We start from the raw sequence: 103,360 nt of genomic DNA, 5'->3' as shown, positions 1-103,360 counted from the left end.
GCAGCAGGACGTCGTCCTCGTCCTCGTCCTCGTCGCTGGCGGGAACCGGCTCCGGCGCGGGAACGTCCTCCACCGGCTGGTCCAGCAGCAGGACGTCGTCATCGTCCTCGTCACTGGCGGGAACCGGCTCCGGCACGGGAACGTCCTCCACCGGCTGGTCCAGCAGCAGGACGTCGTCCTCGTCCTCGTCCTCGTCACTGGCGGGAACCGGCTCCGGTGCGGGAACGTCCTCCACCGGTTGGTCCAGCAGCAGGACGTCGTCATCGTCGCCGTGATCGGAAAGGGGGGGCTGTCCGGGGTCCGGATCATTCAAGACGGCGGCGGATCGGCGCGAGCGGCGTTCGAGGATGCGGCGAAACGGGCTGCGGAGCATCGCCGCCGTCGGCGAGGCGGTCGGCAGGTCGGCCAACGCCCGCTCAAGCAGCGCCGAGAAAGCCTCCGGTGGAGGGGCCGGTGGCTCGGTGGCCGCTTCTGGCAGCATCACTCGGACAAGCGGGTCGTGCATGCGGCCAGCCTATGTTAAGCGCCGTATCAATTCCATAGTCCGGACGGCTATCCGCGGGCGTCCAGGGCACGGGCCAGGGCGCAGAACGCCTCGACCGGAAGCTCCTCGGCGCGGGCGGTTCCGGCGAGTCCCGCCTCCGCCAGCAGGGCCTCGGCGCCGCCCAGTTGTCTCAGGCTGGAGCGCAGCATCTTGCGGCGCTGGCCAAAGGCGGCGGCGGTGACCCGCTCCAGCGTCTCGAAACGGGCCGGGGCCAGCGGCTGGGACCGCGGCGTCAGTTGGACCACCGTCGATGTCACCGCCGGCGGCGGGATGAAGGCGCGGCGGTCGACGTTGAACAGCGGGCGGACATCGCATCGCCACTGGGTGATCACGGACAGGCGGCCGTAATGGGGCGAACGCGGTGGCGCGGCCAGGCGGTCCACCACCTCCTTCTGGAACATCAGCACCATGGTCTCGAAGGAATCGGCCCGCCGCAGCCAGTTGATCAGCAGGGCGGTGGAGATGTTGTAGGGCAGGTTGGCGACGATGCGGCGCGGCGGCTGGCCCAGGTCGGCGGCGTCGATGGCCATGGCGTCGCCGGCGACGATCTCCAGCCGGCCGGGATAGGCGGCGGCGATCTCGTGCTGGATGGCGACGGCGCGGTCGTCGCGTTCGATGGCGATGACGCGGACGGCTCCGGCATCCAGCAGGGCTCGGGTGAGGCCGCCGGGACCGGGGCCGATCTCGATCACCGTTCCCGCCGACAGGTCGCCGGCGGCGCGGGCGATGCGGCCGGTCAGGTTGAGGTCGAACAGGAAATGCTGTCCCAGCGACTTGCGGGCGTCGAGGCCGTGGCTGGCGATGACCTCGCGCAGGGGGGGCAGCGGACTCACCGGCGTTTCCGGCGGTTGGCGGCGATGTCGGCGGCGGCGCGAAGGGCGGCCATCAGGCTGTCGGGGCTGGCCCCGCCGGTGCCGGCCAGATCGAAGGCGGTGCCGTGGTCGGGCGACGTCCGTACGAACGGCAGGCCCAGGGTGATGTTGACGCCCCGGTCGAAATCGATGGTCTTCAACGGGATCAGCGCCTGATCGTGATACATGCACAGCGCCGCGTCGTATGTCTGGCGGGCTCGGGCGTGGAACAGGGTGTCGGCGGGCAGCGGGCCAAAGGCGTCGATTCCGGCAAGGCGGAGCCTTTCCACCGCCGGAGCGACGATGTCGATGTCCTCGCGGCCCATGTCGCCGCCTTCGCCGGCATGGGGGTTGAGGGCCGCGACCGCCAGACGGGGACGGCCGATGCCGAAATCCTGTCCAAGAGCCTTGGCCGTCACCATGCCGATCTCGACGATGTCGTCGGCGCGCAGGCCGGCGACGGCCGCGGCCAGCGAGACGTGGATGGTGACCGGCACCACCCGCAGGCCGGGGCAGGCCAGCATCATCACCTCGCGCGGGGGGCTTTCGCCCAGCAGGGAGGCCAGGAACTCGGTATGGCCGGGAAAGGCGAAGCCGCCCCGATGCATGACCTGCTTGTGAATGGGATTGGTGACCAGCGCCGCCGCCTCGCCGGCCAGGGCAAGGGCGACGGCGCGGCGGATGGAGGCGGTCACCGCCGCCACGTTGGCCGGATCGGGATGGCCGGGCTCGACCGCCTTCGCCAAGGATTGGGGCAGCACCGGCAAGGCGTGGGGAAAGATGGCGGCGGCCTCGGCGGCCGAGGCGATCTCGGCCACCGGCACCGCCAGCCCCAGCCGGCGGGTCAGGCCGGCCAGGCGGACGGGATCGTCGATGATCAGGAACGGCGGGATTCCCTCGCCTCGCCGGCTCCACGCCATCAGGGCGAGGTCGCCGCCGACGCCGGCGGGTTCGCCCATGGTCAGGGCGAGCGGCATGGTTCCGGTCACCGTCGGCTACAGCCTGAAATCGATGAAGGCGGCCCGCCGCAGATCGCGCAGATAGCGCTTGCCCTGGATATCCATCTTCTGGTCCTCGATCTGGCGCCGGATCACGTCGCGCGACGGCAGGCCACCCTGATCGGGCGCTGCGCTGCGCGAGCAGACCATGAAGACCAGGAAGCCGTCGCCGGCATTCACCGGCTTGCTGGCCTGGCCGACCGGCAGTTCGCCGATGATCTTCTGGATATCCAGGGGCAGACCGGACTTCAGGGTGTTGTCGATGCGGCCGGAACGGGGCGATTTGAGCTGGCGGCCGATTTCCTCGAATGCGTCGCAGGATCGGGCCGCCTGCGACATCTCGGCCGCCTTGGCCGCAATCTGCTCGCGCGGGATCTGGCCATCGGCGGGAAGGGGAAAGAATATCTGGGCGACGCTGACGGTTTCGTCCTTGCCGCCGCCGCTGCCGAAGATGCGCTTGTCGATCATCGCGATGATGGTGAAGCCGTTGCCGGTGCGGATCAGCGGGCTGATCTGGTCCTTTTCCAACGGCGCGACGGCCTCGCGCACCTCGTCGTCCAGCGTCGCGTCGGACATCCATCCCAGGACGCCGCCCTGGCCGGCGGTGGCGCTTTGCGAGAACTGGCGGGCCAGGGCGGCGAACGGAGCCCCGGCCTTCAACTGGTCGATCAGGCGTTCGCCCAGGCGGCGCGATTCTTCCTCCTGGGACGGGGTTTCGGCTCCCAGGACGATTTCGGCCAGATTGTATTCGGGACGCCCGATCTTCTGGCGCATGGTCTCCAGGCGGTCGTTGATCTCCTCCTCGCTGGCGCGGATGGATTGCTGCAACATCCTGCCGGTCAGCTTCATCCAGGTGAGATCGGCCCGAATCTGGTCGCGGATGGCGTCGATGTCGATTCCGCGCTGCGTCATGTAGGCGGCGAGACCGCCGGGCGGCATGCCGTTCTGCTGTTCCAGGTTGCGGATGCTGCGGTTGACGTCGTCGCCCGAGACCGAGACGCCGACACGGGTGGCTTCCTGAACCTGAAGGCGCTCGTCCACCATCTTGCGCAGCACCTGCGGAACGGCGCGGCGGCGGTTCTCGATGTTGTCCGGCAATCCGGTCATCACCAGGGCCATCTTCAGGCGGGTGTCGAGATCGCGGAGCGAGATGACGTCGTCATTGACGACGGCGGCGATGCGGTCGATGTCCTGGGCGCGCCCGCTGAAGGGGATCGCTGACAGGGTGACGCAGGCGACGATGACAACGGCGAAACGAGCCAACATCCTGGCAATCCTCTTGGCCTTCGCGGCGCGTCCGGTCGGGACCGCCGCGGGGGGTGGGCTAAATCGATCAGAAGAGGCCGACGGGGGCCTCGCCCAGCGACTTCAGAACAATGGTCAGCATGACACTGTATCCCGAGAGCAGGCCCGGGGCGGTGGAGTAATAGCGGTTCATGCTGCCGATGACGGCAAGGCATTCGTCGCTGTAGACGGTGGAGGCGGTCCAGTTGAGGACGCCGCCGGTCTCCTCCAGATCCTGGCTCAGGCTGAAGCTGGAGCGCCAGTACTGGGTCAGGGCCGAGTTGAGGCCGTAGACGGCGTATTGCCGGCGCGGATAGAGCGACACGCCGGTATTGGTGGTCGACGACAGGAACCCATAGGTGGCCGAGACGTTGAACGCCTGCGGTCCCGCGGTCAGGCCCGCCTCGTTGCGCCGGACCTGGAGCGACGACTTGTCGAGCCGGATGCGGTCGGTGATGGTCAGGTATCCGGTGGGGCGGATGTCGAGGCGGCCGAGATAGTCCGAGGTCGATCCGGTGAAGCCGCTGCCCTGGCCGAAGGTCGAATCCACATGCTGGCGCCAGCCCTGGGCCGCCTGGATGCCGATCATGCCGCCCGTGGCCGGATAGGCGGTATAGCGCAGGCCGTAGCCGCCGCGCAGCCCGCCTTCCACCCGGTCCAGCCCGACCACCCGCGACGTTCGCAACACGTTGGTCTCATCCAGTTCGAACCCCAGCGAATCCTCGTTGGGAAACCTGGCGCTGTTGCCGCCGATGGGGCTGATCGCCACCGTGGCGACGGGCTCGATCACCTGCGAGACCGAGGTGCCGGGGCGCGAGAACGGGTAGCGCCAGTTGATCGAGGCCTCGGGGATCACCCGTCCGACCGAGGACTTGCCGTCCGAGGTGGTGGCAAGGCCGTTGGCCTGGTAGGCGTCGCCGCGCAGGCTGGCCGAGACCAGCAGGACCTGACCGTCCGGCGTGGTCAGCGGCAGGTTCCAGGCGGTGCGGTGGGACAGGCGCCGGGCGTCGGTGCCCCGATCGCGGGTATAGGCCAGAACGTCGCTGTCGAAGCTCCAGTAGCTTCCGGCCCAGCCGGGCTCGCTGATGTTCTGCATCATGACGTGGGGCAGGACCACCGGCGACTTGGAGCCGTCCTGGACGACGGTGTTTCCCTGGAACAGGATGGATTCCGCCAAGGCGTAGTTGCGGCGGCCGAATCCCTCGACATAGGGCCGCGTCACCAGCCAGGGGCGCTCGGTGTCGGTGCGGACCTTGTACAGGCTGCGATAGGTCTGGTCCGACTGGTGCTGAACCTGCCAGCCGGCGCGCCAGGTCCGGTTCAGCTCGAACAGGGCGTTGGATTCAACATGGCCGCGGACGTCGCCGGTGATGCGGTCGGTGGTGATGCTGGCCCTGGTCTTCATCTCGCCCCGCTTGCCCAGCCAGCGGTGCTCGCCGGTGAGATGCAGGTGCTTCATGGCGTTGTCGTTCAGTTCCGAGACCGATCCGTCCTTGGGCAGCTTGGTCTGCGGGGCCATGAAGCGGGGAATCAGGGTGACGTCCTGGTTGTCGGCCAGGGCAAAGAAATACGGCGTCGACAGCGATGGCCCAAGCTTGCTGTGGAATCCGACCGAGGGGGCCAGGAAACCGGTCTTGCGCTTCACCGACGGGTCGGGATGCGACAGATAGGGGGTGTAGAGAACCGGAATTCCGGCCAGCTCGATCCAGGCGTCGCGGTATTCCACCTGGGCCTCGGCCTGATTGTGGGTGACCCTCGCCGCCTTGGCCTGCCAGATGGGGGTGGCGTCGGGCTTGTCCTTGCATGGCTCGCAGGCGGTGTAGACCACCCGGTCGAAATCGGTGCGGTCGCCGCCGACCCGCTGGCCGGCCTGGGCGGCCAGTCTGGAATTGTCGGCCAGGATCAGGCGGATATCGCGGGCGACACCGTTCTTGAAGTCGCCGGTCAGCTCGAAGTACTCGGCATGGGTGACCTCGCCGGTGGGCTCGGTCAGGATCACGTTGCCGGAGGCCCCCATCACGTCCTGCTTCAGGTTGTAGGTGACGGTGTCGGCGGTGATGGTGCGTCCGGCCTGTTGCATTTCCACCCGGCCGGTGGCGGTGACGATGCCGTATTCGCGGTCGTAGACCAGTTGGTCGGCCAGCATGTGCACTGGCGTGTCGCCGGTGTCCTTGCTCTTAAGGCCGGCCTGGGTGCCGCGGGGAATGATGCGGGGCGGGCGCTTCAGGCCGACGGCGTCGCCATCCCGATCGATATCGTCGGCTGCCGGGGATGCCGCCCGTCGGATTGCCGGTGGCGGTGGGGCGGCCCGCCGGGCCGGAACAACGTCCGTGGCCGGGCCGGGTGCGGTGGTGGTGGCCGACGCGAAGGAGGAGGATGGCGGCGGGGCGGCCGGGGACAGGCGGTCGTCGCCCCAGGCCTGTCCCCAGCCGCCGACCTCGGGATAGCTCTCGTGGAACAGGGGAGCGCCCGAAGGCGCGGCCGCCGCCCGCGCCGCCCCCGCCGGCAATGCGTGGGTCGGCAGGCCGGCGGCGGCCGGCGGCGGCCGGTAGCCGGGGGGCTGCTGTTGCTGTTGCCGCTGCTGCGGGGGTGGCGGCGCCGTGGGGATGTCGTCGCCCCAGGCCTGCCCCCAGCCGCCGATTTCGGGAAAGGCCGTGCCCGCGACCATATCGGCGCGGGCGCCGCCGCTCAGTGCCGTGGAAGAGGCCAGCAGGGTCAGCAGAAGAAAGGGGCGGGGTTTGAGCACGTCGTCCTCGGCCGGGTCAGGCGATATCGGGGGGAGCGGCGGCGGGGATTCCCCCGCGGCGCGGCTTCGACTCGCGGGTCAGCATCCACAGCGAGAAGGCGATGGGGGCGGTGACGGCGACGTAGATCGCCGGAACCAGGGCAAGGTTGGCGGTGGCGAGGTTGGACATTCCCAGCGCCGCCGCCTGGGTCGCCACCATCAATCCGATGGACGCCATGATCTGCGCCAGTTGGCCGCGCCGGTCGAATCCCGAGGTCAGCAGGATACACACCGCCAGCAGCGAAAATCCCAGATTGTAGAGCGGCGTGGTCAGGCGGTTGTGCAGTTCGACCTTGAAACGGCGGTATTCGACGGGGTTGACCTGGCCCTCGGCGATGCCGGCCAGTTCGGACAGGCTGCGTTCGCGGGCGTCGCGGAAGCGGTCGGGCTTGGTTCCGGTGGCGGTGGCGAAGTCGACGGTATAGCTGTCGAAATGCAGCAGCGACAGCCGGCCGGTTCCGGGGATGACTTCCTGGCGGTTGCCGTTGACCATCAGCACTCTGGGGCCGGTTTCGGTATAGACCAGGGCGCCCCGTTCGGCCATCAGGGTGACGGCGGCCTTGGCCGAGCGCTTGTCGTGGACCAGCAGGCCCAGCAACTCGCCGCTGGGGCTGCGCGAACGGACATAGATGGTCAGGCCGTCGCCGAACTTGTTGAACACGCCTTCCTGCAACAGCACGTTGGAGATGTCGTGGCGGATGGTCCACTGCATCTCGTGGAATCCGCGAACCGTCATGGGAATCAGCCAGCAGGTCAGCAGATAGCCGATGGCGGTCGCCCCCAGGCCCATCAGGATCACCGGCCGGGCCAGGGCCAGATGGCTCAGCCCGGCGGCGCGCAGCACCACCAGTTCGCGGTCGGCGATCAGGCGGTTGTAGGTGAACAGCGCCACCGCGAAGAGCGAGATGGGAATGATCACCACCAGGAAGCCCGGCATCAGCAGCAGGGTCAGCGTCAGGAAGGAGCCGATGCTGAGCCCCTTGTTGACGATCATCTCGACGAAGCGAAGGGATTGGGTCAGCCACAAGACGCAAGTCAGCGCGATGGAGACGAAAACCACCCCCACCAGCATCTGCCGCAGTATGTATCGTGTTATTCCCGACATCGCGGGGGGATTATAGACATCCCCCGCGGTGCCGAACAGCGTTTAAAACCAGTCGGACGGCATGGACATCACCGGCGCCGATCCGGCCTCGATGGCGGCCAGCAGGGCGCCGGCCTCGGGCAGGATGTCCTCGGCGTAGAAATGGGCGGTGGCGATCTTGGCCGACAGGAAGGCGTCGTCGGAATCGCCCTCGTCCAGCCGCCGCTTGGCCGCCAGGGCCATACGGGCCGACAGCCAGCCGCCGGTGGTGATGGCCAGCAGGTCGAGGAAGGGCGTCGCCGCCGCCCCGGCCAGATGTGGGTCGTCGGCATGGACGCGAAGGATGTGCTCCATGGCCGACGAGGCGGCGAAGATGGCCGCCGCCAGCTGGCGACGGATGGCGGGAAAGGGTTCGGCCCTCAACTGGGCCAGCGGCGCGTCCAGCACCCGCAGCTCGGCGATGAAGTCGCGCAGGACCTCGCCATTGTCGCGGATCAGCTTGCGGCCGATCAGGTCCATGGCCTGGATGCCGTTGGTGCCTTCGTAGATGGGGGTGATGCGGACGTCGCGCAGGTGCTGCGCCACGCCGGCCTCTTCCATGAAGCCCATGCCGCCGAACACCTGAATGGTCAGGTCGGCGACTCGGACGCCCGAGGCGGTTCCCCAGGCCTTGACCATGGGAATCAACAGGTCGAGCCGGGCGTGGGCGTGGGCGCGCTCGGCCTTGTCGGGGTGGCGCCGCGACAGGTCCATGCGCGAGGCGGCGTAATAGGCCAGCGCCCGCGTCGTCTCGGTCAGCGCCCGCTGGGTCATCAGCATGCGCCGCACGTCGGGATGGCGGATGATGGGGCCGGGGGCGTCGAAGCCGGGGGCGACGCCCTGGACCCGCTCGCGGGCGTAGGCCACCGCCTTCTGGCGGGCGCGCTCGGCCTGGGCGATGCCTTCCAGCCCGACCGCGAGGCGGGCGTTGTTCATCATGGTGAACATCAGGGCGAGTCCCTGGTTCTCGCGCCCGACCAGGGTTCCGACGGCGCCTTCCTCCTCGCCGAACGCCATGACGCAGGTGGGCGAGCCGTGGATGCCCAGCTTGTGTTCCAGCTTGATGCACTTGACGTCGTTGCGCCGGCCCATGCTGCCGTCGGGGTTGACCAGCACCTTCGGCACCAGGAACAGCGAGACGCCCTTGACGCCGGGCGGCGCGTCGGGCAGGCGGGCCAGCACCAGGTGGACGATGTTCTCGGCGGCGTCGTGGTCGCCGCCGGTGATGAAGATCTTCTGGCCGCGGATGCGGTACTGCCCGTTGTCGCGGGTGGCGCGGGCCCGCAGCGCGCCGACGTCCGAGCCGGCATTGGGCTCGGTCAGGTTCATGGTTCCGGTCCATTGGCCGCTGACCAGCTTGGGCAGGAACAGGGCCTTCTGGTCATTGGTGCCGTGACTGGACAGCAGTTCCACCGCGCCCTGGGTCAGCATCGGAATCAGGGCGAAGGCCATGTTGGCCGAGTGCCAGAGTTCCTGAACCGCCGTTCCCACCAGCCAGGGCAGGCCCTGGCCGCCGTGCTCGGCATCGAACGGCACCGCGTTCCAGCCGGCCTTGACGAACTGGCGGTAGGCGGCGGCGAAGCCGGGCGGCAGCGTCACCTTGCCGTTGTCCAGGGCGCAGCCCTCGCGGTCGCCCACCGGATTGAGCGGCGCCAGCGCCGAGGCGGCGAAGCGGCCGGCCTCCTCCAGCACCGCCACCACCAGATCGGGCGTGGCCTCGTCGTGGCCGGGCAGGGCGTTGATGCGGACAAGCTCGCCGATCTCCTCGATGGCGAAGGCCATGTCCCTGGTCGGCGCGGTGAAGGTGGGCATTGCGGTCTCTGGTCAGGTGATCCGGGGGGGGATGATCTTGCCGGGATTCATCAGTCCCGACGGGTCGATGGCCGACTTTAGGCGGCGCATCAGGTCGATGTCCACCGCCGGCTTGTAATGGAGCATTTCGTCCACCTTCAGCCGGCCGATGCCGTGCTCGGCCGAGATGGAGCCGTCCATCCCGGCCACGATGTCGTGGACGATGCGGTTCATGCGGCCCCATTCGGCCAGGAACGCCTGTTTATCGCCGCCCACGGGCTGGGTCAGGTTGAAATGGGTGTTGCCGTCGCCCAGATGGCCGAACGCCACCACCCGCACGCCGGGCAGCGCCCGCTCCACCGCCTCGGTGCAGCGGCGGATCATCTCGGGCACCCGCGACGTCGCCACCGACACGTCATGCTTGATGGAGCCGCCTTCCCGCTTCTGGGCCTCGGGGATGGATTCGCGCAGGCGCCACAGCGCGCTTCGCTGCTCGTGGCTTTCGGCCAGCACCGCGTCCAGGGCCGATCCGTCGACCAGGGCGTCGGCCAGGATGCCTTCCAGGGCCTCGCGCAGGCCGCCCGGCCGCGACGACGACAGTTCCAGCAGCAGGTACCAGGGGTGCCGCGCCGCGAAGGGATCGCGCAGCCCGTCGACATGGGTCAGCCCCAGGTCGAGGCCGATGCGGGGCATCAGTTCGCAGGCGGTGACGCAATCGCCGCTGGCGCGCCGGGCGCGGCCCAGCAGCGCCAGGGCGGCATCGGGATCGGGCAGGGCGACCAGGGCGGTCTGGCGCTCGGCCACGGCGGGAAACAGCTTCAGCACGGCAGCGGTGACGATGCCCAGCGTTCCTTCCGCGCCGATGAACAGGTGATGCAGGGCGTAGCCGGTATTGTCCTTGCGCAGCCGCTTCAGCCCGTTCCACACCCGGCCGTCGGGCAGCACCACCTCCAGGCCCAGCACCAGGTCGCGGGTGGCGCCGTAGCGCAGCACGTTGGTGCCGCCGGCATTGGTCGAGATGTTGCCGCCGATGCGGCACGATCCTTCCGCCCCCAGGCTGAGCGGGAACAGGCAGCCCGCCTGCCCGGCCGCCTGTTGCAGGCTGGCCAGGACGCAGCCGGCCTCGGCGGTCAGGGTGAAATCGACGGCGTCCACATGGCGGATGCGGGTCAGGCGCTCGGTGGAGATCACCACCGCCCGGCCGTGCTCGGGCGGGACGCCGCCGCCGCACAGGCCGGTATTGCCGCCCTGGGGGACCATGGCGATGCCGGCTTCGGCGCAGGCCTTGACCACCTCGGCGACCTCGGCGGTGGACCCCGGCCGTACCGCCGCCAGGGCGGCGCCGTGGAACAGGCCGCGCTCCTCCTCCAGATAGGGGGCGAGATCGCTTCCGATCAGCACGTTGCCGGGGCCGACGACGGCGGCAAGCCGATCGATCAGGCTCATTTCGGCCTCGGGGCGGCGGCGCGGCGCAGGCGGTCGTTGATGGCGAGGCCCAGGCCGTATCGGGGAATGGGCATCACCGCGATGCCGCCGTATTCCGGCCGGTCGAGGGCGCGCAGCATGGCGAACAGGTTGGCGGCGGCTTCCTCCAGGTCGCCCGACGGCGACAGGTTCAGTGTGGCCGCTTCGGCCGGGCCGAAGCCCAGCAGCGCCTCGCCGGATTCGGCAAAGGCGGCGTCGGGGCGCACCGGCAGGCCGGGCGCGTAGTGGCTTTCCATCTGGCCGGGCGAGCGGGGCGCGTCCGGGCGGTCGGCGCCGTGAGGCAGGGCCAGCCCCAGCACGGCCTCCAGGGTCTCCACTTCGATGCCGCCGGGGCGCAGCACGGCGGGACGGTCGCCGGACAGGTCGAGGACGGTGGATTCGACGCCGACCCGGCAGGGACCTCCGTCCAGGATCAGGGCGACCCGTCCGCCCAGGCATTCGGCGACGTGGCCGGCCTCGGTGGGGCTGACGGCGCCGGACCGGTTGGCCGAGGGCGCCGCCAGCGGCCGGCCGGCCGCCGCGATCAGCGCCAGCGCCACCGGATGGTCGGGCATGCGCACGGCGACGGAATCGAGGCCGGCGGAGGCAAGCAGCGATACCGGTGAATCGGGGCGGCGCGGCAGCACCAGGGTCAGCGGCCCCGGCCAGAAGCGTGCCGCCAGCCTGCGGGCGTCCAGGGTCATCTCCACCAGGGCTTCCGCCTGTTCCAGCGAGGCGACGTGGGCGATCAGCGGGTTGAAGCTGGGGCGGCCCTTGGCCTCGAAGATGGCGGCGACTGCGCGGTCGCAGGTGGCGTCGCCGCCCAGTCCGTAGACGGTCTCGGTGGGAAAGGCCACCAATCCGCCGTCGCGCAGGATCTCGGCCGCCTCGGCGATGGCGGCGGCGGTCGCGGGCCGGATGGGGGCGGGCAGGGTGGGGCTGGTTTCGGACTGGGCCATCGAAGCACCATAGTGCAATCGCCCCCGCGGGGGCCAGACATGGACTCGCAAAAGCGAAAGGGCCTGGCCGTCGCCGGCCAGGCCCTTGCTTTGGTTTGGTGGAGCTAGACGGAATCGAACCGACGACCTCTTGAATGCCATTCAAGCGCTCTCCCAACTGAGCTATAGCCCCTGAATTTCGTTCCGCCGGGCTTGGGGCCCCGTCGGTGGAGGCGGAACATATGGGTTCCGAAGGTGGGTTGCAAGCGAAAAATTCGGTCCCCGGCCCGGTTTCGGGGGGATGGCGGCCGGCGCGGACGGTCCAGAATGCTGTTGCATTTTGTTGCGAATTGTGGGCAGTGTATAGCCTGTGCCAGAAGGTATTTCGCCAGGGGGCTGTCGAAAAGGATCGTCCCCGTGCACAGGCAACAACCCAGATAGGAGGGCAGAATGTCCACCTCGATTGCAGCCAATGTCGGCCCGCGCGCCTCGGCTTCCGAGACGCAGGTGCCTCATCCGCCACCCCCGAGCCATGAATCCGAGGCTGTTCGGAAGCAGGCTCCGTCCCCGGCGGAACAGATCGCCTTTACCAGCCCAGTCATCAAGGTTGACAGCGACACCGGCCTCGCCTTGCTGGTGGTTCGCGACGGTTCGACCGGCGAGGAACTGGACCAGTATCCGTCCAAGAAGGTCGTCGAGGAATATCAGCGCGTCCAGGGCAGTGCTCCGGACCCGCAGGCCGCAGCCCAGGCTGCGCCGGCGGACGGCGCCGCGACCCTTGCGGCCGCCGCCTCGGTGGCTCCGGCTCCGGCCGCTCCGCCGCCATCGACCGGATCGGGCACCGCGGGTGCGTCTTCCGTGGCGGGCTCTGGCGGCGTCAAGCCGGTGGGCGGCTGAGGGAACCGAGACCAACACGCCGGGAACGTTCCCGCTCCCGCCGCCGTTCCGGCGGCGACACGGCCTCGTCCGTCCGGATGAGGCCGGAAGTGGTCGCGGACTCGGCGGACTGGCGGGCGGTGGCAGGCTCCGGCCATATCGGACGGGCCTGCTGACGGTCGCCCTGATCTTCGCCGGAGACCTGTTCCGGCAAGGGGGTGAATCCTGCGCGCACGGTGGCGCCGCGGGATAATTGGCGTTTCCCGCCGGCGATGATTCCACGTTATGCTGTTCGGGGTTATGCCGTTCGGGCCGACCGGAAAAAAACGGGGGGATGATGACCGACAGGAAAGCGGGAACACCCGAACGGCGCAGTTTCGCCAAGGGCAGCGTGATCTTTCGCGAGGGTGACGCCGGCACCGAGGCCTACATGCTTCAGCAGGGCACCGTGCGCATCTTCAAGACGGTGGCGGGCAAGCGGGTGACCATCGGCCGCGTCTGGCCGTTCCAGGTGTTCGGCGAATTGTCCATGATCGACGACGCCCCGCGCATGGCCGGCGCGCTGGCCGATGACGACGTGACCTGCCTGGTTCTGGGCAAGGACGCCATCCGCGTCATGATGGAACCGGCGCCGCCCGGCCTTAATAGCTTGATCCTGTCGCTGCTCAGCACCATCCGCGAGATGGGCAAGGATCTGGCCGACGCCAGGGCCACCTTGCAGGAGCACGGGATCGAGACCTGACATGGGCACCATCCTGGCGGCGCTGATTCCCGTGGTCCTGCTGATCGCGCTGGGGCACCAGATGCGTTCGCGCCAATGGCTCGACGACGGTTTCTGGATGCCGGCCGAACGCGCGACCCTCTACATCTTCTTTCCGGCCCTGCTGGTGGTCAGTCTGGCCAAGGCGCCGCTGTCGGGGTTGCCGGTGGCCGAGATCATGGCGGTCGAGGGGCTGGTGGTGCTTCTGGTCCTCGGATTCGGCGTCGTCCTGGCCGGACCGTTGACCCGGCCGCCGGTCGGCCTCGACGGTCCCGGCCTGACCTCGCTGCTGCAATGCGCCACCCGTCCCAACACCTATGTCGGGCTGGCCGCCGCCGCCGGCCTGTGGGGCGGCGACGGCGTGGCGCTGATCGCCATCTGCACGGCCATGGTGGTGCCGCTGGTCAATCTGGTGTTCATTCCGGTGATGCTGCGCTGGGGGCGCTCCGACGGCGGGCAGTCCATGCGATGGAGCGCGGTGGCGAGGTCCATCGTCACCAATCCGCTGATCATCGCCTGCGTCTTCGGCATCGGCCTCAACCTGACCGGATTCGCCTTGCCGGCGCCGGTCTCGGCGTTCCTCGACATCCTGGCCGGAGCCTCGCTGCCGCTGGGGCTGCTGGCGGTGGGGGCCGGGCTGTCGCTGCGGACGCTCCGCCGAGCCGGCGTCTCGGTGGCGCTCTCCATCGCCGCCAAGATGGCCCTGATGCCGCTGCTGGCGCTGGCCATGGGGCATGCCCTCGGACTGGACGGCCTAAGCCTCACCGCTTGCGTCGCCTACGCCGCCCTGCCGGCGGCGCCGGTCTCCTACATCTTCGCCCGCCAGATGGGCGGCGACGCGCCGCTGGTCGCCACCATGCTGTCGGCCCAGACCCTGGCGGCGGCGGTTCTGATGCCGGCCTGGATCGTGCTGGCCGGCGGGATGTAAAATTCCTTGCGACCGAATTAAAAAAACGTATGATCGTTTAATGGCTTTCCGCGGATGGGAGATTGACGAATGGCTGGCTTCACCTCGGCGCTGAACTTCGATCTGGGCGAGACCGCCGATATGCTGCGCGATCAGGTGGCGGCCTTCGCCGCCGCCGAGATCGCCCCCCTGGCGGCCGAGATCGACCGCAGCAACGAGTTTCCCAATCACCTGTGGCGCAAGATGGGCGGGATGGGCCTGCTGGGCATCACCGTCGAGGAGGAATACGGCGGCGCCGGCATGACCTATCTGGAGCATGTCATCGCCATGGAGGAGATCAGCCGGGCCTCGGCCTCGGTGGGGCTGTCCTACGGGGCGCATTCCAATCTCTGCGTCAACCAGATCCGCCGCAACGGCAACGAGGCGCAGAAGAAGAAGTACCTGCCCAGGCTGATCAGCGGCGAATATATCGGCGCCCTGGCCATGAGCGAGCCCAATGCCGGCTCGGACGTGGTGTCCATGAAGCTGAAGGCCGAGAAGAAGGGCGACCGCTATATCCTCAACGGCACCAAGATGTGGATCACCAACGGCCCCGACGCCAATGTGATCGTGGTCTACGCCAAGACCGACGTGAATGCCGGGCCAAGGGGCATCACCACCTTCCTGGTGGAAAAGAATTTCAAGGGGTTCTCGGTGGCGCAGAAGCTGGACAAGCTGGGCATGCGCGGCTCCAACACCGGCGAGCTGGTGTTCCAGGATTGCGAGGTGCCGGAAGAGAACGTGCTGAACGCCGTCGGCAAGGGCGTCAACGTGCTGATGAGCGGCCTGGATTACGAGCGCGTCGTGCTGTCGGGCGGGCCGCTCGGCATCATGGCCGCCTGCATGGACATCGTGGTTCCCTATGTCCACGACCGTCACCAGTTCGGTCAGCCCATCGGCATGTTCCAGCTGATGCAGGGCAAGCTGGCCGACATGTACACCACCTTCAACGCCTGCCGTGCCTACACCTATGCGGTGGCCAGGGCCTGCAATCGTGGCGAGACAAGCCGCAAGGACGCGGCCGGCGTCATTCTCTATGCCGCCGAGAAGGCCACCTGGATGGCGCTGGAGGCGATCCAGGCCCTGGGCGGCAACGGCTATATCAACGAATACGCCACCGGCCGGCTGCTGCGCGATGCCAAGCTCTACGAGATCGGCGCCGGCACCAGCGAGATCCGCCGGATGTTGATCGGCCGCGAGCTGTTCGAAGAGACCAGGTAATCCTCCTCATCGCCTCCTTCGCCAACCGTCATGGCCGGGCTTGACCCGGCCATCCATGGACCCCCGGATCAAGTCCGGGGGTGACGATGAAAAAGTGGAACAGCCGGCCATGACCGTCATCAAAAGCTCCATCAATCCCCGTTCGGATGAGTTCAAGGCCAATGCCAAGGCCATGGCGGCGGTGGTCGACGATCTCAGGGCGGTGGTCGCCAAGGTCAAGATGGGCGGCGGCCCCGCCATGAACGAGCGCCATCTGGCGCGGGGCAAGCTGCTGCCGCGCGAGCGCATCCGCCGCCTGCTCGACGTCGGTTCGCCGTTCCTGGAATTCTCGCAGCTCGCCGCCTGGGACATGTATTCCAAGGACGTGATGGGGGCCGGCATCATCACCGGCATCGGCTCGATCCACGGCCAGGAATGCATGATCGTCGCCAATGACGGCACCGTGAAGGGCGGCAGCTACTATCCCCTGACGGTGAAGAAGCACCTGCGCGCCCAGGACATCGCCAAGGAAAACAACCTGCCTTGCGTCTATCTGGTGGAATCGGGCGGCGCCAACCTGCCCAACCAGGACGAGGTTTTCCCCGACCGCGACCATTTCGGCCGCATCTTCTACAATCAGGCCCAGCTCTCGGCCATGGGCATTCCGCAGATATCGGTGGTCCACGGGTCCTGCACCGCCGGCGGCGCCTACATCCCGGCCATGAGCGACGAAAGCGTCATCGTCAGGAACCAGGGCACCATCTTCCTAGGCGGGCCACCGCTGGTGAAGGCCGCCACCGGCGAGGTGGTCACCGCCGAGGATCTGGGCGGCGCCGACGTTCATTGTCGCGTCTCGGGCGTCACCGACCATTACGCCATGGACGATGGCCACGCCCTTGCCATCGCGCGTCGCATCGTCGGCAACCTCAACCGTACCAAGCCGATCGGCCTCGACATCGCGCCGCCGGAGGAACCGCTCTACGATCCCCGTGAGATTTACGGCATCATTCCCGCCGATCGCCGCAAGCCCTATGACGTGCGCGAAGTCATCGCCCGCATCGTCGACGGGTCTCGGCTCGACGAGTTCAAGCAGACCTACGGCACCACCCTGGTGACCGGCTTCGCCCGCATCTGGGGCTATCCGGTGGGTATCGTCGCCAACAACGGCATCCTGTTTTCGGAATCGGCCCAGAAGGGCGCCCATTTCGTCGAATTGTGCAGCCAGCGCGGCATTCCGCTGATCTTCCTGCAAAATATCACCGGCTTCATGGTCGGGCGCAAATACGAGGCCGGCGGCATCGCCAAGGACGGCGCCAAGATGGTGACCGCCGTGGCCTGTGCCAAGGTGCCGCGCTTCACCGTCATCATCGGCGGCAGCTTCGGCGCCGGCAATTACGGCATGTGCGGCCGGGCCTATCAGCCGCGCATGCTGTTCATGTGGCCCAACGGCCGCGTGTCGGTGATGGGCGGCGACCAGGCCGCCAACGTCATGGCCCAGATCAAGCGCGACGCCCTGGAGGCCAAGGGCCAGAGCTGGCCGTCCGACGAGGAGGAGGCGTTCAAGGCCCCGATCCGCAACCAGTACGAGACCCAGGGCCATCCCTACTACGCCGGCGCCCGCCTGTGGGACGACGGCCTGGTCGATCCGGCCGAGACCCGCATGGTGCTGGCGCTGGGCCTGTCGGCCGCCTTCAATGCCCCCATCGAGCCGACCCGCTTCGGCGTATTCCGGATGTGAGGGAGGCGGAATTGGCTTTTCAGGACGTCTGCCGGACTCTGCGCTTCATGCCGGGGTATTCACCACAGAGACACAGAGGCACAGAGATGGCACAGAGAAAAACAAATAAGAAAATTTCCTCTGTGTTTTCTCTGTGCCTCTGTGTCTCTGTGGTTAATTCACTGTTTCCCCACCACGGAAGAAGCCGATGAGCACCCTTCTCATCGAGACCAGGGACGGCGTCCGCTTCGTCACCCTCAATCGCCCCGACCGCCACAACGCCTTCGACGATGTCCTGATCACGGAGCTGACCGCCGCGTTCTCCGATGTCGATGACGTTCGCGCCGTGGTGCTGCAAAGCACCGGCAAGAGCTTTTCCGCCGGCGGCGATCTCGCCTGGATGAAGCGCATGGCCGGCAATTCCCCGGCCGAGAATCTGGCCGACGCCAAGGCGCTGTCCGGCCTGATGGAGGCGATCGATTCCTGCCCCCGCCCGGTGATCGGCGTGGTCCAGGGCGCCGCCTATGGCGGCGGCGTCGGGCTGGTGGCCTGCTGCGATCTGGCGGTGGCGGCCGAAGGGGCGACGTTCTGCCTGTCCGAGGTCAAGCTGGGCCTGATTCCGGCGGCCATCAGCCCGTTCGTGGTTCGCGCCATGGGCGGGCGGCTGGCGCGGCGCTACTCAATCACCGCCGAGGTGTTCGGCGCAGCCACGGCGCTGGCCTCGGGGCTGGTGCACGAGATGGTGGCGCCGGACCGGCTGGACGAGGTCCGGGACGGCTGGCTGAACCGGCTGGCGGCCAATTCGCCCAAGGCCATGGCGGCGGCCAAGCGGCTGATCCGCCGGGTCGCCGACGATTCGCTGGACGGGACGTTGCGCGACTGGACGGCGGTGCAGATCGCCGATATCCGCGCCAGCGACGAGGGCCAGGAAGGCGTCTCCGCCTTTCTGGAAAAGCGCAAGCCCGGATGGGCGCGATGACGATGATACTTCTCCCTCGCCCCCCGCAGGGGGGAGAGGGTCGGGGTGAGGGGGTGGTCGTGGCGGAAAAAGCCCTCACCCGTCTCGCTGTCGCTCGCCACCCTCTCCCGCAAGCGGGCGAGGGGAAAGGAACAGAGGGATGAGCATGTTCGACAAGATCCTGATCGCCAACCGGGGCGAAATCGCCTGCCGCGTCATCCGCACCTGCCGGCGGCTCGGCATCCGCACCGTCGCGGTCTATTCCGAGGCCGACGCCAACGCCCGGCATGTGGCCATGGCCGACGAGGCGTTCCTGATCGGACCGGCCCCGGCGGCGGAAAGCTATCTGCGCACCGACGCCATCCTCGACGCCATCGCCCGGTCGGGGGCACAGGCGGTTCATCCCGGCTATGGCTTCCTGTCCGAGAACGCCGGCTTCGCCGAGGCTTGCGCCCGGGTCGGCGTGGTGTTCATCGGCCCGCCGGCCGACGCCATCCGCGCCATGGGTTCCAAGTCGGACTCCAAGCGGCTGATGGAGGCGGCGGGCGTGCCGCTGGTGCCGGGATATCACGGCAAGGGCCAGTCGGTGGCGGAACTGACCAAGGAGGCGGCCCGCATCGGCTATCCGGTGCTGGTCAAGGCCTCGGCCGGCGGTGGCGGCAAGGGCATGCGGGTGGTCGAGGCCGAGGCCGGCCTGGCCGACGCCGTCGCCTCGGCCAGGCGCGAGGCCAAGGCGGCGTTCGGCGACGATTCGCTGTTGCTGGAAAGCTATCTCGGCCGGCCGCGACATGTGGAAATCCAGGTGTTCGCCGATACTCAGGGCAACGCCGTCTATCTGTTCGAGCGCGATTGCTCCATCCAGCGCCGCCATCAGAAGGTGATCGAGGAGGCGCCGGCCCCGGCGCTGTCCGACCATGTGCGGCGCGCCATGGGCGAGGCGGCGGTGGCGGCAGCAGGGGCGGTGAAGTATGTCGGCGCCGGCACGGTGGAATTTCTCTACCAGGACGGCCGCTTCTACTTCATCGAGATGAATACCCGGTTGCAGGTGGAACACCCGGTGACCGAGATGATCACCGGTCTCGATCTGGTGGAATGGCAGTTGCTGGTGGCCTCGGGCAAGCCCTTGCCGCTGGGCCAGGAGCAGTTGACCCGCAGGGGACACGCCTTCGAGGCGCGGCTGTATGCCGAGGACCCGTCCCGCGATTTCCTGCCCGCCATCGGCCGGCTGACCCATCTGGAGCCGCCGGTGGAAAACCGCCATGTCCGCGTCGATACCGGCGTGCGCCAGGGCGACGAGGTCAGCCAGTACTACGATCCCATGATCGCCAAGCTGATCGTGTGGGACGAGGACCGCGACGCCGCCCTGCGCCGCCTGCGCCGCGCCCTGGCGGATTATCATGTCGCCGGCGTCACCACCAATGTGGGCTTCCTCGGCGCCATCGCCGCCCATCCCGCCTTCGCCGCCGAGGAGATCGACACCGGCTTCATCGAGCGCCACCGCGCCGCCTTGCTGCCGCCGCCGGCGCCGGTGCCGGCCCTGGGGCTGGCCTTCGCCTCGCTGGCGCTGCTGCTGTGGCGGGAAGAGGAAGCGGCCGTGGCCGCCCGCCGCTCGGGCGATCCTCACTCACCTTGGCACCAGACCTCCGGCTGGCGGCTGAATGACGACAATCAGCATGATTTCCGCTTCGTCGACGGCGACGACATCCGGCCGGTGATGGTGCATTTCGTCAAGGACGGCTGGACGCTGGACCTGCCCGATGGCCCGTTGTCGGCGCGCCGCGCCCAATTGGCCGGCCGCACGCTGACCGCCGAGATCGGGGGCGAGCGCCGGGCCGCCACCGTGGTCCGGAACGGCTTCGACATCACCGTTCTGCATGACGGGCAAAGCTGGCGGATCAGGCTGGACGATCCCTCGGCCAGGGCCGCCGACCAGGATGCCGGCGACGGCCGGCTGGCGGCGCCCATGCCGGGGACGGTGGTGCAGGTGCTGGTCAAGGCCGGCGATGCGGTCGGCGGCGGCCAGCCGCTGATCGTGGTCGAGGCGATGAAGATGGAACATACCATCAAGGCCCCGGCTGACGGCACCGTCAGGGCGGTGCATTTCGGCGTCGGAGACCCGGTGGCCGAGGGCGCCGACCTGCTGGATTTCGAGGCGGGTTGAGGGCTCATCCTTCGAGACGGGCCGACGGCCCTCCTCAGGATGAGGAGGCTTTCTTGATCGCCTCGTCCTGAGGAGCGCAGCGTCTCGAAGGGCGAGGCCGTGAAGGTGGTGCTGACGACAGGGAGATTCTGACCCATGAGACTGCCCAACCGCGTCAAGATGGTCGAGGTCGGTCCCCGCGACGGTCTCCAGAACGAGGCCCGGCCGGTGCCGGTGGCGGTCAAGGTGGAACTGATCGACCGGCTGAGCCGAACCGGCCTGACGGTGATCGAATCGGGCAGCTTCGTCAGCCCGAAATGGGTGCCGCAGATGGCATCGACCGCCGAGGTGATGGCCGCCATCGCCCGTCGGCCCGGAATCGCCTACCCGGTGCTGACGCCCAACATGCAGGGACTGGAGGCCGCCCTGGCCGCCGGGATGGAGGAGGTGGCGGTGTTCGCCGCCGCGTCCGAGACCTTTTCACGCCGGAACATCAACTGTTCCATCGCGGAAAGCCTGGAACGCTTCGCTCCGGTGATCGAGGCGGCCCGCGCCGGGGGATTGCGGGTGCGGGGCTATGTCTCCTGCGTGCTCGGCTGCCCGTACGAGGGGGCCATCGCTCCCGCCGCCGTGGTCGAGGTCGCCTCCCGGCTGGCCGCGCTGGGCTGCTACGAGATCTCGCTGGGCGACACCGTCGGCGTCGGCACCCCCCTTCAGGCCCAGGCCGTGGTCGAGGCGGTATCCGCCCGCCTGCCGGTCGAGATGCTGGCGGCGCATTTCCACGACACCTACGGTCAGGCGCTGGCCAATCTGCTGGCGGCGATGGAGAAGGGTGTGGCGGTGGTGGACAGCTCCGTGGCCGGTCTCGGCGGCTGTCCCTACGCCAGGGGGGCGGCGGGCAACGTCGCCAGCGAGGACGTGCTTTACATGCTGAACGGCATGGGAATCGCCACCGGCATCGACCTCGGAATGCTGATCGAGGCCGGCGACTTCATCTCCGCGGCGTTGGAACGCCCCTCCGGATCGAAGGTGGCGCGGGCCAGGGGCGGCTGATCAGTCCAGGGTTCCGGCCGGAGCCCGCAGGAAGAACGACGAATCGGACAAGGTGGAGGCCGAGACCGTGATCATGGTCTTCGGTTGCTTCTTATTGAACAGCCGGGCGTGCAGGATACCATCCACATGCTCGAATATCTTCTCGACCACCCAGATGTTGTTCTTGGTATCGTGGGCCTTGACGAACATGTCACCGACCTGTGCGTCGATGGACTTGCGCTTGAACATTCGGTCTCCAGACAGCAGAACAAAGGGGGCGGCAGTTCTGGCCCCCGTCAGCGCAGAGAATATATGAGCGAAGCGCCAAGGTGAAGCAAAGTCGTCATGCGTCGGGTGGCGGTCGCCCCATCACGGCAGGTCGGACGAAACCCCGCGCAACGAAACCACCCCCACCACCTCGCCGCCCTCCACCACCGGCAAATGGCGGAAGCCATGGGTCAGCATCAGGTCCCGGGCGAGATCGGCCGGGCTGTCGGCGTCGACGGTAACCGGATCGTGGGTCATCACCACGCCGACGTCGATGATATAGGGATTGCGGCGGGTGGCGGCGAAGAATCGCAGGGCGTCGCGTTCGGTGAAGATGCCGCGCAGCCGCCCGTCCTCCATGACCAGGACTGCGCCCACGTCCTGGTCGTACATCGCCCGCGCCGCCTCGCGCACCGAATCGGTCGGCCTGACCGAAACCACCGCCCGGCCGGTGATGATGTCGCGCACCGTTTTGGTCATGGCCCCACTCCCCATAAGGACGAATCCGGATCGGCGGGCAGGATAGGCTTGGCGACGGCGACTTACAATAATCTGAAACACGAAAAAAGCACTTAAAAGGTGCTGCGATATCGTCATGACAAGCGATGGATGATTATTTCGGGGGCGCCCGTCGTCCTTCCGTCGATTCCTGGGTGTGGGCGCCGTCGTGGTTATGCCGGTCCCCTCAAATAGGCATTGCGGTACTAAAATACGAAAATGGAGCCGGATGGATTGCTTGTCGCGGTCTTGGTCTCGCCTTTGGTAGATTGCCCGACAGGTTTTGTGGATATGGCGGATTATCGAAATATGATGCCTCATTATTAGTATGGCTATTTTCCTTGAGTTCCGCCGTGTCCTGTCTGTCAAATCGACATGATCCGATACAGAAAAGTTGACATGTCGGTGGCTTGTGTAATATAAAAGTCAAAATGAGGGCGGGCCATGGGTCCTGCCCCGCATCATGCCGGGAGGATAGTTTTATGAAGAGCACGCTCGTCGCGGGTCTGACCTCGACCCGCCGCTGGGATGTGGATGTGGGCCGCACCATCGGCTTCATGGGAGACGAGGCCCGCGTGTACAACACGCCGGCCCTGATCTACGACATGGAGGTGACCTGCCGCGACCTGCTGCTGGAGCATGCCGATGCCGGCGAGGATTCGGTCGGCACCCGTGTCGAGGTGGACCACATGGCTCCGACCCTGCTGGGCCAGTGGGTCGAGATCACCGTTACCGTCGAGGAAGTGAAGGGGCCGGCGGTCAGCTTCTCGTTCACCGCCCGCGACTCGCTCGACAAGATCGGCAAGGGCGTCCACAAGCGCTTCGTCGTCGATGTCGACCAGACCAAGGCCCGCCTGCTGGCGAAGGCCGAGAAGGCGAAGGCGGCGCAATGAGCCCGACCCCGGCCAAGCCTGGCGCCCAGGTCGAGAAGGTTCCGACCTACTGCTATCAGTGCGTGGCCGGGCCGGATCTGATGACGGTCAAGGTGGTCGATGGCATCGCCACCGAGATCGAGCCCAATTTCAAGGCGGCGGGGTATCACCCCGCCGAGGGCAAGGTGTGCGTCAAGGCCTTCGGACTGATCCAGAAGGCCTATTCGCCGCATCGCATCACCACGCCCATGAAGCGGACCAATCCGAAGAAGGGCAAGGGCGAGGATCCCGGTTTCGTTCCCATCAGCTGGGACGAGGCCATGTCCACCATCGCCGACAAGCTGAACGCCATTCGGGCCGAAGGGGTCCTGGACGGTGCCGGCTATCCCAAGGTCGCCGCCTCGTTCGGCGGCGCCGGCACGCCCACCCAGTACATGGGCTCGCTGACCGCCTGGCTGGCCGCCTGGGGGCCGATCGATTTCGGCTTCGGCTCGGGCCAGGGCGTCAAGTGCTATCACTCCGAGCACCTGTACGGCGAGTTCTGGCATCGCGGCTATGTCATCACTCCCGACACGCCGCGCGCCAACTACATCATTTCCTGCGGCAACAATTCCGAGGCCTCCGCCGGTGTCTGCGGCGTCTATCGCCATGCCGAGGCCCGCGCCCGCGGGATGAAGAAGGTTCAGGTGGAGCCGCATCTGTCGGTGACCGGCGCCTGCGCCGCCGAATGGCTGCCGATCCGGCCGAAGACCGACGCCGCCTTCCTGTTCTCCCTGATCAACGTGCTGGTTCACGAGGCCGGGCGCGAGCGGCTGGACCTGCCCTTCCTGCGCGACCTCACCTCCAGCCCCTATCTGGTGGGGCCGCAAGGCTATTACCTGCGCGATCCCGAGACCGGCAAGCCGCTGATCTGGGACGAGGCCGGCGGCCGGGCGGTCGTCCATGACGCCAAGGGGGCGGTTCCCGCCCTGGAGGGACGCTTTGCCGTTCCCCGCGCCATCGAGCTTGGCCCCGACGAGGACCGCTGGGAGCACGAGGACGTCTCCGGCGCCACCTCGTTCACCCTGATGGCCGAGCATGTCCGGGGCTATACTCCGGAATGGGCGGCCGAAATCTGCGACGTGCCGGCCGAGCGCATCCGCCGCATCGCCAACGAATTCCTCGACGCCGCCTGCGTCGGCCAGACCATCGAGATCGACGGCCAGACCATGCCCTACCGTCCGGTGGCGGTAACCCTGGGCAAGACCGTCAACAACGGCTGGGGCGGCGCCGAGTGCTGCTGGGCGCGCACCATGCTGAACGTCCTGGTGGGCTCGCTGGAGGTTCCCGGCGGCACCATCGGCACCACCATCCGCATCAACCGCCCGGTGGCCGACCGCCTGAAGAGCGTCCAGCCCGGCCCCGACGGCTTCATGGATTATCCGTTCAATCCCACCGACAAGGCGAGTTGGAGCGGCCAGCCCAACATCCGCAACGCCTACAAGATGCTGGTGCCGCTGGTGGGCAATTCGTCGTGGAGCCCGGCGCTGGGGCCGACCCAGTTCTCGTATATGTTCCTGGACGACCCCCAGGAGCACATGCCGCGCGCGACCTTCCCGGAATTCATCCTGGTCTACCGCACCAATCCGGTGATCTCGTTCTGGGATACCGACAAGGTCGGCCGGGCGTTCGAGCGCATGCCGTTCATGGTGTGCTTCGCGGTGACCCGCGACGAGACCAACCACTACGCCGACATCTTGCTGCCTGACCGGACCGACCTGGAGGGAATGCAGCTGATCCGCATCGGCGGCACCAAGTTTCAGGAACAGTATTGGGACTGCCAGGGCTTCGCGCTCCGTCAGCCCAGCGTCAAGCCGCGCGGCGAGGCGCGCGACTTCAGCGACATCGCCACCGATCTGGCGCATCGCACCGGCCTGCTGGAGAAGTACAACGCCGCCATCAATCGCGGTTCGCACGGCGTGCCGCTCAAGGGGGCGAACTGGGATTTCTCGCTGCCGACCGACAAGGTCCACACCGCCGAGGAAATCTGGGATGCGTCGTGCAAGGCCGCCTCGGCCGAACTGACCGACGGCGCCGAAACCCACGGGCTCGACTGGTGGAAGGTCAACGGGTTCCGCACCAAGCCGTTCTCGCCCACCAACTGGTTCCTGACCCCGACCATGGCGAAGATGGGGCTGCGCTACGAACTGCCCTATCAGGAACGCCTGACCCGCATCGGCCGCCAACTCGGCCGTCGGCTGAAGGAGGCCGGCATCGATTGGTGGGATCATCAGCTGGAGGAATACCGGCCGCTGCCCGGCTGGCACGATTTTCCCAAGTACTGGGAAGACCATGTGGTGGAATGCGGCGGCAAGCTGGCCGACTTCCCGTTCTGGGTGGTGACGGCGCGCTCCATGCAATACGCCTGGGGCAGCAACATGCACATTCCGCTGATGCGGGAAGTGTCCGGCAACGTCAAGGGCCATGACGGCGTGGTGATGAACCCCGCCGCCGCCGCCAAGCTGGGCATCCGCGAGGGCGACCGCATCGAGGTCAGCTCGCCCATCGGCACCAGCGTCCAGGGCCGCGCCGTGCTGTCCGAGGGCATTCGCCCCGACACCTTGCTGATGATGAGCCAGTTCGACCATTGGGCGACGCCGGTGGCCAAGGACTTCGACGTGCCCAGCATGAACCGCCTGACCGCCATGTCCATGTCGCTGACCGACGCCACCGGCTCGGCCGCCGATTTGACCCGCGTCGGCATGCGCAAGGTGGGAGACCGGCCATGACCAAATGGGCCATGACCGCCGATCTGGGCCGCTGCGTCGGTTGCCAGACCTGCACCACCGCCTGCCGTCACACCAACAACACGCCGCCCGGCGTGCAGTACCGCAAGGTGCTGGACATGGAAATGGGGACCTTCCCCGACGTCCGCCGGGTGTTCGTGCCGGTGGGATGCATGCATTGCGATGAGCCGCCGTGTCGCGACGTCTGCCCGACCACGGCGACCACCAAGCGTGCCGACGGCATGGTGATGATCGATTACGACATCTGCATCGGCTGCGGCTATTGCATCATCGCCTGCCCCTATCAGGCCCGCTACAAGGTGAGCAAGCCGACCTTCGCCTTCAAGGACCAGGCCACCGACAACGAGACCAAGCGGTTCGATCAGCGCTTGCTTGGCGTGGCGCAGAAGTGCACCTTCTGCGTCGACCGCGTCGATGCCGGGCTGGCCAAGGGGCTGACGCCGGGCGTCGATCCCGAGGCCACGCCGGCCTGCGTCAACGCCTGCCTGTCAAAGGCGCTGACCTTCGGCGACCTGGACAACCCGGACAGCAATGTCAGCGGCCTGTTGCGCAAGTACAAGTCGTTTCGCATGCACGAGGAACTCGGAACCGGTCCCAATATCCACTATCTGTGGGAGACCGAGGAATCATGAGCGACGAAATGGATGGCGCGCCGCAGATGCGGCATCTCGGCCTGGCGCCGTGGCTGCAAACCGCCTGGGACCTGCGCGCCGCCGGCAATTTCATCGGCGGCGGGTCGGGAACCGGCCTTCTGATCCTGGTTTCGCTGGGGGCCTTCGCCGGGCTGTATTCCCAGGTGCTGCTGGTGGCCGGGCTGGGGCTGGTCGGCCTTGGCCTGTTCAGCGTTTTCCTGGAAATCGGCCGGCCGCTGCGGTCCATGAACGTGCTGCTGGGCGGCAAGCGCAGCTGGATGACGCGGGAGGCCTTCATCGCCGCCGTGCTGTTCCCGCTGGGCGGCGCCGCGCTGTTCCTGCCCGATCTGGCCAAGCTGGTGTGGATTCCCGCCCTGGCCTATCTCTATTGCCAATGCCGCATCCTGGAGGCCGCCAAGGGCATTCCCACCTGGCGTTCGCCGCTGATCCTGCCGCTGATCCTGGCCACCGGCCTGACCGAGGGCGCGGGCATCCTGCTGCTGCTGGCGCCGTTCGTGGTGGCGGGCGGCGCGCCCGAATGGGTGTCCGGCACCCTGGTGGCGCTGCTGGCGCTCCGGCTGTTCGTGTGGATGCTCTATCGCCGCCGCATGGTCGATGGCGGCGCTCCCGTCCAGGCGGCGGCGGTACTGATCGCCTTTTCGGGGCCGTTCACCATCGGCGGCAACGTGGCGCCGCTGGTGCTGCTGGTGGCTGCCGGACTTCAGCCCGACATCGCTGTGGCCGCCATGGCGGCGGCGGGGCTGGCCGCCATGGCCGGCGGCTGGGCGCTGAAGATCACCATCGTCACCAAGGCCGCCTTCAACCAGGGTTTCGCCATCAAGCACGCTCCGGCGCGCGGTTCGGGGGCGTCTGGACCGGGCTTCAAGCCCGGCTGGCGCCAAATCGACAAGCAATAATCCTTCAGACAGACGGGGACTCCATGAACGCACAGGCTTCGGGCGGCACCGCCGCGCTTGAGATGATTGGCAAGGCCATGGCGGCCGGCCGCCGGGCGCTGGACCAGGCCGAACTGGCGACACTGTTGGGCGGGCTCGGCATCGGCCTCGACGCCGGGGCGGCGCCGGCCGCCGCCGACCTGCGCATCGCGCTTGCCGACACCCGTGAATTCGGCATGGTGATCAGCGCCGGCCTGGGCGGCATCGAGGCCGAGATCTCGGCCGGCAATTTCAAGCGGGACCGCGCCGTCGTCCACGCCTCGGTCGAACTGACCGACGGCGACGACTTCCTGGCCCTGTTCAAGCGGACCTACGCCTATCAGAAGCAGGCCGCCGCCGCCCGCCGGGCGGGCGGGCCGTCGCCCGACGCCGCGCTGGCCGCCGCCTTCTCCCGGCTGATCGAGCTGGGCCGTCAGCTCGCCGTTCATGGTCCCGAGGCCGGCATGACGCTGACCCGGCTGGACCTGGACCCGGCCCAGGCCGGGGACCGGGTGGTGGCGCGGGCCGCGTCGTGCGAGCTTGGCGCCCCTCTTCCCCGGCGGCTGCCGCGTCCCATCGGCAAGATCGACAAACTGATCCATCCCGAGAAGATCGGCATCATCGGCGTCTCGGCCAGCGGCATGAATTTCGGCCGCATCATCCTGCGCAACCTGATGGGCAGCGGCTGCGCCAAGGAGCGGCTGGTCATCATCCGCCCCGAGGAAACCGAGATCGACGGCGTCAAGTGCGTGGAAAGCCTGAAGGCGCTGGACGGCAAGCTGGACCTGCTGATCGTCGCGGTGGCGGCGGGGGCCGTCTACGGGCTGGTGGACGAACTGATCGAGACCGACAAGGTCAACGCGGTCATGCTGATTCCCGGCAGCCTGGGCGAGACCAAGGCCAGCAAGGAGCCGGCGGCGGTCCTGGCCGCCAAGATCAATGCCGCCCACGCCAATCCCGGCGGCGGTCCCATCTTCCTGGGCGCCAATTGCCTGGGGGTGGTGTCGCATCCCGGCGGCTACGATTCGTGGTTCATTCCACTGGAACGCCTGCCCAAGCCCAGGAAGAAGTCCGAGCGCAACTCGGTGCTGCTGAGCCAGAGCGGCGCCTTCATGATCACCCGGCTGTCGCGCAATCCGTGGCTGGACCCCAATTACATGATGGCGCTGGGCAACCAGACCGACCTGACCCACGGCGACATGCTGACCTTCTTTTCCGAGCGCCCTGGCATCGAGACCATCGGCGTCTATGTGGAGGGCTTCAAGGACCTGGACGGCCTCGATTTCGTCCGCGCGGTCCGCCGGGCGGTCCTGGCCGGCAAGCAGGTGGTGGTCTACAAGTCGGGCAAGACGGCGGCCGGCCAGGCCGGCGTCATGGGGCACACCGCCTCCATCGCCGGCGACCTGGGGGTGTTCGAATCGGTGATCCGTCAGGCCGGCGGCATCGTCGCCGAGGATCTGGACGCCTTCGACGACCTGTTCTACATGGCCGGCGCCTTCCAGCACAAATCCATCAACGGCAACCGCCTGGGCGGTGTCTCCGGTGCCGGCTTCGAGGCGGTCGGCATCGCCGATTCCACCGTGTCGGACACCTTCTCCATGGAGATGGGGGCGCTGACCGAGGAGACCGTGGCCAAGGTTCGCGACATCCTGGTGTCCAAGAAGCTGGACGCCCTGGTCGAGGTCAGGAATTCCATCGACATCAATCCCGGCGCCGATGACGAGGCCCATCTCCAGATCACCGAGGCCTTCATCCAGGACCCCAACATCGACGCCGTCGTGGTCGGCATGGACCCCACCGCGCCGTCGGTGATGGCGCTGGAGGAAAGCAAGCTGCGCCCCGGCGTCGACCTCAACAATCCCAAGAGCAGCGTCTTCCTGATGCCGCCCATCGTGAACCGCAACGACAAGCCGATCGTCGCGGTGGTCGATGGCGGGCCGCTCTACGACGCCATGGCGGGGCGGCTGATGGACCAGGGCGTTTGCGTCTTCCGCAATTGCGTCCGGGCCACCAAGGCCCTGACCCGCTACGTGGAAGCCCGGCTGGACGCGGACCGCATCCGCAAGCGGGGATAGCGGCACGGTTCTTCCTTGATCCGGGGGATGCCTGGGCGATAATGGCCCCACGGGATCAAAGACGGTCGATCAGGGGGGAACAAGGGCATGACGGCAACAGCCGCCGACGGGTTCATGGTCGCGCCGGAATTCGAGCGCATGGAGCGTCCGGCGCTGCGGGCGCTTCAGCTTGAACGGCTGCGGCCCCTGCTGGCGCACGCCTACGCCAATGTCACCCATTACCGCAAGAGCTTCGACGCCGCCGGGGTGACGCCCGATGACCTGCGGCATCTGGAGGATCTGGCCCGCTTTCCCTTCATCGTCAAATCGGATCTGCGCGACAACTACCCGTTCGGCCTGTTCGCGGTGCCGCGCCGGCAGGTGATCCGCGTGCACGCCAGTTCGGGCACCACCGGCAAGCCCACCGTGGTCGGCTATACCGAGGGCGACCTGGATACCTGGGCCGGATTGATGGCCCGTACCCTGGCCGCCACCGGGGTGCGCCCCGGCGACGTCGTCCACAACGCCTACGGCTATGGCCTGTTCACCGGCGGCCTGGGCTTCCATTATGGCGCCGAGCGCCTCAAATGCTCGGTGGTGCCCATGTCGGGCGGCAATACCGAGAAGCAGATCGGCCTGATCGTCGATTTCGGCGCCCGCGTCCTGGCGGCGACCCCGTCCTACGCCCTCAACATCGCCGAGGTGGCCGAGCAGATGGGCGTCGACCTGGCGGGGTCCGAGCTTCGCATCGGCGTGTTCGGGGCCGAGCCGTGGAGCGAGACCATGCGGGCCGAGATCGACCGCCGCCTGGGCATCGCCGCCTGCGACACCTATGGCCTGTCCGAGATCATGGGGCCGGGCGTCGCCGCCGAGTGCGAGCATCGCTGCGGCCTGCACGGCTGGGAGGATCACTTCCTGTTCGAGGTGGTCGATCCCGATACGCTGGAGCCGCTGCCCATGGGCGAGCAGGGCGAACTGGTCATCACCACGCTGACCAAGCAGGCGCTGCCCATGGTGCGCTACCGCACCCGCGACATCACCCGCCTCACCGACGAGCCCTGCGCCTGCGGCCGCACCCATCTGCGCATCCGCCGGGTCACCGGCCGCAACGACGACATGATGATCATCCGGGGCGTCAACGTCTATCCCAGCCAGATCGAGGCGGTGCTGGTGGGCTTTCCCGGCGTGGCGCCGCAATACCAGTTGACCTTGTCGCGGCAGGGCACGCTGGACCACCTGACGGTGGAGACCGAATCCCTGGCCCCGGCCAACGAGGACGACCGCGCCCACCTGGCCCAGCAACTGCGCCATCACATCAAGTCGCTGATCGGCGTCACCTGCGAGGTGATCATGCGCCTGCCCGGCGAACTGCCCCGGTCCACCGGCAAGGCGGTGCGGGTCAGGGACGTGCGGAACAGGTAGACGCGCCATGGCCACCTGGGAATTGTCGCGGCGGGACGGGGTGGCGGAACGGGCCCGCAAGCTGGCCGAGATCGCCCTGGCCGGCGCCGCCGCCTCGCCCCAGGTCCTGGCGGTGGCGACGGCCGACGTGGCCCGCGCCCTGGAAATCTATGCCGGCTTCGATGCCGCCGGGCAAGGAATGGCCCCGGCCGAGCCCACCGGACCGGATGCCGGCGGCGGCTTCATCCTCGAACACGGCGATCCTCGGCAAGCGCCGCTGCATCGCTTCGGCCTGCGGCCGGAACGCTGGAATTCCCTGCGCGGCAAGGTCTTCTGGATCACTGGGGCCGGAACCGGCTATGGCCGGGCCATCGCCACGGTTCTCGGCCTGGCCGGCGCCCGGCTGGTCCTGTCCGGCCGGCGGGCCGGTCCCCTGGCCGAGGCGGCGGAGCAGATCGCCGCCCTGGCGGAAGAGGCGCGAATTCTGGTGGCGCCGCTGGACGTGGCCGATCCGGACCGGGTCGCGGCGACGGTCGGGGCGATCGACCGGGAATTCGGCCGGCTGGACGGGCTGGCCTGCGGCGCGGCGCTGCCCGGCAATCCCGGGTCGGTGCTGGGGATGGACGATGCCGAACTGCGGCGTCTGCTCGACGTCAATGTCCTGGGGGTGGCGTATTGCTGCCGCGCGGCGGTGCCGCTGATGGCGCGGCGGAACCGCTGCCGGGTGGTTCTGTTCTCGTCCGAGGCCGCCTGGGGGTTTCCTCCGGGCATCGGCGTCTACGCCATGACCAAGGCGGCGGTGAACGGGCTGGGCGGGACGCTGGCCGGGGAACTGGCGGTGCGCCTGCCGGAAGCGGACATCCAGGTCAACATCCTCGATCCGGGCGAGGCCCGCACCGAAATGAACCGGAACTCCGAGGTCAGCGCCTTTGCCGTGTGCTCCATGGCCCTGGCCCTGCTGTCGCATCCCGAGGGCGGTCCCAACGGCCGCTTCTTTCATCGCGACGGCCGTCACCTGTCCTACGGCTACATTCCGCCCTGGCCGCATTCCGTGTGCTGAGCGGGGCGGACGGGCGGGTGCGCCGCGCCAAGGCTTCTGGTAGGCTCGGCCGGTCACGTTCGGAACCATCCGCTTGAACATCGTCTTTCTTGCCCTGATCCTGGTCTCGTTCGCCGTCGCCGCCTTCGCCGAACTGACCGGCCGGGGCGGCGCCATGGAGGCCCTGTCGGCGGCCATGATCGAATCCGCCGCCGGGGCGGTGCCGCTGGCCCTGGGGCTGGTGGGCGTGATGGCGCTGTTCCTCGGCGTGATGAAGGTCGCCGAGGAGGGGGGGCTGCTCTCCGCCATCGCGCGGCTGCTGGAGCCGGCGCTGCGGCGGCTGTTTCCCGACATTCCCGCCGGGCATCCCGCCATGGGCGCCATGGTGATGAACATCGCCGCCAATCTGCTGGGCCTCGGCAACGCCGCCACCCCGTTCGGCATCCGCGCCATGGAGCATCTGGAGGAATTGAACCGCCGCAAGGGCATCGCCAGCAACGCCCAGGTGCTGTTCCTGGCCATCAACACCGCCGGCATCACCTTGCTGCCCACCAACGTCATCGCGCTGCGCGCCTCGCTGGGCTCGGCCGATCCGGCCGCCGTGGTGGCGCCGACCCTGATCGCCACCATCGCCGCCACCCTCGTCGCCGTCGTCGCCGCCAAGGCGATGCAGCGCCTGTGGTCGCCGGAACCGCCGACGGTGGTGGAGCGCGGCGAGCCGGGGGCGCTGTGGCCCTGCCTGACGGTGCTGGGCGTGCTGCTGGCGCTGTTGCCGGTCCTGGTGATCCACGGCAAGGCGTTTGGCCCGTGGATTCTGCCGGCGGTGGTGGCGGGGTTGCTGCTGTTCGGAGCGATCCGGCGGGTACGGCTTTACGAAGCCTTCGTCGAGGGCGCCAGGGACGGTTTCACCGTTGCGATCCGCATCATTCCCTATCTGGTGGCGATCCTGGCGGCCATTGGCATGCTGCGGGCCTCGGGCGCCATGGCGCTGCTGCTGGAGCCGCTGGGACGCCTGACGGCGCCGCTGGGGGTTCCGGCCGAGGCGCTGATGATGGCCGGCATGCGCACCCTGTCGGGTTCGGGCTCGTACGGATTGCTGGCCGCCAGCCTGAAGGACCCGGCCATCGGTCTCGACGGTTATCTTGGCATCCTGCTGGGCACCATCTACGGCTCGACCGAGACCACCTTCTACGTGCTGGCGGTGTATTTCGGAGCGGTGCAGGTCCGGCGCATCCGCCACGCCCTCGCCGTCGGCCTGCTGGCCGACCTCGCCGCCCTGGTGGCGGCGGTGATCGCCTGCCGGCTGATGTTCGGCTGAATCACTCCCGCGGCCAGCGCGCCCGCAGCCCGTCCTTTTCCAGGGCCAGCCACTGGATGGCGACGGCAGCCATGGCGTTGTTGATGCGGCCGTCCCGCACCATGGCCAGGGCCTCGGCGCTGGAGACCACCAGGACGCGGATGTCCTCGCCCTCGTCCTCCAGGCCGTGAATTCCGGAAACGGCCGACGAATCCACCCGGGCGCAATAAAGCTTGCAGCTTTCCGACGATCCGCCGGCGGTGACCAGATAGTCGCCGATATGGATCATGTCCAGCGGTACGGCTCCCGCTTCTTCCTCGGTCTCGCGCCGCGCCACGTCGTCGGGGTCCTCGCCGTCCTCGATGATGCCGGCGACGCATTCGATCAGCCACGGATGCCAGCCGGCGGCATAGGCGCCGGGGCGGAACTGTTCGATCAGCGCCACCGCGTCGCGGTCGGGATCGTAGAGCAGCACCACCACGGCATGGCCGCGCTCGAACACTTCGCGCACCATCTCGGCGCTCCAGCCGCCGGCGAAGGTGCGGTGGCGCAGCCGGTAGCGGTCCACCCGGAAATAGCCCTGAAACACCGTTTCCCTGGCGAGAACCTCGACATCCGTCTTCGCGTCCACGATCAGAACACTCCCGAGAGAACTACGCTCCGAGCAGCGCGCCCACCGTCCCGATCAGGATGGTGACGATGCCCAGCGCCAGATTGACGGTGACGATATGGCGGATGCGGGTCTGATACCCGGCGGCGGCGGCCAGGTCGCCTTCGGCGAAGGCCCGCTTGAAGCCGCGCCACGGACCGAAGAACAGCTGCACGTACAGCGCCATCATCACCAGGCCGGTCAACTGCATCAGGTCGACGTGGTTGGGACCGCCGCCGAATCCGGCGCGGAACCCCACCAGCAGCACCCCGTATCCCGACGCCAGCAGGGCGGCGATGCTGAGCCACACCCACAGGAAGAAGCGGGGAAACACCTCCCGCCACACCCCCAGGCGCTGGGCCGGTTCCAGGCCGGCCAGGGCGGGGCGCAGGATCATGTGGGCGAAGAACATGCCGCCGACCCAGACGGTGGCCGCCAGGGTGTGGAAGCCGATGGCTAGTCCGTAAGTGTAATCCATTCCGTCTACCCCAGTCCAAGCTTGGCGGCGATTTCCTCGGCCAGCGCCTTGATTTCCCTGGTGGCGGCATGGCGCGGATTGCTTTCGACGACCCCCGCCCCCTCCATCATCGAGGCGGCGAAGGCGACCCGGTTGCCCAGCACCGTCTGCGCCACAGGAATCTCGGCGTCCCTGATCTTGCGGCGCACCGCGTCCACCAGCTTTCCCTTGGCCGGCGTGCGGTTGAACACCATCAGGGCCGGAGACTTCTCCTTGCGCGCCATCTCCAGGGTGGGGCCGGTGGCCCACAGATCCATGGGCGAAGGCTGCATGGGCACCAGGATCAGGTCGGCGGCCCGCACCGCGATCCGCACCTCGGTCTCGGCATGGGGCGGGCTGTCGATCAGCACCAGATCGACGCTGCGCCGCAGCCGGTCCAGCTCGGTGGACAGCCGCCAGCCCGAGGCCTGAACGAAGGCGATGCCGGCACCGTCCTCGGCCACCAGCGCCTTGCGGACCTCGTACCACGCCGCCAGTGAGCCCTGGGGGTCGATGTCGAGCAGTCCCACCCGCATGCCGGCACGGGCATAGGCGACGGCAAGCTGGGCGGCGATGGTGGTCTTTCCCGCTCCGCCCTTCTGCTGGGCGATGGTCACGGCCTTGGCCAGCATGAGGTCCCCCTGGTCGAAAACAATCAAGCTGGAAGGCTAGCCTCTTCCCATCATTTTGCAAGCGCCGCCGGAGGCGTTCCGTCGCACTTTATGCCCCGGGTGAAGACGGTTTCCTCGCCGACCTCGCAGATGTCGTCGGGGCGAAAGCCGGGGATCTGCACGGCGGCCATGGGCAAGGCGTTGTGGGGCTGATTGCCCCGGAACACCAGACAGGGCCAGGCGGCGGCCACCTCCTTGATGTCCAGGTGGCGGTCCCACTGCATGAAGCCGCGTTTCCACCATGTATGGTCGTTGATGAACCAGGCGAAGGTGTCGGCCGGCATGATCCGGGCCAGCCCGGGCGAATAGCGCCCCTGGGCGTTGAGGTCGCCGCGCAGGAAGGCGTAGGGCAGCGACGACGACGAATCGTAGTCGATCTTGGCGCAGGCCTTGAACCGGCCCATGTCGAAGGCCTGGGCGTCGCGGGTCCAGCGGGCCAGCTCGGCGTTCTGCTTCCACACCGCCTGGGCGGTGATCAACGCCAGCACCGCCCCCACCCCGATCCAGGCGCGGCGGTGGGCGCGGACGGCGAAAACCTTGCCCGACAGCACCCAGATGATCGCCAGGGCCGGGCCGGTCAGCATCAGGGCCGGGACCATGTAATGGGCGGCGGCCTGCTTGGCGATCAGCAGCACGGTCAGCAATTGGGCCAGCACGATGCCGGCCAGCAGGCGGGCCAGGCGGTCGCGGCCGATCAGGCCGCGCCGGCGCAGGCGGGCATAGCCGGCCAGCGTCAGCAGCGACAGCGCGAACACGATGGTGAAGATCAGCTTGGACCCGAACAGGCCGATCACCGCCCTGGGATAGCGGCCGGCGTCGATCACCGTGGCGCTGCCGGCGCCATAGGCGCCGCTGTGGAGGATCATGCGGCCCATCCAGTCGAACCAGATGTCGCGGGACGGCAGGGCAGGGGAGGTGAACGCCAGGAAGCCGGCGATGGTGGCCAGCGGCAGCACGATGAACAGCCGGCGGCGGTTCAGCAGGAACAGCGGCACGAGGCCGAGGGCTGCGAACTGCACCTTGCAGGCGACGCCGAAGCCGATGGCGGCCCCCAGCCAGCCGGCGCGGCGGTCGGTCGGGGATTCATCCCGGACGGCCCGCAATGCCGCCAGGACCAGCAGGCAGACGGCGATGATCAGGAACGGCTCGGGCTTGGGGTGCAGCCCGAATTTGGGAATGATCATGGACAGGAACGGCGCCGATTGCGCCAGCAGGGCGGGGGCCAGCCGTCCGGTCGCCGCCAGGAAACCGTGCCCCAGCGCCGCCAGGGCAAGCCCGACCAGCGGATAGAGCACGGTGGTCACCGCCACCAGATGCGCCTCGGGGTCGTTCAGCACCGCCTCGACGATGGCGCCGGCGGGCTGGCCGGCATGCATCAGCCGCAGCACCATGGCGATGAAGGCCTGGACCGGGGTGCCGGGATGGCTGACGTCGGTGGGGGCCAGCCCTTCCACCATCCTCAGGCCGTTCAGCAGGTAATAGTAATCGGGGTCCAGGTTGAACACCTGCCAGAACGGCAGCGAACTGCCCCGCATGACGAACAGGACCAGGACGAACAGCGCCGGCAGGATCAGCAGGGCGGCCCGGCGCATCACGGCCTTGCCGCCAGCACGGCGTAGAGATTGGCGCTCCAGAATTCCGGCGGATTCAGCAGCGCCCAGGACAGCAGGCGATGAACCACGGCATCGGTGATCAGCCGCCGCCGCGATCCCTGCCGCTGGGCATGGATCATGGGCGGGGCAAAGCCGGCGGCGTCGGCCAGCTGGCGCAGCGCGATGGGGGAAAAGGCGGTGCGGTGGGTCAGGTCGCCGAACTGGTATTGCAGCCCCCACGGACAGCCGGCATTGGGAACCTTGATCACCACCCGCCCGCCGGGCGCCAGCCGGGCGCGGATCGCCTGCAACAGATGCAGTCCCTCCTCGGGCGAAAAATGCTCCAGCACATCCAGCAGCACCACCCGGTCGAACGGCCCCAGCGCGGTGTCGGTCAGGACCTCGTGGGCGTCGCGGCAAAGGAAGTCTCCCCGCGCCGCCGCCGGAATCACCTCGGCCAGGGCGGGGTCGTGGTCGATGCCCAGCAGCCGCGTCACCCCCTTGGCCCGCAGATAGGCCAGAAAGGCGCCGGTGCCGCAGCCGATCTCCAGGAACGACATGGCCGGCCGGCAGCCGGCCGGCCGCCAGATCTCGGCATCGAAGCGCCGGATCTGCTTCGGCCCGATCTCGGGCGTGGCATAGGCCTTGTGGCTGGCATAGGTGCCGTAAAAGCCGGGCGCTCGCTCGCTCAACCTCGTCTCCCCCGCATTGCCCGTTGGGTGTAGCGGAGCCGGGCCGGGAAGGTCAATCGCGGAACACGACCTTGTCGCGTCCGGTTTCCTTGGCCTCGTACAGCGCCTGATCGGCGCGGCGCAGCGCGATGTCGATGTCGCCGTCGTCGGGACGAACCTGGGTGACGCCGAAACTGGCGGTGACGCTGAGTTCACCCTTGTCGGTGGCGATATGGATGTCGCCGATGCGCTCGTGCAGGCGGCGGGCCACCTCCATCGCCGCCGCCAGATCGGTTTCCGGCAGCAGAATGGCGAATTCCTCGCCGCCCATGCGTCCGACCACGTCGATGTCGCGCGAAACGCCGGTGCAGACCCCGGCAACCGCCTTGATGACGTCGTCGCCGACCCCATGGCCGAAGCGGTCGTTGATCTGCTTGAACCAGTCGATGTCGAAGGTGACGACGCTGAGCGGCCGGCCGTGGCGATGGACCTTGCCCAGTTCGGCCTCGGCGATGGACAGGAAGTGGCGGCGGTTGCCGACGCCGGTCAAGGGATCGGTGGTGGCCAGCCGCCACAGCTCGCGTTCCATGGTTTCGCGCTCGGTGATGTCGACCACCGTGGCGACGATGCCCCCCGGCCTGCCGTCGGCGCCCTGATAGCAGGCCTTGTCGATGATCACCTGGCGCGTGGAGCCGTCGGCGGCGACCACCGCGATCTCATAGGTCTTGTTGCCCGATCCGTCCAGGACCTCGCGGTCCGCGGCGTCATAATTGGCGGCCAGCTCGCCGGGAAACACGTCATAGACCGTCTTGCCGATCAGATCCTCCCTCCGCGTCCCGAAATAGCGTTCGTAGGCCTTGTTGCAGGTGGCGAACCGGCCGTCGGCGTCGCGGGTGAAAATGGGGATGGGCAGGGTGTCGAACAGGGCGTCCTGGAACGACAGCTGGGTCCGCAGCGTCGTGTCCACCTTGCCTTTCCAATGGGACAGCAGGGTGGCGACGACGGCGACCGCCAGGGCCAGGGCCAGGATGACGATGGCCTGATCGCGAGACTGCATCCAGGCTCCCAGCACCTCGGTCTCGGGAATTCCGACCACCGCGTAGATGTCGTATTTGGCCAACTTCTTGACCGCGACCAGCCGCATCACTCCGTCGATGGGGGAAACCCTATCGAAGATTCCCTCGTCGCCGCCGGCCTGGAACAGGGGCGCGAACTCACCGGATGGGATCACCTTTCCGAACAGATCCTCGCGCACCGGATGGCGGACCAGCAGGCGGTGCTGGAGGTCGCGCAGCGACACGATGCTGCCCGGCGGCAGCGACAGGCCGCCATAGAACCCCTCCATGTAGCTGGTCATGCCCACGTTGGCGACCACCATGCCGCCGAAGCCGCCGCCTGGAACCGGGATGGACCGGGCCACCTGGATGCCCCAGATGTTGGAGATGCGGCCCTTGACCACCTCTGACACCGCCGGTTCCGGCCCGCCCGCCTTCAGCGCCAGGAAATAGCCGCGATCACCCAGATTGCCGCCGGGCGGGGTGCCGACGGTGTTGGCGAAGGCATAGCCGTCGTGATCGGTCATGGTCATGGAGACGATGGCCGGGGCCTTGGCCTGAATGGCCTTCAACCCGGTCTCGATCCCGGCGCGGCGGCTGTCATCCAGGCGCCGCGCCGACGCCAGATCTTCCGGCTGGGGCAGGCGGACGGCGCGTTCCAGCACCAGGTCGGCGCGGTCGAAGGTTCCGGCGGCATGCTCGGCCACCAGCCGCGCATAGGAGGTGGCAAGCCGAACGCCCCGTTCCCGCGCATCCTGGTAGGATCGGTTGAGGTCGATATAGACATGGACGGCCAGAAGGGTCAGGGCGACCCAGATGAGAGCGATGGAGACCCTGATCCGCCTGGCGGCGAAGGCACCGGACACCGTTTTTGGACCTCTTGGGATTGGGACTCGCGGGATGAGAGTATAATCGCAATCGCATTCCAGGCCCATGCTCATTCTACCAGCGCCTTGCGGCAGTGCCCTTGCCGACTCCACACTTTCGTCCTAGGCTCCATCCCTGGGGTTGATTTTATCGTGGGGGGATCGCGCATGTTTGAGGCGGCTGAGCTGGGGCGCAAGATTTCGCGCGAGGATTTCGACGCCATGGCGCCGGGCCTGCGTACCGAATTGCTGGATTTGCAGCAGCAGCTGCGTCAGGCCGATTTTCCGGTCATCGTGGTCTTCGCCGGCGTCGACGGCGCCGGCAAGAACGAGACGGTCAATCTGATCAACGAATGGATGGACCCGCGCTGGATCGTCACCAGGGCCTATGGCAAGCCCTCGGACGAGGAGAGGGAACGGCCGGAATACTGGCGCTATTGGCGCGACCTGCCGCCCAAGGGCAAGGTTGGGCTGTTCCTGTCGTCGTGGTACCACGCGCCGCTGGTCGACCGGGTCCATGGCGTGACCACCGTGGCCGAACTGGACGAGAAACTGGAGCGAATCGTCCATTTCGAGAAAGCCCTGGCCGATGAGGGCGCCCTGATCCTCAAGTTCTGGATGCATCTGTCGGAAAAGGCCCAGAAGAAGCGGCTCAAGGGGCTGGAGAAGGACCCGCTGACCGCCTGGCAGGTCACCGCCACCGATTGGGAGCATTTCGGTCTCTACGACAAGTTCGTCGCCGCCGCCGAGCGGATGATCATGCATACCAGCAAGGGCCACGCCCCCTGGCAGATCGTCGAGGGTGCCGATTCCCGCTATCGCTCCGCCGTGGTGCTCCAGGCGCTGAAGGATGCCATCACCAAGCACCTGTCCAACCGCGAGACGGTGAGGAAGGTCAACGCCGAGATCAAGGGCAAGGCGGCCAAGTCCAAGGTCGGGGGGCCGGCGGCGCTTGCCTCCCAGCCCTCGATCCTGTCGTCGCTGGACATGTCCCAGACCCTGGAGGGGGCTGAATACAACCAGGCGGTCCAGGAACAGCGCGCCCGTCTCGCCCATCTCTACCGCGTCGCCAAGGAACGGGGCGTTTCCACCGCCCTGGTGTTCGAGGGCTGGGACGCCGCCGGCAAGGGCGGCACCATCCGCCGCCTGACCAACGCGCTGAACGCGCGCGACTATCAGGTGATTCCCATCGCCGCCCCCACCGAGGAGGAGCGCGCCCAGCATTACCTGTGGCGGTTCTGGCGCCATATCGCGCGGGCCGGCCGCGTCACCGTGTTCGACCGCTCGTGGTATGGCCGCGTGCTGGTGGAGCGGGTCGAGGGGTTCTGCTCGGACGAGGCCTGGCGCCGCGCCTATGGCGAGATCAACGATTTCGAGGAGCAGTTGACCGGCCATGGCATCGTCATGTGCAAGTTCTGGCTTCACATCACCTCGGAGGAGCAGTTGGCCCGGTTCACCGCCAGGGGCGAGATCGAATACAAGAAATGGAAGCTGACCGACGAGGACTGGCGCAATCGCGAGAAATGGGATTTGTACGAACAGGCGGTCAACGACATGGTGGAACGCACCTCCACCCGCAACGCCCCGTGGACCCTGATCGAGGCCAATTCCAAGTCCTTCGCCCGGGTCAAGGTGATGCGCACCGTCGCCGACGCGCTGGAAACCGCCCTCGGCAAGGTCAAGAAGGAGAAGAAGGGAAAGTAGGCTTCGCCCCGATCCTTTGCGCTTGCGCCCAGGCATGGGTTCCGGTAAAGCATGGCCTTCCGATGGAGGACGCCATGCCGGGTTGCGCAGTCGCCGCGAACAGCCTTGCCGTCCGGGACCAGATCCCGGCGACGGAGTCCGTCGTCACTACCAAAACCGGCGCCACCAAGACCGCTTGAGCGGGCCGGTTCGTCACGAACACACGAAAAAGGCCCGCGGACAGCACCCCGCGGGCCTTTTCGCGTCACGACAAGCGCCACCAGGGGAACCAAGGGTTCGAAACGGAGAAACAGACTATGGGCTACAAGGTTGCTGTGATCGGCGCCACCGGCAATGTCGGTCGCGAGATGCTGAAGACCCTGGCGGAGCGCAATTTTCCGGTGGACGACATCGTCGCCCTGGCCAGCGAACGCTCGGTGGGACGCGAGATTTCGTTCGGTGACAAGACCGTTCTGAAAAGCCAGGATCTGGCGAAGTTCGACTTTACCGGCTGGGACATCGCCCTGTCGTCGCCGGGCGCCAAGGTTTCGGCCCAGCACAGTCCGCGCGCCGCCGCCGCCGGCTGCGTCGTCATCGACAACACCTCGCACTTCCGCATGGACCCCGACGTTCCGCTGGTGGTGCCCGAGGTCAATCCCGAGGCCATCGCCGGCTACAAGAAGAAGGGCATCATCGCCAATCCCAATTGCTCGACCATCCAGATGGTGGTGGCGCTGAAACCGCTGCATGCGCTGGGCAAGATCAAGCGGGTGGTGGTCTCCACCTACCAGTCGGTGTCGGGCGCCGGCAAGGAAGGCATGGACGAACTGTTCGAGCAGTCGCGCGCCGTGTTCGTCAACGACGCCATCACGCCACAGAAATTCGCCAAGCAGATCGCCTTCAACCTGATTCCGCAGATCGACGTCTTCATGGAGGACGGCTCGACCAAGGAAGAGTGGAAGATGGTGGTGGAGACCAAGAAGATCCTCGATGCCGGCATCGAGGTCCACGCCACCTGCGTCCGCGTGCCGGTGTTCGTCAGCCATTCCGAGGCGGTCAACGTCGAGTTCACCCGGCCGGTCAGCGTCGAGGACGCCACCGAGGCCCTGCGCAACGCTCCCGGCGTCATCGTGATGGACAAGCGCGAGCCCGGCGGCCAGATCACGCCGCTGGAGACCACCGGCGAGGACGCGGTCTATATCAGCCGCATCCGCAAGGACCCGACCGTCAAGAACGGCCTGTCGTTCTGGTGCGTCGCCGACAACCTGCGCAAGGGCGCGGCGCTGAACGCGGTGCAGATCGCCGAGGTTCTGGCCCGCGACTTCCTCAAGAAGTAGAGGGGGGCCGGCTTCCCCCTCCTCCGTAAGGTGGAGGGGGAAGCCGGGCGTCGTCTCAGCGGTGGCCTGGGCGACCTGGCGTCTTAAATCGCGAGAATTCATACTTCATTTAAACGCATCCCGTATTCGGGTTGCATATTCCGGATATGGTTTCCCCCATATCGCCCGTGCGGGCGCCGATCATGTGGGAGCCGCCATCATGTCCCTGACCATTTCCCTTGGACCGAGCCCCAAGCGAAAGAGCTTCCTCGCCGCGAGGGATTCCATGTATATCGTGGAACTCGCCCGGAAGATCGCGGATGACTGCCCCAGCTTCCAGGTCCTGGCCCAGTACGGCCACCATGAGACCGAGGTCATCGTCATTGGCGGGCTCTCCGACGACATCGAGCTGTTCTAGGCTTCCGCCGTTATGATGCGTCTCGACAGGGAGGCGCCATGATCGGAAACGACGGCAAGCCGATGACGCGGGACATGGTTCGCGCCGCCATCGCCACCTACAACGCCACGGCCAGGGGAGCGAGGGAATTCGCCGCCATTCCCCGCGCCCTGGTGACCATTCTCGACAATCTGGCGGTGGGCAAGACCACCTATGTCAAGGGCCGGGACGGACAGTTGCAGGTCAGCCGCCGCAAGGACGGCAGCATCGCTGCGGGGTGAGCATGCAAAAAGGGCTGTTCCCGTGGGAACAGCCCTTCGGTCGCTGTTGGCGCGGAACCGGTTACTCGTCGGAATCGGCGCTCTTGTCGGCGGTCGGACCGGAATCCAGGCCCTTGGCGGCCGGATCGCGATCCACCAGTTCGATGAAGGCCATGGGAGCGCAATCGCCATAGCGGAAACCGGCCTTCAGGACCCGGCAATAGCCGCCCTGGCGACCCTTGTAGCGCTCGCCCAGCACGGCGAACAGCTTGGCCACCACCTTGTCGTCGCGCAGGAAGGCATAGGCCTGACGGCGGGCGTGCAGGTCGCCGCGCTTGCCCAGCGTGATCAGCTTCTCGGCGATCGGGCGCAGGTCCTTGGCCTTGGGCAGGGTGGTCTTGATCTGCTCGTGCTTCAGCAGGGCGTTGGCCAGGCTGACGAACAGAGCCTTGCGGGCCGACTTGTCGCGGTTGAGCTTGCGGCCGGACATACCATGACGCATGAAACATCTCCTCGTCGCTTGGCCTCGCCGGGCGAGACCGATTGTGCTGCCGTCGCCGCCACCCCCTTGGGGGAGAGCACGGCGCGGGCGGACCGGAATGGTCCTGTGGAAATACTGTCGGCGCGACGCTGGGGCTTGGTGGGGCGGCCAGCGTCGCACCGATCAGATATCAGTAAGGCTCTTCCAGCTTCTTGGCGAGCTCCTCGATATTCTCCGGCGGCCAGTTGGGAATTTCCATGCCGAGATGGAGCCCCATCTGCGCCAGCACTTCCTTGATCTCGTTCAGCGACTTGCGGCCGAAATTGGGAGTGCGGAGCATCTCGGCCTCGGTCTTCTGGACCAGATCGCCGATATAGATGATGTTGTCGTTCTTGAGGCAGTTGGCCGAACGGACCGAAAGCTCAAGCTCGTCGACCTTGCGCAGCAGGTTCTTGTTGAACGGCAGTTCGTCCTTCTTCTCTTCCTCGACCACGGTGGTCGGTTCGTCGAAGTTGATGAACAGCTGCAACTGATCCTGAAGGATGCGGGCGGCCAGGGCCACCGCATCGTCCGGGGTGACGGCGCCGTTGGTCTCGATGCTCATGGACAGCTTGTCGTAATCGGTGACCTGCCCGACGCGGGTGTTCTCGACCTTGTAGGCGACCTTGCGCACCGGCGAGAAGATGGCGTCGATGGGGATCAGGCCGATCGGCGAATCCTCGGGGCGGTTCTGCGACGCGGGCACATAGCCCTTGCCGGTCTCGACCGTGAATTCGATGTTCAGCTTGGCGCCCTCGTCCAGGGTGCACAGCACCAGATCGGGGTCCATGATCTCGATGTCGTGACCGGCCTCGATCAGGCCGGCGGTGACCTCGCCGGGACCGACGGCGCGCAGATGCATGCGCTTCGGCCCTTCGCCGTGCATGCGCAGGCCCATGGTCTTGATGTTGAGGATGATGTCGGTGACATCTTCCCGCACGCCGGGGATCGACGAGAATTCGTGCAGCACGCCCTCGATCTGGATGGCGGTGACGGCGGCCCCCTGCAACGAGGACAGCAGCACTCGGCGGAGCGAGTTGCCGAGCGTCATGCCAAAGCCGCGCTCAAGCGGTTCGGCGACTGCGGTGGCAATGCGCAGCGGATCGGGCCCGGGCTCCACATGGAGCTTGTTGGGCTTAATCAGTTCCTGCCAGTTCTTTTGAATCACGAGCGTGACCTCATGCTAGGAACAAACGAAAACCGGGAACGGCCGTACCGCCGAACCTCCTCTCTGCGAGAAGGTTGGCGGCCGGCCGAGATCCCGAGGAGAAACCCGATCAGACGCGACGGCGCTTGCGCGGCCGGCACCCGTTGTGCGGGATCGGCGTGACGTCGCGGATCGAGGTGATCTGGAAACCGACAGCCTGCAACGCGCGCAACGCCGATTCGCGACCGGCGCCGGGGCCCTTCACCTCGACCTCCAGGGTGCGCATGCCGTGCTCGGAAGCCTTGCGGCCCGCATCCTCCGCCGCCACCTGGGCCGCGTAGGGAGTGGACTTGCGCGAGCCCTTGAAGCCCTGCACACCGGCCGAGGACCAGGAGATGGTGTTGCCCTGGGCGTCGGTGATGGTGATCATGGTGTTGTTGAACGTGGCGTTCACATGCGCCACGCCCGAAGTGATGTTCTTGCGCTCGCGGCGACGGGGACGCGCGGCAGCAGCAGGCTTTGCCATCTGAGGTATTCCTTACTTGGTAACTTTCTTCTTGCCGGCAATCGGCTTCGCCGGACCCTTGCGGGTACGGGCGTTGGTGTGGGTCCGCTGGCCGCGCACCGGCAGGCCGCGGCGATGCCGCAGGCCGCGATAGCAGCCCAGGTCCATCAGCCGCTTGATGTGCATGGCGACGCTGCGGCGCAGATCGCCCTCGACCTGATAGTCGCGGTCGATCAGCTCACGAATGCGCAGCACCTCGTCATCGGTCAGCTGATTGACGCGCCGCTCCACGGGGATGCCCAGCTTGCTGGTGATCTCCTGCGCCTTGGCGCGGCCGATGCCGTGAATGTAGGTCAGCGCGATCATCACGCGCTTGTTCGTCGGAATATTGACGCCAGCGATACGAGCCAAAGCTGGTTACTCCTTCACCAAAAAAGTCCGCGCCACGATGCGCCCGGAGCCATTACCGAAAAACACAACTCCAGGTCTCGCCCATGACGGGGGAAACCGAAGGTGCGGGATTATAGGGTGATTCGGTCGAGAGTCAACCGTTTCACCCCATGATTCTGTCGTCGCCGTCCTAACCGGCCGAATCCACCACGGCTTCCAGCGCCCTGGTGACCTCGGCGATGTCCATGGTGCCGTCCACCAGCTTCAGCGCGCCCCGTTTGTCGTAATAGGGCAGCAGCGGGGCGGTCTGGGCATGGTAGGCCTCGAGCCGCTTGGTCACCGTCTCGACGTTGTCGTCGGGGCGCCGCACGAACTCGGACGAACCGCAGGAATCGCAGGTTCCGGCAATCTTGGGCTGCTGGAACGTGTCGTGATAGCCGGCGCCGCACTTGCCGCAGGTGAAGCGGCCGGTGATGCGTTCGACGATGTAGGCGTCGGGCACCCGGATCTCGATGGCGAAATCCAGCTTCTTGCCCTTGCGTTCCATCATGGCGTCCAGCGCCTCGGCCTGGGCGACGGTGCGGGGAAAGCCGTCGAAGATGGCGCCCTTGGCGAGGTCGGGCTGATCCAGCCGCTCGTCGATGATGGCGATGACGATCTCGTCGGACACCAGTTGGCCAGCATCCATCACCGCTTTCGCCCGCCGGCCCACCTCGGACCCCGAGGCGACGGCGGCGCGCAGCATGTCGCCGGTGGACAGTTGAACCAGGCCGTACTTCTCCTGCAACCGTTTCGCCTGGGTTCCCTTGCCGCCGCCCGGCGGTCCCAACAGAACGAGATTCATCGGGTCTCCCTTTCTCCTTCGACGTGCCTACCGGCGCCCTCTGAGACGGGACTTCTTGATGAGTCCCTCGTATTGATGGGCCAGAAGATGCGACTGAATCTGCGCCACGGTATCCAAGGTCACCGTCACGACGATCAGTAGGCTGGTGCCACCAAAATAGAAGGGAACCGACCATTTGGCGATCAGCAGTTCGGGCAGGATCGAAAGCGCGGATAGGTAGGCCGCTCCCACCACCGTCAGGCGGGTCAGGACGAAATCGAGGTAGTCGGCGGTATTCTTTCCGGGCCGGATGCCGGGGATGAAGCCCCCGTACTTCTTCAGATTCTCGGCGGTATCGGCCGGATTGAACACCACGGCGGTATAGAAGAAGGAAAAGAACACGATGAAGGCCAGGTACGTCGCGATGTAGAGCGGCTGTCCCCGTCCCATCAGCGCGGTGAAGCTGGTCATCCAGTCGCCGCCGCCGCCACCCTGGGAGGCGAACTGGGCGATGGTCACCGGCATCAGCAGGATCGAACTGGCGAAGATCGGCGGAATCACGCCGGCGGTGTTGACCTTCAGCGGCAGATGCGAGGATTCGCCGCCGAACATCTTGTTGCCAACCTGGCGCTTGGGATACTGGACGATGATGCGGCGCTGGGCGCGTTCCATGTAGACGATGAAGGCGATCACCGCCACGCTCATCACCAGGATCAGGATGATGACCAGCGCCGGCAGGGCGCCGGTGCGGCCCAGTTCCAGGGTGTTGCTGATGGCCGAGGGCAGCTCGGCGACGATGCCGGCCATGATGATCATGGAAATACCCTGGCCGATGCCGCGCGCCGTGATCTGCTCGCCCAGCCACATCAGGAACAGGGTTCCGCCGGTCAGGGTCACCACGGTGGTGAAGCGGAACAGCATGTGGTTGTCCATCATCACCGCCGAACCGCGGGACGAGGTCATGCTCTCCAGCCCGACGGCGATGCCGAAGGCCTGGAGCAGGGCGATGGCGACGGTGAGATAGCGGGTGTACTGGTTGATCTTCTTGCGGCCGGCCTCGCCCTCCTTCTTGATGGCCTCAAGGGTGGGAACCACCGAGGTCATCAGCTGAAGGATGATGGAGGCCGAAATGTAGGGCATGATGTTGAGCGCGAAGATGGTCATGCGCGAGAGCGCGCCGCCGGCCAGCATGTCGAACATGCCCAGCATGCCGCTGCCCGACTGCTTGAACAGGTCGCCCAGCACCTGGGGATCGACGCCGGGCAGGGGAATCCAGGTTCCCAGGCGGTAGATGATGAGGGCGCCCAGCGTGAACCAGATCCTCTTCTTGAGGTCCGTCGCCTTGGCGATCACGCCAAAGTTGAAGTTCGCGGCAAGCTGCTCGGCAGCGGAGGCCATGCCTTACTCCGGGTTTCAGCGGCGTTGGTCCCGAACGGTATCGCCGGAGACGGTGCCGCAATTCCTGACGACGGGACGTGATTCAGGTCAAACGACCCAAATCACGCCCGACTCTACTCGGACGATCGACGCCCCGAAGGTCGTGCCCCGAGGGGCGTGATCGTCAGCCTTCGGCCGGGATGGCCTTGGGCGCGAGGATATTGACCGCGCCGCCCGCCTTCTCGACGGCGGCGATGGCGGCCTTGGACGCGCCCACCACCTCGATGGTGATCTTGGCGGTCAGCTCGCCGCGCGCCAGCAGGCGCACCCCGTCATGAATCTTGCCGATCAGGCCGGCGGCCTGAAGCACGTCGGCATTGATCGGCTTGCCGGCATCGACGCGCTTCTCGTCGATGGCCTTTTGCAGGCGGCCGAGATTGATCTCGGAATACTCGTTGGGGAACGGGACGTTGAAGCCCCGCTTGGGAAGACGGCGGTAGATGGGCATCTGGCCGCCTTCGAAGCCGTTGATGGCCACGCCGGTACGCGAGCTCTGGCCCTTGACGCCCGATCCCGAGGTCTTGCCCTTGCCGGAACCGATGCCGCGGCCGACTCGCTTGGCCTTGTAGCGCGCGCCGTCATTGTCGCGAAGTTCGTTCAGCTTCATTTCTTTTCGTCCTCATGACCGAAATCCGGGGGCCGACGGCCCCCGAACATCCGGAAATCCTATTCTTCCACCTGAATCAGGTGCCGGACCTTGGCGATCATGCCGCGCACCGCCGGAGTATCCTCCAGTTCGCGGGTGCGGCGCATCTTGTTGAGGCCCAGCCCAACCAGGGTGGCGCGCTGATCGGCCGGGCGGCCGATGGGGCTGCCCACCTGGGTAACCTTGACGGTGGTCTTGGTGGCGGTCTTGTTCTTGGCGGCCATTGGTCGAACCCTCCTCAAGCGCCGGCGGCGGCCGCGGCGGCGGCTCCGTCGCGACGGCCGATGATCTCGCCGACCTTCTTGCCGCGCTTGGCGGCAACCGAGCGCGGCGACGCCAGGTTGACCAGAGCGGCGAAGGTCGCCTTGATCATGTTGTGCGGGTTGGAGGTGCCGAGGCACTTGGCCACGACGTCCTGCACGCCCATGGTCTCGAACACGGCGCGCATCGGGCCGCCGGCGATGATGCCGGTACCGGCCGGGGCGGCGCGCAGCACGACGCGGCCGGCGCCAAAGCGGCCGAAGGCGTCATGATGAAGGGTGCGACCCTCGCGGAGCGCGATCTTGACCATGTTGCGCTTGGCCTGCTCGGTGGCCTTGCGGATGGCCTCGGGAACCTCGCGGGCCTTGCCGGAGCCGAAGCCGACGCGCCCCTTGGCGTCACCGACCACGACCAGGGCGGCGAAGGCGAAGCGACGGCCACCCTTCACCACCTTGGCGACGCGGTTGATGTGCACCAGCTTGTCGACGAATTCCGATTCCTCGCGCTCGCGCGGGGTCTGCTCGCCGCCGCGACCACGGCCGCGGTCGCTGCGCTCGCCGCCGCGGCCCCGCTCGGGCCGATCACTAGTGGTGGGAGTACGTGCCATTGCTCATCATCCTCAGAAAGACAGGCCGCCTTCGCGGGCAGCGTCGGCCAGGGCCTTGACCCGGCCGTGATAGATGTAGCCGCCACGGTCGAACACCACATCGGTGATGCCGGCCGCCTTGGCCCGCTCGGCGATCAGCTTGCCGACGGCGGCCGCGGCCGTCTTGTCGGCGCCGGTCTTCAGGTCGCCCTTCAGTTCCTTGTCCAGGGTGGAGGCGGCGACAAGGGTGACGCCCTTGCTGTCGTCGATCACCTGGACATAGATGTTCTTGCCAGAGCGGAAGACCGACAGCCGCAGACGGCCATGGCTCTTCTGTTTGATGCTCTGACGGGTGCGCCGCTTGCGGCGCTCGAATAGATCCTTCGGCGTCATCATGGCGGTACCCTTTACTTCTTCTTACCTTCCTTGCGGAGGATAGTCTCGGTTTCGTACTTGATGCCCTTGCCCTTGTAGGGTTCGGGACCGCGGAACGAGCGAATCTCCGCCGCGATCTGGCCGACGCGCTGACGGTCGCGGCCGGAAATCGAGATGGCGGTGGGCTTGTCGCACTTCATGGAGATGTCGTCCGGGATCGGGAACTCGATATCGTGCGAGTAGCCGAGTTGCAGCTTCAGCACCTTGCCATCCACGGCGGCGCGATAGCCGACGCCGTTGATTTCGAGGTTGATGGTGAAGCCGTCAGACACACCCTTGACCATGTTGTTCAGCAGGGCACGGGTGGTGCCCCACATCATGCGGGCTTCCTTGGTTTCGTTCTTGGGCTTCACCCACAGCTGGCTGCCATCGAGGCTGACCTCGACGCAGTCCCTGGCGGTGAGCTGGGATTCGCCCAGCTTGCCCTTGACGGTGATATCGGGACCGGAAATCTGGACGGTGACCCCCGACGGCACCGAGACGGGATATTTGCCGACTCGCGACATGTGAGAGCCCTCCTCAGAACACTTCGCAGAGGACTTCGCCGCCGACATTCTGGGCGCGAGCCTCAGTGTCGGACATGACGCCCCTCGGGGTCGAGAGGATGGTGATCCCCAACCCGTTGGCGACGCGGCGAAGGTCGGCGATCTTGGAATAGACGCGACGGCCCGGGGTGGAGACGCGCGAAATCTCGCGGATCACCGGCTGGCCCTCATGATACTTGAGCTCGATATTGAACTCGGCGATGCCGGCGCGGACATCGACGCGGTTGTAGCCGCGGATGTAGCCCTCGCGCTTCAGCACTTCGAGCACATTGGCGCGAAGGCTGGAGGCCGGGGACTTGACGGTGGCCTTGTTCGCCCGCTGTCCGTTGCGGATGCGGGTGATCATATCGGCGAGAGGATCGGTCATGGACATGGACTGAGCCCTCCCTTACCAGCTGGACTTGGTCATGCCGGGAATCTGGCCCTGCGAGGCGAGCTCGCGAAGCTTGTTCCGGCACAGCTTGAACTTGCGGTAGTTGCCGCGCGGACGACCGGTCAGCTCGCAGCGCAGGCGCACGCGAACCTTGGACGAATTGCGGGGCAGCTCGGCCAGCTTGAGGGTCGCCTCGAAGCGCTCCTCGGGGCTGGCTTCCCGGTTGTTGGCGACCGCCTTCAACTTGGCGCGGCGGTTGGCGAACTGCTTCGCCAGGCGCTCGCGCTTCTTGTTGTTCTCGACGGAGCTGATCTTAGACATTGCCTATAACTCCACTCAGGCCACGAACGGCATGTCGAAACCCTTGAGGAGCGCCTTGGCCTCCTCATTGGTGTCGGCGGTCGTGACGAAGATGATGTCCATTCCCCGCGTGGTCTCGACCTTGTCGTAGTCGATTTCCGGGAAAATGAGCTGCTCCTTCAGTCCCAGCGAGTAATTGCCGCGACCGTCGAAGCTCTTGGCCGGCACGCCGCGGAAGTCGCGGACGCGCGGCAGGGCGATGTTGATCAGCCTGTCGAGGAACTCGTACATACGATCCGACCGCAGGGTGACCTTGCAGCCCACCACCTGGCCTTCGCGCAGCTTGAACTGGGCGATGGAGGTCTTGGCCCGGGTCACCACCGGCTTCTGGCCGGCGATCAGGGTCAACTCGGCGACCGCCGATTCGATCTTCTTGGCATCCTGGGCGGCTTCACCGACGCCCATGTTGATGACGATCTTCTCAAGCTTGGGCACCTGCATCGGGTTCGCGTAGTCGAACTCCTTTTGCAGCGCCGGCTTGATGACGGTTTCATAATGCTTGCGCAAGCGTGCCATCGTGCTGTCCTTTCGCCCTTACCGGTCGATGACTTCGCCGGAGCGGCGCGCGATGCGCACCTTGCGGCCGTCTTCGAGAATCTTGTGACCGATGCGGGTCGGCTTGCCGTCCTTGGGGTCTTCGTGGGCGACGTTGGAGACGTGAATCGGCGCCTCCTTCTCCACGATGCCGCCCTGCTGGGTGGCGGACGGGCGGGTATGGCGCTTCACCATGTTGACGCCCTGGACGACGACGCGCTGCTCCTTGGGGCTGGCGGAAAGGACTTCGCCCTTCTTGCCCTTGTCCTTGCCGGCGAGCACGACGACGCGATCACCCTTCTTCACGTTGAGGGAAGCCATTTAGAGCACCTCCGGAGCCAGCGAGATGATCTTCATGAACTTCTTGCCGCGAAGCTCACGGGTGACCGGCCCGAAGATACGGGTGCCGATGGGCTCGCCCTGCTTGTTGATCAGCACGGCGGCGTTGGTGTCGAAGCGGATGGCCGAACCGTCGGCGCGACGGATTTCCTTGGCGGTGCGAACGATGACGGCGCGATGCACGTCACCCTTCTTCACGCGGCCGCGCGGAATGGCTTCCTTGATGGAGACGACGATGACGTCGCCCACCGTGGCGATGGTGCGGTGCGAGCCGCCCAGCACCTTGATGCACTGCACCCGGCGGGCTCCCGAATTATCGGCGACGTCCAGGTTGGTTTGCATCTGGATCATGTTGCGTCTTCCTTATCCCAGTTCAGCGCCCGTCAAGCCTGCGGCTCGACGATCACTTCCCAGCACTTGGTCTTCGACAGCGGACGGCACTCGCGGATGCGAATGGTGTCGCCGGCCTTGAAGGTGTTGTTCTCGTCGTGGGCGTGGTACTTCTTGGAACGACGGATGAACTTCTTGTAGATCGGGTGCATCACGCGCCGTTCGACGCGGACCACCACGGTCTTGTCCATCTTGTCGCTGGTGACCACCCCTTGAAGAATGCGCTTCGGCATGTCGCGTGATCTCCTTAGGACGCGCTTGCGGCGCGCTGGCCGAGCAGCGTCTTGATGGTCGCGATCTCGCGACGCACCGCACGCACCCGGGACGTGTTCTCCAGCTGGCCCGAGGCCTTCTGGAAGCGAAGGTTGAACTGCTCCTTCTTCAACTCCAGAACCCGCTCCTTGAGCTGGTCCGAAGTCTTCTGGCGCAGATCGGCAGCCTTGGTGGCCATGGCTCAGATCTCCCCGATACGGCTGACGAACTTGGTCTTGATCGGCAGCTTGGCGGCGGCCAGGGCAAAACCATGACGGGCGATCTCTTCCGACACGCCCTCGACCTCGAACAGGATGCGGCCGGGAGCGACGCGGGCCACCCAGAATTCCGGCGCACCCTTGCCCGAGCCCATGCGGACTTCGGCGGGCTTGCTGGAGACCGGCAGGTCCGGGAAAATCCGGATCCAGACGCGGCCCTGACGCTTCATGTGGCGGGTCAGGGCACGCCGGGCGGCCTCGATCTGACGGGCGGTGATGCGCTCGGGCTCCAGGGCCTTGAGGCCATAGGCGCCGAAGTTCAAGGCCGAGCCACCCTTGGTCTCACCCTTGATCCGGCCCTTGTGAGCCTTACGATATTTGGTACGCTTGGGCGAAAGCATCTCTCAAACCCTCTCGATCAGCGGCCCGCCGGGGCGGTCTCGCCCGCGGCGCGCTTGTCCTGAGCCATGGGGTCATGGGCGAGAATCTCGCCCTTGAACACCCAAACCTTGACGCCGCAGGTGCCATAGGTGGTCTTGGCGGTGCCGACACCGTAATCGACATCGGCGCGCAGCGTGTGCAGCGGCACCCGGCCTTCGCGGTACCACTCCATGCGGGCGATCTCGGCGCCGCCCAGACGGCCGGAGCAATTGATCCGGATGCCCTGGGCGCCGAGGCGCATGGCCGACTGCACGGCGCGCTTCATGGCGCGGCGGAAGGCGACGCGGCGTTCCAGCTGCTGGGCGATGGACTCGGCCACCAGCTGGGCGTCCAGTTCCGGCTTCCTGATCTCGACGATGTTCAGGTGAACCTCGGCGCCGGTCATCTTGGACAGCTCCTTGCGGAGCACCTCGATGTCGGCGCCCTTCTTGCCGATCACCACGCCCGGACGGGCGGTATGGATGGTGATGCGGGCCTTCTTGGCCGGCCGTTCGATGACCACGCGCGACACGCCGGCCTGGGCCAGCTTCTCGCGCAGGTACTTCCTGAGCTTCAGGTCCTGATGCAGCAGCTTGGCGTAGCTCTCGTCGGCGAACCAGCGGGAATCCCAGGTCCGGTTGATACCGACGCGAAGGCCGATCGGATTGACTTTCTGACCCATCTGGTTACTCCCCCGCCGCTTCGGCGCGTTCGCGCACGATGACGGTCAGATTGCTGAACGGCTTCTCGATGCGGGTGGACCGGCCACGGGCACGCGACGCCCAGCGCTTCATCACCATGGCCTTGCCCACATGGGCTTCGGCAACATACAGCCGGTCGACGTCCAGCTGGTGGTTGTTCTCGGCGTTGGCGATGGCCGATTGCAGCACCTTCCGGACCTCGACGGCGATGCGCCGCTTGGAGAAGGTGAGCGCGTTCAGCGCCACCTCGGCCTTCAGGCCGCGGATGCTCTCGGCAACCAGGTTGAGCTTGCGGGGGCTGGTGCGGATGGTCGACGCGAAGGCCTTGGCCTCGGTGTCCGCCAGGACCCGCTCTGCGGATTTCTTGCCCATGGCTACTTCCTCTTCGCCTTCTTGTCGACGGCATGGCCGTAGAACGTCCGGGTCGGCGAGAACTCACCGAACTTGTGACCGACCATGTTCTCGGTCACCAGCACGGGGATGAACTTCTGGCCGTTGTAGACGCCAAAGGTCAGGCCGACGAACTGCGGCAGGATGGTCGAACGACGCGACCAGATCTTGATGACCTCGTTGCGGCCACTGGCGCGGGCCTTGTCGGCCTTTCCCAGCATGTAACCGTCGACGAAGGGACCCTTCCAAACGGAACGAGCCATATTCTCGCTCCTCCTACTGGCTCTGACGGCGGCGCATGATCAGCCGGTCCGTCTTCTTGTTGCTGCGAGTCTTCTTGCCCTTGGTCGGCTTGCCCCACGGAGTGACCGGATGGCGGCCGCCCGAGGTGCGGCCTTCGCCGCCGCCGTGCGGGTGGTCGATCGGGTTCATGGCGACGCCGCGAACACTGGGACGACGGCCCAGCCACACCGAACGGCCGGCCTTGCCCAGCGAGACGTTCTGCTGGTCGGGGTTGGACACGGCGCCGATGGTGGCCATGCACTCGCCCCGGACCATGCGCAGCTCGCCGGACGACAGGCGGAGCTGGGCGTAGCCCTGGTCCTTGCCGACCAACTGGACGTAGGTGCCGGCGGAGCGGGCCATCTGGCCGCCCTTACCCTGCTTCAGCTCGACGTTGTGCACGACGGTGCCGACCGGAATGTTCTTCAGCGGCATGGCGTTGCCGGGCTTGATGTCGGCCTTCTCGCTGGCGACCACCTGATCGCCCACCGCCAGACGCTGCGGCGCGATGATGTAGCGCTTCTCGCCGTCGGCATACGACACCAGGGCGATGAAGGCGGTGCGGTTGGGATCGTATTCCAGCCGCTCCACCGTCGCCGGCATGTCGAACTTGTTACGCTTGAAGTCGATCAGGCGATAGCGGCGCTTATGCCCGCCACCACGCCAGCGCATGGTGATGCGACCGGTGTTGTTGCGGCCGCCCTTCGAGCGCAGACCCTCGGTCAGCGCCTTTTCCGGCTTGCCGGCCCACAATTCCGAGCGATCCACCTGCACCAGCTGGCGGCGGCCCGGAGTCGTCGGCTTGAATGTCTTCAGTGCCATGGCGTCAGACTCCCGTGGTCACGTCGATGGAGTGGCCCTCGGCCAGGGTAACGACCGCCTTCTTGACGTCGCTGCGCACGCCGACCCGACCGCGGAACCGCTTGACCTTGCCCTTCTGGATCAGGGTGTTCACGGCGGTGACCTTCACCCCGAAAATCCCTTCGACAGAGGCCTTGATCTCCGGCTTGGTCGCATCCAGCGGAACCTTGAAGGTCACCTGGCGGAACTCGGAGCCCATGGTCGCCTTTTCGGTGATCACGGGGGCGCGGACGACGTCGTACATCCGCTCCTTGCTGATGACGAGCTTGCTCATTTCAGGCGAGCCTCCAGGGCTTGCACCGCGTCCGTGGTCAGGACCAGGGTGTCGCGACGCAGGATGTCGTAGACGTTGGCGCCCACCTGCGGCAGCACATCCACATGCGGAATGTTGCGGCTGGCCAGGGCGAAGTTGCCGTCCACGGCGGCGCCGTCGATGAACAGGACCGAATTCCAGCCGAGCTTGGACAGACGCGCCGCCAGCTCCCTGGTCTTCGGGCTGTCGACCTTGGCGGCGTCGAGCACGATCAGCTTGCCGTCGGCGGCCTTGGCCGACAGGGCGGTCTTCAGCGCCAGCTTGCGGACCTTCTTGGGCAGGTCGTGGGCGTGCGAGCGCACCACCGGGCCGAAGATGGTGGCACCGCCGCGGAACTGGGCGCTCCGCAGCGAGCCCTGACGGGCACGACCACCGCCCTTCTGATTGAAGGGCTTCTTGGTGGTGCCGGAGATCTCGCTGATCCCCTTGGTCTTGTGATTGCCGGTCTGGCGCTTGGCCAGCTGCCAGTTGACGGCGCGGAACAAGATGTCGGCGCGGACCGGCAGGCCGAACACGGCGTCGGCCAGGTCGATCTCGCCGACGGTCTGGTTGTCCAGGCTGATTACGTTCGTCTTCATCGCCATTCTTCCTTACTGCTCGCCGGCTTCGGCCGAGGGAGCGGCGGCGGCGGCGGCCTTGATGCCGGCCGGGAACGGCACGCCATCGGGCAGCTTGCGCTTCACCGCGTCGCGGACGAGCACCCAGGACCCTTCGTGGCCGGGCACCGATCCCTTGACCAGGATCAGGCCGCGATCCGCATCGGTGGAGACCACCGTGAGGTTCTGCGTGGTCACCTGCACGTCACCCAGGTGACCGGCCATCTTCTTGCCCTTGAACACCTTGCCGGGGTCCTGGCGCTGGCCGGTGGAACCATGGGAACGGTGGGACACCGAAACGCCGTGGGTGGCTTCGAGGCCGCGGAAGTTCCAGCGCTTCATGCCGCCGGCGAAACCCTTGCCGATGGTGTTGGCTGTGACATCCACGAACTGGCCGGGAATGAAGTGGGCGGCGGAAAGTTCGGTGCCGACCTCGAGAACGTTCTCGGGGGAGACGCGGAACTCGACGACCTTCTTCTTGGGCTCGACCTTGGCCTTGGCGAAATTGGCGCGAGCGGGCTTGCTCACGTTCTTCACCTTGGCCTGGCCTGCGCCAAGCTGGACGGCCAGATAGCCGTCGGTTTCCACAGAGCGGGTCGAGACCACCTGACAGGTGTCGACCTTCAGCACGGTGACGGGCACATGGGTGCCGTCCTCGGTGAAGATCCTCGTCATGCCGACCTTCTGGGCGATGAGACCGGATCGCATCGTTGATTATCCTTAGAGCTTGATCTCGACGTCGACGCCGGCGGCCAGGTCGAGCTTCATCAGCGCATCCACGGTCTGGGGCGTCGGATCGACGATGTCCAGCAAACGCTTGTGCGTGCGAATTTCGAACTGCTCGCGCGACTTCTTGTCGATGTGCGGGCTGCGGTTGACGGTGAACTTCTCGATCCGGCTCGGAAGCGGGATCGGTCCGCGCACCTGCGCCCCGGTCCTCTTGGCGGTGTTGACGATCTCGCGGGTGCTCTGGTCGAGCACGCGGTGATCGAACGCCTTGAGGCGGATGCGGATGTTCTGGCTTTCCATGTTCAAGTCATCCGTCAAATCGGAAAGGCGCCCCGTCGGGGCGCCGATCGGTGAATCAGGTTCAGTTCAAAGAGCCTCCCGCAGTCAGCCACCCCGCACAGGGCCGCTCTTACGGAAAAGGCCGAAGCCGAAGGCCGGTCTTATACAGGGAGTCCCGGGCCTTGGCAACGCCAAAGAATCTCCGGGCGTCCGCCGGCGGAGCGTCACCCTGGCACGTTGCATTTTCATATGAGGATCGGCTAACACTGCGGCCACCAGCGGACGACGGGGCCATACCTCGCGGATCAAGGAGAGGGACGACATGCCGTATCATAGAATCACCATGACCCACTTCCTGTTGCAGGAGCAGCGCCGCAAGGGGGCGTCGGGGTCGTTCACCGCCCTGATGACCGACATCATTTTCGCCTGCAAGATGATCGCCCACGAGGTCAACCGCGGCGCCCTGGCCGGCAATCACGGCCTGGCCGGGTCCGAGAACGTGCAGGGCGAGGACCAGAAGAAGCTGGACGTCCTGGCCAACGACATATTCATGCACATGAACGCCCTGGGCGGCAACTACGCCGGCATGGCCTCGGAGGAGCTGGAGGACGTCCACGCCGTCCACGGCGCGGCCGACGGCAAGTATCTGCTGCTGTTCGACCCGCTGGACGGATCGAGCAATATCGACGTCAACATCTCGGTGGGCAGCATCTTCTCGATCCTGCGGCTGCCCGAGGGCGTCAACACCATCGAGGAGGCGGCCTTCCTGCGCAAGGGCGTCGAGCAGGTGGCGGCCGGCTACGCCTTGTACGGCTCGTCCACCATGATGGTCATCACCACCGGCAACGGCGTCAACGGCTTCACCCTCGACAACAATGTCGGCATGTTCATGCTGACCCATCCGGACATGAAGATTCCCGAGGACACCAAGGAATTCGCCATCAACGCCTCGCGTTCGCGGTTTTGGGAGCCGCCGGTCAAGCGCTATGTCGACGAATGCCAGGCCGGCAAGGAAGGCCCAAGGGGCAAGGACTTCAACATGCGCTGGGTCGCCTCGATGGTGGCCGAGGTCCATCGCATCCTGGTGCGCGGCGGCGTGTTCATGTATCCGGCCGATAGCGAGAACATGAAGAAGGGCGGCAAGCTGCGCCTGATGTACGAGGCCAATCCCATGGCCTTCATCGTCGAGCAGGCCGGCGGGCTGGCCACCACCGGCCGTGGCCGCATCATGGACATGGCGCCGACCCATCTGCATCAGCGGGTGCCGGTGATCCTGGGGTCGCGCAACGAGGTCGAGCGCCTCGATTCCTACCACGCCGAGTTCGACGGAAAGTAACCCCCCTCAACGTCCCAGCCACCGTTCGATCAGGTGGCGGGCGATGGAATCCCGGCTGGGCAGGAACAGCCCGGCCGGGCCGGGGGTGGCCGCCTCGCCGAACCCGGCCGCCTCGGCTCGCGTGAACCAGCGGACATCCTCGATCTCGTGACGGTCGGGATTGGGCTCGCCGCCTTCGGCCAGGGCGGTGAAGCCGATCATCAGCGACGACGGAAACGGCCAGGGCTGGCTGGCGGCGTAGCTGGCCGACAGGACCCGGATGCCGGCCTCTTCCCAGACCTCGCGGGCCACCGCCTCCTCCAGGGATTCGCCCGGTTCGACGAAGCCGGCGAGGCAGGAATACATCCCCGGCGGCCAGGCGGGCTGGCGGCCCAGCAGGGCGCGGCCGTCGCCGTCGGTCACCAGCATGATGATGGCTGGGTCGGTGCGGGGGAAGTGCAGCGCGCCGCACGACGGACGGAGACAGCGCAGCGAATGGCCGGCGTCGGCGACCGCCAGCCCGTCGCCGCAGGTGGCGCAGTGGCGGGTGCGGCCGCGCCACACCAGCATCCCCCTGGCATAGGCCAGCAGGGCGGCGTCGTCGCCGGCCAGCGTGCCGCCGACCGAGCGCAGCGACACCCAGCGGCCACCGCCCATCTCCGGCCCGTCGTCGCCGGCGTCCACCGCCGAGATGTCCAGCGCCAGGACCGGCGCGGCGTCCGCCGCCACTCCCAGCAGCAGCCCGGGCGCCGCCGCGACGTCGAAGCCCGCCGGCAATCGGTCGCGGGGCAGGCGGCATGCCGCCGGCGGCGTGCCGTCGACCAGTTGGCGTCCGCGCCAGAACGGCACGAACCGGGCGTCGCCGGCATTCAGCATGGCCGTCAGGTCGGCGTCGAGGCGCAGGCGGTGGGCGCGGTCCAGGGCCAGGCCGGAATAGAGGAGCGACGGGGTCATGGCCGGAACATGACACGAGGTGACGAAGGCTGACCACAAGATCATTGCGCTTTGGGTCGCGATGGGGAAAATTGGCGCCACGGTGATGCATGAGTGATACGCAAGCCCTCGTCGACAGTTTGCTGGAAAACGTCCGTGACGCGATCATCATCGCGGATGCCGGCGGCCGGGTCGTTCGCCTCGGCAAGGCGTTCGGCGTGATCACCGGCTTTTCCGACGAGACGGCTGACATCGCCGCCATGGCCGACCTGGGTGAGCATTTCATGCGGGAGGCGTTGTCGCCCCAGTCCGACGGCCGCTGGCACGGCATCGCCAAGTGCGGCGACGGGGTCGAGCGCGCCTTCGAGGTCGCGGTCACCGCCATCAACGGCGCCAGCCCCTTTCCCAGTCTCTATCTCGGCATGGTCCGCCCCGCCGCCGATCTTTCCCCCATGTCCATGGAAATGGGGCAGTTCGGCTACGATCCCCTGACCGGCCTGCCCAACCGCGACCTGTTCGTCGACCGCGTCGGCCAGACGGTGCTCCAGGCCAACCGCAAGGGCGGCTCGGTGGCGCTGATGATGATGGGGCTCGACCGCTTCACCCTGGTCAACGACGCCCTGGGCCATGCCGCCGGCGACCGCCTGCTGGTGGAGATCGCCCGGCGCCTGAGGGTCTGCGTGCGCGAGACCGATTCGGCGGTGCGGCTGGAGGGCGACAAATTCGCCCTGGTCCTGGCCATCGCCGATGTGGACGACAGCGTCATCGTCGCCGAGAAGGTGCTCAGCGCGGTCAAGGAACCGTTTGCCCTGGACGGGCAGGAGGTGGTGGTCACCTTCTCCATCGGCATCAGCGTGCTGCCGGTGGACGCCGATTCCGGGGCGCAGATGATCAAGCACGCCGAGAACGCCCTGCACCACGCCAAGATTTCGGGGCGCAACCAGTACCAGTTCTTTTCCAAGGACATGAACCGCAAGGCCCGTTCACGCCTCGAACTGGAGGCGCGCATGCGCCGGGCGCTGGCCGGCGACGAATTCGTCGTGTTCTATCAGCCCAAGGTTTCGGCCGACCGCGACACCATCGTCGGCGCCGAGGCGTTGATCCGCTGGATGGACCCCGAGCGCGGCATGGTCTCGCCCGGCGAATTCATTCCGGTCGCCGAGGAGAGCGGCCAGATCGAGGCCATCGGCAGTTGGGTGCTGTGGAAATCCTGCCAGCAGAACAAGCTGTGGCAGGATGCCGGCCTCAATCCCATCAAGGTCTCGGTCAACGTCTCGGCCCGCCAGTTCCACTCCCGCGCGCTGCTCGACACCGTCGTCGAGGTGCTCGACCGCACCGGACTCGATCCGAAATGGCTGGAACTGGAAATCACCGAAAGCATGCTGATGAACGATGTCGATACGGCGGTGCGCAAGATGACGGCGCTGCGCGACCTCGGCATCGGCCTGTCCATCGATGATTTCGGCACCGGCTATTCGTCGCTGTCCTATCTGGGGCGGTTTCCCATCACCACCTTGAAGATTGACCGCGCCTTCATCGCCGACGTGGATTCCAATCCGAAGACCGCCGAGATCGCCCGGGCCATCATCGGGCTGTCACGCGGCCTCAACCTGGAGGTCGTCGCCGAGGGGGCCGAGGTGAAGGAGCATATCAGCTTCCTGCGCGACAACGGCTGTGACACGGTCCAGGGCTTCTACTACTCGCGGCCGGTCGCCGCCGCCGAGTTCGAGAAGCTGATGCGCCAGCGCGTCATGGCGCATTGCTGAGGGCGACGGGGGCGGGTCAGCGGATCGGGGTCGAGGCGGGAACGAAGCCCAGCAGGTGGTCGTTGCCCTCGTTGTAGGGCTGGGCGAAGCAGCTGGGCCGGGCCAGCGAGGCGTAGCAATAGACCTGTTGCGGCGGCGGCGGGCGTCCCGGCCAGTCGCGGCAGTAATCCTCGCCCCGCTCGGCCCGCGGGCTGGAACAGTCCTTGCTGGTGATCCAGCCGATGATGTGGTCGCCTATGGTCTTGTGGGTGTTGATCAGGCTGAACGCCTCCAACTGGAAGAACGTATAGGGATTGGGCAGCGGCTTGGGCGCGTCGGCGATGCCGGCGCGGTTCACGTAGGCGCAGCCGCCGAGAAGCAGCACGCCCGCACAAATGATGAACCGCCGGATCATTTTCATGATCTCCCAAGTCTGATCCCTTGTATCTTGTGACTCCGACCTTGCGGAATCAATGGGCAGTTTCTGCCCATCATCAGGGAGGATTGGACGTGGCGGTTTCCCCCCCTTTCTGCGCCTTCGGCTGGACGGCGCCCGACTTCGCCCTGCCCGGCGTCGATGGCCGGGTCCGGACCCTGGCCGATATCGCCGGTCCCCGCGGAACCCTGATCGCCTTCATCTGCAACCACTGCCCCTACGTGGTGGCGATCATCGACCGTCTGGTCCGGGATGCCGAGGAATTGCGCGGCCTCGGCATCGGAGTGGCCGCCATCAACGCCAACGACGCGCTTCAGTATCCCGAGGATTCCTTCGAGGCCATGGCGGCGTTCGCCCAACGCCACCGCATCGGCTTTCCCTATCTGCACGACGAAAGCCAGCAGGTCGCCCGGGCCTACGATGCGGTCTGTACCCCGGATTTCTTCGGCTTCGATGCCGGGCTGGGGCTGCAATACCGTGGCCGGCTGGATTCGTCGGGCCGGCTGCCCGCCGCCCCCGACGTCCGCCGCGATCTGGTCGAGGCCATGCGGCAGGTCGCGGCGACCGGGCGTGGCCCCGCCGACCAGATCGCCAGCATGGGCTGTTCCATCAAGTGGAGGCAGAGCGGGGATTGAGGCTCCGCTGCAAGCCGTCGCCCAGCAGGTTGAAGCCCAGCACGGTGAGGAATATGGCGGCGCCCGGCCATACCGCCAGTTGCGGCGCGCTCCACACCGCGTCCATGGCCCCGGTCAGCATGTTGCCCCACGACGCCAGCGGCGGCCGGATGCCGAGGCCGAGGAACGACAGCGCGCTTTCGATCAGGATGATGTGCCCTACCGAAAGCGTCGCCGCCACCACGATGGGGGAGGCGACATTGGGCAGGATGTGGCGCAGCATGATGCGCGACGGCGAGGCGCCCATCGCCACGGCGGCGCGCACGAAGTCGCGGCCGCGCACCGACAGGGTGGCGGCCCGCACCAGCCGTGCCACCGTGGTCCAGCCGACGCAGGCGATGATCGCCGCCAGCCGGGCGACGGCGAAGCTTTCCGAGCCCTGGATATCGGCGGGAACGCCCAGCTTGGCCGGATCGGCGGCGGCCAGCACGATCAGCAGCGGCAGCAGCGGCAGCGCCATGACGCCGTCGGTCAGCCGCATCAGCGCGGCATCGGCCAGACCGCCGTGATAGCCGGCCACCAGCCCGATCGCGGTGCCGATGATCGTGGCCAGCAGGGCGGTGGCCAGCGCCACCGCCAGCGAGATGCGTCCGCCCTGGAGCAGGCGGGCGGCAAGGTCGCGCCCCAACTCGTCGGTGCCCAGCGGATGGTCCGGCGATGGCGGCGCGAAGCGGGCGGCGAGATCCATGGCGTCGGGCTCGGGCAGCAGCAGCGGCCCCAGCAGCGCCGCCAGCGCCAGCAGCAGCAAGATGAGGACACCGGCCCTCATTGGCGCCTGATCCTGGGATCGAGCCGCCAATAGGCGAGATCGGCCAGGGCCGAGCCGGCCAGGGTCATGGCGGTGGCCAGCAGCAGGCCCGACAGCGCCAGATTGAAGTCGTTGCCCATCACCGCCTCGTAGATCAGGCGGCCCATGCCGGGCCAGGCGAACACCGTCTCGGTGATCAGGGCGCCCGAGAACAGGCCGCCCACCTCCAGCGCCACGATGGTGACGATGGGCAGCAGGGCGTTGCGCAGCTGGTGGCGCACCAGCACGCGGGACGGCGAGCAGCCCTTGGCGCGGGCGGTGCGGATATAGTCGTGCCCGGCCTCTGCCAGCATGGCGGCCCGCATGTGCCGGGCGTACTGGCCGATGCCGGCCAGGGCCAGGGCCGAAACCGGCAGCACCATGTGGGCCAGGCGGCCGCCCTGGTCGCCGGTGACGGCCGCCATGCCGCCGGCCGGCAGCCAGCCCAGGGTGACGGCGAACACCACGATCAGCATCAGCCCCAGCCAGAACACCGGCACCGACACCGAGGCGAACGCCAGCAGGTTGACCGTCCGGTCCAGCATCGATCCCGGCCGCCCTGCCGCCAGGATGCCGAGCGGCAAGGCCACGGCCAGGGCGAGACCAAGGCTGGTCGCCATCAGGATGGCGGTGTTGAGCAGGGCGGGGGCCATGGCCTCGGCTACCGGGCGGGCATAGAGGCGTGAATAGCCCAGTTCGCCCTGAAGCAGCCGCGCCAGCCAACGCCCCCAGCGTTCGGTCCAGGGCTTGTCCAGGCCGTACAGCGCCTTCAGCCGGGCGGCGTCGGCGGAGCTCAGGTTTGGATCGGCGGCGATCATCAGGTCGATGGGATCGCCCGGCATCAGCCCCATCAGGCCATAGACGATGAACGACATCGTCAGCAGCACCGCCAGCGATTGCAGCAGTCGGGACGCGATCACTCCCACCGCCAGCGCTCCACCCAATAGGGCGAGGGGTCCTGGTGGCCGGTGGGCTCCAGCCCCTTCAGCGCCTTGGGCATGACGAAGGCGTCGGCCCGGAAATACAGCGGCAAGGCCGGCAGGTCGGCGGCGTAATGGTCCTGAAGCTCGCGCCACAGCGCCTTGCGCCGGTTCCGGTCCAGTTCCACCTCGATGGCGCCCAGCAGCTTGTCCATGCGGGGGTCGGAATAGCCGGTGTAGTTCTGGCCCGACCAGTTGTTGGCGGCATTGGGCACCGAATCGGAATGCAGGGTCGAGCGCGGCACGCTTTCCGGCGCCGAATACCAGGCGAACATGGCCATGTGGGGGAACTTGCGCCGGGTTACCGTCTCGCCGAACAGCACGCGGGGCGGCTCGGTACGGATGCGCAGCTCGATTCCGGCCTTGCGCCACTGGGATTGCAGCACCTGCGCCACCAGTTCGCGGGTCCGGTTGCCGGCGGTGGTGACCAGTTCCAGCGACAGCCTTTCTCCCTTGATGTTCACCCGGATGCCGCCGGGGCCGGGTTTCCATCCGGCCTCTTCCAGCAGGGCGGCGGCCCGGGCAGGGTCGAAGGAATAGCGATAGGTGTCGGTGGCGTGGACCCAGTCGGCGGGCGGCACCATGGAATCGGCCACTGGCTGGCGGCCGCCGAACAGCTGCCGGGTCAGCGAAACCCGGTCCAGAGCCAGCAGCAGGGCGCGGCGCAGCCGCACGTCGGCCAGGACCGGCGAGTCCATGTTGAGGTCGAGATGTTCGTAGGTGAGGCTGGGCTTGGTGACCACCGCGTAGCGGGCGCCGTTGCGCTTCTCGAAGGCCATGGCCTGATCCAGCGGCAGGCCCAGTTCGCCCGCGATCATGTCGATGCCGCCCGACAGCAGGTTGGCCTCCAGCGCGGCGGTGTTTTCCACCGTCCTGACGACGATGCGGCGGAAGGCGGGTTTGGGGCCGGCCCAGTGGACATTGGGCTCCAGCGCCACATGGCTGCCCTGGACCACCTGGGCGATACGGTAGGGGCCGTTGTAGAGGCCCGGATTGGTGGTGTCCTGGTCGAAGGCGTTGCGGTTGCGGTACTCGGCCGGAGCCGGCTGGAACCGCGGCCGCTCGATATGGGCCGGCAGCAGGCGCAGGTCGTTGATGGCGTTGTAATTGAAGGTCACCCGGTCGATATGCAGGGTGAAGCTGCGCTCGTCCCTGACGTCGATGGCGGTGATGCGGCGGAACAGCTCGGCGCTGGCGACGCCGGACTGGGGATGCCGGCCGACCTCCCAGCTGAATACCACGTCGTCGCTGGTTACCGGCTTGCCATCGCCCCACCGGGCGTCGGCTTTCAGGGTATAGGTGACGGCGATGCCCGTCCCGCCGTCGGGTCGGGTCTCGACCTTGGCCAGTCCATTCTCGATGGTGGGCAGGGTCTCGCACAGCATGCAGACCAGTTGCCACGAGGAATCGTAGGCGGTGATGGGGCGCTGGGCGAAGGCCAGGACATAGGTCTTGGCCAGCATGGATTCGATGGAGGGGTGGAAGGTGGCGGGAAACTGGGTGATGCCGATCACCAGTTCGTCCTTCGCCATGGCCGGAAAGCCGAGCAACGTCGTCAGCATGGTGGCGGCAAGCAGGCGGCGCATGGGGCTCTCCCGGCAATGAAGCTCCAAGACAGCATCGAAGCCCCACCCCCGGCTGTCAAGCCGGGGGTGGGGCTGAAGCGAAGCGACTGGCGCGTCCGGCGCCTGGGTCGGGGGCCTACCTGCGGGGAGGAACCGCCTGACGATACGGGCAGCCTTCCGGCAGTTGGGTCGGATCGATCTTGCCGTCGGGGCCGATGACGGCGGCCATCATGCCGCGGCCATAGCCGGGACCGCCGCCCCGCATCACCATGCCGGGGCCTGGGGTGAAGGTGCCGTCCTGGCGCGCCTGGACCATCTGTTCGTGACGCCAGCCGGGCGTCCAGGTCTGGGTGGCGGCGGGAGGATCGGCGGCGAGCGCGGTGCAGGCGGCGACGGTGGTGACGAGCGCGAGACCGGCGAGGACTTTGAAAACGGTCTTCATGGTGACCTCCTCTGCAATCCCCTCTGTCATGCAAGGATTATCCCTCCGGCCGGTAACGCCGGAATGTCGGGGGGAAAGTACCGTGTAACAGAGGGTAACGGCCGATATCCGGCCACCGCCCCGGTTGCGGGAGGGCGCGAACAACCCCCTTTTGCCCAATGTCCGGAAATCTGCTAAACAGCGCGCAGTTTCCGTGCTGTGAAGGTTCGCCATGTCCGTTCTGGTGCCCGTGTCGTGGGGCGAAATCATCGACAAGATCACAATTCTCGAAATCAAGGCCGAACGTCTTGACGATCCCGCCAAGCTGGCCAACGTCAATAAGGAGCTGGGCGAGCTGGTGGCGGTGCGCGAACGCGAATTTCCCGCCCATGGCCCCCTTGCCGCCCTGTCGGCCGAACTGAAGGCCATCAATGAGAAGTTGTGGGTGATCGAGGACGATATCCGTGACTGCGAGCGGGGCAAGGATTTCGGCCCCAGGTTCGTCGAGCTGGCCCGCGCCGTCTACTTCACCAATGACGAGCGCGCCGCCGCCAAGCGCCGGGTCAACGATCTGCTGGGCTCGGCGCTGATCGAGGAAAAGTCCTACGCGCCGTATTGAGGGAGCCCCTCGTTGAAGCTGCATCGCCTGATCGATCCGGTTCTGGGGCTGGAGCGACGCCTGTCGCCCCGGCGCGGTCCGGCCTCGGGGGTGCTGCTGATCTCGGCCGGTGGCCTGGGTGACACCGTGCTGTTCTCGCTGGTGCTGCCGCGCTTCATGGAACTGGCGCGGCCGGGCGAGAGCGTCACGGTACTGCTGCGTTCGGACGGCGCCCGCATGAGCTTCGTCTTTCCGTCCGGTGTCCTGGTGCGCAAGGTCGATTTCGGCCGCCTGCGCCAGCCTGGCTATCGCCGCCGCACCCTGGCCGATCTGCACCGGGCCAATTACCGCCTGGTGGTGTCCGCCGACTTCCTGCGTCATCCCGACCTGGACGAGGCTCTGGCCGTCGCCTGCGCCGCCCCCGAGACCGCCGCCATGGTCCCGCGCCCATGGCCCAAGCATGACCGCCGCCTCAAGGCCAATGCCCGGCGCTGGTCGCGGCTGTTCGAGTCCGGAGACGTCCGCCAGGACAAGGTGGTGCGGCTTGCCCGTTTCGCCGATTTCCTGACCGGCCGGGTGGTGCCGCCGCCCCGGGTCGCGCTGCCGCCCGAGCGGATGCCGCCCGCGACCGCCCTGACCGCGCCCACCGTCATCATCCAGCCGTTCTCGGCGGTGAAGGCCAAGCAGAGCCCTCCCGCCCTCTACCGCCGCATCATCGCGGCCCTGCCCCGGGACTGGCGGGTCCGTATCGCCGGCCATGCCAGCGACCTGGACCGCAATCCCGATTACCGGCCGCTGCTGGACCTGCCCGGCGTGTCGTTCGAGCCGGCGCCCTTCGCCGAACTGGCCGGCCTGCTGCGCTCGGCCCGTCTGGTGGTGTCGGTGGACACCGCCTGCATGCATCTGGCCGCGGCCACGGGCGTTCCCACCTTGTGCCTGGCCAGCGCCGCCTATGTGGGCGAGATCGTGCCCTATGCCGCCGACATCCATCCCGACAACCTGACCGTCCTGTGGCATCCCATGGAATGCCAGGGCTGCCTGGGCGATTGCCGGTTGCCGCCGGTTGAGTCCATGTACCCTTGCGTTGCCGCCCTGAATGAGGCAGAGGTGATGACAGCCCTGCGCCGGGTGACGGAGGAGGCACGGTCATGACGATCGCCGCGTTGCTGGACCCCTTGCTGCGCTTCTATCTGCGCTACAAGCGCCGTCGCCGCCGGGCCGAGGGCGTGCTGCTGGTCAGTTCGCGCGGTCCGGCCGAAATGGTGTTCCTGTCGGCGGTGCTGCCGCGCTTCATGCGCCTGGCTCAACTGGACGAGACCGTGACCCTGCTGTGCCGGCCCGACGCCGCCGGCATGGCCTTTCTGTTTCCCCGCCTGCTCAAGGTGCGGCGGATCGAATTCCGCCGCCTCGACGAACTGGACTATCGCTGGCAGGCCTTTATCGACCTGCATGCCCAGCATTACCGCCTGATCGTGTCGCTGGATTACGTGCGGGAACACGACCAGGACGAGGCGCTGATCATCGCCGCCGACCCGGCCGAGACCGCCGGCATGGTGCCGCCGCCCTACAAGCGCAATTTCCACCAGCGCCTGGAGGAAAGCGAGAAGGTCTTCGATATCCTGTTCGATTCCGGCCCCATCCGTCAGGACAAGATCCTGCGCTGGTCGCGCTTCGCCGACGAGGTGCTGGACGATCGCCAGTTGCCCGCCCTGGCCTTGATTCCCGACGGCCAGTTGCCCAATGCCGAACGCCTGCCCGATACCGTGGTGTTCTTCCCATTCTCCGGCATCAAGGCCCGCCAGTTGCCCATGGACATGTGGCGCCAGATGGCCGAGGCAGTGCCGCCGCAGTGGAAGATACTGGTGGCGGGACACCGCAACGACTTCGACCGCAACCCCGAATACATGGCGCTGATGGCGCTGCCCAACGTCGCCATGGAAACCTCGGGATTCGAGCGTCTCGCCTCCATCCTGATGGGATGCCGCATGGCCATCGGCGTCGATACCGCCGGCCTGCATCTGGCGGTTCTGCTGGGGGTTCCCACCATGTGCATGGCCAGCGCCGCCTATGCCGGCGCGGGCGTTCCCTATGACGAGCGGGTGGTGCCCGACAACGTCCAGTTCATCTACGTTCCCATGGAATGCCAGGGCTGCCTGGGCCGCTGCAAGTATCCGCTGGAGAACGGCATGTACAAATGCGTGGCCGCCATCGACACCGAACAGCTTCTGGACACCATCCGCACCACCTTCCCGCGGGGGGCGTATTGAGTCTTTTTCCCCGTGGCATGCGGCGGCGATGGTGGATGTTCCGGCCCATCGACGCCCTGGTGGCGTTGTGGCCCGTGCGACGCCGGCGCCGGGGCCTGCTGGTGGTGCGCATGGACGGCATCGGCGACATGGTGATGTTTCGCGCCGCGCTGGAGCGCTATCCCGACGCCTTCGGGGTTGCGAAATCCGACATCACCGTCCTTGGCTGCAATTCGTGGAAGTCTCTGGCCGACGAGGTGTTCGCCGGCTTCACCGTGGTGACCATCGACGAGCACGCCTTCGAGAAGAAGTGGCTCTACCGCCTGAAAATCTCCCTGTGGGTGCGGCGCCAGGGGTTCGAGGTGGCGGTGTGCGACATGTTCATGCGCAAGACCCTGACCGCCGACAGCCTGATGTGGGCCAGCCGGGCGGGCGAGCGCATCGTCTGCCAGCCTTTCGTCACCGACCGGACCAGGGCGGAATATGCGTGGTATCTGGCCAGGGCGACGCGGGTCATCGATACCGGCCCCTACCCGACCCACGAGGGCTTGCGCCACTTCACCTTTCTCCAGGCGCTGACCGGCACCCGCCAGCCGCCCGAGATTCCCGCCATTCCCTGGCGCGATCGGCCGCCGCCTCTGCCCGGGGGCGGACCCTACGTGGTGATGAATTTCGGCTCCAACGAGCCCGGACGCCGCTGGCCGTTCCCGCATTTCCTGGAACTGGCCCGCCATTGTCTCGACGCCGGTTATCGGGTGGTGTTCGTCGGGGCCGGTCAGGAAGCCTTCGCCAAGCCCCAGCTGGCGGAAATGAACCACCCCGGCGTCGTCGACGCCATCGGCGGCCTTGGACTGCCCCAGTTGGTCGACGTGATGAAGCACGCCGCCTGCGTGGTCAGCAACGACACCGGCCCCGGCCATCTCGCCCTTGGGGTCGGCGCCGCCACCGTTCTTTTAGCCGGCGGCGGCCATTTCGGCTGTTTCGTGCCCTATCCCGAGGCGATCCGCCCTCCCCGGGCGATTTTTCTCAACCAGCCCATGGAATGCTATCACTGTCTGTGGCGCTGCCCCAAGCGGACGAGCCCGCAGGACCCGTTTCCCTGCGTTTCCGGCATTGCCGTCGACGCCGCGTGGCGGGCGGTGCGAACGCTGCTGGCCGCTGGGGCTGAAAATCCGTTGACCCGCCTTCCGCCTCCGCTATAGTCCCGCCACCGTTCTTGCGGTGCCCCAGTGGCGGAATGGTAGACGCGGCAGACTCAAAATCTGTTGCCGGCAACGGCGTGCTGGTTCGAGTCCGGCCTGGGGCACCATTAATTTCAAGCAATTGCGGCATGTTCTCGACGACCCCCATCAGGGTGGCGGTGCCGGTCGGGGCCGCGTTCGGCCCCCGATCCGGTCCAAAAGGGAGCCATGCAGACCCACCTGCCCACGATCCGTCAGTTGCGCTATCTGGTGGCGGTGGCCGAGCACCTGCATTTCGGCCGCGCCGCCGAGGCCTGCCTCGCCACCCAAAGCACCCTGTCCGCCGGTCTCCAGGAACTGGAATCCCTGTTGGGGGTCACCTTGGTGGAGCGCACCAAGCGCCGGGTTCTGATGACGCCGCTGGGCGACGAGGTGGTGGTTCGCGCCCGTGAGGTTCTGCGCGGCGCCGAGGATATCGCGGACCTGGCCCGTGCTGCTGGTCAGCCGCTGTCGGGGCCGCTGCGCCTGGGAGTGATTCCCACCATCGCCCCGTTTCTGCTGCCGCAGGTGCTGCCGGATCTGCGGCGGAGCTATCCCGGGCTCAAGCTGACCCTGCGCGAGGACCTGACGGCGCGGCTGCTGGAGCGCCTTGCCGGCGGCGGTCTCGACGTCGCCTTGCTGGCCTTGCCCTTCGACGCCCCCGACATGGAGATGGTGCCGCTGGCCACCGATCCGTTCCTGCTGGCTTGCCGGCCCGATCATCCCCTGGCCGCCAAGGACGCCATCACCGGCGCCGATCTGGCCGGCGCCGAATTGCTGCTGCTGGAGGAGGGGCATTGCCTGCGCGAGCATGCCCTGGCCGCGTGCTCGCTGCCCGGACCCAGGCGGGGCGACGGGATACTGGGCACCAGCCTGGGCACCCTGGTGCAGATGGTGGCGTCGGGAATGGGCGTGACCCTGGTTCCCGAACTGGCGGTCAGGGCCGGCCTGCTGCGCGGTACCGACCTGCTCACCCGTCCGCTGCTGCGGGGCGGCCACCGCCTGCTGGGGCTGGCGTGGCGGAAGTCGAGCCCGCGCGGCGCCGAATTCCGCCTGCTGGGTCGGGTGCTGTTTCCCTAGGGCGTGTCCCCGGTTAGCACATGGCCTAGGAATGGACGGCGTCGGGCTCGGTCCCGCCGTCGATGTCGATGGGGACGCCGGGTTGCAGCTTGGAGGTGCGGATCGCCAGGGCGCTCTTGACGTGGCTGATATTGGGCGCGGCGGTCAGGCGGGTGGTCAGGAAGCGCTGGTAGTCGTCCCAGTCATGGGCCACCACCTTGAGCAGGAAATCGGTCTCTCCCGCCAGCATGTGACATTCCCGCACCTCGGGCCAGCCCTTGACCAGATCCTCGAACGCCTTCAGATCGGCCTCGGCCTGGCTGTTCAGGCCCACATGGGCGAAGACGGTGACGTTGTAGCCCAGCGCCCCGGGGTCGATCTCGGCATGATAGCCCTTGACGAAGCCGGCATCCTCCAGCGCCCGGACCCGCCTCAGGCAGGGTGGCGCCGAAATCCCGGCGCGGCGCGCCAGTTCGACATTGGTCATGCGGCCATCGGCTTGCAGATCGGCGAGGATGCGGCGATCGATCCGGTCGAGCTTGACCCGTTGCATAAGAGAACTCCAAAACCCCTCGTGTTTGCGAAATTATATTACAAAGGCTGGCCCCGGCAAGCCTCACTTTCAACGGAGGGGAAGAAGCGGCCCTAGGTTTGCTGGGACAAGGGGGCGCCCTGCGGCGTCTTGATGCGCAGGCCCGGGGTGGGGATGTGGGCGATGAAGCGGCATTGAACCAGCCTGGAACGGCTTTGCAGCAGGGCGGCGTGGCTGGCGAACAGGGCGGCCGCGTCGATGGCGCACAATCCCATGCTGATCCGCATGGCCAGGGGGGCGAGGGCGGCCATCAGCGGAATGGCGAACAGCAGCGGCAGCAGGCCGTACAGGAAGGTGTCGCGCCAGCGCCGGGCCCGGACCACCGCCACCGCCAGCCGGGCCGCCGGCGAGGCCAGCACCAGGTCCACCTTGGCCTGACGCACCACGTTCGACGCGATCATCGCGGCCTGGGGCGGCAGTCCCTCGAAACTGGACTCCAGGGACAGGCCGTCGGGACTGGGGGTGAAGGTGGCCCGCAACGCCTCCGCCGGCCATTGCGATCTGGGAATGGCCTGGCGAATCCGGGTGTAGACGGCCCGCGAGAAAGCCGCGTCGGGGGAAAGGATCTCGTTGATCATTCTCTGGCCGGCGGTCTTGGCTGTCGGCACTTTGACACGTTGCCGGCCGCCAGCCAAGCCCGTTCGACGTCTAGAACTTGCGTGCCGCCGTCACTGCGGCTAGGTTTGGGGCGCCTTGCAAACAGCCTTCGGGGTAACCGGCCATGCACGCGATTTTGACCTCCCTGATCGAGGTCGCCCTCCTGGCCTTGAACCTGTACTGGTACATCATCCTGGCTTCGGTGATTGTCAGCTGGCTGGTGACGTTCGGCGTTCTCAACACCTACAATTCCACGGTCCGGACCATCATCGACGTGATCAACCGCCTGACCGAACCGGCCCTGCGCCCCATCCGGCGGGTGATGCCGGACCTGGGCGCGGTGGACCTGTCGCCCATCGCGCTGTGGCTGATTCTCTATTTCGTGATCAGGGTGCTGGAACAGGCCCGCTATTCCATCTGACCCCGATGGGACCGCCATCGCCCTTCGCCGTGGTCGCCCAGGGCTTGCGGGTCGCGGTTCGCCTCACGCCCAAGGCGTCCCGCGACGCCATCCAGGCGGCGGCGGCCGATGCCGACGGCGCCGGGGTTCTGAGGGTGCAGGTGACGGCGGTGCCCGAGGACGGCAAGGCCAACGCCGCCCTGATCAAGCTGTTGTCCAAGGCCTGGAAGCTGCCCAAATCCACGATCGGCATCGTCCAGGGCGCCACTGACCGGCGCAAGGTTCTTCTGATTTCCGGCGACGGGGCCGATCTGCTCCGCCGCCTCGACCAATGGATGGCTAACCACAATGACTGACGCCAAGATCATCGACGGCAACCTGTTTTCCGCCCGCCTGCGCGACACCCTCGCCGGCCATGTCCGCGCCATGAAGGACGCCCACGGCGTCACCCCCGGACTGGCGGTGGTGCTGGTGGGCGAGGACCCTGCCAGCCAGGTCTATGTGCGGACCAAGCATAAGCGTACCGTCGAGGCCGGCATGAATTCGTTCGAGCACGCTTTGCCGGCCGACACCCCCGAGGACCGGGTGCTGGCCCTGATCGCCGGGCTGAACGCCGACCCGGCGGTGCACGGCATCCTGGTGCAGTTGCCGCTGCCCAGGCACATCGATTCCCAGAAGGTGATCGAGGCCATCGACCCGGCCAAGGACGTGGACGGCTTTCACCCCATCAATGTCGGGCGTCTGGCCGCCGGCCTCGACGCCATGGTGCCCTGCACTCCGCTGGGCTCGCTGATGCTGCTGAAGGACCGGCTGGGCCGGCTGGCCGGCCTGGACGCCGTGGTGGTCGGGCGCAGCAACATCGTCGGCAAGCCCATGGCCCAGCTTCTGATCAAGGAAAGCTGCACCGTCACCGTCGCCCATTCCCAGACCCGCGATCTGGCCGCGGTGGTGCGCCGCGCCGACATCGTGGTCGCCGCCGTCGGCAAGCCCGAGATGATCCGGGGCGACTGGCTGAAGCCGGGCTGCACCGTCATCGATGTCGGCATCAACCGCGTCACCGCCGCCGACGGCTCGAAGAAGCTGGTGGGCGACGTCGCCTTCGCCGAGGCGCTGCCGGTGGCCGGGGCCATCACCCCGGTGCCGGGCGGCGTCGGTCCCATGACCATCGCCTGCCTGCTGCGCAACACCCTGGTGGCCTGCGCCCGGCAGCACGGGCTGCCGGTGCCGGAGGTGTGATGACCCTTACCGGAGGCTATATCCATCTGGTGGTGGCGGTGGCGGTGTTTCTGGCCGCCCACTCGCTGACCAATGTCCGGCCGTTGCGCGAACACGCCATGGCGGCGGTGGGGAAGGGCGGCTTCTACGGCGTCTATTCCGTGATCTCCACCGTCCTGCTGGTCTGGGTGGTGGCGGCGGCGCTGGATGCCCCGGTCGTCGTCTTGTGGCCGCAGCAGCCGTGGATGCGCTGGGCGCCGTCGCTGGCCATGCCGGCGGCCTGTGTGTTGTGGGTGGCGGGCATGACCCGGCCCAATCCGTTCTCCATCGGCCCCGGCGGCCGGGGGTTTGATCCGGCCCGGCCGGGGGTGATTCGCCTGACCCGTCATCCCATCATCTGGGGGTTGGGGCTGTGGAGCGGCGCCCACCTGATTCCCAACGGCACCGTCGCCGGGGTTCTGCTGTTCCTGCCGCTGTTCCTGCTGTGCCTGGCGGGGCCGCGCGTCCTGGACGCCAAGCGCCGCCGCCAACTGGGGCCGGAGCAATGGGAACGGCTGGCCGCGCCTTCGCGCGGGCCGGTGGACTGGCCGGCCCTGCTGGCCGAGGTGGGATGGGTCCGCCTGCTGGCCGGGCTGCTGCTGGTGCCGGCGCTGATGGAGCTGCATCCGCTGGTGATCGGATTGAGCCCTTATCCCTGATCTCCCCTTTACCTTTCTCCGAGTTCCGGGCTAGCCTTTCCGTTCCGCTTTCGCGGCCAGCCTCAGGAGCCAACGCCATGCCCGGCCCATCTTCTCCATCGCCGCTTGACTTGCTGGTCGATCTGGTCGCCCGAGCCCGCAAGGCCGGCGCCGAGGCCGCCGACGCGGTGCTGATCGATTCGACGTCGCTGTCGGTGGGCATGCGTCTCGGCCAACTGGAGCGGCTGGAACGGGCCGAGGCCGGCGATGTCGGCCTGCGCGTGCTGCTGGGCCGGCGTCAGGCCTTCGTGTCGTCGTCGGACCGGTCCACCGCCGCCCTGGCCGAACTGGTGGACCGTGCCGTCGCCATGGCCCGCATCGTGCCCGAGGACCCCCATTGCGGCCTGGCCGAGCCAGGTCAGCTGGCCACCAGCTTTCCCGAGATCGACGTATCCGATCCGGCCGAACCCACCGCCGAAACCCTGATCGACATGGTCCGGCGCGGCGAGGACGCCGCCCGCGCGGTCGACGGCGTCACCAATTCCGAGGGCGCCGAGGCTGGCTGGGGCCGGTCCGGAATCGCCATCGTCGCCTCGAACGGTTTCTCCCACGCCTATTCGGTCACCAGTTCCTCGCTGTCGGTGTCGGTGCTGGCCGGCGATGCCGTCAGGGGCATGGAACGCGACTACGACTATGCCAGCGCCGTCTATCTGGCCGATCTCCGCCGCCCCGAGGACGTGGGGCACGAGGCCGGCCGCCGTGCCGTCCATCGCCTGGGCGGCCGCAAGATCAGCACCCGGCAGGTGCCGGTGGTCCTGGACCCCCGCGTCGCCCGCGGGCTGCTGTCCAGTCTGGCCGGCGCCATCAACGGCGCCGGGGTGGCGCGCGGCACCAGCTTTCTCAAGGACCGGCTGGGGCGGCAGGTCTTTCCCAAGGGCGTGCGGGTGATCGACGATCCCCACCGTGCCCGCGGCCTGCGGTCGCGTCCCTGCGACGGCGAAGGGCTGCCGACCCGGCGCCGCGCCATCGTCGAGGACGGAATACTGACCACATGGCTGCTGGATCTGCGTTCGGCCCGCCAGCTGGGCCTGGACTCCACCGGCCATGCCAGCCGGGGAACCGGCTCGCCGCCTTCGCCCTCGGCCAGCAATTTCTACATGGAAGCGGGTGCCGTCACGCCGGCCGAGATGATCCACGACATTCCCGACGGATTTTATGTCACCGAGCTGTTCGGCCAGGGCGTCAACGGCGTTACCGGCGACTATTCACGCGGCGCCGCCGGATTCTGGATATCGGGCGGCGAGATCGCCTTTCCGGTCAGCGAGGTGACGGTGGCGGGCAATCTGAAGGACATGTTCCTCAATCTTACCCCGGCCAGCGACCTGGACCTGCGTCACGGCATCGACAGTCCGACGCTGCGCATCGACGGCCTTACCGTCGCCGGGCGTTAACGCCCGATTCCGGTCTCAATGCTCGTGATCGTGTTCGCCGAGTTCATCCTCGGCATGGCGATGCTCGTGCGGTTTCCAGGCGTGGTTGGGCTGCTCGTGCCCGTGATCGTGCCCGCCGCCGTCGGCATGGCCATGGGGATGGCTGTGCTGGTGCAGGTGTTCATGGACATGGGCGTGGGCGTGGGCGTGGCTGTGGGTCACGTCGCCGTGGCTGTGGGGGTGGGAGTGGACGTGGCTGTGCTCGTGGGCGTGCAGATGCTTGTGCTCGTGCCCGTCGCTGTGATCGTGGTGATGGCCGCCATGCATGGGCGTGCTCCCGGCTGAATCGTGGCAGGGCTTCAGTGTAGCGCGACTCCGCCATCGGGGTGAAGTGGGACGTTTTCGGTGCATCCGCATTGTATCGTTGTGAATTGAATATTCATAAAATTTTATCTAATTGTCACGTCAGTTATTATCACAAATACTGATGAAGCAATCTAATGACATACTGTTGTTATTATCTGGGTATCATTGACGATGTTGTCTTTACGAGTTCTAATGACGGCAATGAGTATTGTGCTTGGTCGAGGGTTATCCAGATGCCGTCATCGCAATCGGATCCGAAAGTCGAAGCCATCCGATCCGCCCTGGAGGGGCCGGTGATCGACGTCTTCCGCCGGGAGGTCGACGAGCTGAGGCATCTGCCCCGCGCGGCGGCTTACGATCTGGTGATGAACGATCCGAGGATGCTGGACCGCTGCCTGCGCCTGTTCCGGAGCCGGCCGGACCTGTTCCGCGAGGTGGTGGTGGACGGCGGCCGCCAGCCGGTGTCCGAGGATCATGCCCTGCTGGCTTGCGGTCGCACTCTGGCCGAGGCGGTGGCGCTGGTGGTGCGGGCCTCGGCCCGGCGCTATTTCCGCGCCCGGCTGGACATTCGCGCCCGGCCGGCGTCGTCGGCCCGGCCGGCGCTGATGAGCCGCCTCGGGGTGGCGCTGGGACTGAGCGCGCCGCCCCGGCCCGCTCCTCGTCCCAGGTCGCGCTCGGACGCGCTGTATCGTGCCATTCGCGACTATCTTCATTTCGATTGGCAGGTTCTGCTGATCCCCCATTACGCTCCGATGTCGCCGGCGCTGGTCACCAATCTGGGGCCGCGCCTGCTGGAGATACGCGAGGCCGCCGAATTGCAGGCGCTGGCGGCCCCCGGCGTCACTCCCCAGGACGGGCGTCCGCCGCTGCTGCTTGATGTCGCCAACCGGCTGCTGATGCCGGGACGCGACGCCATCGACGCCGAGATATTGTGGCGGGTGGTGCAGCAGATGGATCTGGCCCGCCTGTTCTCGGCGGAGGAGCCGTCGCGGGTGCGGCGGGCGGTGGCGCAGGTTTCGGCCATTCACGGCGATGCCATCCGGGCGCTGATGCCGGCCCTGGGGGGCGATACCCGCCGCTTCGCCGCGTTTCTGATGATCGCCTTTTCCACCCTTGGCGAGCAGCGCTTCAAGCAGGATTTCTGCCAGGAGGGCCAGACCCACGCGGTGCGCGCCCTGGCCGAGCGGCTGGCGGCGGCGGAACCGCCGCCCCACAGCCTGGAGGCCATGCGCGCTGCCTACCAGCCGCTGCTGTCCACCGCCTATGCCGGCGGCGTCGAGGTGGAGGGCCGGGTGCTGAAGACCCGTCCCGATCTGGTGAAGGCGCTGGGCGCACTGGGGGCGTCGCGGCCGAATCCGGTCTCGGTTTCCGGCTGATCCGGCAATCCCCCTGTTGACTTCGTCGCCGGCCGGGCCAAGCATGTCCGCTCCTCCGTCCGGCCGAAGGATGATTCCCGATGAAGTTGCGCACGTCACCCACGTCGCCCTATGCCCGCAAATGCGTGATCGTCGCCCTGGAGACCGGGCTGGCCGACCGTATCGAGATGGTGCCGACCTCTCCGTTCGGCGAGACCGACCTGCCCAAGGACAACCCGCTGGGCAAGGTTCCGGCCCTGATCACCGATGGCGGCGAATCGCTGTTCGATTCCCCGGTGATCTGCGAATACCTGGATTCCCTGCATGACGGCCAGCGGCTGGTTCCCGCCTCGGGCGGCGCCCGCTGGGCCCAGTTGCGGCTGGAGGCCCTGGCCGACGGCATCCTGGACGCGGCGGTGGCGAAGCGGATCGAGACCGCCATGCGGCCGGAGGACAAGCGCTGGCCCGGTTGGGTCGAGCGCCAGGACAAGGCCGTCGTCCGCTCGCTGGACGTGCTGGAGGAGGAATGCTCCGGCTGGGGCGCCGACTTCCTGATCGGACAGATCGCCGTGATCACCGCCCTCGACTATCTCGACTTCCGCTTCAAGGATGAGCCCTGGCGCACCGGCCGTCCCCGCCTGTCCGGCTGGTACGCCGGTTTCGCCCAGCGTTCCTCGGTCGTTCAGTCCGCGCCCAGGGAATGATGGCCGAGCCCGATCTGATCATCGCCCGGCTGGGGCTGGTTCCCCATCCCGAGGGGGGGCACTACGTTGAAACCTGGCGCCACCGGCCCGAGGACGGCGGGCGCGGCGTCGGCACCGCCATCTTCTATCTGCTACGGGCGGGGGAACGCTCGCACTGGCATCGGATCGACGCCACCGAGATCTGGCATTTCCACGCCGGCGATCCGCTGGTCCTGCGCTTGTCCGAGGATGGGCGGAGCGAGCGGAGCGTCGTCCTGGGGCCGGACATCGCCGCCGGGCAGGCGCCGCAGGTCGTGATTCCTCCTCATGTCTGGCAGGCGGCCGAACCGGCGGGATGCTGGACGCTGGCCGGTTGCACCGTGTCGCCGGCCTTCGACTTCGCCGGCTTCGAGATGGCGCCCGCCGGCTGGTCGCCGGGAGGGCGGGCATGAGCGGGGCTTCGGCCGTCACCCGCTGGTGGCTGTTGCGCCATGCGCCGGTTCCGTGTCCGCACGGCCGTATCCATGGCCGCCTGGACGTCGCCTGCGACACCTCGGAAACCGAGGTGTTCCGCGCCCTTGCCCGGGTCCTGCCGGCCAATCCGGCGCTGGTGGAAAGTGGCCTGATCCGCTGCCGCCAGACCGCCGGGGCGCTGGAGGCCGCCGGCCTGCTGCTGCCGCCGCCCATTGTCGAGCCCGATCTGATCGAGCAGGATTTCGGCCGCTGGCAGGGGCGGTCGTGGCGCGATCTGGAGGACGTGAAGGACCCCGATCTCGCCGCCTTCTGGCTCGACCCCGCCGCTGGCCGGCCGCCGGGCGGAGAAAGCTTCGCCGCCATGATTCCGCGGGTCGCCGCCGCCATGGAGGGCATCACCGCCGCCCAGGCCGGACGCGATGTTCTCGCCATCGTCCATGCCGGAACCATCCGGGCCGCCCTGGCCCGGGCCCTGGATCTCGGCCCGGCCCAGGCGCTGCGGTTCGCCGTTCCGCCCCTGTCGCTGACCCGTCTCGACGCCACCGGCGACGGGTGGCGGGTTGAGATGGTCGCTTCGCAGTCCTGCTATTAGGATATATAGCAATCTTCCCGCCTGACGTTTTTGCAGGAAATTGGAGATAGCATCCCCTATAACTTTTTCAGGATACGGTCCGGGTTTTCGCTTCGAGTCCTGTTTGTCATCGGGGCGCAATCCTGTATTCTCGGGCCGGTGGAATGACGCGACCTCGCTTTGGAGAACTTGGATGCTGACCTTGCTGCGAAACTTCAGCCTGAGCTCTCGAATCGGCTTGGCGATCCTGGTTCCGGTGATCGGCATGCTGATCTTTTCGGTGGAGGGACTGACCGACAAGCTGGGCACCGCCCGCAAGATGGAGCAGCTGGAGAATCTGGCGGGGCTGGGGCCAACCATCGGGGCGCTGGCGCACGAGCTTCAGAAGGAGCGGGGCATGTCGGCCGGCTTCACCGGCAGCAAGGGCGCCAATTTCGCCGATCGCCTGCCGGGCCAGCGCAAGCTCTCCGATGACAAGATCGCCGCACTGAATCAGGTCCTGGGCAAGTTCAACATGAACGATGCCAGCGACGGCCTGAAGGCCTCGATCGCCGCCGCCCGGACCGGTCTGGAGCCGCTGGCGGCCAAGCGGAGCGCCATCGACTCGCTGTCGCTGACGGTGCCGGAGGTGGCGGGCTATTATACCCAGACCATCGCCAAGATGCTGGCCATCGTCGAGCAGATGGCGGTGATGGGGTCCGATGTCCAGGTCTCCCACGCCATCACCGCCTATACCCAGATCCTGCAAGGCAAGGAGCGCGCCGGTCAGGAACGCGCCATGGGATCGGGCGGCTTCGGGGCCAAGAAATTCGCCCCCCCGGTGCATCGCCGCTTCATTCAGCTGGTTGCCGAACAGGACACCTTTTTCGCGACCTTCGGCACCTATGCTTCCGCCGAGCAGAAGGGGATGCTCGCCAAGGTCCTGGCCGACCCGGTCAGCCAGGAAGTCGCCCGCATGCGCCAGATCGCCATGGACAATCCCTTCTCCGGCACCACCGACGATATCGCGGCCCCGGCATGGTTCGACACCATCACCAGGAAGATCGACATGATGAAGACGGTGGAGGACAAGGCCGCCTCCGATCTTCTGGTGCTGGCGGACAAGGTGCATGGCCAGACCGAGACCTCGTTCAACATGTTCCTGCTGGGCACCGTCGTCTTGCTGGTGATCAGCGTCGGCGTCGCCTGGGTGATCGCGGCGGACATCTCGCGGCCGCTGTCCAAGGTCATCCATTCCATGAATGTCCTGTCCGGCGGCGACAAGACCCACAATGTCGAGGGGGCCGAGCGCAACGACGAGATCGGCGCCATGGCCCGGGCCGTCGAGGTGTTCCGCCAGGGGTTGATCCGCGCCGACGAACTGACCCGCCAGCAATTGGCGGAGCAGGAGGCCAAGGACCGTCGCGCCAAGGTGATCGACGGCATCTTGCAGCAGTTCAATCTGGAGGTGGCCGAGGTCCTGGAAACCATGGGCGCGTCGGCCACCGAACTGGAAGCGACGTCGCAGACCATGTCGGCCACCGCCGAGGAGACCTCGAACCAGGCGACCGTGGTCGCCGCCGCCGTCGAGGAGATGGCGGTCAACATGCGCACCGTGGCCGGGGCCACCGAGCATCTGTCCGCCTCGATCGAATCCATCAACCATCGCGTCTCGGATTCGGTCAACATCGCCGAAAGCGCCAAGGGCAAGGCGCAGCGCACCAACCAGTCGGTGCGCGAACTGTCGCATTCGGTGCTGAAGATCGGCGAGGTGGTCAATCTGATCAATGACATCGCCGCCCAGACCAACCTGCTGGCCTTGAACGCCACCATCGAGGCCGCCCGCGCCGGCGAGGCCGGCAAGGGCTTCGCCGTGGTCGCCAACGAGGTCAAGACCCTGGCCAACCAGACCGCCAAGGCCACCGACGAGATTTCCTCCCAGATCAACTCGGTGCAGCAGGGAACCCAGGCCGCCGTCGACGCCATCACCGAGATCACCACCATCATCGAGCAGATGAGCGAACTGGCCAACGCCATCGCCACGTCGGTGGCCGAACAGGATTCCGCCACCTCGGAAATCGCCAACAACGTCCAGCAGGTCTCGCAGGGAACCGACGAGGTCAGCTCCAATGTGGTTGGCGTCAATCAGGCCGCCGGCGAAACCGGCCACGCCGCTTCCGATGTTCTGGAAGCGGCGCGGACCGTCGCCGAGCGGGCATCGACCCTGAGCAAGCAGGTCGACGCCTTCCTGGCCAATATCCGTGCCGCCTGACAAGGGGAAGAAGCAGATGCAGTTCACGACCAGACGTGATGGCAACAAGGTGGAAACGGCTATTTCCGGCCGTCTCACCTTCGCCGATGCGGCGCAGTTCCCGAAGTTCCTCGATCAGGCCGTCAAGGGCGGGGCCGTGTGCGAAATCGATTTGGGCGGGCTGACCTTCATCGATTCCACCGGAATGAGCCTGTTCGTCCACGTCTATGACATCACCCAGGCCGCCGGCATCAAGGTGGTGGTCCGCAATGCCCGCGGCCCGGTGTCGGAAACATTGCGCCGCGCCAGTTTCGACACCTTGTTCGAGTTCAAGTGAGTCCCTTCCGCATCGTCGACCGGGGGGTCGATCCCCAGGACCTGGACCGTATCGCCGAGGCCCTTGGCCCCCTGGACCGGGGGCGGGGAGATGAGCTGCGGATCACCGTCTTTGACGGCCGGCGCGACGACGACCTGTCCGCCGCCCTGGCGCCGCCGGCGGTTTGCGTCATCGACGCCCATTGCGCCGGCCGGGCGGCGTCCGGCCTGGACGAGGCCTTTCTGACCCTGCGGGTTTCCACCGCCACCGCGAACCGGCTCGACGTGGCCGACGCTTTCGCCTGGGCGCTGGAACACCGCCACCCTGATCTGGCAGGCCAGACCGCCGACATCCGCTATGCCTTGCAGGAGGCCATCGGAAACGCCGTGATCCACGGCAATCTTGGCCTGGACGGAACCTTGCGGGGGTCGCTGGATTCGCTCAGGATCTTCGCCGCCATGATGGAGGAGCGGATGGCCGACCCCGAGCGGTCGGGGCGGCCGATCACCCTTGCGGCGCGGGAATGCCCGGACGGCATCATTGTTTCGGTGGAGGATTGCGGCGATGGCTTCGCCCCCGACAGGGTCCGCCCTTCCGACAACCCCGCCGCCGGCGGCATGGGGCTCTCCATCATCCGGATGTATTGCCGTTCCGTCGTCTTCGACATGGACGGGCGGCGCATCATCATGACTTTTGCCCGGAACGCTCAGAACGGTTCCAGCTCGCTGTCCCAGTAAAGGAAATCGCGCCACGACTGATGCAGGTGGTCGGGAGGGAACCCCCGGCCGTTTTCCTGCAACTGGTAGGTGGACGGCTGGGCCGGATGGCTGAGCAGCGCCATGCCGGCCTCGTGCGGCATCAGGCTGCCTTTCTTCAGATTGCAGGGCGAGCAGGCGGTGACCACATTGCCCCAGGTGGTGGCTCCACCGCGCGAACGCGGCACCACATGGTCGAAGGTCAGATCCTGGGTGGGGAACCATCCGCCGCAATACTGGCAGGAAAAGCGGTCGCGCAGGAACACGTTGAAGCGTGTGAAGGCCGGTTTCCGGCCTCCGGGCACGTATTGCTTCAGCGAGATCACGCTGGGCAGCCGCAGGGCGTGGCGCGGCGAATGGACGACCCGATCATATTCGGAAACGACGGTGACGCGCTCGCTCACCACCGCCCGGATCGCGTCCTGCCACGACCACAGAGACAGCGGAAAATAGCTGAGCGGCCGGAAATCGGCGTTCAGCACCAGGGCAGGATGGCTGTCGAACACGACCACTCCCTCTCCCGTGAAGGATTATCCGCAAGATATAGTATTCAACCTCGGTAATCCACACCCCTTTTCGTGATAAATCGGTGACGCCGCGATCACGGAGGGGTATCCGATCGATCCGGTTCCGGCGTAACTTGATTCTCGTTGAAACTGGTCCATATTGGAGAAAGCTTCAACCGAACCCGTCAGAGGAACGACAATGGCCTTCGGAACAGACCGCAGATACATGACCACCGCCCAGGCGGAGGCGGCACAGATCGACGTGGGCCTGCGGCAGTACATGCTGCGGGTTTACAACTACATGGCTTCCGGACTGGCGCTGACCGGAATCGTCGCGTTGCTGGTGGCGTCCAGCCCGATGCTGACCCAGGCCATCTTCGGCACCCCCCTCTACTGGGTGGTTCTGCTGGCCCCGCTCGGACTGGTGTTCTTCCTGAGCGCCAAGATCCATACCATGCAGTCCTCGACCGCCTCGGCCCTGTTCTGGGTCTACGCGGCGCTGATGGGCGCCTCGCTGGCGTCGCTGTTCCTGAAGTATACCGGCGTGTCCATCACCCGGACCTTCTTCATCACCGCCGCCGCCTTCGCCGGTCTCAGCATCTATGGCTACACCACCAAGAAGGATCTGTCGGGGTTCCGCAGTTTCCTGATCATGGGCGTGATCGGCCTGATCATCGCGATGATCGTCAACATCTTCCTGCAAAGCACGATGATGCAGTTCGTCATCTCGGCCGCGGGTGTGCTGATTTTCGCCGGCCTGACCGCCTACGACACCCAGAAGATCAAGGAGATGTACTGGGAAGGCCACGATGCCGAGACCATGTCCAAGCTGTCGATCATGGGCGCCCTCAGCCTCTACATGGACTTCATCAACCTGTTCATCTTCATGTTGCAGTTCCTGGGCGTGCGCCGCGACTAATAGTCCGGCCCCCCGGTCAAGACCAAGGCCCCCGCCCCCGGCGGGGGCCTTTCCATTGGACGCGCACACGAAAAAGGGAGCCGGAAGGCTCCCTTTCCCGTTGTCGCGCGGTTGGCCGGCTGGGTCAGGCGGTGCCGGATGATCCGCCCGAGCCCAGCGCCGCCTGGGCTGCCGCCAGCCGGGCGATGGGCACCCGGTAGGGCGAGCACGACACGTAGTCGAGCCCGGCCTTCTGGCAAAAGCCGATGGAGGCGGGATCACCGCCGTGCTCGCCGCAGATGCCCAGCTTGAGGCCCGGCCGGGTGGCGCGGCCGCGTTCGGCGGCGATGCGGATCAGTTCGCCGACGCCGGCCTGATCCAGGCTGGCGAAGGGATCGTGCTCGTAGATGCCCTTCTGGCGATAGACCTCGATGAACGGGCCGGAATCGTCGCGGCTCATGCCGAAGGTGGTCTGGGTCAGGTCGTTGGTGCCGAACGAGAAGAATTCCCCGGTCTCGGCGATCTCTCCGGCCAGCAGGGCGGCGCGCGGCAGTTCGATCATGGTGCCGACCATGTACTTGACCGAGTAGTTCTGTTCGGCGAACACCTGGGTGGCCTGGCCGTCGACGGCGGTCTTCATCAGGTCCAGTTCCCGCTTGGCGCCGACCAGCGGAATCATGATCTCGGGCACCACGGTGCGTCCGGTCTCGCGGGATACATGCACGGCCGCTTCGAAGATGGCGCGGGCCTGCATCTCGTAGATTTCGGGATAGGTGATGCCCAGGCGGCAGCCGCGATGGCCCAGCATGGGATTGCTCTCGTGCAGGGCGGCGTTGCGGGCGGTGACCACCGCCGGTTCGACGCCGGCCGCCTTGGCGACCTCGGCGATGTCCTCCTCGCTGTGCGGCAGGAATTCGTGCAGCGGCGGGTCCAGCAGGCGGATGGTCACCGGCAGGCCCTGCATGATCTCGAACAGGTCGATGAAGTCCTGGCGCTGGAACGGCAGCAGCTTGGCCAGGGCGGCGCGGCGGCCCGCTTCCTTGTCGGCCAGGATCATCTCGCGCATGGCGATGATGCGCTTGGGATCGAAGAACATGTGCTCGGTCCGGCACAGGCCGATGCCCTCGGCACCGAACTTCCGCGCGGTGGCGGCGTCCAGCGGGGTTTCGGCGTTGGCCCGGACCTTCAGGGTGCGGATGGTGTCGACCCATTCCATCAGGGTGCCGAAATCGCCGGTCATTTCCGGCTGGATGGTGGGAACGGCGCCGACGAACACCTCGCCAGTGGAGCCGTCCAGGGTGATGACGTCGCCTTCCTTGACCACGTTGCCGGCGACCTTCATGGTCTTGGCGGCATAGTCCACCCTGATCTCGCCGGCGCCGGCGACGCAGGGCGTTCCCATGCCGCGCGCCACCACGGCGGCGTGGCTGGTCATGCCGCCGCGGGTGGTCAGGATGCCTTCCGAGACGTGCATGCCGCCGATATCCTCGGGGCTGGTCTCGACGCGGACCAGAATCACCTTTTCCTTCTTGTTGGTGACCCAGTCCTCGGCCTCCTCGGCCGAGAACACGATCTTGCCCGAGGCGGCGCCGGGCGAGGCCGGCAGGCCGCGGGCCAGCAGCTTGCGCGCCGCCTTGGGGTCCAGCGTCGGATGCAGCAACTGGTCCAGCGAGGCCGGGTCGATGCGCTTGATGGCGTCCTTGCGGGTGATCAGGCCTTCGCGGGCCATGTCGACGGCGATCTTGAGCGCCGCCTTGGTGGTGCGCTTGCCGGTGCGGGTCTGAAGCATCCACAGGCGCTTTTGCTGCACCGTGAACTCCATGTCCTGCATGTCCTTGTAGTGCGCCTCCAGCTTGTGGCGGATGGCGTTCAGCTCCTTGAACACCTCGGGCATGCACTCTTCCATGGCCGGCAGGTCCGAGCTTTGGGCGTTCTTGCCGGCGATGGTGAGCTGCTGCGGCGTGCGGATGCCGGCCACCACGTCCTCGCCCTGGGCGTTGACCAGGAACTCGCCATAGAACTCGTTCTCGCCGGTGGACGGATTGCGCGAGAAGCACACGCCGGTCGAGCAATCCTCGCCCATGTTGCCGAACACCATGGCCTGGACGTTGACGGCGGTGCCCCAGTCGGCGGGAATGTCGTGCAGGCGGCGATAGGTGATGGCGCGCTGGTTCATCCACGAGCCGAACACGGCGCCGACGGCGCCCCACAGCTGTTCGTGGACATCCTGGGGGAACGGCTTGCCCAGCTGCTCCTTCACCTTGTCCTTGTACTTGGCGACCACCTTCTTCCAGTCGTCGGCGGTCAGGTCGGTGTCGAGCCGGAGATTGCGGTCCTCCTTCACCTCTTCGAGGACATCCTCGAAATTGTGGTGATCGACGCCCAGCACCACGTTGGAATACATCTGGATGAAGCGGCGATAGCTGTCATAGGCGAAGCGTGGATCGTTCGAGCGCCGGGCCAGGCCCTCGACCGACTGGTCGTTGAGGCCCAGGTTGAGGATGGTGTCCATCATGCCGGGCATGGAGGCCCGCGCGCCCGAGCGCACCGAGACCAGCAGCGGGTCGGCGACGCTGCCGAACTTCAGCCCGATGACCTCCTCCACCTGCGCCAGGGCGGCCATCACCTCGGCCTTCAGGGTCTCGGGATAGGTTTCGCCATTGGCGTAATAATAGGTGCAGACTTCGGTGCTGATGGTGAAGCCGGGCGGCACCGGAATGCCCAGGTTGCTCATTTCCGCCAGGTTGGCGCCCTTGCCTCCCAGCAGGTTCTTCATGTCGGCGCGGCCCTCTGCCTTGCCGCCGCCGAAGCTGTAGACCCATTTGTCCATGGCTGTCCTCGCACCCCAAGTGGCTTCACCAGAATGTCGTCATATTGGACCATCCCCGGCCCCATGCCTAGGGTCAAAACCCTGTTGACTCCTTGCGTTGCGTCCATGGTCTAATCGGGATTCGCCCGCGCATCGTTCCGGTTCGCGTCACGCGGGGCTGGCTGGCCCGCGCCGGCCGGACTATGCTTGCGGTTCGTTCAAGGCGATGGAGAAGGAGCGTCCCGCGATGCGACGTCGAGCAGTTCTGGCCGGTCTGGCCGCTTCCGGGGCCATGGCGGCGGGGCCGGCCCTGGCCCAGTTCAATCTCGGCTCGGTGATCCAGGGCGCCGCCGGTCTGGTCGGAGCCTACGCCGCCGGCGAGGGCGACGAGATCAAGATGGGCGAGACCTATTACCAGCCGCTGCTGGAAAAGTCGGGCGGCGCCGTTTCCGACCGCAACGCCCAGGAGGCGCTGCGCCGGTTCGCCCAGCCGCTGATCGCCGCCGCCGACCGCAAGAGCCTGCCGTGGGAGATCACCCTGGTGTCCAGCGATCAGGTCAACGCCTGGGCCATGCCGGGCGGCAAGATGGCGGTCAACGCCGCCCTGGTGCGTCACTGCGCGACGCCGGACGAACTGGCGTCGGTCGTCGCCCACGAAATCGGCCATGTGGACAAGGCCCACGGCATGTCCCAGATCCGCAATCAGGCGCTGCTCGCCACGGTGGGCGGGCTGGGCAAGGAGGCCATTGCCGCCTGGATCGGCGGCGGCGGGCTGGGGGCCCAGGTGCTGACCGCCCTGGAGGGGCCGCTTTACTCGCTGGTGCTGTCGGGCTATTCCCGCACCAACGAGTTCGAGGCCGATGCCCACATCCTGACCCTGTTCCAGCGCACGGGCCATGATCCGGCCAAGGCCGACGACTTCTTTCGCACGCTGCTGCGGCTGTACCCGCAGACGGCGTCGGACACCACCTCTTTGTTCTCGACCCATCCCGGAACCGTGGACCGCATCGCCCGCATCGAGGCGGCCGCCGCCACCGCCCGCGCCACATCGTTGTCGTCGTCCCATCCTGGATGGGACGAACTGAAGCGGCTCTATCCCACTCCCAAGGCATAAGAGGCGGCACCATGAACGGGCCAGCCGTCAACATCATCGCCGGGTTCAGGCGACGTCTGGCCCTCCGGCTGGTTTCGGCCGGCCTCGTGGCGGCGGTGGTGGCCGGCCTGGCCGCTTTCTTCATCCAGACCGAGCGGCTGGACGAATTCCTGGTGGACCATGCCGCGCTGGAGGCCGAGGCGTTGCGCCCACTGATGGCGGCGGGGCGGGACAAGGACACGGTCGAGCGGGGATTGCGTACCGTGCTTGAAGCCCGTGCCGCGGTCAGCCGGGATTTTTTCGTCCTGGCCGAATTGTACGACTCCGACCAGCGGGCGCTGGGCGAGGCATCGGTTTCGGGATACGGCTTCGTCGAGGATCACTTCGACCGCTCGCGCCACCAGTTTCCGTCTCCGGGCGGCACTTGGTACACCAAGACCTTCATCAAGGACGCTCCCTATCTTCAGGTCATGGTCTCGCTGACCGATGCCGCCGGACGGGGAACCGGATGGTTCGAGGGTATCTACCGGCTCTCGCCCAAGACCATGGCCGCCATCCGCGACGACGTCATGCAGATCACCGTTCTGGTGGTGGTCATCGTGCTGATGACCGCCGCCATGCTCTATCCGCTGATGGCGTCGTTGCAGGGTAACGTGGTCGATGCCGCCCGGGGTCTGCTGCGGGCCAATATCGAGACCCTGAAGGTGCTGGGCAACGCCATCGCCAAGCGCGACAGCGACACCAATGCCCATAATTACCGCGTTACCGTCTATGCGGTGCGCATTGCCGAGCGGCTGGGCTTGGATCAGGCCGCCATCCGCAGCCTGATCAAGGGCGCCTTCCTGCACGATGTGGGCAAGATCGCGGTGCCCGACGCCATCCTGCTCAAGCCCGGCAAACTGGACGAGGCCGAATTCGCCGAGATGAAAACCCATGTGGGGCACGGTCTGGACATCATCGCCGCCAATCTCTGGCTGGGCGACGCCGCCGACGTGGTGGGCGGCCATCACGAGAAGGTGGACGGCAGCGGTTATCCCAGGGGGCTGGCCGGCGAGTCCATTCCGATGGCGGCACGGATTTTCGCCATCGCCGACGTGTTCGACGCGCTGACCAGCGAGCGGCCCTACAAGAGGCCGCTATCGGTGGAGGCCACCATGGAGATTCTCGAACAGGGGCGGGGGCGTCATTTCGACGCCGCCATCCTGGATGCCTTCGCCGCCATTATGCCTGCACTGCGGGCGGAAATTGGCGGAAGACCGGATTCCGAGGTGGAGACCCTGGCGGAACGCCTGCTGGCCGCCTATTTCGAGTTCTGAACGGTCAAAGGCTCAGTGGCCGGCGTGACCACCTGTCGGGGCCGAGGGCATGGCGCCTCCCAATCCGTTGGCGGCCTGCATGGCGCGGATATAGGCCAGCAGGTCCTTTTCCCGGCCGGGGGGAACGCCATCGGGCTTGGGCATGTCGCCGCCGGCCAGGGTGACCTCGGTCTTGCGGCCGTTGGCCAGTAGGGCGGCCTTTCCGGTGGCGGCCACCGGTGCGTCGGTACGGTCGCGCACCCAGACCTGGACGCCGCCGTCGCGCACCGCGAACTCGATTGCCAGCCATCGGCGGTTTCGGCGATCTGTCCGCCATAGGCGGCGGCCATCTCCCCATGGGCCAGGTCGGTCCCACACCGCCAATGTGCTCGAAGATACCGCCGGCTTAAAAAAGATTGCACTTAAGCGATCCTGCGCATTAGTGCATTGATTTTACTGAATAAGCTAGCCGTTGACGCGCGTGCACAGTCCATGCACAGTATTTGCGCGCACGCTGAAGCGCTCGCATGGACTTGGAGCGCGTGATGGCAAGGTAAATCACTGTCACCGAGGATATCAGGCTTTATGTCCGCAACGGAACGAAAAATTATTCGGCGCGCATTCGCTTGCACGATGGGAAATGGAAGCGAATTTCGACTGGCACTTCAGATGAGAGCAAGGCGCGGGAACAGGCGCTGCACCACTATGCGGAAATGAAATTCCGCGTCAGCAACAACCTCGTCCCGGATTCCCGCACGGTTCGCCACGTCTGCGAACAGGCCAAGATGGAGATGCAGGAGGCGCTCGACGCAGGATCGGGCAAGGTCATCTGGCGCTCCTACATGTTCACCATCGACAAGTGGATCATCCCCTTCTTCGGCAATCGCCCCATCGACGGCCTGACCTACAAGGACATGAAAGAGTGGCAGGACTGGAAGCAGGCGCAGTGGGGACGGCGCATGGGCTACAGCACACTCCGCAATCACAACTCGGCCATGTCGCAGGTGTTCAAGTGCGCGCTGCTGCACGGCTGGATGAAGGACTTCCAGGTTCCCCAGCAGTACAACGGCGGCAAGGCCCCGGAGGCGCGTAACGCCTTCCTTGACAATGACTACACCGCGATCATGAAGGCGTTGAGCGAGGCGGCGGGCATAGGCCGCAAGGCCCGCAGCCGCATCAAGCGCGAAATCCTCGAATGCTATGTGGGCGTGCTGTGCACCAGCGGCCTGCGTCCCGGTATCGAGATGAACACCCTGCGCTGGTGCGATTACGATCCGGAATGGGAAGCCCCTGACGGCTCGACGCACCCGGAACTTCGTGTCCAGGCCGGTAAGCGCGGCGGGCGCGGTGTCATCGTTCGCGCCGCCTGCCGCAAATGGCTGACCCGCATGCGCGAGATTTCGCCGCCCAACAAGGACACCAACCTGATCTTTCGCTATCCCGATGGCGAGGCTGTTGGCGACATGAACCGCACCTTCCAGGTGGTGCTGAAGAATGCCGGGCTGCTGACCGACCACAAAGGCAGGAAGCGGACGCTCTACTGCTGCCGCCACTTCTATGGAACCAACATCCTGGTTTTCCAGCCGGACATCGATCCCATATTCCTGGTGGGCGCGATGGGAACCAGCGTCGCCATGCTGGAAAGGTATTATGCGGACGCCGACCCGAAGCGGAATGCCCCTCCACAGGTGGCCGAAGGCGATGAATTGAAATTGGTCTTCCCCCAACCCGGCGCCGATCCTCAGCACTTCGCCGGCCTGGCCTTCAAGCACTTCTTTCTCCAGCCCATGGATGGGGATGATGTCGCCGCAAACACGGAGGCCGCCACGGAATATTGCCTGAAGCACCCACAATGGCGACTGGGCCTGCAATTGCACAAAATTCTCGGGTTGCGTTAGTGGCCGGGATTTTTGCCCGCCGCTGCGCCACCAGCACATGGATATCCGACGCGCAGTCCAAATCTGCTGCCGTTGATGACCTAATCCGAGCTATCGGTGAGTTCAACAAGAAAGGTGGTCACGCCCGTCTGGCTTCGCTCCAGCAGGAAGTCGCGGAAAGTCCGGCTCGATATCGACGAGGTGACTTGCCTATTCCGGCAGGTGCATCCGGAAGCAGCGGACGAATGGGACGCCCGGCTCAGATTGCTCGAAGCGCTCAAGGCCATGGACGGCTCGGTGATCAAGCTGCCCGATACGTCAACCTGGGATGGAAAGCGCACCCCCGCCCTACCACGTACCATCCGCATCTTGGGAAATCAGAAAGCCGTGCCTATCAAGCGGGCACGGGCTTGGGCGCCGGAACTTCAGGATTTGCAGGACTGGGTCGGCAGCCTTCGCAATCCGATCACGCTGTCCGCCCTTGAGGCCATCAACGAGTGGATAATCCGATATCGCGACCAGGACCTTCAATTGGTCCCGACGCCGGAGCGTTCTTTGCAGATTTTCGGGGACGAGAAGCGCCTCGACCAATTGAGGGCCGGTGATGCGGCCTTGTTCGGTGGCCGCCTCTCCCTCGCGCGTCTTGGCACCTACGTAACTCCGCTGCCTCTGATATACCAGCGGGGAGAGCGCCCCGGACCCATGCGGGTCGTCGAAAATCTGGCCTCTTACGAGAGCTTCCGCCACTGGAATGCGGACGCATATTCCGGGCATCCCTTCGGCGCCGTTGTTTGGGGTGAGGGAAATAAGATCCTCGCATTGACGGCCGGTCTCTTGGAGTGCGCGTCAAGGCTGCATTGCGATACCGTCTTCTATGTCGGAGACCTGGATCCGGAAGGGCTGGTGTTTCTCACCGATCTTTGTGAATGGGGCCGATCCGTCAATCTGTTAGTCCGACCGCACACTGCGGCATATAGGTTCCTTCTCGATCACGGCCACCGGGCACCTTTTGTACGCACTCGTGACGTTAGGTTCGCCGATCTAGTTGGTCACTTTCCAAAAGAGATGCGAGAGGAAATCTCCACCCTCGTTCGCTCCGGTCACCGCATTGCTCAGGAAGCGTTGGGAACCGAAGCCCTGTATCGGACTGGAAATGAAATTTTCCAGCGCGGCACGCCATAATAGATAACCTGCGGGCAGTCAGCCGCAAGCTTATCTGGAGTAAGTTCATCCCCACTCACAGGTCACGCCGTCTCGGGCTGCCCTGCATAGCGGGCCAGCAGTTCGCTCCACACCTTGGCACTCAGCGCATCCAGGGCAGAAGCCTCAGCATGGCGGAACACGCGGCGCATCTGCATAGCCTCACGGGTGACGCGCCCGGCCAGTGCCAACAATGCCTCCGCGCTGGGTTCCTGGCCACGCGCCACCACGCAGGACGGCTGCTTGCCGAGCCATCGGGCCGAGAAATCCAGTTGGGAATGGGTCAAGCCAAGGTCCATGAGGGTGTCGCGGGCTTCGATGAGGATCATGTGTGCGTCTCCAATGCGTTGCTCATGCAGCTATTTATGCTGTCTGTCATAAATAACTGCACACGCAGCAAACCACTGGAGCGCGGAACATGAAAAGATGGACGCTTCCGGAAACTGGCGGGCCTGATGGTTTTGTGATTCGATTCTCCCTGGGATTACCGGGAGGTCGAGATGAAGGGACAAGCCGGTTTCTGGGATTTCGAGCGCAGCCTTGAGGCTCTGTCGGCGGAGGGTGATCCGCTGGAGCAGCTGGAGCGGACGGTTCGCTTCGAGCAATTTCGCCCGGCGCTGACCAAGGCGGTTCGGCGCTCCGATCCGTCGAAGGGCGGTCGGCCCGGGTTCGACGTGGTGCTGAAATTCAAGATGCTGGTGCTGCAGGGGCTGTATGGGCTGTCGCTGCAGCAGACGTCCTTCCAGGTGCGCGACCGACTGACCTGGCTGCGGTTCTGCGGCCTGCGCCCCGGAGACGCGGTCCCCGACGCCAACACCCTGTGGGACTTCCGCGAAGCGCTGATCAAGACCAAGGCGCTGGAGCGGCTGTTCAGCAAGCTCGACCAGGCGATCTCCGATGCCGGCTATTTGGCCATGGGCGGCCAGATCATCGACGCCACCCTGGTGGCGGCGCCCAAGCAGCGCAACAGCGACGGTGAGAAGGAGGCGATCAAGGCCGGTCAGATCCCCGAGGAATGGACGGACAAGCCGGCCAAGCTGCGGCAAAAGGATCGAGATGCCCGCTGGATGGTGAAATTCGCCAAGGCCAATGCGTTACGCGGACTTGCCGGGCTTCTTGCGCGCCGCCAGCGCGGCCTTCATCGCGGCATCCAGTTCGCCCGCCTTCACGGCGTCGATGACGGTCTGGATCGTCGACACCAGCTTGTCCTTGGTCCCGATCTCAATGGCGTTCTGGTCCTTGCCCAGCGCAAGCACGGTGGTAAGCGTCCTCTGTCGGCTGCGGTTTCTCCGGCTTGACGGAGGCGGTCAACCAAAGTCCCATTCTCTACCACGGAAACGCTACGGTCGTGACCGATATGGACACCCACGTAAAGGAGTCGATCAGCAGCCATAATTCCCAGTTATCGTCCCCTTTGCCCCCCAATTCGGCCCAAAGTATCGGCCTGCTCCAGTGTGCTGCGCAGGCTGGCGTCGCTGACCTGCGTGTAGATTTGGGTGGTGGCAATGCTGGCGTGTCCCAGAAGCTTCTGGACGAAGCGGATATCGACACCGGCCTCGATCAGTTGGGTGGCTGCGGTGTGGCGCAGCATGTGGGGGGTGACATGACGGCTCAGGCCCGCGCGATCAGCCAGAGCAGATAGGCGACGGCGAATGCGGGGTGGGGTGACTGGCGTGCCGTAGGACGAGATCAGCAGCCGATCGCTTTCAGGTTCAATCCCTGCTCTGGCTTTCAGATAGGTCTGCAATGCGGCCTTGGCCGTTGCTCCCGGCAAATAGACCTGTCGCTCGCGATTGCCTTTGCCGCGCACCAAGATGACGCCTTCGGCTTCGTTCAGATCGCTCAGGCCGACCCCTGCCAATTCCCCCACTCGCAGACCCGTCACGATCAAGGCAATCACCACGAAGTGCATGACCTGGGCAGAATGGGTGCCGCCGACCTCTGCTTCATGCCGCGCCCGTTCCAGCAGCTTCCGAATATCTTCAACAGTCAGGGCGCGCGGCAAACGGCGCGGGAGGCGGATGGAGATGTCCAGGCGGTGGAAGGGGTTGAGGGGGATGGTTTCCTCGCGTTCCAACCACTTGAAGAGCTGCTTTACTGTCGCCATGCGCCGCTTGACGCTGCTTGCCTTCAACTCCTGCTCTTGAAGCATGCTGCCGACATAGGCCCTGAGGTCGTCTCGGCCAATGGATGATACCGGGATATGGCAGCCTAACTTGGCTGCCACATGCGCAAGGTCCGTTTCATAGGCCCGCACAGTGTGGGGGGATAGGGTCTTGGCGACGCGGCAGTAATTGAGAAAAGAGTTTGTGGCAGTAAGAATGTCCATGAGCACCCCCAAAGGCCCGATCAAAGGGAGTGCTTGTCCCAAGATGCATGCAAGATCGCAACCCTTCTCCCCGAACATTCGTGATAAGGAAGGGTGGTCTTGGGGGTAGGAAATCGGCTGAGAGCCTGTGACTGTGTATACACAGAAGCGTACACAGTTCTGTCAACTCGCTGAAATAGACAATAGAAACAAGCCGTTGTGTAGACGCAGTTTCCTTAAAATCCGGCGGCGATTGTTTCCCGGTTCTCCTGCCTATTTCCCGTCCCCGCCGTCCACGCGCTGCATCAGCCGCATGACCGTGGTCGGGTGAACCCCCAGGTCGCGGGCCACCGAGGCGTAGGTGCGGCCGCTGGTCAGTTCGTCGCGGATGGTGGCCACATGGCGCAGGTCCAGCTTGCGCGGCCGGCCGGCGGCGGCCCCGCGCAACTGCGCCTCCCACATCCCCGTCTGACGGCGGGCGGTCATAATCTTCCGGTTGAACTCGGCCAGGACGGCGATCACGTTGCGCGCGGCCGGAACCTCGGTATCGATCTTTTCCGCCACCAGGCGGAGCGTGACGCCGCGGCCGTGGACCACCTGGGCCACCCGCAGCAATTCCGTGGTCGAGACCGTGAAATGGGCGATCGAAGGCGAAACCAGGACGTCGCCGTTGCCGAGCGAGGCGATCAGCTGGGTTCGGGCATCGGAACGCCCGGCCTCGTCCGAGACGATGCGCAGGCAGCGTTCGGCGCGCAGAATCGCCATGGGCGACGCGGCGCCGTCGCTATCCTGGGTCAGCTGGCGATAATATCCGACAATCACGTCCGAACTCCGTCTGGGCTATGGCGGTGGCGCAGTCTTGCCCACTTTCCCCAGCTCGTCCACACCTTTCGCATAATGAATTCGCATGGTGGGCAAGGGCTGTCGGATATGATCCGGCACGTCGCCCTGACGGTGCTTCCTGCTTTGCATCGATAATAAGCACGACCGCTTCCGATCCGGTGACCCGTTTCCGGCGGGTGGAGTCCGCGAGCCTGTTCACAAGGCTGAAAATGCCCGGTCCGGCAAGAAGGGGGAAGGGAGGGGGGCGGGCGCCAAGCCGCAATGGGGATATCAACAGGTTGTCCACAGAATTGGCATGATGATTTCGCAGTCGATGGCCGGCGCCACATCCATGATCAATCGATCATCATTCCTTGGGAAACCGCATTTTGCATCGATATAAAGCATGATCATGCGCCAGCGGGGGCGGGGATGGGCAAGGCCGTCCGCAGGCGAAATATTCACAAGGGCGGATAGGGGCGGCGCTCTATGGAAGCAGGGAGACGGCGCGGAAGCGGTCCAGTCCCAGGCCGTCCAGGCCGATCTCCGGCATCCGTCCGGCCACCAGGTCGGCGACGATGCGGCCCGATCCGCAGGCCATGGTCCAGCCCAGGGTGCCGTGGCCGGTGTTCAGCCACAGATTGGCGTAAGGGGTGGCGCCCAGCAGCGGCACGCTGTCGGGGGTGACGGGGCGCAGGCCGGTCCACGGCTCGGCCCGGGCATAGTCGCCGCCATCGGGGAACAGGGCGCGGGCGTGGCTGGCGATCATGGCCAGCCGCCGGGGATCGAGGGTGCGGTCGAAGCCGGTCATCTCGGCGGTGCCGGCGGCGCGCAGCCGTTCGCCCAGGCGGGAATAGACCATCTTGTGCTCGTCGTCGGTGACCGAGACGCTGGGGGCGCCATCATGCCCCGCCACCGGCACGGTGATGGAATAGCCCTTGGCCGGAACCACCGGCAGGCGCAGCCCCAGCGGACGGGCCAGGGCCGGGCTGGCGCAGCCGGCGGCCAGGACGCAGGCATCGGCCCCGATGAAACCGCCATCGGTGACCACGCCGGTGAGGCGCTCGCCGTCCTGGACCAGGGCCAGGGCATCGGTGGTCCAGTGGAAGCGGGCACCGGCCCCGGCGGCCAGCGCCGCCAGCCGGGTGGTGAATTTGTGGGCGTCGCCGCTCTCGTCGTCGGGGGTGAAGATGGCGCCGGCCAGTTCGTGGCGGACGGCGGCCAGGGCGGGCTCGATGGTCACCGCCTCGTCCGGGGTCCTGGGCAGGCGGGCCAGGCCGTGGCGGCGCATCGTCTCGGCGGCGGCGCAGGCTTGCTCGAACGTGCGGGGATCGCGGTAGACATGCAGGATGCCCAGCGTCTTCTGGTCGTAGTCGATGCCGGTCTCGGCCCGCAGGCGCTGGAGGCAGAGGCGGGAATACAACGCCACCCGCAAGGTGCGTTCGATATTGACGGTGGCGCGGGCCGGAGTGCAATTGGCAAGGAAGCGCAGCCCCCAGGCCCACAGTTCCGGGTCCCAGCGATTCCAGCGAAACAGCAGCGGCGCGTCGTCGCGGCCCAGCCAGCGCAGGATTCGCGGCAGCGCCCCGGGATTGGCCCAGGGTTCGGCGTGGCAGGGGGAAATCTGGCCGCCGTTGGCGAGGCTGGTCTCCAGCCCGGCGGCCTCGCGCCGCTCGACCACGACCACCTCGTGACCGTCCTTGGCCAGATACCAGGCGCAGGCGGTGCCGACCACGCCGGCGCCGATGACGACGACCTTCACCATCCCTCTCCCGTGTTGGGGCCGCAAAGATGTAGAGTAGGGCATGGATATGGTCAACGAAGTCCTCACCATCGCCCAGATGTACGACGCCGACCGCCGCGCCATGGCCGGCGGCGTGCCGGGGCTCCGGCTGATGGAGGCGGCCGGCTGGGCGGTGGCGCGCGAGGTGCGCCGGCGCTTTGCCCAGGGACACTTCGCCCAGGGACACTTCGCCAAGGGGCGGGTCACCGTCCTGTGCGGCCCCGGCAACAACGGCGGCGACGGTTTCGTCGCGGCCCGGCTGCTGGAACGCGATGGCTGGGCGGTGCGTCTGTTCCTGCTGGGCCGGCTGGACGCCCTGCGCGGCGACGCGGCGGTCATGGCCGCGCGGTGGCGGGGGACGGTGGAGCCGCTGGGCATCGATGCCCTGGAACGCTGCGACGTCGTGATCGACGCCATGTTCGGGGCCGGCCTGGGCCGCCCGCTGGACGGCGTCGCCCGGCGGGTGGTGGACGAAATCAATGCGCGACGCCTGCCGGTTGTCGCGGTGGACGTGCCTTCCGGCGTCCAAGGCGATTCCGGCGAGGTGCTGGGCGCCGCCCCCGATTGCGTCGCCACCGTGACGTTCTTTCGCAGGAAGCCGGGCCATTGCCTGCTGCCGGGGCGGCTGAAATGCGGCGAGGTGACGGTGGCCGACATCGGCATTCCCGCCGCCGTGCTGGATGCTATCCGGCCGAATCTGGCCGGGAACGGCCCCGCCTGCTGGACCCTGCCCACACCGGCGGCCGATGGCCACAAATATGCCCGCGGCCATGCCCTGATCCTGGGAGGAGCCGCCATGACCGGAGCGGCGCGGCTGGCGGCGCGGGCGGCGCGCCGCATCGGCGCCGGGCTGGTCACCGTCGCGGCGCCGGCCGAGGCCTTGGCGGTGTATCGGGCCGGCGATCCCGGCGTCCTGGCCTGCCCGTCCGAGCCGTTCGCCGACCTGCTGGCCGACGCCCGGCGCAACGCCCTGCTGCTGGGGCCTGGCGGCGGCGCGGGGGAGCCCCTGGCGGGGCGGGTCCTGGCCGCCCTGGCCACCGGTCGCCCCTGCGTGCTGGACGCCGATGCCCTGACCTCGTTCGCCGGCCGGGCGGATTCCCTGTTCGCCGTCCTGTCGGACCGGGCAGTGCTCACTCCCCACGACGGCGAGTTCGCCCGGCTGTTCGGGCGGATCGAGGGCAGCCGGCTGGACCGCGCCCGCGAGGCGGCCAGAACAAGCGGCGCGGTGGTGCTGCTGAAGGGGCCGGACACCGTGGTCGCCCATCCCGACGGCCGCGCCACCATCACCACCGACGCGCCGCCGTGGCTGGCGACCGCCGGATCGGGCGACGTGCTGGCCGGGATGATCGTCGGGCTGCTGGCGCAGGGCATGGAGGCCTTCGCCGCCGCCTCGGCCGGCGCCTGGATGCACGGGCGGGCGGCGGCGGCCTTGGGGCCGGGACTGATCGCCGAGGATCTGACCGAGACGCTGTGGAGTTGGAGGACCAGCCGATGACCGAACTTTCCAAGCTTGCCAATGTCGGCCTGCTGGCCCGTCTGAAGGGATTGTGGCGCGAGGTGGCGGGTCCCGGCGGCGATGATCTGGCCAGTCTGGTTCCCGACCTGCCGGATTCCGACCTGGAATCGCTGCGCCAGCAGATGCGGGCCTGTCTGGCCGCCCGGGGCGGCGAGGTCTCGGCCCGGGCGCGGGCGGCGCGGCTGGGCCGCGCCTATCTGTCGCTGTCGGCGGATGGGCGCGCCCGTTTCCTGCGGCTGCTGGCCGGTGAATTCGGGCCCGAGCCATCGGCGGTGGATCAGGCGGTCCGGGGGCTGGCCGAGGCGGATTCCGCCGACCGCCCCAAGGCCGAGGCCATCTTGCGGGCCGCGCTGGAACCGCCCCGGCTGCGGCTGCTGACCCAGTTCAACGCCCTGCCCGAGGGCGTCAAGTTCCTGGTCGACATGCGGGCCGAGCTGATGCGGCTGGCGGCCGGCGATTCCGACCTGGCGGCGTTGGAGGCCGATCTGCGCGGCCTGCTGGCGTCGTGGTTCGACGTCGGCTTCCTGGTGCTGGAGCGCATCACCTGGCGTTCGCCCGCCGCCGTGCTGGAAAAGATCATGGCCTACGAGGCGGTCCACGCCATCCAAGGCTGGGACGACCTGAAGAACCGCCTGGATTCAGACCGCCGCCTCTATGCCTTCTTCCATCCCCGCATGCCCGACGAGCCGCTGATCTTCGTCGAGGTGGCGCTGGTCGACGAGATCGCCGGCAATGTCCAGGACCTGCTGGACCCCAGCGCGCCGCTGGGGGACGTCGAGGCGGCAGACACCGCCATCTTCTATTCCATCAACAACGCCCAGAAGGGGCTGGCCGGCATCAGCTTCGGCAACTTCCTGATCAAGCGGGTGGTCGACGACCTGTCGCGCCAGTTCAAGCGGATCAGGACCTTCGCCACCCTGTCACCGATTCCGGGGTTCCGCAGGTGGCTGGATGAACGCCTGACCCTGGGCGAACCCGGATTGCTGAACGCCGCCGAGCACACGATACTGACCCGCCTGTCGGGCGGGCTGGGCGCCAAGGGCAGCCTGAAGGCCCTGCTGTCCGAGCCCGGCTGGGTGGCCGAGCCGCCGCTGGCCGAGGCGCTGGAGCCGCCGCTGTCCCGGTTGGCCGCCCGCTATCTCGCCCAGGAGAAGCGGTCCAACGGCCAGGCGCTGGACCCGGTGGCGCATTTCCACCTCTCCAATGGCGCCCGCATCGAGCGGATCAACTGGATGGCCGACCTGTCGGCCAACGGATTGGCGCAATCGGCGGGGCTGATGGTCAACTACCTCTACGACCTGGGCCATATCGAGGCCAATCACGAATCCTACTCCGCCTCGGGCAAGGTCGCCGTATCCAGCCGGGTCCGGGCATTGCTGAAGGGGTGAGGGGGTTGCTTCGATCGGGTGGGGCGGTCCCGCCTTGACGATAAATCCGTCCCACCCGCCAGGATGGTATGTGTAAAGAAATAATAAAATAAAGCCATAGCAACTGCGCTGCACAAACAGAATCATCTTCCATAAGGCCCCGCGTATATAGTCTACTTTCCCTAGGCGGACATCGAAGCCGCCCCAGGGAGGCAGACAATGAACGTTGGCGATATTCTCGACATGAAGGGCAATGACGTCTATTCCGTCCGTCCGGGCCAGTCCATGGCCGAGGCGGCCGAGGTGCTGGCCGAAAACCGCATCGGCGTCGTCCTGGTGCGGCACCGGGGCGAGGTCACCGGTATCTTGTCCGAGCGCGACATCATCCGCGCCGTCACCGAATACGGCCCGGCGGCGATGATCATGCAGGTCAGGAATTTCATGTCCTCGCCGGTCAAGACCTGCGCCTCCGCCGATTCGGTGTCGGCGGTCGTCCAGATCATGAACGACCGCTGCATCCGTCACTTGCCGGTGGTGGATTACGGCAGCCTGAACGGCATGATCAGCATCACCGACATCGTCAGGTACCGGCTGGCCGAAAAGCAGAGGGAACTGGCGGTGATGCGCGATTACGCGGTGGCCCGCGTCTGACCGGCAACGCCTTCAGGGAGACGGCACATGTCCCAGCGACACCCCATCGTCGCGGTCACCGGCTCGTCCGGGGCCGGCCGCGACACCGTCCGCCAGGTCTTCGATTCCATTTTCCGACGCGACGGGCTGAGCGCGGTCTATGTGAAGGGCGAAAGCTTTCACCGCTACAGCCGCGAGGAGATGCGGCGGGTCTCGAAGGAGCGGCTGGCCACCGGCGACCGCAGCTTCAGCCATTTCGGCGCCGACGCCAACCTGTTCGCCGAGCAGGAGGCGCTGTACCGCAGCTATGGCGCCACCGGAACCGGGCGGCGGCGGCATTACCTGCATTCGGCGGCCGATGCCGCCCGGCTGGGGCATTTCGACCTGAAGCCGGGCGAGTTCACTCCCTGGGAAGACCTGCCGGAGGGAACCGACCTGCTGGTCTACAAGGGATTGCACGGGGTGGTGCGCGGTCCGGACTACGACCTGGGCCAACTGGTCGATCTCAAGATCGGGATGGTGCCGGTGATCAATCTGGAATGGATACGCAAGGTCCACAAGGACACCAACGAACGCGGCTATTCCCGCGAGGCGGTGGTGGAAACGGTGCTGCGGCGGATGAACGATTACGTCCGGACCATCGTGCCGCAGTTCAAGCACAGCGACGTCAACTTCCAGCAGGTGCCGGTGGTGGACACCTCGGCGCCGTTCATCGCCCGCGACCTGCCCACCATCGACGAAAGCGTCACGGTGGTCCGCTTCCGCCGGCCCGAAGACTTCGCGGTGGACTTTCCGCTGCTGCTGTCGCGGCTGGACGGCGCCTGGATGAGCCGGCGCAACACCATCGTGCTGCCCGGCGGCAAGACCAATCTCGCCATGGACCTGATCTTCACCACCATGGTGCGCAAGCTGATGGACCGGCGCCGCCGCGCCGCCCATGCAGCCTAAATACTTGATCCCAGGCCTTGATGGCGCAGCCGGGGGGGCGCTGTGGAGCGGTTGCCAAGCGGAAGACGCGCCCCCGGCTCCCTCTACCGCTCCCTGAACGCCTCGTGACGGAGCTTGAGCACCGGCTTGACCAGGAATTCCATGACCGAGCGGGTGCCGGTGTGGATTTCGACGGTGGCCTGCATGCCGGGGCTGATCAGGCGCTTGGCCACCTCGTCGCCGATATAGGCGCGGTCGGTCTGCACCACCACCCGGTAATAGGGCTGGGCGTTGGGCGTCTGGGTCTGGGGCACGGTGGTGTCCGCCGCGACCAGGATGACGTCGCCCTCCAGCCCGCCATAGGTGGTGTAGTCGTAGGCGCTGATCTTGACGGTGGCGCGCTGGCCCAGCTGGACATAGCCGCGGTCCATCGGGCTTAGCCGGGCGTCGATCTGGAGACGTTCGTGCAGCGGCACGATCTCCATGATGGGATCGCCCGGCCGGATGACGCCGCCGATGGTGTTGGCCCGCAGATTCTTGACGATGCCGTCGATGGGGCTGGCGATCAGGGTGCGGCGCTGCTGGTCGGTGGCCTGGGACAGCAGTTCCCTGGTACGGGCGACGTTCAGTTCCGCCTCGCTCATCTCGCCCTGGGCGGTGCGCTGAAAGCGGGCCAGTTCCTCGTCCAGGCGGCTGCGGGCCTCCTGCTGGGCGGCCTGGGCGCGGGGGATCGAGGCGCGCACGCTTTCCAGCTGGCCCTTGAGGTCCTCCATCTGGCTTTCCATCTGGACGTGGTCCATCCGCGACGCCAGCCCCGATTTCATGAGGTTCCTCGACATCTCGAAGCGTTCCTGGGCCAGCCGCAGGCTGGTGGCGATGGTGCGTTGCTTGGTCTCGTATTCCTGCACCTCCAGCCCTTTCTGGCGGACCTGATCCTGAAGCACCGCCTGTGACGCCCGCAGGGCGTTGCGGCGGGCCTCGAACGAGCGGCGCTCGGATTCCACCAGGGCGGGATGGCGGCGGGCCTCGGCCTCGGGGAAGGCCAGGGGGGCGCCGGTCAGTTCGGCCTCCAGCCGGGCGCGCTGAAGCATGTAGCCGTCGAGGCGGACCTGCAATTCGTCCTTGTTGAGCGAGCTGACCGGCAATTCGATCAGCATCAGCGGCGCGCCTTCCCGCACCTCGGACCCGTCGTTCACATGAATCTCGCGGACGGTGCCGCCTTCCAGGTGCTGGATGACCTTGACCTTGCCCTCGGGCACCACCTCGCCCTCGGCGATGGCGACCTCGTCCAGGCGCGCCACCATGGCCCAGGCAATGAACAGGGCGGTCAGCGTCATCACCACCCTCGCGATGGGACGCCAGCTGGGCAGCGGATAGGAATTGGCCAGATGATACAGCCGTCCGCCGTGCTGCGGCGCGTGGTGGGGTTGCGGCGCGATCGGCTCCACCGGGTTGAGCGACGGCAGGAACCAGTCGGCCACCGTCAGCAGCAGCCGGCGCGGCAGGGCCAGCA

109 protein-coding genes, 2 tRNA genes and 2 pseudogenes (1 of these 113 cut by a window edge) are annotated in these 103,360 nt (G+C 66.8%); 52 read left to right on the top strand and 61 right to left on the bottom strand.

The features are described 5' to 3' along the window. From MTBSS4_RS21105 to MTBSS4_RS21060, 10 genes and pseudogenes are all read right to left on the bottom strand, one after another. Positions 1-505: pseudogene (locus tag MTBSS4_RS21105) on the bottom strand (hypothetical protein); the annotation flags it as partial. A 47-nt stretch (positions 506-552) separates the two neighbouring features. Further along, positions 553-1,377 carry a 16S rRNA (adenine(1518)-N(6)/adenine(1519)-N(6))-dimethyltransferase RsmA gene (gene rsmA / locus MTBSS4_RS21100; RefSeq protein ID WP_173985337.1) on the bottom strand — a complete coding sequence of 275 codons (825 nt, stop codon included), beginning with the start codon at positions 1,375-1,377 and terminating at the stop codon, positions 553-555. Continuing rightward, a complete protein-coding gene (gene pdxA / locus MTBSS4_RS21095) occupies positions 1,374-2,372 on the bottom strand; it encodes a 4-hydroxythreonine-4-phosphate dehydrogenase PdxA (RefSeq protein WP_173985336.1) in 999 nt (332 codons plus the stop codon). Before pdxA ends, rsmA begins: the two co-directional genes overlap by 4 nt. A gap of 18 nt (positions 2,373-2,390) precedes the next feature. After that, positions 2,391-3,659, bottom strand: a complete 1,269-nt coding sequence (locus MTBSS4_RS21090; protein WP_173985335.1) for a peptidylprolyl isomerase — start codon at positions 3,657-3,659, stop codon at positions 2,391-2,393. Positions 3,660-3,726: 67 nt separating this feature from the next. Then, positions 3,727-6,423, bottom strand: a complete 2,697-nt coding sequence (locus MTBSS4_RS21085; RefSeq protein WP_254432699.1) for an LPS-assembly protein LptD — start codon at positions 6,421-6,423, stop codon at positions 3,727-3,729. 16 nt (positions 6,424-6,439) lie between these two features. Then, positions 6,440-7,567, bottom strand: a complete 1,128-nt coding sequence (gene lptF, locus MTBSS4_RS21080) for an LPS export ABC transporter permease LptF (RefSeq protein WP_256367425.1) — start codon at positions 7,565-7,567, stop codon at positions 6,440-6,442. A gap of 42 nt (positions 7,568-7,609) precedes the next feature. Next, positions 7,610-9,397 carry an acyl-CoA dehydrogenase gene (locus MTBSS4_RS21075; protein ID WP_173985334.1) on the bottom strand — a complete coding sequence of 596 codons (1,788 nt, stop codon included), beginning with the start codon at positions 9,395-9,397 and terminating at the stop codon, positions 7,610-7,612. 12 nt (positions 9,398-9,409) lie between these two features. Then, positions 9,410-10,822, bottom strand: coding sequence for an FAD-binding oxidoreductase (locus MTBSS4_RS21070; RefSeq protein WP_173985333.1), 1,413 nt, complete (start codon positions 10,820-10,822; stop codon positions 9,410-9,412). After that, positions 10,819-11,799: an L-threonylcarbamoyladenylate synthase gene (locus MTBSS4_RS21065; RefSeq protein WP_173985332.1), complete on the bottom strand. Its 981-nt coding sequence runs from the start codon at positions 11,797-11,799 to the stop codon at positions 10,819-10,821. The genes MTBSS4_RS21070 and MTBSS4_RS21065 overlap by 4 nt, the downstream gene beginning before the upstream one ends. Before the next feature lie 96 nt (positions 11,800-11,895). Beyond that, a tRNA-Ala gene (locus MTBSS4_RS21060) sits at positions 11,896-11,971 on the bottom strand. Positions 11,972-12,228: 257 nt separating this feature from the next. Between MTBSS4_RS21060 and MTBSS4_RS21055 the strand changes: the two genes are divergently transcribed. The 8 genes from MTBSS4_RS21055 to MTBSS4_RS21020 all read left to right on the top strand — a co-directional run bounded on the left by MTBSS4_RS21055 (position 12,229) and on the right by MTBSS4_RS21020 (position 21,428). Beyond that, positions 12,229-12,675 (top strand): hypothetical protein, encoded by a 447-nt coding sequence (locus MTBSS4_RS21055; protein ID WP_173985331.1) that lies wholly within the window; start codon positions 12,229-12,231, stop codon positions 12,673-12,675. 313 nt (positions 12,676-12,988) lie between these two features. Continuing rightward, complete coding sequence (locus MTBSS4_RS21050) at positions 12,989-13,396, top strand: Crp/Fnr family transcriptional regulator (protein ID WP_254432697.1); 408 nt, start codon at positions 12,989-12,991, stop codon at positions 13,394-13,396. A gap of 1 nt (position 13,397) precedes the next feature. Then, complete coding sequence (locus MTBSS4_RS21045; RefSeq protein WP_173985330.1) at positions 13,398-14,342, top strand: AEC family transporter; 945 nt, start codon at positions 13,398-13,400, stop codon at positions 14,340-14,342. 69 nt (positions 14,343-14,411) lie between these two features. Then, positions 14,412-15,581 (top strand): isovaleryl-CoA dehydrogenase, encoded by a 1,170-nt coding sequence (locus tag MTBSS4_RS21040; protein ID WP_173985329.1) that lies wholly within the window; start codon positions 14,412-14,414, stop codon positions 15,579-15,581. Positions 15,582-15,690: 109 nt separating this feature from the next. Next, the gene (locus tag MTBSS4_RS21035) at positions 15,691-17,298 is read left to right on the top strand and encodes a carboxyl transferase domain-containing protein (protein ID WP_173985328.1); all 1,608 of its coding nucleotides are present in this window, start codon (positions 15,691-15,693) and stop codon (positions 17,296-17,298) included. A 187-nt stretch (positions 17,299-17,485) separates the two neighbouring features. Continuing rightward, positions 17,486-18,256 carry an enoyl-CoA hydratase/isomerase family protein gene (locus MTBSS4_RS21030; RefSeq protein ID WP_173985327.1) on the top strand — a complete coding sequence of 257 codons (771 nt, stop codon included), beginning with the start codon at positions 17,486-17,488 and terminating at the stop codon, positions 18,254-18,256. Positions 18,257-18,401: 145 nt separating this feature from the next. Further along, entirely contained in the window at positions 18,402-20,396 is a 1,995-nt protein-coding gene (locus tag MTBSS4_RS21025) for an acetyl/propionyl/methylcrotonyl-CoA carboxylase subunit alpha (RefSeq protein WP_173985394.1), read from the top strand. A gap of 135 nt (positions 20,397-20,531) precedes the next feature. Beyond that, on the top strand, positions 20,532-21,428 hold the full coding sequence (locus MTBSS4_RS21020) for a hydroxymethylglutaryl-CoA lyase (protein ID WP_173985326.1): 897 nt from the start codon (positions 20,532-20,534) through the stop codon (positions 21,426-21,428). Here the strand turns inward: MTBSS4_RS21020 and MTBSS4_RS21015 are convergent, their stop codons facing one another. Both MTBSS4_RS21015 and MTBSS4_RS21010 read right to left on the bottom strand, forming a co-directional pair. Further along, on the bottom strand, positions 21,429-21,656 hold the full coding sequence (locus MTBSS4_RS21015) for a hypothetical protein (protein WP_173985325.1): 228 nt from the start codon (positions 21,654-21,656) through the stop codon (positions 21,429-21,431). A gap of 120 nt (positions 21,657-21,776) precedes the next feature. Beyond that, positions 21,777-22,154, bottom strand: a complete 378-nt coding sequence (locus MTBSS4_RS21010) for a cyclic nucleotide-binding/CBS domain-containing protein (protein WP_173985324.1) — start codon at positions 22,152-22,154, stop codon at positions 21,777-21,779. 500 nt (positions 22,155-22,654) lie between these two features. On the opposite strand from MTBSS4_RS21010, the gene MTBSS4_RS21005 reads away from it, so the two are divergent. From MTBSS4_RS21005 to MTBSS4_RS20970, 8 genes are all read left to right on the top strand, one after another. Continuing rightward, positions 22,655-23,065 (top strand): thioesterase family protein, encoded by a 411-nt coding sequence (locus MTBSS4_RS21005; protein WP_173985323.1) that lies wholly within the window; start codon positions 22,655-22,657, stop codon positions 23,063-23,065. Continuing rightward, positions 23,062-25,812 carry a molybdopterin-dependent oxidoreductase gene (locus tag MTBSS4_RS21000; protein ID WP_173985322.1) on the top strand — a complete coding sequence of 917 codons (2,751 nt, stop codon included), beginning with the start codon at positions 23,062-23,064 and terminating at the stop codon, positions 25,810-25,812. The genes MTBSS4_RS21005 and MTBSS4_RS21000 overlap by 4 nt, the downstream gene beginning before the upstream one ends. Next, positions 25,809-26,462, top strand: a complete 654-nt coding sequence (locus tag MTBSS4_RS20995) for a 4Fe-4S dicluster domain-containing protein (RefSeq protein ID WP_173985321.1) — start codon at positions 25,809-25,811, stop codon at positions 26,460-26,462. The genes MTBSS4_RS21000 and MTBSS4_RS20995 overlap by 4 nt, the downstream gene beginning before the upstream one ends. After that, positions 26,459-27,379: a phenylacetyl CoA gene (locus MTBSS4_RS20990; RefSeq protein ID WP_173985320.1), complete on the top strand. Its 921-nt coding sequence runs from the start codon at positions 26,459-26,461 to the stop codon at positions 27,377-27,379. Before MTBSS4_RS20995 ends, MTBSS4_RS20990 begins: the two co-directional genes overlap by 4 nt. A gap of 23 nt (positions 27,380-27,402) precedes the next feature. Further along, complete coding sequence (locus tag MTBSS4_RS20985; protein WP_173985319.1) at positions 27,403-29,472, top strand: CoA-binding protein; 2,070 nt, start codon at positions 27,403-27,405, stop codon at positions 29,470-29,472. An 87-nt stretch (positions 29,473-29,559) separates the two neighbouring features. Further along, the gene (locus MTBSS4_RS20980) at positions 29,560-30,873 is read left to right on the top strand and encodes a phenylacetate--CoA ligase (protein ID WP_173985318.1); all 1,314 of its coding nucleotides are present in this window, start codon (positions 29,560-29,562) and stop codon (positions 30,871-30,873) included. Positions 30,874-30,880: 7 nt separating this feature from the next. Beyond that, positions 30,881-31,912 (top strand): SDR family oxidoreductase, encoded by a 1,032-nt coding sequence (locus MTBSS4_RS20975; RefSeq protein ID WP_173985317.1) that lies wholly within the window; start codon positions 30,881-30,883, stop codon positions 31,910-31,912. A gap of 73 nt (positions 31,913-31,985) precedes the next feature. Beyond that, entirely contained in the window at positions 31,986-33,209 is a 1,224-nt protein-coding gene (locus MTBSS4_RS20970; RefSeq protein WP_173985316.1) for a nucleoside recognition domain-containing protein, read from the top strand. Position 33,210: 1 nt separating this feature from the next. On the opposite strand, the gene MTBSS4_RS20965 is transcribed toward MTBSS4_RS20970, so the two are convergent. Genes MTBSS4_RS20965 through MTBSS4_RS20940 form a run of 6 tightly spaced genes read right to left on the bottom strand, consistent with a single transcriptional unit; the run spans position 33,211 to position 39,188 of the window. After that, positions 33,211-33,819 carry an NUDIX domain-containing protein gene (locus tag MTBSS4_RS20965; RefSeq protein WP_173985315.1) on the bottom strand — a complete coding sequence of 203 codons (609 nt, stop codon included), beginning with the start codon at positions 33,817-33,819 and terminating at the stop codon, positions 33,211-33,213. 22 nt (positions 33,820-33,841) lie between these two features. Next, entirely contained in the window at positions 33,842-34,315 is a 474-nt protein-coding gene (locus MTBSS4_RS20960) for a CopD family protein (protein WP_173985314.1), read from the bottom strand. A 5-nt stretch (positions 34,316-34,320) separates the two neighbouring features. Beyond that, positions 34,321-34,965 (bottom strand): ParA family partition ATPase, encoded by a 645-nt coding sequence (parA, locus tag MTBSS4_RS20955; RefSeq protein ID WP_173985313.1) that lies wholly within the window; start codon positions 34,963-34,965, stop codon positions 34,321-34,323. A 50-nt stretch (positions 34,966-35,015) separates the two neighbouring features. Beyond that, positions 35,016-36,596 (bottom strand): hypothetical protein, encoded by a 1,581-nt coding sequence (locus MTBSS4_RS20950; RefSeq protein ID WP_254432702.1) that lies wholly within the window; start codon positions 36,594-36,596, stop codon positions 35,016-35,018. Further along, positions 36,596-37,288: a cyclopropane-fatty-acyl-phospholipid synthase family protein gene (locus MTBSS4_RS20945; RefSeq protein WP_173985311.1), complete on the bottom strand. Its 693-nt coding sequence runs from the start codon at positions 37,286-37,288 to the stop codon at positions 36,596-36,598. The genes MTBSS4_RS20950 and MTBSS4_RS20945 overlap by 1 nt, the downstream gene beginning before the upstream one ends. A 52-nt stretch (positions 37,289-37,340) precedes the next feature. Beyond that, on the bottom strand, positions 37,341-39,188 hold the full coding sequence (locus MTBSS4_RS20940; RefSeq protein WP_173985310.1) for a sensor domain-containing diguanylate cyclase: 1,848 nt from the start codon (positions 39,186-39,188) through the stop codon (positions 37,341-37,343). Between the two features lie 168 nt (positions 39,189-39,356). On the opposite strand from MTBSS4_RS20940, the gene pap reads away from it, so the two are divergent. The 4 genes from pap (at position 39,357) to MTBSS4_RS20920 (ending at position 42,865) form a co-directional block, all read left to right on the top strand. Continuing rightward, the gene (gene pap, locus MTBSS4_RS20935; RefSeq protein WP_173985309.1) at positions 39,357-40,892 is read left to right on the top strand and encodes a polyphosphate:AMP phosphotransferase; all 1,536 of its coding nucleotides are present in this window, start codon (positions 39,357-39,359) and stop codon (positions 40,890-40,892) included. A gap of 296 nt (positions 40,893-41,188) precedes the next feature. After that, a complete protein-coding gene (locus MTBSS4_RS20930) occupies positions 41,189-42,208 on the top strand; it encodes an aspartate-semialdehyde dehydrogenase (RefSeq protein WP_173985308.1) in 1,020 nt (339 codons plus the stop codon). A gap of 199 nt (positions 42,209-42,407) precedes the next feature. Beyond that, complete coding sequence (locus MTBSS4_RS20925; RefSeq protein WP_173985307.1) at positions 42,408-42,605, top strand: hypothetical protein; 198 nt, start codon at positions 42,408-42,410, stop codon at positions 42,603-42,605. A gap of 38 nt (positions 42,606-42,643) precedes the next feature. Further along, entirely contained in the window at positions 42,644-42,865 is a 222-nt protein-coding gene (locus MTBSS4_RS20920) for a hypothetical protein (protein ID WP_173985306.1), read from the top strand. Positions 42,866-42,926: 61 nt separating this feature from the next. On the opposite strand, the gene rplQ is transcribed toward MTBSS4_RS20920, so the two are convergent. The 27 genes from rplQ to rpsJ form a co-directional block, all read right to left on the bottom strand. Continuing rightward, on the bottom strand, positions 42,927-43,346 hold the full coding sequence (gene rplQ / locus MTBSS4_RS20915) for a 50S ribosomal protein L17 (protein WP_173985305.1): 420 nt from the start codon (positions 43,344-43,346) through the stop codon (positions 42,927-42,929). Between the two features lie 169 nt (positions 43,347-43,515). Continuing rightward, the gene (locus tag MTBSS4_RS20910) at positions 43,516-44,532 is read right to left on the bottom strand and encodes a DNA-directed RNA polymerase subunit alpha (protein ID WP_173985304.1); all 1,017 of its coding nucleotides are present in this window, start codon (positions 44,530-44,532) and stop codon (positions 43,516-43,518) included. 109 nt (positions 44,533-44,641) lie between these two features. Continuing rightward, positions 44,642-45,037 carry a 30S ribosomal protein S11 gene (gene rpsK / locus MTBSS4_RS20905; RefSeq protein WP_173985303.1) on the bottom strand — a complete coding sequence of 132 codons (396 nt, stop codon included), beginning with the start codon at positions 45,035-45,037 and terminating at the stop codon, positions 44,642-44,644. Positions 45,038-45,049: 12 nt separating this feature from the next. After that, entirely contained in the window at positions 45,050-45,427 is a 378-nt protein-coding gene (rpsM, locus tag MTBSS4_RS20900) for a 30S ribosomal protein S13 (RefSeq protein ID WP_173985302.1), read from the bottom strand. Positions 45,428-45,596: 169 nt separating this feature from the next. Continuing rightward, positions 45,597-46,250 (bottom strand): adenylate kinase, encoded by a 654-nt coding sequence (locus tag MTBSS4_RS20895; protein ID WP_173985301.1) that lies wholly within the window; start codon positions 46,248-46,250, stop codon positions 45,597-45,599. A 27-nt stretch (positions 46,251-46,277) separates the two neighbouring features. Then, on the bottom strand, positions 46,278-47,627 hold the full coding sequence (secY, locus tag MTBSS4_RS20890; RefSeq protein ID WP_173985300.1) for a preprotein translocase subunit SecY: 1,350 nt from the start codon (positions 47,625-47,627) through the stop codon (positions 46,278-46,280). Positions 47,628-47,790: 163 nt separating this feature from the next. Then, entirely contained in the window at positions 47,791-48,273 is a 483-nt protein-coding gene (gene rplO / locus MTBSS4_RS20885) for a 50S ribosomal protein L15 (protein WP_173985299.1), read from the bottom strand. Between the two features lie 59 nt (positions 48,274-48,332). Beyond that, the gene (gene rpmD / locus MTBSS4_RS20880) at positions 48,333-48,536 is read right to left on the bottom strand and encodes a 50S ribosomal protein L30 (protein WP_173985298.1); all 204 of its coding nucleotides are present in this window, start codon (positions 48,534-48,536) and stop codon (positions 48,333-48,335) included. 14 nt (positions 48,537-48,550) lie between these two features. Further along, positions 48,551-49,180: a 30S ribosomal protein S5 gene (rpsE, locus tag MTBSS4_RS20875; protein ID WP_173985297.1), complete on the bottom strand. Its 630-nt coding sequence runs from the start codon at positions 49,178-49,180 to the stop codon at positions 48,551-48,553. A 12-nt stretch (positions 49,181-49,192) separates the two neighbouring features. Further along, on the bottom strand, positions 49,193-49,555 hold the full coding sequence (gene rplR / locus MTBSS4_RS20870; protein ID WP_173985296.1) for a 50S ribosomal protein L18: 363 nt from the start codon (positions 49,553-49,555) through the stop codon (positions 49,193-49,195). A gap of 11 nt (positions 49,556-49,566) precedes the next feature. Next, positions 49,567-50,100 carry a 50S ribosomal protein L6 gene (gene rplF / locus MTBSS4_RS20865; RefSeq protein ID WP_173985295.1) on the bottom strand — a complete coding sequence of 178 codons (534 nt, stop codon included), beginning with the start codon at positions 50,098-50,100 and terminating at the stop codon, positions 49,567-49,569. A gap of 13 nt (positions 50,101-50,113) precedes the next feature. Then, entirely contained in the window at positions 50,114-50,512 is a 399-nt protein-coding gene (gene rpsH, locus MTBSS4_RS20860; RefSeq protein ID WP_173985294.1) for a 30S ribosomal protein S8, read from the bottom strand. 15 nt (positions 50,513-50,527) lie between these two features. Continuing rightward, a complete protein-coding gene (rpsN, locus tag MTBSS4_RS20855) occupies positions 50,528-50,833 on the bottom strand; it encodes a 30S ribosomal protein S14 (protein ID WP_173985293.1) in 306 nt (101 codons plus the stop codon). A 15-nt stretch (positions 50,834-50,848) separates the two neighbouring features. Then, complete coding sequence (rplE, locus tag MTBSS4_RS20850) at positions 50,849-51,388, bottom strand: 50S ribosomal protein L5 (RefSeq protein WP_173985292.1); 540 nt, start codon at positions 51,386-51,388, stop codon at positions 50,849-50,851. Between the two features lie 18 nt (positions 51,389-51,406). Continuing rightward, positions 51,407-51,727 (bottom strand): 50S ribosomal protein L24, encoded by a 321-nt coding sequence (rplX, locus tag MTBSS4_RS20845; RefSeq protein WP_173985291.1) that lies wholly within the window; start codon positions 51,725-51,727, stop codon positions 51,407-51,409. Further along, positions 51,728-52,096: a 50S ribosomal protein L14 gene (rplN, locus tag MTBSS4_RS20840; RefSeq protein ID WP_002725445.1), complete on the bottom strand. Its 369-nt coding sequence runs from the start codon at positions 52,094-52,096 to the stop codon at positions 51,728-51,730. Between the two features lie 32 nt (positions 52,097-52,128). Then, entirely contained in the window at positions 52,129-52,368 is a 240-nt protein-coding gene (rpsQ, locus tag MTBSS4_RS20835) for a 30S ribosomal protein S17 (RefSeq protein WP_173985290.1), read from the bottom strand. A 14-nt stretch (positions 52,369-52,382) separates the two neighbouring features. Further along, positions 52,383-52,586, bottom strand: coding sequence for a 50S ribosomal protein L29 (gene rpmC, locus MTBSS4_RS20830; RefSeq protein ID WP_173985289.1), 204 nt, complete (start codon positions 52,584-52,586; stop codon positions 52,383-52,385). Positions 52,587-52,589: 3 nt separating this feature from the next. Continuing rightward, positions 52,590-53,006: a 50S ribosomal protein L16 gene (gene rplP / locus MTBSS4_RS20825; RefSeq protein ID WP_173985288.1), complete on the bottom strand. Its 417-nt coding sequence runs from the start codon at positions 53,004-53,006 to the stop codon at positions 52,590-52,592. A 17-nt stretch (positions 53,007-53,023) separates the two neighbouring features. After that, positions 53,024-53,707 (bottom strand): 30S ribosomal protein S3, encoded by a 684-nt coding sequence (gene rpsC, locus MTBSS4_RS20820; RefSeq protein ID WP_173985287.1) that lies wholly within the window; start codon positions 53,705-53,707, stop codon positions 53,024-53,026. A 4-nt stretch (positions 53,708-53,711) separates the two neighbouring features. Continuing rightward, positions 53,712-54,098, bottom strand: coding sequence for a 50S ribosomal protein L22 (rplV, locus tag MTBSS4_RS20815; protein ID WP_173985286.1), 387 nt, complete (start codon positions 54,096-54,098; stop codon positions 53,712-53,714). Between the two features lie 2 nt (positions 54,099-54,100). Continuing rightward, positions 54,101-54,379 (bottom strand): 30S ribosomal protein S19, encoded by a 279-nt coding sequence (rpsS, locus tag MTBSS4_RS20810; protein WP_173985285.1) that lies wholly within the window; start codon positions 54,377-54,379, stop codon positions 54,101-54,103. A gap of 13 nt (positions 54,380-54,392) precedes the next feature. Further along, positions 54,393-55,220 carry a 50S ribosomal protein L2 gene (gene rplB, locus MTBSS4_RS20805; RefSeq protein ID WP_173985284.1) on the bottom strand — a complete coding sequence of 276 codons (828 nt, stop codon included), beginning with the start codon at positions 55,218-55,220 and terminating at the stop codon, positions 54,393-54,395. A gap of 4 nt (positions 55,221-55,224) precedes the next feature. Then, positions 55,225-55,533 carry a 50S ribosomal protein L23 gene (locus MTBSS4_RS20800; RefSeq protein WP_173985283.1) on the bottom strand — a complete coding sequence of 103 codons (309 nt, stop codon included), beginning with the start codon at positions 55,531-55,533 and terminating at the stop codon, positions 55,225-55,227. Beyond that, positions 55,530-56,150, bottom strand: a complete 621-nt coding sequence (gene rplD / locus MTBSS4_RS20795) for a 50S ribosomal protein L4 (RefSeq protein WP_173985282.1) — start codon at positions 56,148-56,150, stop codon at positions 55,530-55,532. The genes MTBSS4_RS20800 and rplD overlap by 4 nt, the downstream gene beginning before the upstream one ends. 12 nt (positions 56,151-56,162) lie before the next feature. Continuing rightward, positions 56,163-56,876 carry a 50S ribosomal protein L3 gene (gene rplC, locus MTBSS4_RS20790; protein ID WP_173985281.1) on the bottom strand — a complete coding sequence of 238 codons (714 nt, stop codon included), beginning with the start codon at positions 56,874-56,876 and terminating at the stop codon, positions 56,163-56,165. Positions 56,877-56,888: 12 nt separating this feature from the next. Beyond that, positions 56,889-57,197, bottom strand: coding sequence for a 30S ribosomal protein S10 (gene rpsJ, locus MTBSS4_RS20785; RefSeq protein ID WP_002725423.1), 309 nt, complete (start codon positions 57,195-57,197; stop codon positions 56,889-56,891). Positions 57,198-57,498: 301 nt separating this feature from the next. Here rpsJ and MTBSS4_RS20780 point away from each other — a divergent pair, with 301 nt between their 5' ends. After that, positions 57,499-58,512 (top strand): class 1 fructose-bisphosphatase, encoded by a 1,014-nt coding sequence (locus MTBSS4_RS20780; protein WP_173985280.1) that lies wholly within the window; start codon positions 57,499-57,501, stop codon positions 58,510-58,512. 6 nt (positions 58,513-58,518) lie between these two features. On the opposite strand, the gene nudC is transcribed toward MTBSS4_RS20780, so the two are convergent. After that, a complete protein-coding gene (gene nudC, locus MTBSS4_RS20775) occupies positions 58,519-59,445 on the bottom strand; it encodes an NAD(+) diphosphatase (RefSeq protein WP_173985279.1) in 927 nt (308 codons plus the stop codon). Positions 59,446-59,534: 89 nt separating this feature from the next. Here nudC and MTBSS4_RS20770 point away from each other — a divergent pair, with 89 nt between their 5' ends. Further along, positions 59,535-61,190 (top strand): EAL domain-containing protein, encoded by a 1,656-nt coding sequence (locus MTBSS4_RS20770; RefSeq protein ID WP_173985278.1) that lies wholly within the window; start codon positions 59,535-59,537, stop codon positions 61,188-61,190. Between the two features lie 16 nt (positions 61,191-61,206). Here MTBSS4_RS20770 and MTBSS4_RS20765 read toward each other — a convergent pair whose 3' ends face one another. After that, entirely contained in the window at positions 61,207-61,584 is a 378-nt protein-coding gene (locus tag MTBSS4_RS20765) for a hypothetical protein (RefSeq protein ID WP_173985277.1), read from the bottom strand. Between the two features lie 95 nt (positions 61,585-61,679). Here MTBSS4_RS20765 and MTBSS4_RS20760 point away from each other — a divergent pair, with 95 nt between their 5' ends. Continuing rightward, positions 61,680-62,240: a thioredoxin family protein gene (locus MTBSS4_RS20760; RefSeq protein WP_173985276.1), complete on the top strand. Its 561-nt coding sequence runs from the start codon at positions 61,680-61,682 to the stop codon at positions 62,238-62,240. On the opposite strand, the gene MTBSS4_RS20755 is transcribed toward MTBSS4_RS20760, so the two are convergent. From MTBSS4_RS20755 to MTBSS4_RS20740, 4 genes are all read right to left on the bottom strand, one after another. Beyond that, positions 62,215-63,048 carry an ABC transporter permease gene (locus MTBSS4_RS20755; protein ID WP_173985275.1) on the bottom strand — a complete coding sequence of 278 codons (834 nt, stop codon included), beginning with the start codon at positions 63,046-63,048 and terminating at the stop codon, positions 62,215-62,217. The two genes, MTBSS4_RS20760 and MTBSS4_RS20755, sit on opposite strands and share 26 nt — an antisense overlap. Next, positions 63,045-63,986 carry an ABC transporter permease gene (locus MTBSS4_RS20750; protein WP_254432696.1) on the bottom strand — a complete coding sequence of 314 codons (942 nt, stop codon included), beginning with the start codon at positions 63,984-63,986 and terminating at the stop codon, positions 63,045-63,047. The genes MTBSS4_RS20755 and MTBSS4_RS20750 overlap by 4 nt, the downstream gene beginning before the upstream one ends. Then, on the bottom strand, positions 63,983-65,632 hold the full coding sequence (locus MTBSS4_RS20745; protein WP_173985274.1) for a peptide ABC transporter substrate-binding protein: 1,650 nt from the start codon (positions 65,630-65,632) through the stop codon (positions 63,983-63,985). The genes MTBSS4_RS20750 and MTBSS4_RS20745 overlap by 4 nt, the downstream gene beginning before the upstream one ends. A gap of 115 nt (positions 65,633-65,747) precedes the next feature. After that, the gene (locus MTBSS4_RS20740; protein ID WP_173985273.1) at positions 65,748-66,053 is read right to left on the bottom strand and encodes a hypothetical protein; all 306 of its coding nucleotides are present in this window, start codon (positions 66,051-66,053) and stop codon (positions 65,748-65,750) included. Between the two features lie 211 nt (positions 66,054-66,264). Here MTBSS4_RS20740 and MTBSS4_RS20735 point away from each other — a divergent pair, with 211 nt between their 5' ends. The 6 genes from MTBSS4_RS20735 (at position 66,265) to MTBSS4_RS20710 (ending at position 71,176) form a co-directional block, all read left to right on the top strand. Further along, positions 66,265-66,651 carry a DUF6165 family protein gene (locus tag MTBSS4_RS20735; protein ID WP_173985272.1) on the top strand — a complete coding sequence of 129 codons (387 nt, stop codon included), beginning with the start codon at positions 66,265-66,267 and terminating at the stop codon, positions 66,649-66,651. A gap of 12 nt (positions 66,652-66,663) precedes the next feature. Continuing rightward, the gene (locus tag MTBSS4_RS20730; RefSeq protein WP_254432695.1) at positions 66,664-67,782 is read left to right on the top strand and encodes a glycosyltransferase family 9 protein; all 1,119 of its coding nucleotides are present in this window, start codon (positions 66,664-66,666) and stop codon (positions 67,780-67,782) included. Next, a complete protein-coding gene (locus MTBSS4_RS20725) occupies positions 67,779-68,897 on the top strand; it encodes a glycosyltransferase family 9 protein (protein WP_173985271.1) in 1,119 nt (372 codons plus the stop codon). The genes MTBSS4_RS20730 and MTBSS4_RS20725 overlap by 4 nt, the downstream gene beginning before the upstream one ends. 35 nt (positions 68,898-68,932) lie before the next feature. Then, positions 68,933-70,078 (top strand): glycosyltransferase family 9 protein, encoded by a 1,146-nt coding sequence (locus MTBSS4_RS20720; protein WP_254432694.1) that lies wholly within the window; start codon positions 68,933-68,935, stop codon positions 70,076-70,078. Positions 70,079-70,099: 21 nt separating this feature from the next. Continuing rightward, positions 70,100-70,185: transfer RNA gene (locus MTBSS4_RS20715), tRNA-Leu, on the top strand. A gap of 100 nt (positions 70,186-70,285) precedes the next feature. Then, positions 70,286-71,176, top strand: a complete 891-nt coding sequence (locus MTBSS4_RS20710; protein ID WP_173985269.1) for a hydrogen peroxide-inducible genes activator — start codon at positions 70,286-70,288, stop codon at positions 71,174-71,176. A 25-nt stretch (positions 71,177-71,201) separates the two neighbouring features. Here the strand turns inward: MTBSS4_RS20710 and MTBSS4_RS20705 are convergent, their stop codons facing one another. Next, entirely contained in the window at positions 71,202-71,708 is a 507-nt protein-coding gene (locus MTBSS4_RS20705; protein WP_173985268.1) for an Lrp/AsnC family transcriptional regulator, read from the bottom strand. Positions 71,709-71,800: 92 nt separating this feature from the next. Beyond that, complete coding sequence (locus MTBSS4_RS20700; protein ID WP_173985267.1) at positions 71,801-72,325, bottom strand: hypothetical protein; 525 nt, start codon at positions 72,323-72,325, stop codon at positions 71,801-71,803. A gap of 143 nt (positions 72,326-72,468) precedes the next feature. On the opposite strand from MTBSS4_RS20700, the gene MTBSS4_RS20695 reads away from it, so the two are divergent. The 13 genes from MTBSS4_RS20695 (at position 72,469) to MTBSS4_RS20635 (ending at position 82,798) form a co-directional block, all read left to right on the top strand. Then, positions 72,469-72,765, top strand: coding sequence for a YggT family protein (locus tag MTBSS4_RS20695; protein WP_173985266.1), 297 nt, complete (start codon positions 72,469-72,471; stop codon positions 72,763-72,765). Positions 72,766-72,770: 5 nt separating this feature from the next. Next, positions 72,771-73,100, top strand: coding sequence for a DUF167 family protein (locus MTBSS4_RS20690; RefSeq protein WP_173985265.1), 330 nt, complete (start codon positions 72,771-72,773; stop codon positions 73,098-73,100). Beyond that, positions 73,093-73,980 (top strand): bifunctional methylenetetrahydrofolate dehydrogenase/methenyltetrahydrofolate cyclohydrolase FolD, encoded by an 888-nt coding sequence (gene folD, locus MTBSS4_RS20685; protein ID WP_173985264.1) that lies wholly within the window; start codon positions 73,093-73,095, stop codon positions 73,978-73,980. The genes MTBSS4_RS20690 and folD overlap by 8 nt, the downstream gene beginning before the upstream one ends. Further along, positions 73,980-74,657, top strand: coding sequence for an NnrU family protein (locus MTBSS4_RS20680; protein ID WP_173985263.1), 678 nt, complete (start codon positions 73,980-73,982; stop codon positions 74,655-74,657). Before folD ends, MTBSS4_RS20680 begins: the two co-directional genes overlap by 1 nt. Positions 74,658-74,734: 77 nt before the next feature. Beyond that, entirely contained in the window at positions 74,735-76,087 is a 1,353-nt protein-coding gene (locus MTBSS4_RS20675; protein WP_173985262.1) for a TldD/PmbA family protein, read from the top strand. An 18-nt stretch (positions 76,088-76,105) separates the two neighbouring features. After that, complete coding sequence (locus MTBSS4_RS20670) at positions 76,106-76,411, top strand: hypothetical protein (protein WP_173985261.1); 306 nt, start codon at positions 76,106-76,108, stop codon at positions 76,409-76,411. Between the two features lie 314 nt (positions 76,412-76,725). Further along, the gene (locus tag MTBSS4_RS20665) at positions 76,726-77,808 is read left to right on the top strand and encodes a hypothetical protein (protein ID WP_254432693.1); all 1,083 of its coding nucleotides are present in this window, start codon (positions 76,726-76,728) and stop codon (positions 77,806-77,808) included. An 80-nt stretch (positions 77,809-77,888) separates the two neighbouring features. Then, positions 77,889-78,491 carry a glutathione S-transferase N-terminal domain-containing protein gene (locus MTBSS4_RS20660; RefSeq protein ID WP_173985259.1) on the top strand — a complete coding sequence of 201 codons (603 nt, stop codon included), beginning with the start codon at positions 77,889-77,891 and terminating at the stop codon, positions 78,489-78,491. Next, on the top strand, positions 78,491-78,922 hold the full coding sequence (locus MTBSS4_RS20655; protein WP_173985391.1) for a cupin domain-containing protein: 432 nt from the start codon (positions 78,491-78,493) through the stop codon (positions 78,920-78,922). The genes MTBSS4_RS20660 and MTBSS4_RS20655 overlap by 1 nt, the downstream gene beginning before the upstream one ends. Beyond that, a complete protein-coding gene (locus MTBSS4_RS20650; RefSeq protein ID WP_173985258.1) occupies positions 78,919-79,536 on the top strand; it encodes a histidine phosphatase family protein in 618 nt (205 codons plus the stop codon). Before MTBSS4_RS20655 ends, MTBSS4_RS20650 begins: the two co-directional genes overlap by 4 nt. A gap of 172 nt (positions 79,537-79,708) precedes the next feature. Beyond that, entirely contained in the window at positions 79,709-81,766 is a 2,058-nt protein-coding gene (locus MTBSS4_RS20645; RefSeq protein ID WP_254432692.1) for a methyl-accepting chemotaxis protein, read from the top strand. A gap of 16 nt (positions 81,767-81,782) precedes the next feature. Further along, positions 81,783-82,082 (top strand): STAS domain-containing protein, encoded by a 300-nt coding sequence (locus MTBSS4_RS20640; RefSeq protein ID WP_173985257.1) that lies wholly within the window; start codon positions 81,783-81,785, stop codon positions 82,080-82,082. Next, positions 82,079-82,798, top strand: a complete 720-nt coding sequence (locus MTBSS4_RS20635; protein WP_173985256.1) for an ATP-binding protein — start codon at positions 82,079-82,081, stop codon at positions 82,796-82,798. The genes MTBSS4_RS20640 and MTBSS4_RS20635 overlap by 4 nt, the downstream gene beginning before the upstream one ends. Here the strand turns inward: MTBSS4_RS20635 and MTBSS4_RS20630 are convergent. Continuing rightward, positions 82,768-83,328, bottom strand: coding sequence for an HNH endonuclease (locus tag MTBSS4_RS20630; protein ID WP_173985255.1), 561 nt, complete (start codon positions 83,326-83,328; stop codon positions 82,768-82,770). The two genes, MTBSS4_RS20635 and MTBSS4_RS20630, sit on opposite strands and share 31 nt — an antisense overlap. 193 nt (positions 83,329-83,521) lie before the next feature. Here MTBSS4_RS20630 and MTBSS4_RS20625 point away from each other — a divergent pair, with 193 nt between their 5' ends. Continuing rightward, positions 83,522-84,241 (top strand): Bax inhibitor-1/YccA family protein, encoded by a 720-nt coding sequence (locus tag MTBSS4_RS20625; protein ID WP_173985254.1) that lies wholly within the window; start codon positions 83,522-83,524, stop codon positions 84,239-84,241. Between the two features lie 124 nt (positions 84,242-84,365). Here MTBSS4_RS20625 and ppdK read toward each other — a convergent pair whose 3' ends face one another. Next, positions 84,366-87,050, bottom strand: coding sequence for a pyruvate, phosphate dikinase (ppdK, locus tag MTBSS4_RS20620; protein WP_173985253.1), 2,685 nt, complete (start codon positions 87,048-87,050; stop codon positions 84,366-84,368). Positions 87,051-87,276: 226 nt separating this feature from the next. Here ppdK and MTBSS4_RS20615 point away from each other — a divergent pair, with 226 nt between their 5' ends. Beyond that, on the top strand, positions 87,277-88,143 hold the full coding sequence (locus tag MTBSS4_RS20615; protein WP_173985252.1) for a M48 family metallopeptidase: 867 nt from the start codon (positions 87,277-87,279) through the stop codon (positions 88,141-88,143). A gap of 11 nt (positions 88,144-88,154) precedes the next feature. Next, a complete protein-coding gene (locus tag MTBSS4_RS20610) occupies positions 88,155-89,438 on the top strand; it encodes an HD-GYP domain-containing protein (RefSeq protein ID WP_173985251.1) in 1,284 nt (427 codons plus the stop codon). Positions 89,439-89,450: 12 nt separating this feature from the next. Here MTBSS4_RS20610 and MTBSS4_RS20605 read toward each other — a convergent pair whose 3' ends face one another. Beyond that, positions 89,451-89,705: a hypothetical protein gene (locus MTBSS4_RS20605; protein ID WP_173985250.1), complete on the bottom strand. Its 255-nt coding sequence runs from the start codon at positions 89,703-89,705 to the stop codon at positions 89,451-89,453. Positions 89,706-91,114: 1,409 nt separating this feature from the next. Between MTBSS4_RS20605 and MTBSS4_RS22565 the strand changes: the two are divergent. After that, a pseudogene (locus tag MTBSS4_RS22565) lies at positions 91,115-91,315 on the top strand (7-carboxy-7-deazaguanine synthase); the annotation flags it as partial. A 114-nt stretch (positions 91,316-91,429) separates the two neighbouring features. Beyond that, on the top strand, positions 91,430-92,476 hold the full coding sequence (locus MTBSS4_RS20595) for a hypothetical protein (RefSeq protein ID WP_173985248.1): 1,047 nt from the start codon (positions 91,430-91,432) through the stop codon (positions 92,474-92,476). 62 nt (positions 92,477-92,538) lie between these two features. Here MTBSS4_RS20595 and MTBSS4_RS20590 read toward each other — a convergent pair whose 3' ends face one another. Next, positions 92,539-92,823, bottom strand: a complete 285-nt coding sequence (locus tag MTBSS4_RS20590) for a DUF6626 family protein (RefSeq protein WP_173985247.1) — start codon at positions 92,821-92,823, stop codon at positions 92,539-92,541. A gap of 171 nt (positions 92,824-92,994) precedes the next feature. Here MTBSS4_RS20590 and MTBSS4_RS20585 point away from each other — a divergent pair, with 171 nt between their 5' ends. Then, a complete protein-coding gene (locus MTBSS4_RS20585; protein WP_254432691.1) occupies positions 92,995-93,792 on the top strand; it encodes a transposase in 798 nt (265 codons plus the stop codon). A 104-nt stretch (positions 93,793-93,896) separates the two neighbouring features. Here the strand turns inward: MTBSS4_RS20585 and MTBSS4_RS20580 are convergent, their stop codons facing one another. From MTBSS4_RS20580 to MTBSS4_RS20570, 3 genes are all read right to left on the bottom strand, one after another. Further along, positions 93,897-94,823 carry a tyrosine-type recombinase/integrase gene (locus tag MTBSS4_RS20580; RefSeq protein WP_173985246.1) on the bottom strand — a complete coding sequence of 309 codons (927 nt, stop codon included), beginning with the start codon at positions 94,821-94,823 and terminating at the stop codon, positions 93,897-93,899. 252 nt (positions 94,824-95,075) lie between these two features. Continuing rightward, positions 95,076-95,624: a recombinase family protein gene (locus MTBSS4_RS20575; protein WP_173985245.1), complete on the bottom strand. Its 549-nt coding sequence runs from the start codon at positions 95,622-95,624 to the stop codon at positions 95,076-95,078. 487 nt (positions 95,625-96,111) lie between these two features. Continuing rightward, positions 96,112-97,386 (bottom strand): D-amino acid dehydrogenase, encoded by a 1,275-nt coding sequence (locus tag MTBSS4_RS20570; RefSeq protein WP_173985389.1) that lies wholly within the window; start codon positions 97,384-97,386, stop codon positions 96,112-96,114. Positions 97,387-97,435: 49 nt separating this feature from the next. Here MTBSS4_RS20570 and MTBSS4_RS20565 point away from each other — a divergent pair, with 49 nt between their 5' ends. From MTBSS4_RS20565 to MTBSS4_RS20550, 4 genes are all read left to right on the top strand, one after another. Continuing rightward, entirely contained in the window at positions 97,436-98,902 is a 1,467-nt protein-coding gene (locus MTBSS4_RS20565; protein ID WP_173985388.1) for an NAD(P)H-hydrate dehydratase, read from the top strand. Beyond that, positions 98,899-100,311: a malonyl-CoA decarboxylase gene (locus tag MTBSS4_RS20560; RefSeq protein WP_173985244.1), complete on the top strand. Its 1,413-nt coding sequence runs from the start codon at positions 98,899-98,901 to the stop codon at positions 100,309-100,311. The genes MTBSS4_RS20565 and MTBSS4_RS20560 overlap by 4 nt, the downstream gene beginning before the upstream one ends. 198 nt (positions 100,312-100,509) lie before the next feature. After that, positions 100,510-100,941 carry a CBS domain-containing protein gene (locus MTBSS4_RS20555; RefSeq protein WP_173985243.1) on the top strand — a complete coding sequence of 144 codons (432 nt, stop codon included), beginning with the start codon at positions 100,510-100,512 and terminating at the stop codon, positions 100,939-100,941. Positions 100,942-100,968: 27 nt separating this feature from the next. Beyond that, positions 100,969-101,868 carry a phosphoribulokinase gene (locus MTBSS4_RS20550; protein ID WP_173985242.1) on the top strand — a complete coding sequence of 300 codons (900 nt, stop codon included), beginning with the start codon at positions 100,969-100,971 and terminating at the stop codon, positions 101,866-101,868. Between the two features lie 83 nt (positions 101,869-101,951). On the opposite strand, the gene MTBSS4_RS20545 is transcribed toward MTBSS4_RS20550, so the two are convergent. Next, positions 101,952-103,360 carry the 3' portion of an HlyD family type I secretion periplasmic adaptor subunit gene (locus MTBSS4_RS20545; RefSeq protein ID WP_173985241.1) on the bottom strand. Its footprint extends 244 nt past the window's final position, so 1,409 of the gene's 1,653 nt are visible here — the last part of the coding sequence; its start codon lies off the right edge, out of view; its stop codon occupies positions 101,952-101,954.

The sequence above is a fragment of the Magnetospirillum sp. SS-4 genome, assembly GCF_902729425.1.
In the GTDB taxonomy this organism is placed as follows: domain Bacteria; phylum Pseudomonadota; class Alphaproteobacteria; order Rhodospirillales; family Magnetospirillaceae; genus Phaeospirillum.
Note: the sequence above shows the minus strand (reverse complement) of the source record. Positions and strands in the feature narration are given on the sequence as shown.

Coding starts and splice junctions, on each gene's coding strand:
- MTBSS4_RS21000 (WP_173985322.1), top strand. CDS start 23,062: ATGAGCCCGACCCCGGCCAAGCCTGGCGCCCAGGTCGAGAAGGTTCCG.
- MTBSS4_RS20960 (WP_173985314.1), bottom strand. CDS start 34,315: ATGGATTACACTTACGGACTAGCCATCGGCTTCCACACCCTGGCGGCC.
- MTBSS4_RS21090 (WP_173985335.1), bottom strand. CDS start 3,659: ATGTTGGCTCGTTTCGCCGTTGTCATCGTCGCCTGCGTCACCCTGTCA.
- MTBSS4_RS20975 (WP_173985317.1), top strand. CDS start 30,881: ATGGCCACCTGGGAATTGTCGCGGCGGGACGGGGTGGCGGAACGGGCC.
- MTBSS4_RS20560 (WP_173985244.1), top strand. CDS start 98,899: ATGACCGAACTTTCCAAGCTTGCCAATGTCGGCCTGCTGGCCCGTCTG.
- rplN (WP_002725445.1), bottom strand. CDS start 52,096: ATGATCCAGATGCAAACCAACCTGGACGTCGCCGATAATTCGGGAGCC.
- parA (WP_173985313.1), bottom strand. CDS start 34,965: ATGCTGGCCAAGGCCGTGACCATCGCCCAGCAGAAGGGCGGAGCGGGA.
- rplP (WP_173985288.1), bottom strand. CDS start 53,006: ATGCTTTCGCCCAAGCGTACCAAATATCGTAAGGCTCACAAGGGCCGG.
- rpsH (WP_173985294.1), bottom strand. CDS start 50,512: ATGTCCATGACCGATCCTCTCGCCGATATGATCACCCGCATCCGCAAC.
- MTBSS4_RS21010 (WP_173985324.1), bottom strand. CDS start 22,154: ATGACCAAAACGGTGCGCGACATCATCACCGGCCGGGCGGTGGTTTCG.
- MTBSS4_RS20895 (WP_173985301.1), bottom strand. CDS start 46,250: ATGAATCTCGTTCTGTTGGGACCGCCGGGCGGCGGCAAGGGAACCCAG.
- MTBSS4_RS20725 (WP_173985271.1), top strand. CDS start 67,779: ATGACGATCGCCGCGTTGCTGGACCCCTTGCTGCGCTTCTATCTGCGC.
- MTBSS4_RS20920 (WP_173985306.1), top strand. CDS start 42,644: ATGATCGGAAACGACGGCAAGCCGATGACGCGGGACATGGTTCGCGCC.
- MTBSS4_RS20980 (WP_173985318.1), top strand. CDS start 29,560: ATGACGGCAACAGCCGCCGACGGGTTCATGGTCGCGCCGGAATTCGAG.
- rplC (WP_173985281.1), bottom strand. CDS start 56,876: ATGCGATCCGGTCTCATCGCCCAGAAGGTCGGCATGACGAGGATCTTC.
- MTBSS4_RS20615 (WP_173985252.1), top strand. CDS start 87,277: ATGCGACGTCGAGCAGTTCTGGCCGGTCTGGCCGCTTCCGGGGCCATG.
- MTBSS4_RS21005 (WP_173985323.1), top strand. CDS start 22,655: ATGAAGAGCACGCTCGTCGCGGGTCTGACCTCGACCCGCCGCTGGGAT.
- MTBSS4_RS20690 (WP_173985265.1), top strand. CDS start 72,771: ATGGGACCGCCATCGCCCTTCGCCGTGGTCGCCCAGGGCTTGCGGGTC.
- MTBSS4_RS20550 (WP_173985242.1), top strand. CDS start 100,969: ATGTCCCAGCGACACCCCATCGTCGCGGTCACCGGCTCGTCCGGGGCC.
- MTBSS4_RS20740 (WP_173985273.1), bottom strand. CDS start 66,053: ATGAAGACCGTTTTCAAAGTCCTCGCCGGTCTCGCGCTCGTCACCACC.
- MTBSS4_RS20585 (WP_254432691.1), top strand. CDS start 92,995: ATGAAGGGACAAGCCGGTTTCTGGGATTTCGAGCGCAGCCTTGAGGCT.
- MTBSS4_RS20680 (WP_173985263.1), top strand. CDS start 73,980: ATGACCCTTACCGGAGGCTATATCCATCTGGTGGTGGCGGTGGCGGTG.
- rplV (WP_173985286.1), bottom strand. CDS start 54,098: ATGGGCAAGAAATCCGCAGAGCGGGTCCTGGCGGACACCGAGGCCAAG.
- MTBSS4_RS20640 (WP_173985257.1), top strand. CDS start 81,783: ATGCAGTTCACGACCAGACGTGATGGCAACAAGGTGGAAACGGCTATT.
- MTBSS4_RS20645 (WP_254432692.1), top strand. CDS start 79,709: ATGCTGACCTTGCTGCGAAACTTCAGCCTGAGCTCTCGAATCGGCTTG.
- ppdK (WP_173985253.1), bottom strand. CDS start 87,050: ATGGACAAATGGGTCTACAGCTTCGGCGGCGGCAAGGCAGAGGGCCGC.
- MTBSS4_RS20655 (WP_173985391.1), top strand. CDS start 78,491: ATGGCCGAGCCCGATCTGATCATCGCCCGGCTGGGGCTGGTTCCCCAT.
- MTBSS4_RS20555 (WP_173985243.1), top strand. CDS start 100,510: ATGAACGTTGGCGATATTCTCGACATGAAGGGCAATGACGTCTATTCC.
- MTBSS4_RS21040 (WP_173985329.1), top strand. CDS start 14,412: ATGGCTGGCTTCACCTCGGCGCTGAACTTCGATCTGGGCGAGACCGCC.
- rplX (WP_173985291.1), bottom strand. CDS start 51,727: ATGGCTTCCCTCAACGTGAAGAAGGGTGATCGCGTCGTCGTGCTCGCC.
- MTBSS4_RS20765 (WP_173985277.1), bottom strand. CDS start 61,584: ATGATCCGGCGGTTCATCATTTGTGCGGGCGTGCTGCTTCTCGGCGGC.
- MTBSS4_RS20670 (WP_173985261.1), top strand. CDS start 76,106: ATGCTCGTGATCGTGTTCGCCGAGTTCATCCTCGGCATGGCGATGCTC.
- MTBSS4_RS21015 (WP_173985325.1), bottom strand. CDS start 21,656: ATGTTCAAGCGCAAGTCCATCGACGCACAGGTCGGTGACATGTTCGTC.
- rplE (WP_173985292.1), bottom strand. CDS start 51,388: ATGGCACGCTTGCGCAAGCATTATGAAACCGTCATCAAGCCGGCGCTG.
- MTBSS4_RS20695 (WP_173985266.1), top strand. CDS start 72,469: ATGCACGCGATTTTGACCTCCCTGATCGAGGTCGCCCTCCTGGCCTTG.
- rplD (WP_173985282.1), bottom strand. CDS start 56,150: ATGAAGACGAACGTAATCAGCCTGGACAACCAGACCGTCGGCGAGATC.
- rplO (WP_173985299.1), bottom strand. CDS start 48,273: ATGAAGCTGAACGAACTTCGCGACAATGACGGCGCGCGCTACAAGGCC.
- MTBSS4_RS20780 (WP_173985280.1), top strand. CDS start 57,499: ATGCCGTATCATAGAATCACCATGACCCACTTCCTGTTGCAGGAGCAG.
- MTBSS4_RS21025 (WP_173985394.1), top strand. CDS start 18,402: ATGTTCGACAAGATCCTGATCGCCAACCGGGGCGAAATCGCCTGCCGC.
- MTBSS4_RS20930 (WP_173985308.1), top strand. CDS start 41,189: ATGGGCTACAAGGTTGCTGTGATCGGCGCCACCGGCAATGTCGGTCGC.
- nudC (WP_173985279.1), bottom strand. CDS start 59,445: ATGACCCCGTCGCTCCTCTATTCCGGCCTGGCCCTGGACCGCGCCCAC.
- MTBSS4_RS20745 (WP_173985274.1), bottom strand. CDS start 65,632: ATGCGCCGCCTGCTTGCCGCCACCATGCTGACGACGTTGCTCGGCTTT.
- MTBSS4_RS21070 (WP_173985333.1), bottom strand. CDS start 10,822: ATGAGCCTGATCGATCGGCTTGCCGCCGTCGTCGGCCCCGGCAACGTG.
- secY (WP_173985300.1), bottom strand. CDS start 47,627: ATGGCCTCCGCTGCCGAGCAGCTTGCCGCGAACTTCAACTTTGGCGTG.
- MTBSS4_RS20950 (WP_254432702.1), bottom strand. CDS start 36,596: ATGCGCCGGGCCGCCCTGCTGATCCTGCCGGCGCTGTTCGTCCTGGTC.
- MTBSS4_RS20925 (WP_173985307.1), top strand. CDS start 42,408: ATGTCCCTGACCATTTCCCTTGGACCGAGCCCCAAGCGAAAGAGCTTC.
- rplF (WP_173985295.1), bottom strand. CDS start 50,100: ATGTCGCGAGTCGGCAAATATCCCGTCTCGGTGCCGTCGGGGGTCACC.
- MTBSS4_RS20590 (WP_173985247.1), bottom strand. CDS start 92,823: ATGATCCTCATCGAAGCCCGCGACACCCTCATGGACCTTGGCTTGACC.
- folD (WP_173985264.1), top strand. CDS start 73,093: ATGACTGACGCCAAGATCATCGACGGCAACCTGTTTTCCGCCCGCCTG.
- MTBSS4_RS21050 (WP_254432697.1), top strand. CDS start 12,989: ATGATGACCGACAGGAAAGCGGGAACACCCGAACGGCGCAGTTTCGCC.
- MTBSS4_RS21035 (WP_173985328.1), top strand. CDS start 15,691: ATGACCGTCATCAAAAGCTCCATCAATCCCCGTTCGGATGAGTTCAAG.
- MTBSS4_RS20735 (WP_173985272.1), top strand. CDS start 66,265: ATGTCCGTTCTGGTGCCCGTGTCGTGGGGCGAAATCATCGACAAGATC.
- MTBSS4_RS20660 (WP_173985259.1), top strand. CDS start 77,889: ATGAAGTTGCGCACGTCACCCACGTCGCCCTATGCCCGCAAATGCGTG.
- MTBSS4_RS21055 (WP_173985331.1), top strand. CDS start 12,229: ATGTCCACCTCGATTGCAGCCAATGTCGGCCCGCGCGCCTCGGCTTCC.
- pdxA (WP_173985336.1), bottom strand. CDS start 2,372: ATGCCGCTCGCCCTGACCATGGGCGAACCCGCCGGCGTCGGCGGCGAC.
- MTBSS4_RS21075 (WP_173985334.1), bottom strand. CDS start 9,397: ATGCCCACCTTCACCGCGCCGACCAGGGACATGGCCTTCGCCATCGAG.
- MTBSS4_RS20565 (WP_173985388.1), top strand. CDS start 97,436: ATGGTCAACGAAGTCCTCACCATCGCCCAGATGTACGACGCCGACCGC.
- rpsK (WP_173985303.1), bottom strand. CDS start 45,037: ATGGCAAAGCCTGCTGCTGCCGCGCGTCCCCGTCGCCGCGAGCGCAAG.
- MTBSS4_RS20800 (WP_173985283.1), bottom strand. CDS start 55,533: ATGAGCAAGCTCGTCATCAGCAAGGAGCGGATGTACGACGTCGTCCGC.
- MTBSS4_RS20625 (WP_173985254.1), top strand. CDS start 83,522: ATGGCCTTCGGAACAGACCGCAGATACATGACCACCGCCCAGGCGGAG.
- MTBSS4_RS21030 (WP_173985327.1), top strand. CDS start 17,486: ATGAGCACCCTTCTCATCGAGACCAGGGACGGCGTCCGCTTCGTCACC.
- MTBSS4_RS21065 (WP_173985332.1), bottom strand. CDS start 11,799: ATGGCCCAGTCCGAAACCAGCCCCACCCTGCCCGCCCCCATCCGGCCC.
- rplR (WP_173985296.1), bottom strand. CDS start 49,555: ATGATGACGCCGAAGGATCTATTCGAGCGCCGCAAGCGGCGCACCCGT.
- rpmC (WP_173985289.1), bottom strand. CDS start 52,586: ATGGCCACCAAGGCTGCCGATCTGCGCCAGAAGACTTCGGACCAGCTC.
- MTBSS4_RS20770 (WP_173985278.1), top strand. CDS start 59,535: ATGAGTGATACGCAAGCCCTCGTCGACAGTTTGCTGGAAAACGTCCGT.
- MTBSS4_RS20720 (WP_254432694.1), top strand. CDS start 68,933: ATGTTCCGGCCCATCGACGCCCTGGTGGCGTTGTGGCCCGTGCGACGC.
- MTBSS4_RS20610 (WP_173985251.1), top strand. CDS start 88,155: ATGAACGGGCCAGCCGTCAACATCATCGCCGGGTTCAGGCGACGTCTG.
- rplQ (WP_173985305.1), bottom strand. CDS start 43,346: ATGCGTCATGGTATGTCCGGCCGCAAGCTCAACCGCGACAAGTCGGCC.
- MTBSS4_RS20995 (WP_173985321.1), top strand. CDS start 25,809: ATGACCAAATGGGCCATGACCGCCGATCTGGGCCGCTGCGTCGGTTGC.
- MTBSS4_RS21045 (WP_173985330.1), top strand. CDS start 13,398: ATGGGCACCATCCTGGCGGCGCTGATTCCCGTGGTCCTGCTGATCGCG.
- rpsC (WP_173985287.1), bottom strand. CDS start 53,707: ATGGGTCAGAAAGTCAATCCGATCGGCCTTCGCGTCGGTATCAACCGG.
- MTBSS4_RS20700 (WP_173985267.1), bottom strand. CDS start 72,325: ATGATCAACGAGATCCTTTCCCCCGACGCGGCTTTCTCGCGGGCCGTC.
- rplB (WP_173985284.1), bottom strand. CDS start 55,220: ATGGCACTGAAGACATTCAAGCCGACGACTCCGGGCCGCCGCCAGCTG.
- rpsN (WP_173985293.1), bottom strand. CDS start 50,833: ATGTCTAAGATCAGCTCCGTCGAGAACAACAAGAAGCGCGAGCGCCTG.
- MTBSS4_RS20675 (WP_173985262.1), top strand. CDS start 74,735: ATGCCCGGCCCATCTTCTCCATCGCCGCTTGACTTGCTGGTCGATCTG.
- MTBSS4_RS20755 (WP_173985275.1), bottom strand. CDS start 63,048: ATGAGGGCCGGTGTCCTCATCTTGCTGCTGCTGGCGCTGGCGGCGCTG.
- MTBSS4_RS20990 (WP_173985320.1), top strand. CDS start 26,459: ATGAGCGACGAAATGGATGGCGCGCCGCAGATGCGGCATCTCGGCCTG.
- rpsE (WP_173985297.1), bottom strand. CDS start 49,180: ATGGCACGTACTCCCACCACTAGTGATCGGCCCGAGCGGGGCCGCGGC.
- pap (WP_173985309.1), top strand. CDS start 39,357: ATGTTTGAGGCGGCTGAGCTGGGGCGCAAGATTTCGCGCGAGGATTTC.
- lptF (WP_256367425.1), bottom strand. CDS start 7,567: ATGTCGGGAATAACACGATACATACTGCGGCAGATGCTGGTGGGGGTG.
- rpmD (WP_173985298.1), bottom strand. CDS start 48,536: ATGGCCGCCAAGAACAAGACCGCCACCAAGACCACCGTCAAGGTTACC.
- MTBSS4_RS20705 (WP_173985268.1), bottom strand. CDS start 71,708: ATGCAACGGGTCAAGCTCGACCGGATCGATCGCCGCATCCTCGCCGAT.
- rpsQ (WP_173985290.1), bottom strand. CDS start 52,368: ATGCCGAAGCGCATTCTTCAAGGGGTGGTCACCAGCGACAAGATGGAC.
- rpsJ (WP_002725423.1), bottom strand. CDS start 57,197: ATGGAAAGCCAGAACATCCGCATCCGCCTCAAGGCGTTCGATCACCGC.
- MTBSS4_RS21020 (WP_173985326.1), top strand. CDS start 20,532: ATGAGACTGCCCAACCGCGTCAAGATGGTCGAGGTCGGTCCCCGCGAC.
- MTBSS4_RS20650 (WP_173985258.1), top strand. CDS start 78,919: ATGAGCGGGGCTTCGGCCGTCACCCGCTGGTGGCTGTTGCGCCATGCG.
- MTBSS4_RS20710 (WP_173985269.1), top strand. CDS start 70,286: ATGCAGACCCACCTGCCCACGATCCGTCAGTTGCGCTATCTGGTGGCG.
- rpsS (WP_173985285.1), bottom strand. CDS start 54,379: ATGGCTCGTTCCGTTTGGAAGGGTCCCTTCGTCGACGGTTACATGCTG.
- MTBSS4_RS20985 (WP_173985319.1), top strand. CDS start 27,403: ATGAACGCACAGGCTTCGGGCGGCACCGCCGCGCTTGAGATGATTGGC.
- MTBSS4_RS20580 (WP_173985246.1), bottom strand. CDS start 94,823: ATGGACATTCTTACTGCCACAAACTCTTTTCTCAATTACTGCCGCGTC.